We start from the raw sequence: 112,329 nt of genomic DNA on the forward strand, positions 1-112,329 counted from the left end.
TACCGAACCAGGCTGCAATGGGCCGGGGCGTTTCCCCGATTGCGCTGCAAAGGTACAGGCCGATTCGACAATTCCAACTGTTCCTTGCCTCTTATCACGTAATTATTACCGCCGGCGGCGTAGGGCGTTGTGGTTGAACTGCCTAATGCGGGGAAATTTTCAACGTCCTTAACAGCCAAGTTAACCCGCGACGTTAAGCCCCCCACTGCCTGACACTAAAAACGAAAAAGCCCCTCAGAATGAACTGAGAGGCTTTTGCGGTCCGGACGGGACTCGAACCCGCGACCTCCGCCGTGACAGGGCGGCATTCTAACCAACTGAACTACCGAACCAGGCTGCAATGGGCCGGGGCGTTTCCCCGATTGCGCTGCAAAGGTAGGCCTGCTATTTCGCCTTCTGCAAGCCCCTGCGCAATATTTTTCATTATTGGCGAGGCGTAGTGGCCTTTCTGGCTGATTTACAACCATAAAATTTTTCCTAGCCACCACCAAAAATTGACGCGGCATGCTTGCGCCCGTTCGTGTACCTTTGCCCTCCTTCATTTCCCACCGTTTAAGAACGACTGCGCGGCGGACGCGCTCCGTCCCGTTTGGCTATGCTGCTCGACTTCGAACAACCCATTGCCGCCCTCGAAGGCAAACTCCGCGAGATGCAGAAACTGGCGCAGGACAGCCAGGTTGATGTATCGGAAGCTGTTGAGGCGCTGGAAACCAAGATCAAGGCCCTTAAAAAGGAAACCTACGCCAACCTTACCCGCTGGCAGCGCGTGCAACTCTCGCGCCACCCCGACCGCCCCTACACCCTCGACTACATCGAGGGCATGACCCAGAAGTTCGTGGAGCTGCACGGCGACCGGACCGTGGCCGACGACAAGGCCATGGTGGGCGGGTTTGCGGAGCTGGACGGGCGCACGGTCATGTTTATCGGGCAGCAGAAAGGGCGCAACACCAAGCAGCGGCAGCTGCGCAACTTCGGCATGCCCAACCCCGAGGGCTACCGCAAAGCCTTGCGCCTGATGAAGCTGGCCGAGAAGTTCGGCAAGCCCATTGTGACGCTGATTGACACGCCGGGCGCGTTTCCCGGTCTGGAGGCCGAGGAGCGCGGGCAGGGCGAGGCCATTGCCCGCAACCTGCGCGAGATGTTCATGCTGAAGGTGCCGGTTATCTGCATCATCATTGGCGAGGGCGCTTCGGGTGGCGCCTTGGGCATTGCCATTGGCGACCGGGTGCTGATGCTGGAAAACACCTGGTATTCGGTGATTTCACCGGAATCCTGCTCCAGCATCCTGTGGCGTTCCTGGAACTACAAAGAGCAAGCCGCCGAAGCCCTTAAGCTCACGGCCACCGACATGCTCAAGGCTGGTCTGGTCGACGGCATCGTGAAGGAACCGCTCGGCGGCGCCCACACCGATCCGCAAAAAATGATTCTGGCGCTGAAAAAGACGCTGACCAAAACGCTCGACGAACTGGAAGCCCTGCCCGCCGACGAGCGGATTTCGCAGCGCATTGACAAGTTCGGCAAGATGGGCGTGGTGGTGGAATAGGCTGCCTGATCTTTCTACTGATAAAAAAGGGGCTGCAACATACGTTGCAGCCCCTTTTCACTAAGCAGCACAGGCCGCAGCCATTCGCCGCGCCAAGCCTTCGATGTCGGCGCGGCGGGCCAGGGCACCGAGCCACTCGGGTGGCATGGCTGCTTCGCCGTAGTAGAGCCCAGCCAAGCCTCCCGTAACGGCGCCGGTGGTGTCGGTATCGTCGCCGAGGTTGACGGCGGCCAGCACGGTCTCGGCGTAGGTGTCGTGCCGCAACAGGCACCACAGCGCGGCTTCCAGCGTGTGCAGAACGTACCCGCCACTGCGGATGTTTTGCCGGGGCAAATCAGCCACGTCTCCTTTCAGCAAGTAGTCGAATTGCGCAACTTCCTTTGTCGGAAGAGCTAATGCGGCAAGTTGTGCGGGCGCAGCGGCACAAAGTTGGGTGTAGGCTTGCGCCGGAGTGCGGCCATCAAGCAGATGACGGGCCATTTCGAGGTAGAGGAAACAGGCTATGGCCGAGCGCACATGCCAGTGAGTAACGGCCGAAGCGTCGAAAATGAGTTGAAAGCGACGGTCCAGCGGAAGGCCGGTTTGGTAAAAAGCCAGTGGCAGGATGCGCATCAACGAGCCGTTGCCGTTGCTGTACTCGTCGGTACCACCGGCTAGCGGCGTGCCTGCCGGATTGGCCTTGAAGCGGTGAAGAGCCTCACGGGTCGTAATGCCAATGTCAAACACGGCGCCGTGAGGCGTCCAGAACTGGTCGTAGTACCAGCGGCAGGAATTGTGCGCCAGTTTGCGCACCGAGTAGCCCTGAACAATGGTTTCGGCCAGGCAAAAGGTCAGCGAGGCGTCGTCGGACCACGTACCGGGCGGTTGGTTGTGGGTGCCGTAACCCCGCATGGTGACGACGGGGTCGAGCTGGCGCCGGGCGCGGCTTTCGAACTCCACGGGCACGCCCAGGGCGTCGCCCACGGCCAACCCAAGCAGCCCAGCGCGGATTTGGGCTTCGGGGGTAGATGGCGGGGTATGGGTCATGGGGTTAAGCAAGAATAGGTGGCGGCAAGCTAGCACCTCTCGCGGACTCCCATGACTGATTTGCTACTTGGCTTTCGGGTCCAGCACTTCGTCGATGAGCCCGTAGGCTTTGGCTTCGTCGGCGCGTAGCCAATAGTCGCGGTCGGAGTGCTGGTGAATTTCCTCGTAGGTTTTGCCGGTGTGCCGGGACAGGATTTCGTACAGTTCCTGGCGCAGCTTCAGGATTTCGCGGGCGGTAATTTCAATGTCGGCCGAGGCGCCCTGTACGCCGCCCGACGGCTGGTGCATCATGACGCGGGCGTGGGGCAGGGCCGAGCGCTTGTTTTCGGCGCCGCCGGCCAGCAGCACGGCGCCCATAGAGGCGGCCAGGCCGGTGCAGATGGTGGCCACGTCGGGCCCCACGTACTGCATCGTGTCGTAGATGCCCAGGCCGGCGTAGACCGAGCCGCCCGGCGAGTTGATGTACAAGAGGATGTCCTTCTTGGCGTCGGCCGACTCCAGAAAGAGCAGCTGGGCGTTGATGATATTCGCAATGTTGTCGTCGACGGCAGCACCCAGGAACACGATGCGGTCCATGATCAGGCGCGAGAAAACGTCGATTTCGGCGAAGCGCGTGGGGCGCTCCTCGATGACCGAGCGCGTCATGCCCGTGACATAGTGGCTGGCCTGGCCGTCGATGTGGTGCAGGTACTGGTCGACACCCAGACCGCTAAGACCTTGGCCCTTCACGGCAAATTTGCGGAATTCCTGTTTGTTCAGCATGGCAAAAAGCAAGAAATAAGAGGTCAGAAAAACGGGCAAAGGCGTAGCATTCCGGGTGCTACAGGCGACCCGGCAAGGCAGAAGAAACAGCTGGAATGATGCGCTTAGCTGCGGGAGCGGAAGCGCGGCCAGCGCAGCAGCACGGTGCGCAATCCGGCCGTGGCGGCCGTGAACCAGCCCGTGCGCCGCGGGCCGTAGAGGCGGGTATGGATGCGGCTTAGCTCGCGGCGCAGCTGCAGGCGTCCGGCCTCGTGCAGGGCTTGGTACAGGCGCAATTGCTCGTGCGCGTCGTCGGCCAACGTGGGGTCGAGCCGGAGTTGGCGCTGCCAGTCGGTGGCGGCGCTGGTGCTGAGCAGGTATTGCTCGATGCGGTGCAGGCGTTCGAGTTCGGGGCGCATCAGTTCAGCGGTTTTCGTTAGGGAACCACGCCGCCCGCACCGCCCGGCGAAGGCGCTCCAGGCACTTGAATTTCTGCACCGTGGCCGAGCGTATACCGGCGTAGGCGTGCTCCGCGGCAATCTGCTCCAAGGGTTGCTGGAAGTAATAGAAGGCGAGCAGGACGCTACGGCATTTCGCGCCCAACCGCTCCACAAACTCCAGTACCGGCGGGCTTTCCCTGGGCTCCGGCGCGTCGGCTTCGGCTACCACGCGCGCGGCGTCCTCGGCAGTGAGTTCGGTTTGGGGCTGCCTGCGGCGGCGCTCTACCTCGCGCTGCCACAGGTTGCGGCACACGCCCACCAAGTAGGTGCTGGGCGCAGCGGTCAGGTGGAGGGTGCCGCGCACGGTCTTCTCGTAGAATACCACCAGCGCATCGTGAAAAACGTCCTGGGCATCCTGCTCGGAGCCACCGTGGCGCTGCACATGACGGCGCACCATGGGAAAGGTACGCTGGTAAAGTTGGGTCAGGGTTTGCTCTCGGTTGGTCAGCAAGGCCTGGCGCAGGTTGGCGGCCGACGGCGCTATGGGCTGGACCGGTAGAGGTAGTTCGAGGAGTTTCAGGGGAGCCGACATGGTACTCATTAATCCGCTTTGGCCGCAACTATCACCCGGGCAGCCGAGAAATTACCGTCCATCAGGAGTAAACACCCGACGCGGCATTTGCACTTCAGCTGCGTAGTGCATTCACACGTTTTACTTGTATACCAGAGCCCCTATTCTTTATAAAATATCATTGCGTTTTCTGGGAAGTTTGGCATAATGCTAAGAATTTACACCAACACTGTGAAAAAAGGCAATTTATGGCCCGGCGCTTGAGTTAATAGGACCAGACCAAACTTGCTATTGCCATGTTCCGCACCCTTTTGCTCGTTTGCGCCCTCTTGATTTTGGGCGGCTCCACTCCTACGCTGGCGGCCCGCCCCAGTGCCTACGCCAAGGCCAAAATGAAAGGCCGCATGTTCACGCACCGTCCCGTTTACAAGAGCTACAAAAGCGTCAGCCGCCACCGCCGCAGCCGGGTGGGCAAACTCATTCACCCGCGCATCGCGCCGCGCACGGCCCGTTTCTAGCGGCACGCTGCCACCGACTTTCCCCGGCCCGACTGCTCGCCTGCAGTCGGGTTGTTTTTTTATGCTGTTAGCCCTGTATAGAAAGCCCGCCGGGTTTCTACCAGCAGCGCCTCCACGGCGCCGCGGTCGGGCTCGTCGGGCAAATGGGATGCGCCAAATGCAGCATCGACCCGCGCTACCAGTTCCTCGGCCTGCGCCACGAGGGCTTCGTACTCGAACTCGCCGCGGCGGATTTGCAGCAGGAAGTCGGGGTTGGGACGGCGCACGCGCAGCTCGCCGTGAGTAGCAACTTCCTCCGCCATCTGCAGCAGCCGGAACACGTGCAGCATGTTTTTGGCGTCGTAGTTCTTGCCGTGCTGCACAGTGTTCTGGTACCGCTCGGCGTTGCGCTTGGCTACCCAATCCCAGTATTCGCGGAACACGCGGCAGGAGGTGCTATACCCGTTGCGGTTGAACGACAGATACGCCACCGGCTCCTCTCCTTTCGGCACGGCCGACAGCTGCACGTCCTGGGACGTTTCCGGGTCGCGCACAAGGCCACGGTAACCGAGTTGCCCATCGGCCGAACGATCTACGAACAAGGCGTACAGGTCCGTGAGGTGCGGCACGTTGGCTAGGCCGCAGTGGGCGGCGGTCAGGCCTTGGCGGGCCAGCCACTGGGTGGCCGGCACCGAGCCGGCGCCCTGCGTGATGTAGCAGAAATCGAGCACCGACTTACGGGCCGGCGGCTCCGGGTTGTTGATTTTCTTGTTGAGCCCCTTGGCCTTTTTGATTTGGGCCACGGCATAGTCGGCAAAGGTTTGGCGGCAGAGCTTGGAGAGGAACAGCTCGGGCCGAAACGCGGCGAACAGCGGGTGCTGTTGCACCACGCAGTCGGCGGGCGAGGCCAGCAGCTCCAGCACGTTGGGGTTGTTTTTCAGGGCCAGCTCCACGAAACGGCGCAGCTCGTAGAACACTTCGTCGTTGGAGGCGTTGGCTACCTGCGGCACGTAATCGAGGCCCAAGAACTGCGGTTCGGGCAGTACAAATACTCCTTTCAGGTCGGTATCAGAGTGCGCGAGGTTGGTGCCGTAGGCGCGGCTGCCGCTCACGGCTTCGAACAAAATCAACGGCTGGCGGCGCAGGTCATCAATGGTCATGGGCGTAACGGCTCGTGGAGTGCAATGGCCGCGGCTCAAGCTACGCCTAACAGTCGGCGAAACAGCGCCGACAGGGCGGGCGTGGGGTCGTGACGACGCGGCGTGGGTAACGTCGTGCGGGCGTGCTGATTGGCCGCGTACTCGGCCTCGATAAACGCCACCAGGAGTTCGGGGCGAGGCACGGTCGTCTTCTCATTGGCCGAGGCTTTGCACTGCAGCAGCGCGTCGACGTGCGGCTGCAACGCCGCGGGCAGCAGCACCCGCAACGGCGCAAACGCCATCGGGGGCAGCGTTTGCCGTTCCCGAATCCAGCGGGCGGCAAGGGCCGAACGCAGGGCGTAGAACAGGCGCTTCAGCCGGACTTCTTCGGGCAGTAAATCTTCCTCAACCCCGCGCCGCACCAAGCCTTGATAGTGGTGAAGAACCGCCAACGGATTGAAGCACTCCGGCAACTGTGGCTGCACAACTGCGCGAAAGTCCGCCGCCTCGTGGTACACGATGGGCGACTGCAGCCACTCCAGCAGAGCGGCATTAGAGCCGCGCAGCAGCCGCAGCGTTTTGCGCAGTTCCCAGCCGCTCAAGTCCAGTTCGTCGTCGATAGGAAATACCAGCGTGTCGCGGCTTTCATCGAGGGCAAGGTACCACTGTGGCGGGTGGCAATACACAAAACGCACGTCGTAGTCGCTGTCGGGCGAAGGAAAGCCCCAGGCCCGGCTGCCCGCCTCGCAGGCGTACAAAATGCGAATACCGTGGCTGGCTTCGAGGCGAGTGAGGGCGGCGTGAATACGGGCGTGCATAAGGCAAACGAAACGCGCGGCAGCCCAATTGAACCGCCACGGCAATGAAAGTAGAGCAGCTTGCTACAGCAGGGGTTGAACCGTCCGTTTTTCTTTTCCGCACCCCTCTCGTGAATAGAGCGCACGCGCAGCCAGAAACAGGCGGCTTCAGCAGACGAGGGCAGTACATAGCAGGTTGTCTTAGCTTTACAGCCGCGGGTCCACGGCTTCGCTTTCTAGGGCAAGCACGCCAAACACGCATTGGTGAACCTCGCGCAGCGGCGCCCCGGCTACAAACCGTTCCAAGCCCTCCACCCCGAGGGTAAACTCCCGCAAGGCCAGGTTGCGCTTGGCTTTTACGCCTCGCTCGCGCAGGCGCTCCAGGTTGCCGGGCAGCAGATAATCGGGGCCGTAGATAATGCGCAGGTACTCGCGGCCCCGGCACTTTAAGGCGGGCTGCACCAGCTGCTTTTGCCCCGTGGGAATAAAGTCGTAGGGCTTGATGACCATGCCTTCGCCGCCGGCCGCGGTCAGGTCGAGCCACCATTGGGTTGCGGCTTCCACGTCGGCAATATCGCGCAGGTGCACCACGCGGTAGGGCGTGGCCCGCAGCAGCCCGTCGTCGGCGCGGCTGAGGGTGCGCAGGGTTTCCATGTGCCAGGCGTGGTCTTTGTCGAAATACGTACGGCCTTCGGTGGCGAGGAGGTGAAAGGGAGCTAGGCGCAAATCGGCAAGGCTTTCCACCGGCCAGCAGTAGCGGCGGTAGGCCTCGGCGTAATGCTGAGCGGCCGTTTGGCGGGCCGTGGTGCGGGCCAGCAGCGCCTCAATGCCGTCGAGGCCGCGGGTGGCGGCCTGGGCCAGCACGGCGGTGGCCTCGGGCAATGCGGCCGTAGCGGCCGCCGCTACGGCCGCGTATTGGTTCTTGATCAACTCCTGCGCCTTGGCCGACCACGGCAGCAGTTCGGCGTCGAGGCACAGCCAATCGGTGCCGAACTGCTCCCAGAAGCCGGCCGTGGTCAGGGCCTGTTGCAGACGTTTCAGAAAAGCCGCTTCCAGCGCGGCATCATTGAAAAAGTTGCGGCCGGTGCGGGTGTAGCATTTGCCCGGCCCCTCGCCTACCACCCCAAAGCGGCGGCGGGCGGCGTCTTCGTTGCGAGCCAAAACCACCACCACGCGGCTGCCCATGTGCTTTTCTTCGCACACCACCCGCTCCTGGCCCTGACGCCGGAAGTAGTCGAAAGCTTCGGCGGGGTGCTCCAGCATGTCGGGCAGGGCGCTGGTTTCCGAGGGGCTCATGGTGGGCGGCAGGTATAGCAACCACTTGGGGTTTAGCGCAAACCGGCTCATGACTTCCAGCGCGGCCACGGCGTTTTCTTCCCGAATGGTAACGGACGGCAGCAGCCGGGTTTTCACGATTTGCTTGCCGGTCACGTCGCGGATGTCGAGCAGGTCGTCGTGCGCCTGTTGGGCGGTGAGCGTGGCGGCTTCTTCGGCAACCACGGCCGGGCGGAGCGGGCGCGCCGGCTCGCAATACACCGCGGCGGCGGGCACCGACACCAACTCCCGCTCGGGATAGCGCAGGGCCGTGAGGCGGCCGCCAAACACGCAGCCGGTGTCGATGTCGATGGTGTTGTTAAGCCATTCGGGCGTGGGCACGGGTGTGTGGCCGTACACCACCATGGCCCGACCGCGGTATTCCAAGGCCCAGTTGTAGCGCACCGGCAGTCCGAACTCGTCAATCTCGCCGGTGGTTTCGCCGAATAAGGCAAAGGCTCGCACGGCACCCGAACCACGGCCTTGCATGTCTTCGCGTAACCCGGCGTGGGCCACCACCAGCCGGCCGCCGTCGAGCACGTAGTGGCTCACGAGGGCGTCGAGGAACTGCCGCACCTGGTTCTTGAACGTGTCCGACTCCAGGGCCAGCTGTGCTAGGGTTTCGGCAAACCCGTGCTGCTCGCTCACCTGCTTGCCGTTGAGGTGGCGCAGGAGCTTGATGTCGTGGTTGCCGGGTACGCACAGGGCCAGGCCATCCTGCACCATGCGCATTACCAGCCGCAATACCTGTGGCGAGGCCGGGCCGCGGTCGACCAGGTCGCCGAGAAACAGCGCCCGGCGCCCGGCGGGGGCCGTCACGCGCACGCCCAGGTCGCGCACGTCCTGCATAGGTTCGGGCTGCACGGTGTAGCCGAGGTCGGTGAGCAGCTGCACCAGCTCCTGATAGCAGCCGTGCACGTCGCCGATGATGTCGAAGGGCCCGGCATCGGCTTTGCGGTTGTTGTAGAGCGGGTCGCGCACTACGGCCTGCACCGCGTCGATTTCCTCGGGGCCGTGCAGGTGAAAGATGTGGCGGAAGCCCTCGGCCTTGAGGGTTTTGAGGCTACGCCGCAGCTGCTGGCGCTGCTGGGGCACCACGTGCCGACCCAGGTGCTGGCGTTCGGCACGGTCGCGGTTGCGGTCCTCAGCCACGCGGTCGGGCACGTCGAGGATGATGGCCGTCGGCAGCACGTGGTAGTCGCGGGCCAGCTGCACGAGGGTATTGCGGGCCTCGGGCTGCACGTTAGTAGCATCGACCACCGTGAGCAGCCCGCGCTTGAGGCGCAGCCCCACCAGATAGTGGAGCAGCGCAAAGGCATCGGGCGTCGAGGATTGGTCGTTTTCATCGTCGGAAACCAGCGCGCGGCATTGGTCTGACGACACGATTTCGGTGGGCCGAAACAGGCGGCGCGCAAACGTGGACTTGCCCGCACCGGACGTGCCAATGAGCAGCACGAGGGAGAGTTCGGGGAGTTTCAGGGAAGTCAAAGGCATACAGAAAATAAGCGCGTATACTGAGCAGTATCCTATTAATAACGCCCGGTAAAAATGCGCAAACTCCGCTTACTACGGTTTCGCCAGGGCTTCTCACATCATGCTACTACCTACGTGGAAGACGCTCAGGCCACCCAAACTGCTCTGCCCTACTTCCTGACGAAGGCGACTTGCCCATTCCGGTGCTTTTCGGTCAGTCGGGGCGTAAGCTTGCCCCAATACGTCAGCACCTGGCCTTTCGTATCCCTGCGCAGGCGCAGCAGCACGTCGCCGGGTTTTAGCTGCTGGTAGCCATTGCCGTCGAGGCCCTGCACGAACATAACCTGGGTTTCCTGGGCGCTGTCCGTTGCGCGCACCTTCAGCTTCATAAAAGTCTGTTGGCCTTCCACGGCCAGTTCCCCACCCAGGCCGTTGGCCTGCGGCTTGAGCGTGAGGGTCCACAGCATGGCCATGCTGTAACCAGCCAGGGCCTTCACCGGGGCTTCTTCGTAGGAATAGGCTCCCGCCCAGCTGGGCGGGCTGCTGGCGGCCGGAGCGGCCACAGCGAGGTTGAACCACAGAAGCGGATGCAGGAGCAGCGTCGTCATAAGCCAGGTAAATGGTGGAAGGCAATAGCTCCAACGAAATTCCGGGGAATATGGTCGAGCACTGCCTCGGCAGCCAAATCCACTCAGCCCCCCTACTGCACGCCCGTCACCCGGAACTCCACGCGTCGGTTGAGTTGCCGGGTGCTTTCCTGCTCGTTGCTGGCCCGGGGCTCGGTGCCGCCCAAGCCGAGGCCACTGATGCGCCCTTCGGCAATCCCGCGGCTCACCAAATAGTCTTTCACCGCCGCCACACGCTCTTCGCTGAGCACCACGTTCTTCTGCGGGTCGCCCACGTTGTCGGTGTGGCCGCGCAGTTCAATGGTCATGCCGGGGTTGCGGGTCAGCAGGTTCACCAGCTGGTTGAGGGCCGGAAAAGACGAGGGCAACAACACGGCTTGCCCCTGCTCAAACTGCACCTTGTCGAGCTGTTGCGTAGTGCCCACCGCCAACGGACGGAGCACTATATCCTGCACGTAGGGTCCCGGCAGAGTCAGGTAGGCGGTGTCGGCGGCCAAGTAGCCGGGCAGTTCCAGGTGCGCAGCATACACCTTCCCCACCTCGGCCGGAAAGGCAAAGGCCGCCTCGCTGGTCAGCGGAACCGTCGTTTCGCTTTTGCCCAAGCTGAGGCGGAACCGAGCCTGCGGCAGCGGTTGCAGCGTGGCCGCATCGAGCACGCGCCCGCGCCACGTGGCAGCGGTGGGCAGGGCTGCGGCGGCCGGTGGCGGCGGCAGAAATAAATTGCAGCCGGCCAAGTCGGTGTAGGTGCCGCGCCGCACCCGGGTGGCACGCCGGCGGGCCACGTCTACCTCGTAGAGGGCTTTGGGGCCGGCCAGGTAAAGCCGGCGGCGGCCGGCGCGGTCGGTTTGCAGCAGCAGGTCGCTGTAGCCGCCGCGGTTAGGCAGGCCTTCGAGCGGCAGCAGGTCGGGAGCGGGTTTCTGGGTGGCTAGGCTCACTTTCAATAAGGCGCCGTCGGTGCTGTACACTTGGTAGAGCGAGTCGGCGTCGGTGAGGCAGAAATTGGCGTGGGTACCGGCCTTTGCAAACCCGATGGCGGGGTAATACGGGGCCTGGCGCACGGGGTCGGCCGACCACACCACCCGCACCGCGTTGGTAGCGGGGCTGACTTTCACCAACAGGTTGGCGTCGCTGGTAATGAAATACAGGTCACCGCGCTGGTCGGTAGCGGCTGAAATCCAGACGTTTTCGGGACCTTGCGCCGGCAGCTGCCAAGCGGTAAAGTCGCCTTGCCGCGTGGCCGGATTGTAGCGGTACACCAATTCGGGTGCATCGGTGGGCGCCTTGGTAACCGAATACAGGCAGTTGTCGAAGCCCTTGGCCAGGGCGTACGACTGAAAGGGCAGCACCCGGGCGTGCACTTTGGGCGGGGCCGCCGGGTCGGCCACCAAGAATTCGTGAATGGTGCGGCAGTCGTCTTCCCACTGGCCGTCGTGAAAGCGCAGGGCCACAATGCCGTACATTTTGTCGTCGCAGCCTTGCTCGGTGGTGCGGCGGCTGGGCAAGCCGGGGCCGGTCAGGGCCAGGGAGGCCAGCAGTTGCTGCCCGGCGGCCAGGTTGCGGCCTTCCTGCCGGGCCGGGGCACGGTATTCCAACTGAAACTCGTAGCCGCCGCGCCACAACCGGCGCCCCAGTACGTGGGTACGCTCTACGGCACCGTCGGGGGCGAAGGTATAGTCGTAGCGCACTTCCTGGTAGCTACCCGCATCGTGTTGCTCGATGCGGGCCACCCGCGAGCGGGGCAGCCGCCGCACGGCGCGCCAAACAGAATCGGCCTGCCCCGAAGCCAGCTGGTCGAGGTCTTTCCGGTTGTCGGGCAGGGGCCGAATGCTGAGCGTGGCTGCTGCCTGGGCCGTTTGCGGGCTGTTGCCGGTGTAAAAGACTACGTCACCCGGCTGCCTGCCTTCGGCCACTTGCCAATTGGGCGGGTACACAAGTCGGTAGCCCTTGCGCGCGTCGGCATATGGCTGCCCGGCGGTTGGCTGCGCCTGCAGCTTCACCGCCCAGCACACCGCCAGCCACCCCATCAGCAACACCTTCATCATAGGCCACCTCCCATAGCCGACAAAAGTACGGAAGCCGGCCGCCATTTGCCTTCGGAGGCGGTATTTGCAGCGCTGCCCCACACGGTAGCCGGCTCCCGTCAAGCTTGCTCAAATACCGCCAGCTGCGAAGGTGCCCCGACTTCCGCCGCTTCCGGCCCCAGCGGCAGAACATGCACCACGTAACCATGCCGGGCGGCCACGCCGGCGGCCCACTCGGCAAACTGCGCCCGCGTCCACTCGAAGCGGTGGTCGGCGTGCCGAAACTCGCCGGCAGATAAGGTTTCGTAGCGCTGGTTGTAGTCGGCGTTGGGCGTGGTAACCAGCACGGCACCGGGCCGGGCACGGGCAAACACCACCTGCTCGAACGCGGCCAGCCGGTTTTCGTCCAAGTGCTCAATGACTTCCACCACGGCGGCCGCGTCGTATCCGGCCAGGCGCGGGTCGTGGTAGAGCAGGGAGCCTTGCGCCAGAGTCAGCCGCTCGCGCTGCCGCGGGGGCATTTCGGCCACGTGCAGCCGCTCGTGCGCCCGCTGCAGCTCCCGGTACGACACGTCGATGGCCAGAATGTGCTCCACATGCGGCATCTTGAGCAGGCGCCGCGCCAACTTGCCTTCGCCGCAGCCCAAATCCAGCACGCGCTTGGCCCCGAGGCGCCGGATTTCCTCGGCCACCCGGTCGAGGCGCAGGTCGTGCAGGTTTTGCTTCTCAGCCGGCGCGGCCGCCTCGGCGGAAACTTCTACCGTAGCCAAAGCCGCTTCCGGCTCGTCGTCGGCTGGGGTTTCGTCGGCGTCCAGGAGGCGCTCCAGCGTCGGATTTACGTACTGCGCCAGGTTGCGGAGGTAGCGGCGGGTGATGAATTCCCGGTCGGGGTGCTGGGGCAGCCAGTCGGCACCGCGGTGCAGCAGCTTCTCGGCTTCCGAGGCATTTACCCAGTAGTGCTTGTCGTTGTCGAGCACCGGAATAAGCACGTAGAGGTGGCTCAGCAACTCGCGCAGACGCCGAGCCGGGTGGCGCAAGCGCAGGGTGAAGTAGCGGCTGTTGCCCCAGGCGGGCACGGTCGGGTCGAGCGGGTGGGCCTCGGTTTCTACCTCATAGCCTAGCGGCGCAAACAGCCGCTGCAGCTGCTCGGCGGTGGCGGCGGGCACCACGGCCACGGTGGCTTCCAAGGGCAGCAGCGTGTCGGGCAGTTCGGGACGGTCCTTGCAGGTACCGTTCATGGCTGTGTTGAAGGCCTTCGCCAGGGCTACGCTCAGAAACGACGACGCCACGTAGGGCCGGTCGTTCACGTACTGCTCCAGCGCAAAACCCTCCCCGGCCGGGCCGCGGTGGTTGCGCACCAGCGCCACCGGGTCGATGTCGAGCAACAGGGCGACGGTGCACCGCTCGGCCGAGGCTTCGGGGTAGAAAATGTGGGCCTGACCGGCGGCTACCTCCAGGGTTTGGAGGCGCGCCGGATTCTTGTGCAACAAGTAGCCCAGGTCGGTGGCGGGCTGGTGGGTAGTGGTAATCGTCAGGAGCATCGGGGAGAAACGCGGAATAGCACACAACCCAGCAGGGCTAGGCGCAGTGGACCAAGATACGAGGCTGCTGGGCAAGCATTATGTCGCCCTGAAACCGGCCCAGCCTATGCCGAGCGAGCAAACCGGCCTTTTCGCCTGGGAGTTGCGGCGGTGTGGCGCCTCGGCTGTATTTTTGTCTTTCGGAGACCCAGCGCCACTCCCGGTGCCGTCCCGTGTTGGTTTGTTATATGAAGAAGTTCTTTACCCTTTTCGCCCTGGTGGTGCTCAGCACCCAGGTTCTCGTTGCCCAGAACTTTCCCGGCGCCGAACGCAAGCGTCATTTTCGCCCGCAGAAAGACGAAGAGTCGCCGTACGTGCTGAACGTGACTAAAAACACCGACGACGATTCGAAGGCCAATGGTACCATGACGCGCTTGGCCTACCAGCCCCACGAGTTGCTGCTGACCATTGTGAACGAACAGCGCAAGATGAACAGCTGGGCCGACAGCACCTACCAGCGCAAGCTGGCCGCCGTGCCCGAAGGCGGCGCCTTGCAGGTAACCATGTACCGCGTGGGCGCCAAAAACGCCGACCCCAGCCTGCTCACCGTGTCGGCCCGTACCAAGGACGGCAAGGAAATCTTCAGCCAGCAACTCACGCCCGGCACCGGCCGCTTCTGGAACCGCGACCAGTACATGAGCCAGCGCACCATTCCCTTCGTGAAGGTCGATCCGTCGGAGCCCATCGAAGTAACCGTGACCGACGCGACGCTCAAGCAGAAGTTCGAGTACATCATTACCACCAAATAGCGCGGCCGCAGGTGGGGCAGGCTATCGGACGCCCGCCTGCTCCGCTAGGCCAGCTGCAGCCGGCGCCATTGCACGGCCAGCAGTGTCTTGGCGTCGCGCAGCTCGGTTTGCAGCAATTCGTCCCAGCCAAGCCGCACGATGGTAATATTTTCGTTTTCCCCTTCGGCCCCGCCGCCGGCGCCGGTCTGGCGGCTTACTTCGGCGTAGTACACGTCTATCTGCTCGGCGCTGCCGCCCGGCGACGGGTACATTTTCACAATGTGCTCCAACCGGTCGACGTCGTAGCCCAGCTCCTCCTGAATCTCGCGCCGCAGCGCCGCTTCGGGCATTTCGCCTTTTTTGTCGAGCATGCCGGCGGGTATTTCCAGCACCTCGTCCTCGGCCCCCGTGCGGTACTGCCGCACGAAAACGTACTCCATTTTGTTGGTGTCGAATACCAGGGCGGCCACGGCCTGCCCGGGCTCAAACCGCTCCCGCACGAGCGTTTCGCCGTCGTGTTCGAGCGTCAGTTTACGCAGTTTATAGAAGCCGTCGTAAACCGTTTCTACCTTTGTAATCTTCATAGGGCACAATGGGTGAAAGCCTGACCGGGCTCTGTACGCCAAAGATGCGGGCCAATGTTTGGCCCGCGTCTCATTTTGCCGCATTTCTTTTTTCCTTTCGATTTTGACATTTGACGACCTCAACCTGCTGCCGGCGCTTCTGAAAGCCCTGCACACTGCTGGCTACGAACGCCCTACCCCTATCCAGCAGCAGGCCATTCCGCACGTGCTCGACGCCCGCGACCTGCTCGGCGTGGCCCAAACCGGCACCGGCAAAACGGCCGCCTTCACCTTGCCGCTGCTCCAGCGCCTGCACGAGGCCAAGCCCACCAACCAGCCCACCGGCCCCCGCGCCGTGCGCGCCCTCATTCTCACGCCCACCCGCGAGCTGGCCATCCAGATCGGGGAGAGTTTCGAAACCTACGGCCAGAACCTGAAGCTGCGCCATGCGGTCATCTTCGGCGGCGTATCGCAGCACCCGCAAGTGCAGGCCCTGCAACGCGGCGTCGATGCCCTCATTGCCACGCCCGGCCGCCTGCTCGACCTCATCAACCAGGGCTATGTGAACCTGAAGCATTTGGAAATCTTCGTGCTCGACGAGGCCGACCGCATGCTCGATATGGGCTTCATCAACGACATTCGGAAGATTCTGCCCTTGCTGCCCAAGCAGCGCCAGTCGCTGTTCTTCTCGGCCACCATGCCGCCCACCATTCAGCAGTTGGCCGATACCATCCTGCGCAACCCCGTGCAAGTCGCCGTCACGCCCGTGTCGAGCACCGCCGAAACGGTGGAGCAGGCCGTGTACATGGTGGAGAAAACCGACAAGCCTTACCTGCTGCTGGAAGTGCTGAAGAACCCCGAGCTGCGCCGCGTGCTCGTGTTCAGCCGCACCAAGCACGGCGCCGACCGCGTAGCCAAGGGCCTCACGGCCAAAGGTATCGGAGCCGAAGCCATCCACGGCAACAAGTCGCAAAACGCCCGTCAACGTGCCCTGCAAAACTTCAAAAGCGGCGAAACCCGTGTGCTGGTAGCTACCGACTTAGCTGCCCGCGGCCTCGACGTGGATGAACTGAGCCACGTGATTAACTACGAGCTGCCCAACGAACCCGAAACCTACGTGCACCGCATCGGCCGCACGGGCCGCGCTGGTGCCGCTGGCGTCGCCCTTTCCTTCTGCGACCTGGAGGAACGCGCCTACCTGCAGGATATACAGCGGCTGATTAACCGCGAAATACCGGTGGAAGACAGCCATTCCTACGCCAACAACGATGTGGCCCCCGTGCCGCTGAAAGGCCCTAACATCACCAAGCCCAAAGGTCCTGCCGGTCGGCCGCCCCGCGCCCCGCGTGGCGCAGGTGCCCCTGGTGGTTCGGCCGCAGGCTCTCGCCGTGAGCATACCCGGCCAGCACCCGCCGCGCCGCGTACGGCCCCGGCCGAGCGACGGAGCCAGGGTAAAGCCCCTACGGCAGCTGCTGGCAAGCCAAGCACCAACGGCCGCTCGGGTAGCCGCCGGCGCCGCCGCGACTAAACCGTTTACACATATGTGCAAACGGCTTAGAGTTGCCTGATACTCAAAACAAAAAGAAGAGGCGCCCATTCGGGCGCCTCTTCTTTTTGTTTGTGCTTCGGCGTTTTGAAACAGGGCGGTAGCTCCTCACTTTGGTAATAGTCCCATACAAACAAATTTGAGCCTTGCGGTTTTATATTAATACGAAGGGCCCGCATTGGGCTTGTTGATTGTCTGTTCTTTCAATTTTCCAATGGCTTCACACTCGCTTTCCGTTATTGAGGCTCTGCGCACCACGGCCCAACGCCTCGCCAGCCAGGCACCCTACCAGTGGGGCCACATGGGCAGTTGCAACTGCGGCCACCTGGCTCAAACCATTACCCACCTTAGCAAAGCCGACATTCATACCCGCGCCATGCAGCGCTACGGCGACTGGGAGCAACAGTTGCGCGACTATTGCCCCACAAGTGGCCTGCTCATCGACGACACAATTGATGCCATGCTTGCGGTGGGCTTCACCCGCTCGGACTTGGCCCATTTGGAACGCCTTGCCGATCCAACTATCCTGGCCGCTATTCCCTTCGAGCGCCGGAATGCGCTCCGCCACAACCGCCGCGACGACGTAGTGCTCTACTTAAACACGTGGGCCAACTTGCTAGAGCAACAACTGCTGGCTGCTTTGCCACTCCCAGCATTCGTCACTGGTCTTTCCGTAACTCCTGAGTTAGCTACTCAGTAAGGCCAGCGGCACGAGACTATACGCCGAAAGCCCCGCCTAACGACATGTTAGGCGGGGCTTTCGGCGTCTATCATCTGAGAGTTTCAGATGCGCTTACCCTTATTTGATAGCGTTGGGATTGGTGCTCTGCGCTTCGCGGTAGCCCTCTGGGCGGTGGTTGCGCTTGTAGGCAGCGTCAGCGTTGGGGTCGTTCTCGGCATTGGGAGCAGGCGAGCATGACGTGGCCAGCGCAGAAACCCAAGCAAACATAGCGAGCAGGCAAATCTTCTTCATGGCTCAAAGGTAAGCAGGGTAGCGGTATTCACCAATTCGCGAAGCAGCCGTAAAGAACGAGAAGAACAACTTGCTGATAAGTTCAAACCTATTTTCGATTCTACCACATGCTTCTTTTTGTAAACCTAAAGCACAAAACTTTACTCAACACATTCATTCAAATCCGCTGAGACGAATGCTAAAGAGCGTGAAGGAAAATCGGCTAACTGAGCAAAGCAAACAGTTTACATTTACACACATGCACAAAATCTTGCTAAAGTCTGTAGCAGTATTACGCAGCTCCCAACTATGAATTTATTGATAGAAGCCTCAGATATTGTTTTTAGTATTCCTTCTTCGGACACACTCTTAACACTCTCTTCGGCTTAAGTTCTTTCCTGGTGCATTATTTATAATTATTTGCTTTTACACACGGCCTCGCATATGCAAAAATTTACTATAATAAAGGATTCAAGTATCATCAGTATTCATATTGATTTATAGTTACTTAACCAGCAAAAAACCATTCCTTCACACAAACATAATACAGAAGAACCGATTTTAACAATTAGCAGCTAACAAGCCCCTATTCTTCAGGGCAAGTAGAGTGTCTACTACCTCCCTAGATGATTAGATGCACGACTGAATGCATATCAAACAAGGATTGCACTTAAGACCTCCGGTCCTTCATCAATGCTATAGAGGCTCCTCAGACGGAGAATAATCACTGAACGTGCCGTCGCTATAGAAAATGACGACTCGCCTGACTCTTTTGGGTACCTGGGCTACAGCAGGCGCTTTTGATTCAACGCTTGGTGAGCTTTGGGCATGTGGTGCTGGCGGTGGTGGCGTTGTAAAGCTCGTTTCTAGGCCCTGGTTTGACTCGGGAGGAAAGGAGGCTTGTGTGGCCTGCACATTCTGCTCTGACGTCAACACAGGCACACTTGCTGTAGCTCGTTTGGCACCATCCCTTCTTTGAGGCTTGCTGCCTTCTTGCACCTTACTATTGCGCGCATCCAGGGCCTGCTCAGGTCTGTGCACCTCAGATGGGTTTGTGGGGGATGCCGCATCTATACTGGCATCGACTGGCAGCACCTGAACGGCCATTTGCCCCTGCCCAGTAAGCAGCCACGCCATCGACAGGTCTGGAAAAGCCGCTATGATCTTTTGGACTACTTCTAAGCTGGGCTTGTTTCGGCCACTCAGGATGTGACTTACAATGGGGCGTGCTACGCCAATCGTGTCTGCGAACTGTGTAGGAGAAAGTTGGCGTGCCTGCAAAAGCTGCCGAATCCGGTCTACCATAGTTTTGAAAGTGGTTGTTTACAAAACTACATAACAATGATACGTGCCCGGTTGCTGAAACTATATTTTATATTTAATTTACAAATGGTACATGATGATTGTTCTTTTATTTACAAAGTGCATATAGAATACATTTGTTAAACAGCGCTTGACACCAACGCTTGCACGCAGGAAACGTAACATGCTTAAAGGCATAGTTATTGTTCCTCCCTGCCGACTTATGGTGTAAGGGTGGGCAAGCCAATAAATGAGCAAGGCCCCTTTCCTCTTGTTGAGGAAAGGGGCCTTGCTCATTTATTGGCTTGCCCGAAAGAGTAGTCGGAACTAGAAACGGTATTTATCCCTGGTAATGGTCAGTACCAAATCAGGTGCTGAAATACTCTTTAGCCAATGCCTTGTCGTGACCGTAAATGTCGTCGCGGAAATGAACGTTGCCCGCGTCGTCAACCCAAGCGGTGAAATACACCAGATAGACCGGTAGCTTTTCCGGCAGGCTCACGTATTGCTCTTGCCGACCGGCCACCGTTTCTTGAATCTTGGTGGCGTCCCACCCGGGCTTGTTGCGCAGTAAGTACTCGGCAAGCTCCATTGGTTTTTCTACCCGCACACACCCGTGACTAAAGCCCCGCTTGGCTTGGCTGAAAAGTTCGTGGTGCGGAGTGTCGTGCAGGTACACGTCGTTGGAATTCGGGAAAATGAACTTGACGTTGCCCAAGTCGTTTTCCGGACCGGGCCGCCGACGAAGAGTATACTTCCACGTCTTGTCGGTAAGATTCGCCCAATCGATACTAGTGGGGTCGACGGGCGTGGCTTTGGCCCCGGAGCCCTTAACCACTTCCATGTCGAGCCGGTCAAGCGTGCCCACAGGGTCGCGCGTGAGACCCGGGCGCATTTCCTTGTCGATGATACTGAACGGAACGTTCCAGTACGGGGCCAGTACCACGTATTCCATCCGGTCGCTAAAGACCGGCGTTGCGTTGAGCGTCTTGCCCACAATGACGCGCATGGTCATAACCTCCCGGTTGTTTTCGACCACGTGCAGCTTGTAGTCGGGGATGTTGACCAACAGGTAGCTCGGTTCAAACTTCTTCGGAATCCAGCGCCACCGCTCCATGTTGAGGATGAGCTGATCGATGCGTTGCTGCAGGGGTACGTTGAGCAGCCGCAGCGTTTCGGGGCCAATGCTGCCATCGGCCTTTAGCCCGTTCTGCTCCTGAAAAGCCTTCACCGCAGCCACCAAATCGGCGTCGTACTTGTGCGATTCGCGAGGGGCTGCAGCTGTAGCGGGCTGCCCCGGTTTGGTCGGAGCGGGCGCTGCTGGGGCCGTCAGCACGGCGGAGTTGGGCGTGCCATCGGCGTTGAAGCCGAGCAGCCGCCGGCGTAGGGCCGGAACGATTACGGACGAGTCGCCGGGACGCAAGCCTTTGCCTTTGATAGCCGGCACCTGTACCCAGCCGCCGTTCCGCTGCATGCTTCGGAAGCGGGCCAAGGCGTCGCGCAGGTGGTCGTATTCAGGGTGCAGAGGCTCGAACTCGTAGTACGGGTAGGTACTTTCCCGTTCCTGGAGAATGGTCATGAGCGCCTTGTGCAACTTGATTTTGTTGCGTTTGACGTTCCAATCGATGTTCTTGACCTCCCTTGGGTTGACTGTACCGCGGTAAAAATCGTCGGCCCAGTTGAAGTACGTGGCCGAAAGGGCTACGTCAATTTCCTTTTCCAGCGCATTGCGCTGAGTGGTGTCGGCTGCATCCTTGAGCTTGGCCAGGAGCGGTCCAAAATCAATGACCTTATAATCTTTGGGGTCGAGGCCTTCCTTGCCGGCTTGGTTAATCACGCCCAACATCCGTTCGGCATGCGGTAACAGCTCGTGGTTGCGGAACCAGCCCAAGCGGCCTTCCCGCTCCTTGTAGAATTTTTTACCCCAGTCGATTTCGTCCTTGAAAGCGGGGTTGGCAGCCATGTACTTCTGCACGTACACGGTATCGATAAGCGGCTGGGCTCCGCCGAGCTTTTTGCCGGGCAGAATGCCTGCAGCGGCGTTCTGTACTTTGTCTTGCTGCTCCTGGCTGCACGCACTCGTGACCAGCAGCAGGCAACACACCAGCCACAGCAGCGAAGAGAGAAAAACGGATTGAACCGAGGACTTCATTAGGAGAAAGAGGTGGAAACAACAGGTTTGCCTGCCAGCAGATGGCATCCCAAAAACTTGAGTCGCCGGCAAGGTTGCCTACTTGTACTACAACGCCCTTCGGCAGGTTGCCTGGGGCCGCATTGCGCCACACCGCAAGATACTCGGAATTGGTGGGGCATGAAAACATTCCTAAATAGATATACACGCCCTTAAGATCATCCATTAAAGCCGGCGGAGATACTTTCAACCCCTAGCGAAATTGTCCGTTTGCCGGTTTAAGACCTCGCGCTTGGGGCTACTTTCTGCCACACTCGTAGAAGCCAGCTCCCAACCTCGGCGGCTATATTTGCCCGCGCCGGTGGACCACGCCTCCGTTTCATTCACTTTCCCACTCCTTATATATATGTCTGCTCCGCTCCTGGCTACCGATCCGCACAGCTGTGCTCGTCCTGCCGAGGCCGTCGTTCGCCACCTTAGCCTCAACCTGACGGTGGATTTTGCTGGCCGCACGCTGCACGGCGAAGCGGCTTGGCAGGTAGAGGTGCAGCCCGGCACCACGGAACTGTGGCTCGACACCCGCGACTTGCACATCGAAGCCGTGCTGCTGAACGGCGCCTCCCCCACGGATTTTACCCTGGGGGAATCGGATGCGGTGCTGGGCCAGTCGCTGCGCATTGCACTGCAGCCCGACACCCACACCGTGACGCTTCGCTACCGCACGTCGCCGGAAGCGGCCGCGCTGCAGTGGCTGACGCCCGAGCAGACGGCGGGCAAAACCCATCCGTTTCTGTTCACCCAGTCGCAAGCCATTTTGGCCCGCACCTGGATACCGTGCCAAGATTCGCCGGGCGTCCGCTTTACCTACGAAGCCCGCGTGCAAGTACCCGGCGAGCTGCTCGCCCTGATGAGCGCCGAAAACCCGCAGGCGCTAAATACCACCGGCAGCTACTCGTTCCGCATGCCGCAGCCCGTTCCCTCCTACCTCATGGCGCTGGCCGTGGGGAACCTGGAGTTTGCTGCGCTTAGCGGCCGCACCGGCATCTATGCCGAGCCGACGACGCTGCCAGCAGCCACGCACGAGTTTGCCGATTTGGAAAACATGGTGGCCGCAGCTGAAAAGCTGTATGGTCCCTACCGCTGGGAACGGTACGATTTGCTGGTGCTGCCGCCTTCCTTCCCGTTTGGTGGAATGGAAAACCCGCGGCTCACGTTTGTGACGCCCACCATCTTGGCCGGTGACCGGAGCCTGACCAGCCTGGTAGCTCACGAACTAGCCCACTCGTGGTCGGGCAACCTGGTGACCAATGCGACCTGGAACGACTTCTGGCTGAACGAGGGCTTTACGGTGTACTTCGAGCGGCGCATTATGGAAAGCTTGTACGGCCGACCCTATGCCGATATGTTGCAGGTACTCGGCCAAACCGGCCTGCACCATACCGTCGAAGAACTCGGCCGCACCAGCCCCGATACCCACCTGCACCTGAACCTTGCCGGCCGCGACCCCGACGAAGGCCTCAACGAAATTGCCTACGAGAAAGGCAACTACCTCCTGCTGACTTTGGAAAGCGTGGTCGGCCGCGAAAGGCTCGATGCATTCATCACCCGCTACTTCAGCACCCACGCCTTCCAGTCGATGGATACCGCAACGTTTATCCAGTACCTGCGGCGCGAACTGCTCGACCAGGTTCCGGGCGCCGAAGAGCAAATTCAACTCGACCGGTGGATCAACGCGCCGGGCGTACCCGAGGTGGGGCCGGCGGTTTCCTCTGAGCGTTTTGGCCAGGTAGAAGCCGCACTGCAGGCGTGGCGGCACGGTGCCGCGCCCGCGTCGCTCGAAACGGCGGCGTGGAGCAGCCACGAGTGGGTGCACTTTCTGCACGGCCTGCCCGAGCAAATTCAGCCCGAGCAGCTAGAGGCCCTCGATCAGGCGTTCGACTTTACCCATTCCGGCAACTCCGAAATACTGGCGGCGTGGTTTCCGCTCACTATCCGGGCGGGCTATGCACCCGCCGACGAAGCCCTGCAACAATTCTTGACCCGCGTGGGCCGGCGGAAGTTTCTGACCCCTCTCTACAAAGCGTTGCTGGCCACGCCCAACGGCGCCGAGCGCGCCCGCCGCATCTATGCCCAGGCCCGCCCCAACTATCATTCGGTGGCCACCAGTACTTTCGACACCCTAGTGGGCCGTCCTGCGTAAGCCCCAATACCAAGCCCACGCGGCAAAGCTGGCCCGGGTATTGCTTGCCATTGCCCTTCTGTTTTCCTGATTTACCACCCCTGATTTCACTTCATCGTTGAGCGCACAGAAACCCCTGGGGAAGCTGATTGCCGTTGGCGGCAACGAAGACAAGGGCACCCATCCCAACCCGCGCAAGCGGAAGAAATACTACCTCAACTTTTTTGAGTTGGGAATTCTCAAACGTATCGTGCTGGAAAGCGGCCACACCAACCCGCGCATCGAGGTCATTACCACGGCCTCCATGATTCCGCACGAAGTCGGGCCCATCTACGTCAGCTCATTTGGCATGCTCAATTGCCTGAACGTGGGCGTGATGGATATTCGCGTGCCCGAAGACACCGATCAGCCCGAGTACCTGGAGCGCCTGGCCCAGACCGACATCGTCATGTTTTCGGGCGGCGACCAGTCCCGCCTCAAGCAGATGTTCGGCGACACCAAGTTCCTGCGCCTGCTTACCGAGCGCTACGTGAACGAGCCCAACTTCGTCATTGCCGGCACCAGCGCCGGGGCCATGGCCATGTCGCACATCATGATTCGCGGGGGCTCGGTACCCGATGCCCTCATGAAAGGGGCCGTGCGCATGGGCACCGGCCTGAGCCTGAACCGGCACACGGTCATCGACTCACACTTTGTGAAGCGCGGCCGCTTTGGTCGCCTCATCGAGGCGGTGAGTCTGCACCCCAAGCTCATCGGCATTGGCTTGGGCGAAGACACCGGCGTGCTCATCACCGACGGCAACCTGGTGGAAACCATTGGCTCGAACTTGGTCATCATCATCGACGGGCACAACATCCAGCACAACAACGCCGCGGCCGCGGCCAAGGGCACGGCCCTCTCCATCGAGAACATGACGCTGCACGTGCTGGCCAAAGGCAACGTGTACGACATTCAGGAACGCCGATTTTTCGTCGACAAGCGTACCCACGACGAGGCCTTGGCCGCCCGCCCCGACTCGCTCGAAACCCAACCGGCAACGTAGCACCTACTCCTTATTATATAGGGTGCAGAAAAACGGCCGGGCTTCCCATGAAGTCCGGCCGTTTGCGTTGGGATGCGGGCACTTACTATTCCTCCTTGTAAATACCCACAAACAGCGGCGAACTACTGCTGATGCTGGCGCGGTACATTCCCTCCGAGTTGAACGGCAGCGCAATGTTGCCGGCGGCATCCACGGCTACCAGTCCGCCTTCGCCGCCCACGGGCGCAAGCTTCTCGTGCACTACTACCCGACAGGCTTCCTGCAGACTCAGCCCGCGGTACTCCATCAGGCAGGCAATGTCGTGGGCCACCACGGCCCGCATGAAATATTCGCCGTGGCCGGTGCAGCTGATGGCGCAGGTACGGTCGTCGGCCCACGTTCCGGCACCGATGATGGGCGAGTCGCCGATACGGGAGTAACGCTTGTTGGTCATGCCACCGGTGGAGGTGGCGGCGGCCAGGTGCCCGTGTACGTCGCGGGCCACCGCGCCCACCGTTCCCATTTTCTTCTTGGGGTCTTCGTCGAACGGCACGGGCTCTTCCAGCGGCGGCACGGGTGCGTCCTGGCTATGGTCGAGGCGCACTTGCCCACTTTGCAAGGCTTCCTGCAACTGCGCGTAGCGGTGTTCGGTGAAAAAATACTCGGCCGGCTGGGTGGGCAGGCCATGCTCCCGCGCAAACTCTTCGACGCCCGGCCAGGCAAGCAGCACATGTTCGGAGCGCTCCATAACGAGGCGTGCCGCCTGGATGGGGTTTTGTAGGCTGCGTACTCCCGTAATGGCGCCGGCGCGGCCCGTCCGCCCGTCCATCAGGGAGGCGTCCATCTCGTGGTGGCCTTCGTGGGTAAACACAGCTCCGCGGCCCGCGTTGAACAAGGGGCAATTTTCGAGTACCACCACTGTGGCTTCTACCGCATCGAGGGCCGAGGCGCCTTGGCGCAGCAGCGCCGCGCCGGCTTGCAGGGCGTCGTGCAGGGCTTGGCGGTAGTCGCGCTCGGCGGAAGCCGAGAGCAAGTGGCGGGCGATGGTGCCGGCACCACCGTGCAGGGCAAGAGCAAAATCGGGCATGAAACAAGTACGGGATTGGCAGGCAAAAGTACAGCAGCGGCACCGGATGAAACCGATTTGGCACGGTGTGAAAAAGCAAGTAGCTGCTGCCGAAGCATAAGCCTGAAATGAGCCGCTGCGGGCCTACGACGGGGAATTATTTTTCGTAGATTTGGCTTACTCATTCTTCAACAACACCCCTCTCATTATGGCTTACGAAGCTACCGGCCGCCTGCACGACATCATGGACGAACAGCAGGTGAGCGAGAAATTCCGCAAACGCGAATTCGTGCTAGAGGTCATTGATGGCCAATATCCTGAGCATATCAAGTTTCAGCTCGTGCAAGACAAGACCGCGCTGATTGATCAATACAAGGTTGGTGACGAAGTGAAAGTGCAGTTCAACCTGCGCGGCCGTGGCTTCAACAAAAACGGCCAGATGCTGTACTTCACCAACCTCGAAGCCTGGCGCATCGAGGCAGCTGCGGGCGGTGCCTCAGCCGGCGGCAACCAAGGCGGCTACGCGGCCCCGGCGGCCAACCAAAACGCCAACCTGCGCCGCGACGCTCAACCTTCGCGCCCAGCCCCCATTGCTTCGGACGACGACAACGACCTGCCGTTCTAATTCCCGGCAATCAACCGTTCTGCCCTATTAAAATGCCGCCCCTGCTGCCGGGGGCGGCATTTTTACGTATGTACCCTTGCTCCCACCTGCCTGGCACCTCAGCGGCCATGATGCCTTCCGACGCTACCACCCCGTTGCGGGGCAAAACCGTATTGCTCACCGGCGCCTCCCGCGGCATTGGGCTGGCGGCGGCGCACCAGTTGGCGCAGCAAGGCGCCCATCTGATAATGGTGTGTCGTGACCCTACCCGCGGCGAACGGGCACGCCAAGCCGTGCAGCTCGCCACGCCCGGCGCAGCTATCGACCTGCTGCTTTGCGACTTGTCGCGCTTGGCCGATGTGCAGCGCTTGTGCGACGACATTCTGGCCCGCTACACGCGCCTCGACGTGCTCATCAACAACGCCGGCGTGTTGCCCAACAAACTAGAAGTAACCGAAGAGGGCCATGAGCTATGCTGGGTTACCAACCACCTGTCGGTTTTCGTGCTGACTAACCGGCTTTTGCCGTTGCTGGCGGCGGTCCTGCCAGGCCGCATCATCACGGTGGCGTCGGAGGCGCACTGGCTTGGCGAAATTGAAGCATCGGTTGCGCGGCGCAATGATCCGGCGCACAACAGCGCCTTCACGGCTTACTCCGACTCCAAACTCGCCAATGTCCTGTTTACACAAGCCTTGGCCGAACGCCTGGAACTGACCGGCATTAGTGCTGTGTGCCTGCATCCGGGCATCGTGCGCAGCCACTTGTTCGCAGAAAGCTCGTGGCTCATGCGCCTCTCGATGCGCCTTGCCCGGCCGTTTACCCGCTCTACAGCGCAGGCTGCAGCGGCCATCATCCACTTGGCAACCAACCCGGATGTACCAAAATTCAACGGCCGTTATTTCAAGAATGGTCGGCCAGCCCGAAGCTCCGGGCGGACGAAAAATCCCGGCGAAGCGCATCGACTGTGGCGAGTTTCTGGAATGGAAACTGGCTTGGATGTATAAGTAGATAGTCCAGCCCTGCAAATGTGTACACCACGAACACGTGGTATTTATCAGCCAATATTAGCTGCATGCCTACTTAAAAACGCTGCTATTGGCGCAAAAAGCAACAAAAGCAGGCTCTAATATTTGTCCACTTATTGATTTCGAAAGTGCCGTAGTATTTGATTTACGAGGCTTAATAAAAAAACTTTGTTTTCAGCGTTACTTTATTTTTTATTTCTCGTTCCTTTGTTCAGGTTTTAGAACGCTTTCAACAATTCGAAACAATGGCCGAACTTAACATTCAGCACCTGCAGAAAGTACTCGCTGACGCTGGTCGCAACGAAAATCTGATCCGCGAAATTCGTCGCGCCCACGGCAAAATGCAGGCCGCGCTGGACGAATTAGCCAATTTGCTGGATCCTGCTTACGAGCCCTCCGAGCGCAAGAAGCCGGGTCGGAAAGCAACCAATGGCGAAGCGGTTGCCGAAGGTGAAGGTGGCCGTCGTCGCGGTCCGGGTCGTCCGCCTAAAAATGCGGCAGCTAACGCGTAAGCACCTTTTGTAGCTTGCAATCAATAGAAAAAGGCCCGCCCACCAATGGCGGGCCTTTTCTTTTGGGCGTCTAGTAATGAACCGCGCCTCGTGCTGATTTAGCCCATATGCCGTTGTTACCATAAATAAACTCTAGCCACACTTCAATCGGACCCGGTTTTCAATAGAGGCTTCTCAGCTTTTGTTACTCAGGGATATACACGGCCAATTGATTCGCTAATACGGGAAATACGCTCGGCCTTATAAGGCGCACCGCATTATTTTTCCAAGCACAGCCAATTCGCAGTACACTTTTTCGGCAGGAATGCGTATCTGATTTGCTTGATTCCGCCGGTGTACACGTATGCCTATTTCCTTACCCGAACTGCGCGCCCTTATTGCTCAAGGCGAGAGCGAACAACTGGAATTTAAAACACGCACTACGCACCCTACGCGCATTTCCCGCACATTAGTGTCGCTGGCGAATACGCGCGGCGGCCACGTGTTAATTGGGGTAGACGACCGGGGCCGAATTGTGGGTGTGCGCGACGCTGAAGAAGAACGGTTCTTATTGCGTCAGGCTACCGCTCACTACATCGAGCCGCCGCTGCCGATGCACGTTCAGGAAGTGGAGGACGACGAGCGCACCGTGCTGGTGGTGGAAGTGGCCGAAAGCTCGCACAAACCGCACAAAGCATTGGTGGGCGAAGACGACTGGCGAGGGTACATCCGCGTGGGGGCGGCGAGCGTGCAAACCAGCCGCCTCACCGAGAAAGTGTTGCAGCAGGAGCCGCCTGAGCCCCGGTTCGAGCGCATTCCGCTTAACCGGCACGAGCAAGCGGCCCTCGACTACGTGCGCGACCATCCGCGCCTGACGCTGCCGCAGTACGAAAAGCTCATCAACGTATCGAGGCGCCGGGCCCACCGGTTGCTCATCAAGCTGGTGCTGCACGGCTACCTGCGCTACCACGACAAAGAAAAAGAGCCATACTACACCCGCGGCTGAGTTCAGCGCGCATTACTCCGCAAGCAGCCCCACCCGATAAGGTAAATCCTTCCTCGTATGCTTCCGCGGTGCGCAACGCCAGCTTCCATTCGCTCAAAATGCAGACGTGGTGCGCTTCGCGGCCATCCTCGGCTACCGGGCAGTTTGCGCATCAGCGGCCTTCCCAAGCGGCTACCTGCCCAGCGTGAACGAGTTGCAGCCGCAACCAGTGCCGCTCGGCGGGGCGCTGGGTTGGGAGCCAGCCGCGGCCTTCGGCGGGCACAATAAGCAGGCCGTGGTCGTCGCCGAGCACGGCGAAATCGGGCCGCTTGGGGCCGCGCCAAAAATCAGGAATGCCGAGTGCCGCCTGAAGCTCGGTACAGGCCGCAGGCACCTGCGCAACGGGCAAACCCAATTCGCTGATGCTTAGCAGCGAATGGCCGGAGAAAGGCGCGGTGGCATCGGAGGGCACGTCGTAGCGGGCAATGCACTCGACAATGTTGCCGTTGGGGTCGTGAAAATAGAAGGCGCGGGCGTTCCAGTTGGGGAAGTCGGCTACGCGTTCGGTGCCCTGATACGGCAGGACTGAGGTGCGCGCTTCCACCCACGCGAAGGCCTCGACAAATTGGTTGCGCGGAATCAGAAACGCGAAGTGGTAGAACGGCTTTGATGGGGTGCGGGTGGCGCGAAACGTGAGCTGCGACGTGCCCACACCAAACGTCACGCGGGCCTCGGTATCGTGCGTTGCCGGCAGGCCCAGCGTGCGGTGGTAGAAGGCGCGGGTAGCCGGTAGGTCGTCGGTCAGTAATTCGACTTGGAGCAGGTGCATGGCGCGGGCGAAAAGGCCAGTTCGAAACGGCTCCAAAGTATACAAACCGGCGGAAACCGGCCCCAGCCCGGCTAACACCGCGCCGGCCGGTACGTACAACCGCCTACCGTTCATTTCTCAAGCCCCGCTTTCTATGTCCTCTCTTGCCGACAAAGGTCTCAAGATTTCGAAAAACGCCCTCTTCAACGTGTTCCTGAACCGCGCCAGCAAGCTGCTCGGCAAGCCGTTTAAGGTGGTGATAATGCTTAACGAGGTGGCCGACAAGCTGGCCAGTGAGAAAAGCGGCAAGAACAAGTTTGCCCAGCTCATCGACATCATGCTGACCGTAGTGCGCTTGGTGCGCGGCTACATCAGCGGCAGTTACCGACAGGTCGAAACCGGCACCATCGTGTCGGGCATTGCGGTGCTGCTCTACACCCTCTCGCCCATCGACCTCGTGCCCGATTTTATTCCGGTGGTGGGCTTTCTGGACGATTTGAGTTTGATGAGCTGGTTTATCGGCAAGTTTCAGGATGAAATTACCCGTTTCCGCGACTGGGAAACGAGCAGCGCCACGGCTGCGCTACCCAGCGCCGAACCCGCCGCTGCGCCCCTCTCGACCGCCGCAGTAGCCGAGCTTGGGCACTCGTAATCAGGCAGAGTACCTGGCTTGCCCATGCGTATCTACTCCGCGGCCGCTCCCAACTGCGCGGCGCGCCGCCACAAACCCAGGACAACCAGCTCCAGCCACAGCGCCGTGCAGCTGCTGACGATGCCCCGCGCCAGCAGGCCACGCGCCGAGAGGTAATCCACGATGGGCTGCGTACGCCAGTAGCCATAGCCAAACCCCGCGGCAGCTGCCGCTGAAACGAGTAGCAACGGCCACACGAGGCTACTTACCTCCGTAATACGGCTAGCTTGCGGTGCCGCAACCGGGGCTGTGCGCAGCCACTTCCGAAACCACCACAGCAACAGCAGGCCGCCCGCCAACGAGCTGAGGTGTTGGGCCAATTTGCTGATGGGCATCGAGCCAAACCCGAGAAACGGCACCGCCCCTTGCAGCAAGGGAAGGTGCCGCACGGCCCAGCCGTCGGCGTGGGTGAAACCGTCCCACACGATATGCGTCAACGCTCCGACCAGGATAGCTCCACCGATGCCCAAAAACCGGCTTGCCGGACCGAAGGCGAAGGGCTGCCGGGCCGGAGGCCACAAGCGCACCCGCAGGGGAGCAGGCAGCACGGCAGCGGCGGCTTCTTTTACCACCCGATGCCAGAGCCACAGCACCGCCAGGCTGGTGGGCAGGCAAAACGTGAACAGCCCTGCCAAGGTGTGGCCGATGTCGCCATCGGGCACCAGCCGCAGGAAGTAGATAAAGTCGGGGCTCATGCTGCCGACGACCAGCGCCGACAGCGGCAGGCGCGGTAGCAGTTGGCGCAGCGGCAGGACGGCCGCCGGATGGCAAAATGTAAACGGCACGCACAACGGGTTTGGTGGAAATCGGCCGGCAACCACCGTCAAGGTACAAGCGCCCGGGCACTTGCCACTTTTCGAGCGTGTTACCCGCGCACGGCGCTACTTTTGTTGCCTCATTCACCCATTTGCTTTTGCCCGTGACGTTTCACTTCTCCCCGATTTCCCGAGCGGTGCGCACCTGCGCCCTGCTGCTGGCGCTGCTGCTGCCCGCCGCCGCCCGCGCCGACGAAGGCATGTGGCTGCCGCTGCTGCTCAAGCAACTCAACGAAGCCGACATGCGGCAAAAAGGCCTAAAGCTCACGGCCGAAGACATTTACAGCGTCAACCGCGGCTCGTTGAAAGACGCCGTGGTGCAGTTCGGTGGCGGCTGCACTGGCGAAATTATTTCGGGCGAAGGGCTGCTGCTCACCAACCACCACTGCGGCTACAGCCAGATTCAGCAGCACTCGTCGGTTGAAAACGACTACCTCACGAAGGGCTACTGGGCCATGACGCGCGACCAGGAACTGCCCAATCCGGGCCTGACGGCCACGTTCATCGTGCGCATGGAAGACGTAACCGGCGCGGTGCTGCAAGGCATTCCGGGTGGTATTGCGGAGGCCGAGCGCGAACGAACCGTGCAGCAGCGCATCACCCAGGTGGCCCAGAAAGCCGTGGAAGGCACTCATTACAAAGCTTTTGTGCGCCCCATGTTCGGCGGCAACGAGTACTACCTGTTCGTCACGGAAGTGTTTGAGGACGTGCGCCTCGTGGGGGCGCCACCGAGCAGCATCGGCAAATTTGGCGGCGACACCGACAACTGGGCCTGGCCCCGCCACACCGGCGACTTTTCCATGTTCCGCATCTACGCCGGCCCCGACAACAAGCCCGCGCCCTACTCCAAGGCCAACAAGCCCTACCAGCCCAAGCACTACCTGCCTATTTCCATGGCGGGCGTGCAGCCCGGCGATTTTACGCTGGTGTTTGGCTTCCCCGGACGCACCACCGAATACCTCACCTCCTGGGGCGTCGATGAAGTGTACGCCGCTTCCGATCCGGCCAAGGTGAAAGTGCGCGACGCCAAGCTGCGCGTGCTCGACGCCGACATGAAAGCCTCCGACAAGGTGAGGATTCAGTACGCGGCCAAGTACGCCAGCCTTGCCAACTACTGGAAAAAGTGGATCGGCGAAATGCGGGGTTTGCGCCGCCTCGATGCCACCGCCCGCAAGCAGCAGCAGGAACAGCAGTTCCGCGCCTGGGTTGCCCAGGGCGACGCCACCCGCAAAGCCGCTTACGGCCAGATTCTCGACCAGCTGGAGCAGCAGTACCGCCTTGTGCGCCCCTACGTGGTGGCCCGCGACTACACCACCGAAGCCGCGCTGGGCGTGGAGCTGGTGGCCTACGCCAACAGCCTGCAAAATCTGCTCGACCTCATTCAAAACAAGGCTCCGCAGGCCGAGCTGGCCACGGCCGTGGGCAAAGCCCGCACCGGCACCACTAACTTCTTCCGCAACTACTCGGCTCCTACCGACCAGAAAGTAGCCGCCGCCCTGCTACCGCTCTACGCCGACGGCACGCCCGCCGAGCTGCTGCCCGACTACGTGAAAACCCTGCGAGCCAAGAATACCAGCCCGGCCGCCTGGGCCAGTTTCGCCGCGGACCTCTACGGCCGCAGCAAACTCACCTCGGAAGCCGATGCCCAGAAGGTGCTCGACGAGCTGCTGAAAGGTAACGCGCAACCCCTGCTGGCCGACCCGGCATACCAGTTGGCCAGCGCCGTGGTTAGCACCTACCGCCAGAAAGTGTTGCCGACCTACACCACCGCGCAGGATCAGATAACCCTGCTCCAGCGCACCTACATGGCCGGCCTGCGCCAGTGGCAGCCCGAGCGCAAATTCTATCCCGATGCCAATTCCACCCTGCGCGTGGCCTACGGGCAAGTAGCTGGCTACCAGCCCGCCGACGGCACGGAGTACGAATATTACACCACCCTCGACGGCATCATGGAAAAGGCCGACCCCACCAACCCCGAGTTTGAGGTGCCCGCCCGCCTGGCCGAGCTGTACCAAAACAAAGACTTTGGCCCCTATGCGGTCAACGGCACCGTACCCGTGGCCTTCACGGCCACCAACCACACCACCGGCGGCAACAGCGGCTCACCCGTCATCAACGGCCGCGGCGAGCTGATCGGCATCAACTTCGACCGCAACTGGGAGGGCACCATGTCCGACATCATGTACGACCCCGACCGCGTGCGCAACATTACCCTCGACGTGCACTACATGCTGTTCGTGGTCGATAAGTTTGCCGGCGCCGGGCACTTGGTAAAGGAAATGAAGCTGGTGAACATGCCATTGAATGGCAGAGCCAACAGTCCTTTGGAGCCCAATACGAAAAAGCAAAAGGTGAAAGTGAAGCGCGAAAAAGCTGCGGCCCTCTAGCCTTGCCCCACCACGCTTTGAAAAAGCCCGGTGCTAGCAGCGCCGGGCTTTTTGCTGTCCGTTGGGTTTGGGCGGGTGCGCCCGTGCTGCCTTTGGAGGCAGAGCGCCTGCCGCCCTACCTTGCTCCTTTCGCCCGCGGCTCTCCGGCCTTTCCCGTTTACCATGCTTCTCAAACGCTCCTCCGGCTGGCTGCTTTGGCTGCAGTTGTTGCTGCTGATTTTCGGCACTACGCGCTGGACCGCCGCACAAACCGCTACGCCTGTTTCCACGCCCAAGCTCCTGCGTCCGGCCGCAGTGTTCGACGGCGAAACCCTGCACCCCGGCTGGATAGTGCTGGTCGAAAACGACCGGATTAAGGCTGTGGGACCGGCGGCCCAGGTGCAAGCTCCGGCCGGAGCGCAACTCATGGACCTACCCGGCCAAACGTTGTTGCCCGGTCTCATCGAAGGCCACTCGCACCTGCTGCTGCACCCCTACAACGAAACCACCTGGAACGACCAGGTGCTGCAGGAGTCGCAGGCACTGCGGGTGGCTCGGGCCACCGTGCACGCGGCCCGCACCCTGCAAGCCGGCTTCACCACCGCCCGCGACCTGGGCACCGAAGGGGCCGGCTACGCCGATGTGGGCCTCAAACAAGCCATCGATCAGGGTATTATTCCAGGCCCGCGCTTGGTGGTGGCCACGCGCGCCTTGGTGGCCACGGGCAGCTACGGCCCCAAGCTTTCAGCCGATGTCGATGTGCCGCAGGGCGCCCAGGAAGCCGACGGCCTGGATGGCATTGTGCGGGCCGTGCGGGAGCAGATTGGCAAAGGCGCCGATGTGGTGAAAGTGTACGCCGATTACCGATGGGGCGTGGGCGGCAGTGTTGCGCCCACGTTTTCGCAGGACGAGCTGCATCTGATTGTGCAAACCGCAACGGCAGCGGGCCGGCCGGTCGTGGCGCACGCGTCCACGCCCGAGGGCATGCGTCGAGCAGCGCTGGCCGGGGTGCAAACCATTGAGCACGGCGACGGCGGCACGCGCGAGGTTTTCAAGCTGATGAAGCAGCGCGGCGTGGCTTTCTGTCCTACCGTAGCCGCTCCCGATGCCGTGCTGCAATACCGCGGCTGGCGCAAAGGCCAAGACCCGGAACCCGAGCGCATTCACCAGAAAAAAGCCAGTTTGCAGGCCGCCCGCAAAGCCGGCGTGGGCATTGTCATCGGCGGCGACGTGGGCATTTTCCCGCACGGCGACAACGTGCGGGAGTTGGAGCTGCTGGTGCGCGAATACAGCTTCAGCCCGCTGGAAGTGCTGCGCGGCGCTACCAGCGGCAACGCCCGTATTCTTGGCCTCCCCGACCGCGGCCAGCTCAAGCCTGGCCTGCTCGCCGATCTGGTGGCTGTGCAAGGCGACCCCACGCAGGATGTGGCGGCGCTACGGCAAGTGCGGCTGGTGATGAAGGGCGGAATTGTGTATAAGCTCAGCCCATGAACGAAGAAGAAGTATGCCGCCTGATCGAGGCTGCACTACCTTATTTTGCCGAGGCTGAAGCAACCGGCGAAACCATTGTGCGGCGCCTGGTTGCCACCGGCGTTCCGCCAGACGTAGCTACCCAGATAGTCGTGTTTGTGCCAGCGGCTTTTGCCCGGGTTTTGCTTCACCCATATTCGCCGCAATGGCAGGACACATTCCGGCTCATGTCACTCACCGACAATTCGTACAAGCATTTGCATCTGTCCCAGGAGCCGGTATTCTATTCGGCTATGGAAATGGCCATTGACCTCGCAGCCCAAAATGCCTGGACTCCGCTCCACGACCTTGTTGGGCAATGGAGTGCCGACGTAAAATGTGCTTCCCGGTTTCTGGAGCAAGGACAGGACATCAACGGTATATGGCTAACCGAGCTCATGGTTCTGGCTGATATTGGGCCAAGAGGTCCATCCCTTCTCCACGGCCCCACGGGGAAACTTCCCCGGTCGAGAAAGCCCTTGCCATCCATGGCGCCGCTCGACCCGAAGCCCGAGCCGGATGCCTGGGCCAAACCTTGGTGGAAATTCTGGTAGCGGCTACCCCGGCCGCTCCACGCCCAATTCCCGCAGGTGCGCGGAATACTTGTCGTAAATCACCTGCAGATCGGCGCCGTGCTTGGCGGCGTCGACGCCGATGCTCACGTTGGCGTTGTGGAAACGGTGCAGGTGGCTCAGGTGCGGGCACACCACGGGCAGGTGCCCGGCCAGCAAAAAGCGCACGTACAAATCCAGGTCCTCGGCCATGGGCAGTTGCTCGTCGTAGCCGCTCACTTCGTCGAAGAGCGCCCGGCTGTAGCACACGTTGCCTTGGATAAAGTGCTCGGCGCGGAAAATGGCGCGCAGCATGTCGGCGGGTGTGTCGAAGCGCCAGGCGTAGTAGTCTTCGCCGGGAAGGTAGCGCCGCTCCTGGTCCACGCGCAGGAAATCGGCCACCAGCCAGGGGCGGCCGGGATTGGCCTCTATTTGCGCCCCGTAGTGGTACAGAGCGCGTTGCAGCAACAAGTCATCGTCGTCGAGGGGCACGAGCCAGGCATCGGGAGCAGTTTCCCGAATGAGGCGGTTGCGGGCCGGGCCGGGCAGCAGGGGCTCGGGGCCCGAGTGGGCCCAGGTACGCAGCAGCGGGCCGTCAGCCTGCGCCAGGTCACTAAGCAGACGGGCGGTATCGTCGGTGCAGGCGTTGTCAAGCACCAAGTGTTCGTAGTGGGCGGCGGGCAGCGGGGCCAGTACAGAGGCGCGCACGCTCTGCACAGCTTCGGGCAGGTAGGCGGCGCGGTTGCGGGTGGGGGTGATGACGGCGAATTGCATAGGTCAGCCCATTGTTCGGGCAACTGGCAAAAAAGTTGCTATCGGCCCGCCGAAGGACCTTAACTTTCCATCGGCGGGTGGCGTTAACCGCCCGGAACGTTGCCCTTCCTCTCTCGCTATGGCCCTGTTTGTCGTGACGCTGCGCTTGCCCGAAACCTTCGACGAAGAATTTGTGGCTGTCATTCCGCGCCACCGCGCCTTTGTCAGCAGCCTCATCGAAGAAAACGTGGTGCTGTCGTACGCCATCAGCGCCGACCGCTCGCGCGGGTGGGTGACCATGCAGGGCCCCGATGCCGAAACGGTGCGCAACGTGGTCGAGCAGTTTCCGCTGTACCGGTTCATGCAGCAAGTGGAAATTGATGAGCTGTTTGTGTTCGACAGCGTCGCCACCCGCCTGCCCAAAATCAGCCTCAACTAGCGTGCCTTACCTCGCATTCCCAAAATCTGCGCAACTTACTGGTTCCGAAACCCCAGGTTTCGCCGCTTGTTCCCTATGACCTACCCGTTCCGGCTCCTCGCAGCCGCCAGCCTGCTGCTGACAGCCGCGGCCGCCGCTCCGCCCGATAAAATCACCACCGAGCAGCTCATTGCGCGCCTTAGCTCGGCCATCGACAAACTGCAAACCCTGCGCTGCACCGTGAAGGCCAATGAACGGCTGGCCACAAACAGCTACCAGCAGGTGCGCACCCAAATGAAGCTCACCTTTGCCCCGCAGCGCGTGTACCTGCGCAACCACAAAGGCATTGAGGTGCTGTGGGTGCAAGGCCAGAACGACGGCGACGCCTGGGTGTACCCCAACAGCTTCCCCTACGTAACGCTGAACCTCGACCCCAACGGCTCGGTGATGCGCAAAAACCAGCACCACAGCATCCTGGATGCCGGTTATGGCGTCATTGCCGACCTGATTCGGGCGGCGCCGCAGCGCTCCGATGCCTACCGCCGCTCGTTCCGCTATGCCGGCGACACCACCGTGCAGGGCCGCCCCTGCTACCTGCTCCGATCCGACTTTCCGCAGTTCAAATACGTGAGCTACAAGCCGGAAAAGCCCGAAACGCCCGCCCAGGTGGCCGACCGTTTTGGCTGTGGCGAGTTCCGCGTGCTGGAGCGCAACAAGCTCAGCATTGGCGAATCGATTCCCGCGGGCCGTACCCTGCAGGTGCCCAACGGCTACGGCCGACGCACCATCGTGTGCGTCGACCAGAAGCTGATGCTGCCTCTGGCCGTGAGCGTGTGGGACGACAAAGGCCTGTTTGAATCCTTCGAATTTCAGAACGTGGTGGCCAATCAACCCATTCCCGCCGCCGAATTCAGCAAGGAGTACAAGGAGTATAAGTTTTAGTCTGCGGCGCGGCGTGCTTACTGCGGGAAAGGTGCTGATGTGCTAACGAAAACGCTTCATTAGCACATCAGCACCTTTCCCGCATTGGCACATTAGCCTAGCGGCGCATTGTTTTTTCAATTTGGTCCCACATCGGCTGGCTCAGCAGCTCCAGCTTGTTGAACTCGCCGGCCCCGTTGAGCCACTCGCCACCGTCGATGGTAATGACCTCGCCGTTGACGTACGCCGCAAAATCCGACACCAGGTAAGCCGCCAGATTGGCCAGTTCTTGGTGCGAGCCCACGCGCTTGAGCGGCACCGAGGCAGCCGGATCGAGCTTCGAGGCCAACGGCTCGGGGAACAAGCGGCTCCAGGCGCCTTCCGTCGGGAACGGGCCGGGCGCAATGGCCACCGAGCGGATGCCGTACTTGGCCCATTCCACGGCCAAAGAGCGGGTCATGGCCAGCACTCCGGCTTTGGCGGCGGCCGACGGCACCACGAAAGCCGAGCCCACCGAGGCGTAAGTCGTTACGATGTTGAGGATGGTGCCGGGCTTCTGCTCCTTGATCCAGTGCTTGCCCACGGCCAGCGTGCAGTTGTAGGAGCCGCGCAGCACAATGTCCACAATCACGTCGAAAGCCTTGTGCGAAAGGCGCTCCGTCGGGCTGATGAAATTGCCAGCCGCGTTGTTGACGAGCACATCCACGCCGCCAAAAGTTTCGATGGTGCGCTGGAGCAGGGCTTCCACTTCGTCGTACTTGCGCACGTCGCACTGCACGGGCAGCACCTGGCCGCCGGTTTGGTCGCGCAGTTCCTGGGCGGTTTTTTCCAGCACGTCGAGCTTGCGCGAGCTGATGACCACGTTGGCCCCGAGTTGCAGGAAGTACGTGGTCATGGCCCGGCCCAGGCCGGTGCCACCGCCAGTCACGATGATGGTTTTGCCTTGCAGGGCGCCGTCGCGCAGCATGGGTTGGGCGTAGGGAAAGTCGGCCATAAGCGAGGGGTCGAAGGGAAAAGGCGGTGAATGAAGTGTCGGCACGCAAGAACGGCAATTGCGCGGTTTTGTCGGCATGCCGAGTTGTTTTGCCGGGTCGTTTAAGGCTGAAGTAACGGGTTTTGGCTTTGCCAGGCGTTATTTGCAGCAGCATGAATAACACATTTTCAGCGCAAAGCGCGGTTGCCGTTATCGGGTGCGGCTGGTTGGGTCTGCCGCTGGCCCGCACCTTGGTGCAGCACGGCCACGCCGTGGCCGGCACCACCACCACGCCCGACAAACTGCGCGTGCTGCAAGCGGCCGGTATTCGGCCCCACGTGCTTTGCCTCTCGCCCGAAACGTCACCCGCCGATGTTCAGCCGGCTTTGGCCGCCTGCTCGGTGCTCGTTCTCAACGTGCCCCCAGGCCAGCGCCGCGACCAGCCAGCCGACCCCAGCGCCTATCCCAATCTGCTGCGGCCGGTGTTTGAGGCATTGCGGCATTCCGCAGTGCGCCACGTGGTGTTTGTCAGCTCCACCGGCGTGTACCCCGACGAGCCGCAGTCGATGAGCGAAGACGACGCCCTGGCCTCGCCCGATGCCTCCCACGGCTTGCTGCGCGCCGAATGGCTGTTTCAGCAACCCAACCAGGCTTGGCAAACCACGGTGCTGCGCTTCGGCGGCCTGATTGGTCCCGGTCGTGCCCCCGGCCGTTTTTTGGCCGGCCGCACCAACGTCCCCCAGCCCACGGCGCCCGTCAACCTGCTGCACCTGGCCGATGCCATCGGCGTCGTGCGGGCGGTAATCGACCAACAAGCGTGGGGCCATACCCTCAATGTGTGCGCCGAGGTGCACCCTACCCGGCAGACGTTCTACACCGATGCGGCGCACCACCTCAACCTGCCCGCGCCCCAGTTTCGCTACGACGGGCTGGCCGGCGGCAAGTCCATCGACACCGTACGGCTGCACGACGTGTTGCGCTACCAGTTCGTGCATCCCGACCCCACGGCGGCGCTGGGCTACTGCCTCTGAACTTCGGCGGGCCAACCCGTAGTTTTGCAGCCGTGAAGGAGCATTCTACCAATACCGTGGCCGTGCTGGGCGGCGGCGCAGCCGGCTTTTTCGGCGCCATTGCCTGCGCCGAGGCCAACCCCGGCCTGACGGTGTACCTGATTGAGAAAACCACCAAGCTGCTGAGCAAGGTGCGCGTGTCGGGCGGGGGGCGCTGCAACGTCACGCACCATTGCTTCTCGCCTGCCCAGCTGGTGCAGCACTACCCGCGCGGCGGCAAGCAGTTGAAAGAACCGTTCAACGAGTTCGGCGCCCAGGATACGGTGCGCTGGTTTGAGAGCCGCGGCGTCAAGCTCAAGACCGAAGCCGACGGCCGCATGTTTCCCGTCACCGACTCCTCCGAAACCATTGCCCAGTGCCTGCTCGATGCCGCTCAGCGCGCCGGTGTGCGCATTTTGCTCAGTACCACAGCCGAAAGCATTCAGCCCTTGCCTGAAGGTGGTTTCGCCCTCACGCTCACCGGCGCGCACGCCCGGCAGCTGCAGGTGCACAAGTTGCTGGCCGCCACCGGCGGCAACCCCAAATCGGAGGGCTACAACTGGCTGCGTGCCTTGGGCCACGGCATCCAAGAGCCCGTGCCGTCGCTGTTTACGTTCAACGTGCCGCAGTCACCGCTCAAGGAGCTGATGGGCGTGAGCGTGCCGCACGCCCGCGTGGTGCTGGCCGGCGAAAAGCTCGACTACGAAGGCCCGCTGCTGGTCACGCACTGGGGCGTGAGTGGCCCGGCTGTGCTCAAACTCTCGGCCTGGGGCGCCCGCCGCCTGCACCAGCTGCAATACACCGGCACGGCTCTCATCAGCTGGGTGCCCACGCACACCGAAGAAACGCTGCGCCAGTGGCTGAACGTGTTTCGGGCCGAGCACGGCAAGAAAGTCGTGGTGTCGAATCCGCTGTTCGGGCTGCCGCAGCGCCTGTGGCGCACCCTCACCGAGCAGGCCGGCATCGGCGCCGAAACGCGCTGGAACGAGCTGCTCGCCAAGCTGCAGAACCGACTGATAGAAACGCTGTTGCGCCAGCCGCTGGCCGTGCGCGGCAAAACCACTTTCAAAGAAGAATTTGTGACCTGCGGCGGCATTCCGCTGAGTGAAGTCAACCTGAAAACAATGGAAAGCCGCCGTGTACCCGGCCTTTACTTCGCCGGCGAAGTACTCGACATTGACGGCATTACGGGTGGCTTCAACTTCCAAGCCGCCTGGACGACAGGCTATCTGGCCGGACGGGCAATGGCAGGAAGGTAACTCCGCTATCGAATTCGAATATTAGCTTGTTGCCCTAGTTGCAGCACCCGGTCAACGAGCGGTTGGCCACAGAAGATAATGTCATCGGCGTGTGTCACGAACAGTGCCCAACGGTATTTGCGGTCCACTATGCCCCACTCTTCCACGGGCGTAGGTTTTTGCCATACGTGTTTCAGCAGTTGCCACGCCACTGCGCCCTTGGTGCGGTACCACCACTTCTTAGGTTCCGTAATGCTTTCCTGCGCAAAGAAGAACACCGGTTCGTGTGCCGGCCAGACCTTCCGCAGCTTGACTAACGCCGTTTCATCTGCATCCACGTAACTCAGAACAGCAACTGCCAAATTCGACCGCAGTTGGGTCCACAGCAATGACTTGCGTTTGGAAGCCTGTACAGGCTGCCGAAATGCATCTTCTACTTTTCCTTCAATAACCAGCCATTCATGAGCCCCTAGCGGGCAAAAATGCTCCGGCTGCACATCCGGCATTTGCCGCAGCTTTTCGATTTCATTCCGAACGGGGGGCCACATACCGGCACAAGTACGCACAAAATCAAACGCTACGGCAAGTTCGCAACCTTCCGCGCTACGGTTCAGTATGAGAGCAATACCAATTGCTCTTCTGTCAACCCAAAACATCATAGCCCGATGGCAACCGACAACAAAGTCCTCAAGACCGTTCTGAATGAACTCGTAGAAACCCTGAAAGACGGCGAACGTGGCTATTCCGAAGCCCTCACCGACGTGAAGGACCAGGATTTGAAAGAGGTATTCAAGAAATACGCCCTGCAGCGCGACGGCTACCTCACGGAGCTGGAAAGCGCCATGCATAACCTCAACATGCACCCCGAAGAAGCCAAGGAAAGCAAGGTGGACTCGGTAGTAGGCACCGCCCACCGCGCCTGGATCAACATCAAGTCGGTGGTGACGGGCAACGACCGGCACGCAATTCTGGCCGAGTGCGAGCGAGGCGAAGACTACGCCAAGAAAGCGTACGAAACCGCTTCGAAAGCCGAAGGCATTCCGTCTGAAATCAAGGCCATCATCGACAAGCAGGCGCAGGGCATCAAAGAAGCCCACGACACCATTCGCGGCCTGCGCGACTCGTCGAAGTAGCCGCCCGATTTTGCCAGGTTCTCAGGCGACTCGAATCCGCCAGTATACCAGAACCCGGTAAGACAAAAGGCCCGCCTCATCCAGAGGCGGGCCTTTTGTGTGTTTATGCAAGCTGTAGGCCAGCCAGGCTGACCGGCCTACAGTTCAGGCAGGACTATTCGTCGAAACCGCCTTCGTTCCGGTCGCGGCGGGGCTTGTAGCCGCCTTCGCGGTTGCCGCCGCCGTAGCCGCCCGAGCGTTGGCCACCGCCGTAGCTGTTGCCGCCGCGGTAGCCGCCTTCGCGGTTGCCGCCGTAACCGCCGGAGCGTTGGCCACCACCGTAGCCACCCGAGCGCTGACCGCCGCCGTACCCGCCTTCGCGGTTGCCGCCACCGTAGCCACCTTCACGGCGCTGGTACCCGCCTTCGCGGTTGCCACCGTAGCCGCCCGGGCCACCGGCTGGCCGGCGCGGACGCTCGCCGCCTTCGGCGCTTTCCATACCGGCTTCGCGCTGCGTTGCCAGGCTAAAGGCCACCGGACGACCGTAGAGCGTGGTGCGGCCGAGCTGCTCCACAATCTCGTTTACGTTCTCGTTGGGCACTTCCACAAAGCTGAACTTGTCGTACAGCTCGATGTCGCCGACACGGCCGGGGGCCATGCTCGTGGCGCCCACAATCAACTCGACCAGGTCGCGCGGGTGCAGACGGTCCTTCTTGCCCATGGTCACAAACAGGCGGGTGTAGCCGTCGCGCGGGGTGCCTTTCTGGCGGTCCGCTTCGATGCCCTTCTCGGCCTGCTTGTTTTCCTTCATCACCATTTTCAGCAGGGCAGCAGCAATGTCGAGCGACGTTACTTCTTCCTCCTGGTCGAGCAGGCGCTGCACGCGGCCCACGTATTTCTCCAAGTTGCCTTTCTCGATGATTTCCTTGATCTGACCGAGCAGCAGCGTGGTTTTCACCTCCGACACGTCCTCGAACGACGGAATGCGTTCCTGCTTGATCTGCGCTTTGGTGAAGCGCATGATGTCACGCAGCTTGTAGATGTCGCGGCCGCTCACGAAGGTGAAGGCCTTGCCCGACTTACCGGCGCGGCCCGTACGGCCAATGCGGTGAACGTAGTATTCCTCGTCGGTCGGCAGGTCGTAATTGACTACGGCCTCCACGTTGTCCACGTCGATGCCGCGGGCGGCTACGTCGGTGGCCACCAGGATTTCCAGCGTGCCTTTGCGGAATTTATCCAGCGTGTTCTGGCGGGCCTGCTGGCTCATGTCGCCGTGCAGGCCGTCGGCAAAGTAGCCGCGGGCTTGCAGGTCCGACACGATGTCGTCGACCATGCGCTTGGTGTTGGCAAACACGATAACCGACTTAAGGCTGAACATGTCGATTACGCGCGACAGCACGTCTTTCTTCTGCGGGCCGCGCACCTCGTAGTAAGCCTGCTCGATGTTCGAGACGGTCATCTCCTGGTGGTTGACCTTCACGATCTGCGGCTCGCGCTGGTACTTGCGCGTCAAGTCCATGATGGGCTTGCTCATCGTGGCCGAGAAGAACACCGTCTGGCGCTGCTCGGGCATCTGGGCCAACACCGTCTCGATGTCGTCGCGGAAGCCCATGTCGAGCATTTCGTCGGCTTCGTCGAGGATGATCATCTTGCAACTATCCAGTTTCAAGGTGCCGCGCTGCATGTGGTCCATTACGCGACCGGGCGTGCCGATTACGATTTGTACACCGCGCTCCAGGGCCTTGAACTGACGGTCGTAGCTCGAACCGCCGTAGATGGGCACCACCGCGAGGCCGCGCTTGTATTTGCCGAGTTTCTGAATTTCACCCGATACCTGCACTGCCAGCTCACGCGTGGGGCAGAGTACCAACACCTGTACCTCACGCGAGTCGGTGTCAATGCTTTCGATGGCGGGGATGCTGAACGCAGCGGTTTTACCGGTGCCCGTTTGGGCCTGCCCGATAACGTCCTTGCCTTCGAGCAGGACGGGAATGGCGGCCGTCTGGATGGGCGAGGCTTCCTCGTAGCCCATCTCCGTAATAGCCCGCTGAAGCTCTTCCGAGAGCTTCAGATCTTCAAATTTTACTTTCTCCATGTCTTGTGTAGGGAGTGATTGGAACAGCAATCGGTAACCAGCTCGTTCCTTTCCCTACGCAACACGACAGGACAACGGACGACGACGACAAACGACAAATTAAAACGACAGGCGCTACAACAGCAGGGCGCCCCGGCCGGGACGGGCCGATTCTCAATTGCGGCTGCAAAGGTAGGCAAAATAAACCGCAACGCCGTTGTGGCTTGCACAATAGCGCCCCGAAGTGTGCTCAACTAGGTACTGCACCGACGGGAATTTGCACTTCTAGCCCTCCCCTTTCGGGCGCTCCAAAATGCATAAAAACAAGAAAGCCCGCCAATTGGCGGGCTTTCTATTAAGAAAATACTTCGCGAACTAGGCGCGGCGTACTTTTACGGCGTTCAAGCCCTTGCGTCCTTCCGACACTTCGAACTGAACCTTGTCGTTGTCACGGATTTCGTCGATGAGGCCGGTTACGTGAACGAAGATGTCTTCGCCAGTCTCGTCGTTTTTGATGAAACCAAAGCCTTTGGTTTCGTTGAAGAATTTTACAGTTCCTGTCTGCATGATGATGGTATTGAAAAAACTATTTAAGCAAACTGCGACAGGACCCTACGTTAAATTCTGCACGAGAATAAGCGGTAGTGGCACGGTTGCTACTTTCCTTAAACGCTATAAAGGTAGAACTAATTTTGAGAAATCCGCCGGTCGAATACATTATCATTCGAATACTTTAGCCGCTGGATTCGCTCTTCCCGCTTCCCAGGGCCACTAATCCTTCTTTCCTTCCCTTTCCCGCTTCATGACTTTCGAGCAAACCTTCGCCCAGCTGCAAACCGCAGGTACCGAGCAAACCCGCAAGACATACCAGCGCCACGGCGCCGGCGCCGATGTGTTTGGCGTGAGCTTCGCGCAGCTTGGGCAGTTGAAAAAGCAGTTTGTTGGCCGTGGCAAAGACAAGGCCCACGCCCATGCAGTGGCCCAGCAACTGTGGAACACCCAGAATTTCGACGCGCAGCTCTTGGCCACGATGATTGCCGACGCAGCCCAACTCACCCCTACCGAGGCGGAAAACTGGGCAGCCGGTATTCGCTGCCACATGCTGGCCGATGCCTTTGCCGCGCTGGTGGCAACAGCCCCGTTTGCCGACGAGTTGATGCAAAACTGGATTTCGACCGGCGACGAGCTGCGCCAGCGCATTGGCTACGCCCTGCTCAACCGCCTGGCGCTGCAGGACACGGCCCAGCCCGATACGTATTTTGAGCCCTATGTGCGGCAACTTGAAATGACGCTGCAACAAGCGCCCAACCGGGCCAAAGAAGCCATGAACAACTGCCTGATCGGCATTGGGAGCCGCAACGAGGCCCTGCGGCGGCGCGTGGAATCGGCGGCCGACCGCATCGGGCCGGTTACCATCGACCACGGCGACACGGCTTGCCAGACATTTGAGATTCGCCCGTATCTGGCCAAGGTGTGGGCACGCAAGGCCAAAACAGCCGCCGTTTAACTTCCGCCAGAAGAGCACCATGCCAACGCCACTACCCACCGACGCGAACAGTCCACTGTTTCGGTTTGAGCGCACGTTTCGGGTGGAGGCCGCTGACATCGACGAGCTCAACCATGCCAATAACGTGGTGTACGTGCGCTGGGTGCAGGAAACAGCTGCCGCGCATTGGCTGACCGCCATTCCGGAGGCCGAGCACGACCAATACATCTGGATTGTGCGGGAACACCACGTGCGCTATCTGCGGCCTGCTTTTGAGGGCGACGAATTGCGGGCTTACACCTGGGTGGGCGACTACCGCGGCGCCCAGTCGCAGCGCTTCACGCGCATCGAACGAGTAGCCGATGGGGTGGTGCTGTGCGAGGCAGAGTCGCAGTGGGTGCTGCTGGACCCGCACACGCAGCGGCCCAAACGCGTGGAAGAAGCCGTGATGCAGCGGCTGCGCGCGCCGCTGCCGAAGCATTCCTGACAGATGATGGAATAGCCAAGCAAAACGGCCCGCAGCATACGCTACGGGCCGCTTTTTTTGTCGACATTGAAGCCAAAGCCTGGTTCTACCGGCCACCGCGTGCGTTGCGGGCGTGGCCTTCGGGGTCGCCGAAGTAGCCACCGTGGCCGCCCCGGTTGCCACGGTCGTCATCATCGCGGCGGCGGTCGGTGGAATACTGGTTGCGGCCGCGCCGGTCATCGTCGTCCTCGTTGCGGCGGTTTTGGTTGCCGTTGCGGCCTTCGTACAAGTCGCTTCGGTAGCCGCGGCCCATGCCGGCGCCGGGATGCTCCCGCTCGTAAGCCGGGCCGTAGTCGGATGAGCCTCTGCGGCCACTGCGCCGGTCGTCTTCCTCGAAACGGCGGCTGCCTTGGTTGCCGTAGCCGCTGGTGTATTGGCTACGGCCGCGCTGATTGTCGTTCCGGTCGTCGTTGTCGGAACGGCGGCCCTGGTTCCCACCTTCGTAGAGGTCGGAGCGGTAGCCGCGGCCCATGCCGGCACCCGGATGTTCGCGTTCATAAGCCGGGCCGTAATCCGACGAAGAATTGTAGCCACCATAGTTGCCGCCGCGCCGGTCGTCGTCGCGGTCCGCGTATCGGTCGGAGTTGCCGTAACCGCTGCGGTACTGGTTCCGGCGTTCTTCTTGGTCGTCAAAACGGGTGTCGTATTCGCTGCTGTAGGAGCCGTAGGCGCGGCCGTAGCCGTAGTCGTCGTCGCCGTAGCTGCTGCCGTAGCCGCCGGAATAGCCGCCACGCGTGCCATAGCCAGCGTCTGCGCCCGACATGCCGTAACCGCCGCCGGAACCGTAGCCGCCGCTGCGACGGTCGTCGTCTTGGTCGTTGCGGTAGCGGCTGCTGTATTGGTTGCGGCCGCGGCGGGCGTCCTCGTCATTGGCGTACTGGTTGCGGCTGCGGTTGTCGTCGGAGGACTGGAAACGGCCGCGGTCGTCGCGGTCTTCGTTGCGGTAGTTATTGCGGGTGTCGGCCATGGTTGTGGGAAATGAGGGTGAGAAAAAGAAACGAGGGTTCTTTTTACTGCCCCGATTTTGCCCGGGTTTCACGAGCATCCTCACTACCTTTATTTCCCGCTTTCTGCTCCCTACATGCCCGATACCTTCCGCATTTATTCCGCTTCCGCCGGCTCCGGCAAAACCTATCAACTGACCAAAGAATACCTGCGGCTGGCCCTGGGCGCCGACGACCCCGGTTACTACAAAACCGTGCTGGCCATTACCTTCACCAACGCCGCTGCGGCCGAAATGAAGGAGCGCATTGTGGGTGCGCTGCGCGGGTTTGCCCACCCCGGCACCGACCCTAAAGCCGATGCCCTGCTGGCCGAGCTGGCCGAGGAAATGGCCGCCGACGGCCTGCTGCCGCGCGTGCTCGACACGCCCGAGCAGCGCCAGGGGCTGCTGCGCACCCGCGCCAGCCGCACGTTTCGGCTGGTGCTCTACCACTACGCCGATTTCGCCGTCAGCACCATCGACTCGTTTGTGCAGCGCGTGGTGCAGGCTTTCACGCGGGAGCTGGGCCTACCGGCCGCCTTTGAGGTGGAGCTCGACGACGAATCGGTGCTGCACGCGGCCGTGGCGCTGCTGCTCGACAAGGTGAACCGCGGCGAGGAGCACCAGCTGCTCACCCGCACCCTGCAGGACTACGCCCTGAGCAAGGCCGAGGAAGGCCGCAGCTGGAACACGCTGCCCGACGAGCTGATGCGCTTCGGCAAGTTTCTGCTGAACGAATCGGTGCACGAGGCCGTGGCGCAGCTGCAGCAGATGGAGCTGAAGGAGTTTCGCACGCTGCACCGCACCCTCAAGCAGAAGCGCGAAGAGCTGGACGCGCTGGTGAAAGGCATTGCCGACCGCGCCCTCGAAGCCCTCGAAACCCACGGCGTGACGCCCGATTTGCTGGCCGGCGGCGAGCGGGGCGTGTACACGCACTTCAAGAACTGGCACCGCTGGCTGGAAGCCGGCGACACCCCCACCGCCACGGCCGCCAAAGTAGCCGAAAGCGGCGTATGGGCCAGCACCACGGGCAAAAAAGAGCCGCACAAAAGCCGGGTAGAGGCCGTAGCGCCTATTCTGCAGGAGGCCTTTGAGGAGCTGACGCTGGTGCGGCTGCGCTTTCTGAGCCAGTATTTGCTGATGGAAGGGCTGCTGCCGCACTTATTTCACGTGTCGCTGCTGAGCGAGCTGAGCAAGGCTGTGCAGCAGGTGAGCCAGGAGCGCAACGTGGTGCTCATTGGCGAGTTCAACCGCCGGCTGGCCCAGATTGTGCTGCGCGAGCCGGTGCCGTTTCTCTACGAGCGGCTGGGCGAGCGGTACCAGCATTTGCTCATCGACGAGTTTCAGGACACTTCGGAGCTGCAGTGGAACAACCTGCTGCCGCTCGTGGAAAACGCCGTGGCCGGCGGCAACCTCTCCCTGGCCGTGGGCGACGCCAAACAGGCCATTTACCGCTGGCGCGGCGGCGACATGGAACAGATTCTGCGCCTTTACCGAGGCGAGCCACAGCCGCTGATTGACCGGGCGCAGGACGAAGAAACCCGCGACATTCTGGCGGCGCGCTATATGGGTTTGGCCGGGGCGCTGGAGCCGGCGTCGCTGCAAACCAACTTCCGCTCGGGGCCGCAAATCATTCAGTTCAACAACGACTTCTTCGCCCACGTCAGCCAGGGCCACCCGCAGCTACCGCTGGTGCAGGCTATTTACGACGCGGAGTTCGGCCAAAGCTCGCCCGACGGAGCTGCCGATGCGCCGCCGAGCCACGTGGAGCTGCTCTTCACCCAGCCCGACGCGCCCGCCCGCCTCTACCACCCGGCCGAAGGCCGCTACGCCGACGAGCCGCTGCCCGGCCACCTCGCCACCGACGCGCTGCCTTACGAGGAAAGCACGCTCTACCTCACGCTGGCCTTCATCGAGCAGGCCCTGGCCGACGGCTTTCGGCCCCAGGACGTGGCCGTGCTCTGCCGCCGCCGCGACCAGTCGCGGCGCGTGGCCAAGTTTCTGAAGGAGCGCGGCTACGACATCATTTCGGCCGACTCGCTCTCGTTGGAGTTTGCTGAAGTGGTGAACCTGCTGGTAGCCATTCTGCGCGTGCTGCACCAGCCCACCGATTCGCTGGCCCGCGTGGAGGCGCTGCTGCTCGTGGACAAAGTGGTGCGCGGCGTGCCGCCCACGCCCACCCGCGCCCGCCGCATTGCCGCCATTGCCAAGGAAGAGCGCGCCCTCCCCTTCTTCGACGAGTTGCGCCGCCTGGGCTACGACGTGCAGGAACGCCAGACCGGCAACCTCGACCTTTACGAGTTGAGCGAGAAGCTGATGGGTTTGTTTGGCCTGCTGCACCGCCGCGAGGAAAGCGAGTACCTGTTCCGCTTCCTCGATCTGACGCTGGAATACTCCCTGCGCTTCGGCAACAACCTGGGCAACTTCCTCACCTACTGGGACCAGCGCAAGAGCAACCTGAGCATCAACGCCCCCGCCGGCCGCGACGCCATTACCATCACCACCGTGCACAAGGCCAAGGGGTTGGCCTACGGCGTGGTCATCGTGCCCTTTGCTGACTGGAGCCTGGAGCCGCGCCGCGGCGAATACCTCTGGGGCCGCCTGCCCGACGAGGAAGACCGCCCCGTGGCCGACATGCCGCCCGTGGCGGTGGTGTCGCAGCGCGAGGCCCTTTACCACACCGCCCTGACCGAGCAGTACCGCGCCGAGCGCGAAAAAACCTTCGTAGAAGCTCTGAACCTGCTATACGTAGCCTTCACGCGCCCGCGCCACCGCCTCTACATCCTCTCGCGCCGCCCCGAGGGCGCGGCCAGCAAGAAAGACGACTCGGCGCCCGCTGCCAACGTGGCTCAGCTGCTGCACCGCTACCTCTCCGACCTCGGCCAGTGGAGCGACGAGCAGCTGACCTACGTGCTCAGCCCAGGCGCCCCGCCGCAACAAGCTAATAGCCAACAGCCCATAGCGAATAGCTTTCCACTAAACAACCTGGCCACGGCCGACTGGGAGCAGCGCCTGCGGCTGCGGCGCCACGCCACCACCGTGTTCGACTTCTCGGAGCAGGAGCAGCAGCGCGACTGGAACCGCAAGCTGCACTTTGCCCTGCGCCGGGTGCTGGTGGCCCACGATGCGGTGCGCGTGGCCGGCCAGCTCACGGCCGAGGGCTTGGTGAGCCGGCGCGAGCAGCCGGAACTGCTGGAGCGCCTGCGCCGCGTGGTGCAGCACCCGCACATGGCCCACTTCTTCAGCCCGCAGGTGGCCGCCGAAACCGAGCGCGAAATCCTCGTGGGCGGGCACCCGCGCGAGGACTACAAGCCCGACCGCATCGTGTTCGAGCCCAACGCCGGCCCGGCGCCCGGTCGCGTTACATTGATTGATTTCCGGGTGCCGCCGCCCGAGCCCCGGCACCGGGAGATGCTGCAGCGCTACGGGCAGCTGTTCCGCCGCCTGGGCTACACCGATGTGCAAGGGGTTATTTACTACTTCGAAACGGAGGAAGTGGTGGCGTTTGCGTGCTGATGCGCTTGCCTTTCCGAAAGTTGTTGCGGCTGCTTTCGGGTATCGGCTACGGCAGCTCGGGCCTTTCCTTCGGCTCCGACAAATAATACCGCAGGGCGCCGCTTACGGTGTCGGCTAGCAAGGTCAGCTTAGCACCAAGCTCGGTTTTCATCTGGAAACGCACTTCACCGGGGCGTTGCGGCGAGTTGAAACGGCGCAGGCTGCGCAACGGCACAATTTGCGGCTTGCTTGGCGCAGCCCGCGAAATCAGGCCCAGCTTCTTGCCTTCGTCATCGAAGAAGTAGTGCGTACGAGTTGCCGGGAGGTAATAATGGTGCAGGTCGTAACCCAAACCGTAGTTGTCAATGGCGTTCAAAGAGAACTGCGCCAGCACCTTCCCTTCCCGGTCCTGCACCACGTTGTTGGGCTGGCGCATCGGCAGATCATGACCCAGTGAATCGGTATCGGGCGCATAAGCCACCAGCATGGCATGGTTGCTTAGCCAGGTGGTGGCGCCCACCGACGTGTTGGGACGCTTGAAGTTGATAATCCGGCCATCGGCGCGCAGCAATTCGTAGCTTGTCAGCAAGGCTTGGCCGTCGGCGGACAGCAAGGGCTGCCCTCCATTAGAGGCGCCCAGAAACCACTGATTTACGCCCGCGTGCCGCAGGCGGCCGGTTTTAGCATCGAGCAACACCAGCAAGTCGCCGCCCACGTCGCTGCCGTCGGGCCCGAAGCCAACCAAGAACGCGAGGCTGCCGAAAGCGGGTAGATAGCCCAGGTATTGCGGGCGGAAGGGGTCGGTGTCGATAACAAAATCCTCGCCCATAGCTGCCGCAAGTTCTTTGGTTTTGCGCAGCGTTTGGCTGAACACCGGCTTACCGGCCGCATCGCGCAGCCGAAAACGATAAATTACATCGAAGCCGCGGGCCGTATCGATGCTGGTTACCCGGATGTCCGCGCCCGTAGAATCGATACTGTTCGTCCGTTGCCGGTAAATCTTCTGCAAGGGCCGGTTGCGGTCGGGGCTGGCGCTGGTGTAGAGTTGATACGCGACACCGGCTATATCCACTGGCTGAAACTGCGGCGTTTCTACGGTATCGTGGCTGATTAGCGGCAGGTAGAGCGGGCCATTTATCGGGGCTGTACTCGACGCAACCGGCAATGGCTTAGCTGATGGCGGGACACTGGGTAACTCTTTCGTATCGGCAGAACGAGTTTCGCACCCTATTAGCACCAAAGCTAAAATTCCAAAACGAGCAATACGCATAGCGGCTTCGGCCTGCGCATGGGAGCCAGTACCGAAGCCGCAAGATTCAAAAAACCGGCAGATGTTACACCTGGGCCACGCTATTCGGCCCGGTGCCAACCTGCAGGTTGCGCACGGCCCGCGCCACTTCCGGCATGGCCAGCACCAACGACGCCAGCGACACCACCGAAGCCGTCTGGCAATAGAAGCAGAGGGCTTTGTTTTCCTGCCATTCCTCGCGGGCCAAGGTGAGGTTGGTCAGCACGTCGCCCGCAATTTTGGCGCCCATCAGCAGAGGTAGCCACGGCTGGTTGAGGGCCCGGCCCTTGCCGCCGGCCGAGGCCAGCGCCGTTGTCAGGCCGTAGGTGATGACCATGCCGGCCGCATCGGGCAGGTCGAGGCGCTTGTAGGCGTAGTCGGAGGCGTCCACTTTGTCGGAGTCGAACACGTCCAGGGGCGGGTCGGGCAGGTGCTTGATGATGCCGGTTTGGTAGAGCGTCACAATCTGGCCCAGGGCCACGCCCAGCAGCGAGAGGCCGATGATCCAGCGGCGGCGTTTCAGGTCGGGGGTTTGCGCGTTGCGCAGCTCGTGGCTGAGGGTATGCGGGTTCATAGCAAACGGGTTGGAGGGGCTGAAAACCAGAAATCGGGACGCATAGCGGCGAAGGAGTTACGCAGCTTCGGCGCTTAGGTTGAAGCCACCGCAACGCCGCCGCCAGCCGAATACTTTAGTCCCAGTCTGCTATGCTTTCAGTTGCTGTTTGAGCCCAGAACCGTTGCCCGGCTGCGCGGCGGCGGCGTAGCTTTGCCGGCCATGCCCCACAAGCTGCCCGAAACCGCCCGCCTCGCCCTGCGCCCCATCACCGCGGCCGACTACGACCTGTATTACCTGCTCAACACCGACGCCGAGGTAATGCGCCACATCGGCCCGCCGCGCAGCCCCGAACTGGTGCGCGAATTTCTGGCCAACATGGCAGCCGATTACGCCCGCTGGCCGGGCCTGGGCCGCTGGTTTACCGTCGAAAAAGCAACCGGCGCCGTGGTGGGCATTCACCTGCTCAAGCCCCTGGAAGCCAGCGGCCACATTGAGCTGGGCTACCGGCTGCTGCCCGCCTACTGGGGCCGCGGCTACGCCACCGAAATGGGGCGGGCTTTGGTGGAGTACGGCTTTCAGGAGTTGGGCCTGCAGCAGATTGTGGGCATCACCGCGCCCGACAACCTCGCCTCGCAGCACGTGCTGGAAAAATGCGGCCTGCGCTACCAGCACATGGCCCACTTCTACGGCGCCGACGTGCGCTTCTACACCGCCGACAACCCCGCTTAACCTGCCCCCGCGCATGCCTCATCAATTGCTGCTCGTCGTCGAAACCACGCTGCACCTGCCGGGCCTGGGCTTGCTGGTGATGTCGAGCCCGCACGAAGCTGGACTGCGCCGCTTTCCGCTGCACGCCAATCTGGAGGTGGAAGTGCGCCTGGCCGAGGGTCCGCTCACGGTGCCGGCGTCGGTGGAAGAGCTGCAGCGCGGCCTCGATGGCGAACGGCCCGAGTATGTGCTCCTGCTCGAATCGGACGCTGTGCCGGAACTGCCGACCGGCACGGAAATCTGGCTTTCGGAGGAGTGGGCGGGAATTTATGGGGTATGAATTCGTGATATAGTGCTCTGTAATCCGTAAGAGGGCCTTACTATTTATCAGGAGTGCTTCTCGAAGTTTGGGCCTTTTCCTGCCTCAACCTCACTATTTCTAATTTGAGCTCTTCTATTGCCTTTGAGTTAGCTGATGTAGTCCAAATATTCATTGCGAATGAGGTCAAACTGATCAGTGTTGCGACAAGAATACTCCAGACTTGCAACCACTTGAGCATATTAGTTTTTGCTAACTCCCAACCATCATCAAGAATCTGCTCTATCATAACAGGCACTTCTGCAGCAGGAGAAGTAGTTACGACATCTTCTCGGCCATTAGCCTTGCTAACATTGATATATTTCTTGTCAACCAGCGCATAAACACCTCTTTCCACTTCTCTTGGCGTAAGTCTAAGCTCCTTTGATAAGCGGGTAAAAGTTGGCCAATCTAATTGTCCATTATTGCCTCGTTTGGTTTCTCTCCATACATAATTCAGTATATGGTGCTGGTTCTTATGATGGCGTGGTATATACAGTCGCATCTAGAAAGTCTTTGGCTTTTCTGATTGATTACAGCCAATAATAAGGGTTGAGTTTTAATAAGGCTTCTGACGCACTCGATCTATCTTTACCCAACATGACGCCCCACGCTTCCCCCGCCGCTACCGCCGTTTCTTCCGACGTCGAAACCACCGCTCTGCAACCCTTTCTGCGTCAGGCCGCGCAGGATTTGCTGCGCCGCTTTTCCGGCTCCGAGCTGTCGGATCTGGTGGTGGTGGTGCCCACGCGGCGCGCCGTGGTGTACCTGAAAAACGAGCTGGCCTTGGCCGCGCCGCTAGGCGAGGCCGTGTGGAGCCCGCGCGTGGCGGCCATGGAAGACTATATGGTGGAGCTGGCCGGCGTGCAGGTGGAAGAGCCCATTGCCCTGCAGCTGCTACTCTTCGACATCCTGCGTGAGCTGGACCCCAAGCTCGATTTCGACCTCTTCACCGGCTGGTCGGCGCTGCTGCTCAACGACTTTTCGGCCCTCGACCAAAACTTGGCCGACCCCGCCTCCCTTTTCGAGTACCTCTCCGAAGCCAAGGCCCTGGAACGCTGGGACCTGACAGATCAGCCGCCTACTCCCAGCGTATCGGCGTGGTTCCGGTTCTGGGACGACCTCGGCAACGTATACACCCGCCTGCGCCGCCGCCTCAAGGCCGACGCCCTCGCCTACCCCGGCTTGGCCTACCGCCTCGCCGTCGATGCCATGCAAAAGCGCCTGCGCGACGCCCCCGAGCAGGTACCGCAGCACGTGTTCCTTGGGCTTGGCATCCTATCTAAAGCCGAGCGGCGCCTGCTGAAACTGCTGCAAAAGGAGCGAAAGGCCGAAATTCGCTTCGACACCGACCGGTTTTACCTCGACGGCGACTCACCCAACCGCGCTGGCCTGCCCTTCCGCCGCCTTGCCGAGTCGCTCGATTTGCCGCCCACGGCCTTTGGCTTTGCTGACACCGGTGCCGAAGATTTGCTGCGCACCCTCCCGCGCACAGTGCGGCAGGTAGGCGTGGCCAACAACTCGATGCAGGGCAAAGTGGCCGGGCAGCTCGTGGTAGAGAGCCTGCAACGCAACCCCGGCGCGTCGGTGGCCGTGGTACTGCCCGACGAAACCCTGCTGCTGCCGGTGCTCCACGGCTTGCCGCCCGAGCAGGTGCCGCAGTTCAACGTGACGATGGGCCTCAGCTTCCGCAGCACACCCCTGTTCAACCTCATCGACTTGCTGTTTGAGGTGCACCTGACGGGCGTGCGCGAAGGCGAAACCGGCTCCGATTTCGGCGTGCGCCGCTACCACCACCTCACCGTCACGAAGCTGCTGGCGCACCCCTTCCTGCGCCGCTACGAAAGCTGGCTCGACCAGCAGCCCGAGCAGGCGCAGTTTCACGGCGTGCTCGACGACATCTGCCGCCAGATTGTGCAGCGCAACGCCGTGCTGCTCTCCGAAACCGAGCTGCGCGAGCTGGGTCGGCACCATCCGCTGGTGGAAGCCCTGTTCCGACCCTGGCGCAACTGCGACGACGTGGTGCGGGCCTGCTACGAAGTGATTGAGCTGCTGCGCAACGTGTACCGGCAGGAGCATACGGCCATCGAAGCCGAGTACCTGTACCTGTTCTACACCCTGGTGCGCCAGCTCGATTCGGCCTTCGACTGCCGGGAGCACCGCCCCTCGGTGCGTTCGTTCCGCCGGTTCCTCTACGACCAGATGGGCCGCACGCGCCTGCCGTTTTCGGGCGAACCGATTGCGCAGGTGCAAATCATGGGCTTGCTCGAAACCCGCGCGCTGGACTTCGACCACATCATCATCCTGAGCTGCAACGAGAACATCCTGCCCGCGCCCAAGCGCAACAGCTCGTTGTTTCCCTACGACGTGCTCACGCGCTACGGCCTGCCCACCTACGCCGACCACGAAGCCGCTACCTCGCACCAGTTCTGGCGCTTGTTGCAGCGCGCCCGCCGCGTCGATCTGATTCACATTCTGCCCGGCGCCGAAGGCGTGCGTACTGGCGAGCGGAGCCGCTTTCTGCTGCAAATCGAGAATGATTTGGCGGTGCAGAACCCCCACTTGGAAGTGCTCGATCTGGTGGCCACTACGCAGTTGCCGGTTGCCAGTTCCCAGTTGCCCGTTGCTGATGGCCAGCATAATCTGGCAACGGGCACCTCGCCACTGGCAACGCAGAAGTATGAAGGCGACCTGGTGCTGGAAAAGGACGCCGAAATGCGCGGCGCCATCCGGGGCGTGCTGGAGCGCGGCTTGTCGGCCTCGGGCCTGAACCAGTTTCTGACCTGCTCGCTGCAGTTTTACTTCTCGCGCATTGCCAAGTTCAAGGAGCAGGACGGCGTAGAGGAAGACCTCGGCGCCGACGTGTTCGGCACGGCCGTGCACTACGTGCTGGAACACCTCATGCAGCCCTTCGTGGCCGAAAAACGCTCCATCACGGCCGACGACGTGCTCGGTTTCAAGGCCTTGGTGCCCGAGCTGCTGGAGCGCGGCCTCGCCCTCGATGACGGCGAAGAAACCGACACCCCGCGTCAGCAGCTGCCCGACGAAGGCCTGAACCACGTGCTGCGGGGCGTGGGCCGCCACTTGGTGCAGCGCTACCTGGATTCCCTCATCCAGCAGATTGAAACCGACGGCCCCCTGAAGGTGGTTGGCTTGGAAGAAGGCCTGGTGGGCGACGTGACGGTGGAAACGGCCGACGGCGAACGGGTGGCGGTGCACCTCATCGGGTTTGCCGACCGCGTAGACGAGCTGCCCGACGGCCGCCGCCGCATCATCGACTACAAAACCGGCTCGGTGCACGGCGCCTCGCTCAACCTGATGGGCGGCAGCCGCAGCAAACGCACGCCCGAAGAAGCCTTCGAGCGCCTCGTGTCGGAAGCCGGCGGCGGGGCCGATAAAGTGCGGCAGCTTTGGCTCTACCGGCTGATGCTGGCCCAGCGCGGCTTCGCGGCCGCCGATGCGGCCATTGTGCCCCTGCGCAGCCCCGACCCTTCGCCGCTCGAAGCCGACCTTTCGTTCCTGACCGCCGGCGAGTTGTCGTTTGAGCAAGCCAGCCGCGAGGTCCTCACCCGCTTCGTCGACCGCATGCTCGACCCCAAGGAGCCCATCCGCAAAACCGACGACCTGAACGTGTGCCAGTGGTGCCCCTACAAAGGCATTTGCGCGCGGTAAGCCAGCCGACGCATTGATTCAGGCGAATCCCTTTCTACCTTCCGCATTCCACATTTCCCCTTCCCCTCATGGACGAATTCATGCAAGCCGCCATCGACGAAGCCCGCTTGGGCCGGTCGCAGGGCGGTATACCTATCGGCTCGGTGCTTGTGCGCAACGGCCAACTCGTGGCCAAAGGTCACAACAAGCGCGTGCAGGAGCTCAACCCCATCCTGCACGGCGAAATGGACTGCCTCAACAACGCCGGCCGCCAAGCCGAAGGCTACCGCAACACCGTCATCTACAGCACCCTGATGCCGTGCTTTATGTGCGCCGGCACCATCGTGCAGTTCAAGATTCCGAAGGTGGTGGTGGGCGAGTCGCGCACCTTCGACGGAGCCCGGGAGTTCATGGAAAGCCACGGCGTGGAGGTCATCGACCTCGATTTGCCGGAGTGCGTGCAGATGATGGAAGAATTCATTGCTGCCGAGCCCGCGCTCTGGAACGAGGACATCATGGAAGAATAGCCTGCGGCCAGCAAGGTTTTTCCCGCGCCGCGGGCGGTGGTTCACCCCAATATGTGAGCCGCCGCCCGCGGTCTGCATTGTACCTTTGCGGGCATGAACGCTGTCCCGCTTTCGGCCTCCAAACGCTGCCCGCACTGCGGCCAGTGGTCGGACCACCAGCACCGGCCCGACGACCGATGCACGCACTGCCACGAGCTGCTCGACCCGAAAGGCCCGCAGAAAGCCGCCGAAATGGAGCAGGCCTGGAAGTGGGAAATGCCGCCGGTGATGCTCATCGATATCAAGCCCACCGACGGTGCCGTGCTGCGGTTTTTCAAGTACATCATCCGGGGCGGGCAGCTGGCGTTTGCCTCCCTCGTGGCGTTCATCATATGGGTCGTGACGGTGCTGGCCGGCTAGGCCGCTTTGCCGAGCTGCGCCAGCCGCTGTTCATCATCGGCGCGCTGCTCTACCTGTTTGCGTGCGTGAACCGCTACTGGGCGCCGTGGCCGCCGCTGCCGCGCTTTATCAACTCGCACTTGGCCGACGTGCTCGACCTGCCCCTGGAGCTTACGCTGGTGCTGTGGGTGATGCGCCGCTTCTATTTCCGGCAGCCCGCCTTCGTGCTGCCCCTGAGCTGGATAGTAGCTACGTGGCTGGTCACGGCCGTGTGGTTTGAGCTCCTGATGCCCCGCTTTAACCCGCGCATGGTGGCCGACCCGCTCGACGTAGTGGCCTATACCGTAGGCGGCTTGATCTTTTGGCGCTGGATGAACGCACCCGCCGCAGCCTGAACCCCACCCGACCGGTTTGTCGTACACGGCTCGTTGTCAGCCCCGCCAGCCCTTGGTTTGCGGGGCTTTTGCTTGACTTATCCCTCCACGCATGTTATTCAACGATTTGCGCGATGTGCTCAATACCTACTGGGCGCATTTTCTGTTTCTGCTGCCCAAACTAGGCGTGGCCCTGGTGCTGCTGTTCATTGCTATTTTCATTTCCAACCGCGTCAGCCGCTTGCTGGGCGGGCGCCTGCAGGCCCGCTCCCACGACCCGCTGCTGGCCGTGTTTTTGACGCGTTTCAGCAAGTGGGCCTTGCTGCTGCTGGGCCTCTTGCTGGTGATGCAGGTGCTGGGCATGACGGGCGTGGTGAGCGGCGTGCTGGCCGGCGCCGGCCTCACCGCTTTTGTGGTGGGCTTCGCCCTGAAAGACATTGCCGAAAATTTTCTGGCCGGCGTGGTGCTGGCTTTCAACCGCCCTTTCCGCATTCACGACACGGTGCAGATCAAGGACAAAGACCTGATGGGCCGCGTGGAAGCGCTGAACCTGCGGACCACGCTCATCAAAACCTTCGACGGCAAAGACATTTACCTGCCCAACGCCATGGTGCTGCGTGAGCCGCTCATCAACTTCACCCGCGACGGGCACATCCGGCAGGATTTCCAGGTGGGCATCGATATTGGCGAGGAGCGGGACCTGACGCGGGTGCAGCAGCTCATCCTGGATTTTGTGCGCTCTTTCCGCGACGTGGAAACCGAAGAACCGCACACGGCCTACCTCGTGGTGGAGAAAACCGATGGCTCCACCGCCACGCTGCACGTGTATTTCTGGACCTTTTCCGAAGACTACCGCCGCCGTACCCAAGAGCTGAAAAGTGAGCTGATGCAGGGCATTCGAAAGTTGCTGCTGGACCAGGGCTACTCCAAGCCGGCTACGCTGAGCTAGCACCGCTTGCCGGGCAAGGCGTACCCGCCGAAAAACAACCCTTTTTCGCTAACATGCGAGTGGGTAGATTGGCCGGATAGTTGCGGCGCCCCGCCCGGCCCATCCCTGCTGCCCTGCCGATGTCCAAAAGTACCGTCCACCGGATTCTGCGTCCGCTGCTGCTGTGGCGCTTGCGCCACGTCAGCGACCGGGTGTACCTGATTCTGGTGGCAACGCTGGTGGGGGCTTTGGCGGGCTTGGCGGCGGTGCTGCTCAAAAACGCGGTGCACTGGGGTCAGCAGGCCCTCTATGGCTGGGTGCCCGAGCAAAACCGGGTGTTTGCGCTGTTCCTCTACCCCATCATCGGTATCGGCCTTACGGTGCTGTATGCGCGGTATTTTCTCGGCGGCAACCTTGCCCGCGGCATCGGGCCCATCATCTATTCGGTGGCGCGGCAGGGCTCGGTGGTGCCGCGCTCCAAGATGTACTCCCAGATGATCAGCTCCTTGCTGACCGTCACGTTTGGCGGCTCGGCGGGTTTGGAGGCCCCGATTTCGGTTACGGGCTCGGCCATTGGCTCCAACGTGTCGCGCATTCTGCGCGTGAGCCGGCGCGAGCGGCGCCTGCTGCTGGGCTGCGGCGCGGCGGCGGGCGTAGCGGCCATCTTCAATTCGCCCATTGCGGGCGTGTTGTTTGCCGTGGAAGTCGTGCTGAGCGAGCTGTCGGCACCGTTTTTTATCCCGCTGCTCATTTCCTCGGCCACGGCCACGGTGGTGTCGAAGCTCCTGTTTTCGGGGCAGCCGTTCGTGCTCATCACCACCAGTTGGGCCGTCGATACCATTCCGTTTTACCTGCTGCTGGGCCTGAGCGCGGCGCTGCTGTCGGTGTACATGATTCGGGTGTATTTCGCGGCCGACCGGTGGTTTGAGCGGTGGCCGGGTACGTTCCGCAAGGTGGCGCTGGGCGGCATTGCGCTGGGGGTGCTGGTGTTCATCTTTCCGCCGCTCTACGGCGAAGGCTACGACATCGTGCAAGCCCTGCTCAGCGGCGAGGCGCACCGCCTCACCGACGCGAGTATTTTCTCGGTGTACCGCGACGAAAACGTGTGGCTGCTGCTGCTGGTGGCCGGGGCCGTGATGCTGCTGAAGGTGTTTGCCACGTGCATCACCATTGGGGCGGGCGGCAACGGGGGCATGTTCGGCTCGTCGTTGTTTTCGGGCGCGCTGCTGGGCTTCTTCGTGGCCCGGCTCATCAACCTGAGCGGCTTGTTTGTGGTGCCCGAGGTGCACTTTGTGGTGCTGGGCATGGCCGGCACGCTGGCCGGCGTGGTGCACGCCCCGCTCACGGCCATCTTCCTCATTGCCGAAATTACCGGCGGCTACGCCCTGTTTGTGCCCTTGATGTTCGTCACCAGCATTTCGTATCTGATGACGAAGTACTTCGAGCCCTACTCGGTGTATACCCGCAAGCTGGTGCAGCGCGGCGTGTACGTGCACGCCGACCGCGACCGGGGCCTGCTGGCGCAGCTGGTGCTGCCGCGCCTGGTGCAAACCGACTTCGAGCCGGTGCACCCCGATGCCACCTTGGGCGAACTGGTCGATATTTTCCGCCACGCCACCCGCAACCTCTTTCCCGTCGTCGACGAAGACGGTGCCCTCGTCGGCATCGTGTCGCTCGACGACATGCGCGACGCCCTCTTCGACGAGGAACGCTATGCCACCACCCGCGTGCGCGACCTGATGGTGGACGCCCCCGCCTCCGTCAACATCGACGACACGCTGCTCGACACGCTGCGCTGCATGGAACAGCTCGACGTGTGGGCCCTGCCGGTGCTCAACAACGGCCGCTACGTGGGCTTCCTGCTGAAATCGGTGATTTTGGCCAACTACCGCCACCAGCTTATCCGGGAAAGCGAATAATAGAAGGAACGGCCCATCGGCGCAGCCCCTTCAATACTCGCCAATGTCGGCTGGCTGCTTGCTGGGCAGCTGCAGGCCGATGAGCATGAGCACGCCGGTCAGCAGAATCACCACGAATAGAATGTTTTCACTGACTTCGCCGATGAGGTGTTTGTTGGGGATGCTGTAGAACAGCAGAATGGTAATCAGCCCCTTGGGCGCGATGAATACCTCGGGCACCAGGCTGGTGCGGGACACGTAGCGCAGGTACACGTAACGTATGAGGGTGAGTACGGCTACGATGAGCGCGCCCTGCAGCAAGAGGGTACCGCTGAGCACGTTGGTGAGCGTGATGGAAAACCCGAAAAGCAGGAAGAAAAACGTGCGGATGAGGAAGGCCGACTCGGCGGTGATGCTCTTAAGCTGGTGCAGCTCGTCCTGCAGACGCTCCAGGTTCACCCAGCGGCGCAGCGGCCCGCGCAGAAACAAATCGGCATTGCGCACGGCTAAGCCAAACACCAGCACCACCAGCAACGAGGAGAGGTGCAGCTTTTTGGCCAGGCTGTAGATGAGCACCAGAAAGGCCAGCACCAGGAAAAACTTCACGTGCAGCCGAATGCGGCCGAGCAAGAATGCCAGCACCACCGTGCTCAGCACCGACACCACGATGATGGCCAGCAAGTCGCGGGAGAAGGTGAGCACCGACATGCCTTGGGCGAAGTTGTCCTGGGCTACGAAGTTGAAGAGCATGATGCCTAGGATGTCGGAGAAGGTGCTTTCGTAAACGATAAACTCCTGCTTCTCACCGCCCAGGTTGGCCACGCTGGGTATGGCCACGGCCGAACTGATAACGGCCAGCGGCACCGCATTCAGCAGGCAGCTCTGAAACGACACGCCCAGATACAGCTGCAAGAGCCACGCAATGGCCAGCGCCTGCACCAGCAGCATCACGCTGGCCGCCACAAAGGAGCGCCGGATCAGCGGCCCTTTTTCCGGGCTGATTTTCAAGTTGAGCGACTCCTCCAGCACAATCATGATCAGGCCCACGATGCCCAGCAGCTGCAGCATCACGCGCGGCAGCTCCACGGGCGTTTCGGTGTAGTCGACGGCCTGTTTGATGGCAATGCCGGTGAGCAGCAGCATCAGCACCGAGGGAATTTTGGTAGCCCGGGCAATGATATCGAACAGGTATGAGAGGATGATGGCAACGCTCAGGTAGATGAGGATGGAGTAGGGTCCCATGGGGCCAACTTACGCAGCTCGGCCGCAAAGTGCCGAGACAAGCCGCCGCCGCGCCCTATTTTTGCGCCCCGGCTTGCCCCTGTTTTGCTTCCAATTCTGCGGCTGTTCCGCCGCCCCGTTTCGTTTGACGCAGCACCCCACAGTAGCCATTATTGGCGGCGGACCCAGCGGCTTGCTGGCCGCCCAGCACCTGGCCGAAGCCGGCGTGCCGGGCGTGGCGGTGTACGAGGCGCAAGCCACGCCGGGCCGCAAGTTTCTGGTGGCCGGGCACGGTGGCTTCAACCTCACCAACGGCGAACCGGCCGCGCACTTCGGCCCTCGTTACGGCGCCCGGCAACCCGAATTCGAGCGTTTCCTCGCCTATTTCAGCCCCGGCAGCCTGCGCCACTGGGCCGCCGACCTGGGCATTGCCACCTACGTGGGCAGTAGTGGGCGCGTGTTTCCCACCCCCGAGCACAAACCGGCGCACCTGCTGCGCGCTTGGCTGCAGCGGCTCGAAGCGTTGGGCGCGCAGCTGCACACCCGCCACCGTTGGCTCGGCTTCGAGGGCACCCACGGCCTGCGCCTGCGCGACGAGCGCACGGGAACGGAGCTTCGCATCGAGCCGCGCACTACGCTGCTGGCCCTGGGCGGCGCCAGCTGGGCCAAAACCGGCTCCGACGGCCAGTGGGTACCGTTGCTGGCCGACATCGGCGTCAGCAGCGTGCCGTTTGAGCCAGCCAATTGCGGAGCCGAAGTAGCGTGGTCACCTTTCTTTCGCGAAAAAGTAGGCCGTGCGCCGCTCAAAAACCTCGCCCTGCGCTGCGGCCCGGCGGAAGCCCGCGGCGAAGTCCTGCTCACCGAGTACGGCCTCGAAGGCACGCCCGTGTATGCCCTCACGCCAGCCCTGCGCGCTGCGTTGCGCCACGCTACGCCCGCGCCGCTCTACCTCAACCTCAAGCCTGACCTCTCGCCTACCGAACTGCAAGCGCGCTTGCGGCAGGCCCGCGCCGGCCGCTCCCTGCCCGACATGCTGCGCCAGACCTTGAAGCTAGGCCCGCCAGTACCCACGCTGCTGCGTGAGCTGGCCACGCCCGCACAGTTGCAGGACCCCGCGCAGCTCGCGCAGCTACTTCAAAACCTGCCGGTACCAATTGCCGGCCTGCGCCCGCTCGACGAAGCCATCAGCACCGCCGGCGGCGTGCCGTTTGCCGAAGTCGACGAGCTGCTGATGCTGCGCCGCCGCCCAGGCACATTTGTGGCGGGCGAAATGCTCGATTGGGAAGCGCCCACCGGCGGGTATTTGCTGCAGGGCTGTTTCAGTACCGGGGCCTGGGCCGCGCAGGGCATGCGGCAGTGGCTCGACAAATCCTAGGCCGAGAGCGGGCTACAAGTGCCGCTCTACTTCGGCGGCCTCGGCTTCGGCCAATATGCGCTTGGCTTCTTCCACCAGCTTGTGGCCGGGGCTGAACTGCTCGCGGCAGATGAGGCCCAGCAGCACGAAGAACGAGACGATGGGCAGCCCGCAGCCCAGCCCAAACCACAGCCAGAACGAGCGGCCGTAGCTGTACGCGCAATACCCCGTGACGAGCGGCAGCCACATCAGGGCGCATACAAAGCCAAAAAACAAATCGACCATCATGGCATCACGGGGCTATGCGGGGGCTCACCTAAGATACAGTAATCGGCAACCAAGCGCAAGCAAACCGGGCGCTGACTGTCTGGTACATCGGGCAAAAAAACAACCTGCGCGGGGCCCAAAAGTTGCCGGCCGCAGCCGCAGTTTCGGGGGCCGTGTACCTTGCAGCCGTGGTTTCGCGTACGAAGCCAACCATGCGGGCCTTTGCCGCCTTCCGGCCCGTTCGTTTTCGCCTGCCCATGTGGGATTACCAAAGCCTCTTTCGCGTCTCGGCCCAGCTGCTGGCCGAGGGTGTATTCAACCTGCTCGACCGCAACCTGCGCCCCGAAGTATTCTTGCTGGGCATGGCGGCTGCCCGTGAGGCCGACGAGCCCGGCGCCGTGCGCATCGAGCCGGCCACCCACCGCTACTCCCCCGAAAACTTTGCGCAGGTGAAAGCCCGCGCCGCCAGCCTGGAGCCCGACGCGGCCCGCGAAGTGGTATACCACCTGCACGCCGACGACCAGGATCGGTTTGAGAAGATGCGCTGGTACGGGCTGGTGCGCCGCGCCGCCGAACTGGAGCTGCAAACCCTGAGCGCGGCCGAAGGCCGGGCCTCGTTCTGCTCCCTGCCGGTGCTGCTCAACGGCACCCTCGTCATGGTGGTGCTGCAGCTCGCCGCCGACACCTTTCACAGCTACTACGCCCTCAACGAAGACGCCACAAGCGAGTCGCGTCCGCCTTCGCTGCTGATGGCGGTGGTGCGCGAGGTGCTGCTGGAGTGCAGCAAGGCCCTGCGCGGCTCCGACGCCGAGGAAGGCCGCCCCCTGCTCGACCGCGACTACAACGAGTTGCTGCGTTCGGCCGGGCGCCGCTTCATGCACGCCCCGGCTGGCGGCAACCACGGCCTTTACGACGCCTGCAACGGCGTGGCGGCCCTGCGCCACGAGGGCATCGAAGGCCGCGGCACCATGCTGCTGGCCCGCCGCAACCACGCCGCCGTGGTGCCGGTGCTCACGCTCGAAACCCCGGTCCCCCTGCGCGACCACCGCTCCATCCGGAAGCTGCTGGAAATGAGCGAAGGCCGCACGGCCCTCATGTCGGACGCCACCAACGTGTTCGGCCTCGGATACCTGGTAGAGCCCACCGACCAGGCCTACGAACCGCTGTTTACCGTGCACTTCACCACCCACCACAACTGGGAGCTGAGCCACGACGGCCACGTGATGATGCGCGTGGTATCGGGCACGCCGCGGCTGCCGCAGGGGCGCATCGAGGAGCAATATTTCACCAACACCATCCGGCGCATGTGGCCGGCCATGACCGACGTGACGGTGCAAACCCTTTGGGAGTTGGCCCTGAAAGCCACTACGCAGCCCACCGGCACCATCCTCATCGTGTCGGAAGGCGCGGGCTACGAGGCGCAGCGCCTCTCGCGGCAGTGCTTCCGGGTGGCGCCGCGCTTCATGACGCCCTCGGTGCTGCGCTTGGTTACCAATATCGACGGCGCGGTGTTCATCAACCCGCACGGTACGTGCTTCGCCATCGGCGCGATTCTCGACGGGTTGGCCACCGAAAAGGGCGACTCGTCGCGCGGCTCGCGCTACAACTCGGCCCTGCGCTACATCGAGTCGAGCCGTTTCCCGGCTTTGGCCGTGGTGGTGAGCGAAGACGGCTGGATTGATTTGCTGCCGTCGGTGAAGAAGTGAAACGCCGGCCCGTCGCACGGAGGACAATCATATAAGTAGTCCGTCATGCAGAGGCGCAGCCGAAGCATCTCGCGTGCTGATGTGAGGTAGTGGTTTGCCTCCTTACTACACAAACGAGATGCTTCGGCTGCGCCTCTGACGTTCTTTCACCATTGCCTAGCCGCTCCTCATTTGTAGGGAAACCAGCCGCTAGCTTCAGAAGGCTTATCCGTTCACCGATTTCATCATTTCGGCGGGGTAGCGGGAACCGGCAGCGGCGCCCTGCGGGGCTATTTCGTTGATGCGGCGCAGGTCGTCTTCGCTCAAGTGCACGTCGAGGGCGGCTACGTTTTCTTCGAGGTATTTCACGCGCTTGGTGCCGGGAATGGGCACGATATCGGGACCTTGGGCCAGCACCCAGGCCAGGGCCAGCTGGCCGGGCGTGCAGTTTTTCTGCTGAGCCAGTTCGTTGATGCGGGCCACGAGGTCGAGGTTTTTCTGGAAGTTTTCGCCCTGAAAGCGCGGCGTGAAGCGGCGGTAGTCGTCTTCGGCCAGGTCCTCAAACTTTTGAATTTGGCCGGTGAGGAAGCCGCGGCCCAGCGGCGAATACGGCACGAAGCCAATGCCCAGCTCGCGGCAGGTGGCCAGCACTTCGTCTTCGGGGTCGCGGCTCCAGAGGGAGTACTCGCTTTGCACGGCCGCAATGGGATGCACGGCGTGGGCCCGCCGGATGGTGTCGGCGGAGGCCTCGCTCAACCCCAGGAAGCGCACCTTGCCCTGCTGCACCAGCTCGGCCATAGCCCCCACGGTGTCTTCAATGGGTATATTGGGGTCGACGCGGTGCTGGTAGTACAGGTCGATGTGGTCGGTTTGCAGACGCTTCAGGGAGCCTTCGCAAGCCTGCCGCATGTAAGCGGGCTGGCCGTTGATGCCGCGCTTGGTGGGGTCGTTGGGGTCGCGCTGAATGCCGAACTTTGTGGCCAGCACCAGCTGGTCGCGCTTGCCCTGGAAGGCCCGGCCCAGCAGCTCCTCGTTTTTGTAGGGACCGTACATATCGGCCGTGTCGAAGAAGGTGACGCCCAGCTCCAGGGCACGATGCAGGGTACGGGTGCTTTCGGCGTCGTCGCGGCCGGCGTAGAAGTCGGACATGCCCATGCAGCCCAGGCCGAGGGCCGAGACGCGCAGGCCGTTGCGGCCCAGGGTGCGGGTTTCAAGAGTTGCCATAGCAGGTAGTGAGGTTGGAGGAAGGAAGTGTACGAATATGCACAACCGCGGGACGGGCAAAAGGATTAACGCGCCCCTTCACGCCCCCATCGACCGCGCAGTTGCGTTAAAAGCACAAACCTCCCCGATCATGGCCGCTCCTACCCGCTCCCAAACCGTCACCGCTTCTGCCGCCACCGACCCGCGCCTGCGCTGGGTAACGCAGGTGGCACAGCTCATGGACAGCCAGTTTCGACTGCCCGGGACCAACTTCCGCTTCGGCCTCGACCCCATTCTGGGCTTCATTCCCGTAGTGGGGGAGTTGGGCACGTTTGCCATTTCGGCCGCCCTCATCGTGACGATGGCCCGCTACGGAGCCAGCCGCAAGCTCGTCATTCTGATGGTGCTTAACGCCTTGCTCGACACCGTGGTGGGCAGCATTCCCATCATCGGCAACCTCTTCGACTTCACCTACAAGAGCAACGAGCGGAACGTGCGCCTGCTCCAGCGCCACTACCTCGAAGGGAAGCACCAGGGCAGTGGCACCGGCTTGGTGGTGGCCCTGGCCGTGGGGCTGCTGCTGGTGCTGGGTTTGCTGGGCTGGGGCCTGTGGAAGGTGTTACTCTGGCTCTGGGAATACGGCCAGCAGCATTGGACCTATTAGGTCCGGGCGCGCTATCCGTACGTCCGATTTCACGTAGCCACCTGTTACACCTTGCGTTTAGGCTTGAGCGTCGAGCAAGTGGCGCACGTCGGCCTCGGTGAAGGCGGGCGTGGCGCCCCGGTGCGTGGCCACCAAGGCCCCGGTGGCGCAGGCAAAGCGCAGCATCTCGCCCGGCTCCTGCCCGGCCAGCCAGCCTTTTAGCAACGCTGCCAAGAACGAGTCGCCGCTGCCGATGGTGTCGGTGACGGCCACGCGCACCCCAGGAGCCTGGTAGAGTTGCTGGTTGGTCCACAGCATGGCGCCGTCGGCCCCGCAGGTTGCGCACACGGCTTGGAGCCCGAACCGCTCGGCCAGCCATTGCATGGCAGCGGCCCGGTCGAGGTTCTGCCCCAGCCAGCCCATAAGCTCGTCCAGCTCGTGGTGGTTCAGCTTCACCATATCGGCCTTGCTCAACAGATCCAGCACCACTTCCGGCGTGTAGTGCGGCGGGCGCATGTTCACATCAAACACCCTGAAGCGGGCCCGTGGAAGCAGCCGGTGCAGCGTTTCGCGAGTGGCCGGGCTGCGCGCCGCCAAGCTGCCGAACACGAAAACGTCGGCCTGCGCCACCAGGGCATCGAGTTCCGGCTCGGGCTGAATGCAGTCCCAGGCCACGGGCTCAACAATGCGGTACGTCACCTCGCTGGCGTTGTCCACGTTGGCCTGCACGATGCCTGTCGGATAGGAATCGTCGGGCTGTACAAACGCCGTCGAGAGGCCTTTTGCGGCAACAAAACGCAGCAATTCGGCACCCAGCTCGTCGTTGCCGACGCGGCTGATGAGCTGGGCCGGCACGCCCAGCTGGTGCAGGTGAACGGCCACGTTGAACGGGGCGCCCCCCGCCTGCTTGCCCGACGGCAACAGGTCCCAGAGGATTTCGCCGAAGCAGACAACTTGGGTGGAATGGAGCATGATACTACGGTTGCGAAGACGCAGATATGGCATCTGTTTGCCTGCAAAATCAGGCAAATTTTGCTGATGCCACCCTCGCCCCTCGGTTTTCGCCGGCAGGCCCCAACGGCAATACCCGTTATGCTGAGGCCGGGGCCTGAATCTGGGACATACAGCAAGTGCTTGGCGCACGGCCCTGCATCCCGCGTCCGTGGCCTACCTTTGCGGCGTGAAGATGTTTTGCCGTTTTGCCGCCCTGGTACTGCTGTTGCCGCTGCTGCCGGGCTGCCTGTCGCTGGAAAGCGACGAAGAAAAAGAAGCTGCCGCCGAGAAAAAGCTCATGGCCCGCCACGACGAGCTAATGGCGCGCATGGACGAGCTGTATACCCTGCGCCAGCAGCTGGGCCGGGTGCCCGATACCCTGGCCGCCGGCCGCCAGCGCCGCGCCCTGCTGCGCGCCGACGCGGCCATGATGGACTGGATGCACCAGTACCGCAAGCCCGCCGATTCGGTCGACCACGCCCGCACGCTGGCGTATTTCGGCCAGCAGCAGCACCGCATCGACTCCGTTGGTGTTCTGATGCAACACAGCATCGACTCCGCCCGGGTGTTGCTGCCCGCCGCCTCCCACTGATTGTCATTCCTCTGCCGATGATTCGCGCTTTCGTTTCCCGCTCCCTCCCGCTGCTCACGGCGCTGGCCCTGCTGGGCGGCACCCAGGCCTGCCAGTTCAACACCGACACGACCGCTGCCACCCAGCGCCTTCCCTACCTGGGCGAACCCGACGTAGTGGCGCCCGGCGACACGGTGTACCCCACGCTGCCCACGTTTACGCTCACCAACCAAGACCGCCAAACCGTGACGCCCGCCACCTTCGCGGGCAAGGTCTACATCGCCGACTTCTTCTTTGCCACCTGCCCCAGCATCTGCCCCAAAATGCAGAGCGAAATGCTGCGCGTGTACGAGAAATACAAGAACGACAAGCGCGTGGCTTTCCTTTCGCACACCATCGACCCCGAGCACGACTCGATTCCGGTGCTGCGCGAATACGCCGAGCGGCTGGGCGTGAAAGACGCCAGCCAATGGCACTTCGTAACGGCCCCGCGCGACACTATTTTCCGCTTGGCTGGCAAGTACATGGTGGCCGCCCAGCGCGACGCTTCTGCCCCCGGCGGTGCCGTGCACAGCGGCGCTTTCGTGCTCGTCGACCCGCAGCGGCACATCCGCGGCAGCTACGATGGCACCAACGCCGAGCAAGTCGACCAGTTGCTGCGCGATTTGCCGGTGCTGCTGCAGGAAGTGTCGGGGGCATCGGCCACGGCGGCTAAATAAGCAACGCGCCAAACCCATGCCGAGCTTCGTTGCGCGCTGTTGCGGGTCTTTAGCGGTTGTGGGGGCCGCCGTCGGGCTGCTGTCGGGCTGCTTCACCGACCGCCAAAACGAGGGCCAGCGCCTGTATGCCCAGCGCTGCGCCAGCTGCCACGGCGACCAGGGCCAGGGGTTGCGCCGCCTGATTCCTCCCTTGGCAGGCGCCGACTACCTCAAAACCCACCGCACCCAGTTGCCGTGTCTCATCCAGCACGGGCAGCAAGGGCCGATGGTGGTCAACGGCATCGAGTACAACCAAGTGATGCCCGCCCAGCACGACCTCACCGACGCTCAGATTACCAACCTGCTCAACTACGTGCAAACGCATTGGGGCAACCGGCTGGAGCCCTACACCATCAGCGAGGTAACCACCCTGCTGGTGCCCTGCCACGGCATCGACGGCAAGTAGCGCCCGGCGGCAGCGGCTGGCTTGGCCCCGCCCTCGGCCATTTCTACTCCCGGAAAGCCTTGCCCGGAGGCTGCTTTCTTCGCCAATCCTCCTTAGCTTGCATCTTCATCCAGTTACTGACGCATGGGTCTGTTCGATTTCCTGAAGAAAAAACCTGAAACCCCGGCCGCCACTCCGGCGCCGGTAACCCCTTCGGCGGCTCCCACCGAGCCCGAAGCTCCCAAGCCCGCGGGCGGTCCGCGCTACCAGCGCCCCACGTTTGCCACCGAAGCCGCGCCCCAGGTGCAGCCGGTGATGCCTAACATTCCGCCCATGCCGCCGCCCCTGCCCAACATGCCGCCGATGCCGCCCTTCGAGCCCACCACGGCGCTGGAGGAAATGATTTTGCGCGCCGCCCAGGAGCCCAACATGCGTCTGGCCTTCTACCACGAGCTGCTGCAGGCCGAGCTGCTGGTTCTCACGGTGCAGCCCGAAGGCACCGCGCCCGGCGAAGTCACCATCAGCGAAGGCACCGAGGTACAGCTGCACGTGCTGCACGACGGCCGGATTCCGGTGTTTTCCTCGGAAGACCGCGTGTACGAAGGCGGCGCCACGCCCGAGGATGTGTACTTCCTGCGCATTCGCGGCGAAGCCTTGTTCCGCATGGTGCAGGGTGCCGAATGCGTGCTCAACCCCTTCTCGGCGTTCGGCAAGCTGCTGGTGGCGCAGGAGCTCGACGACCTGCTTTCGGGCCGCATCTTCGGCACGGCCGAAGGCCAGGAAGCCCCGCAGGTGCAGCTGCACCAGGTAACCGATTTGCCCGAGGGCATGCGCGAGTCGCTGCAGACGTTCTGCGCCTCGCACGAGCCAATCAATGCTGCTCACCTAGCCGTGATGCAGCTGGCCGGCCAGCCCGCCCCGCCGCGGCTGCTCCTGGCTTTCGACGTGGACGGCGACAACATGGACTTTCTGCAGGAATTGGGCCCCGTGCTCAAAAACTACATTTCTGAGCAGGATTCCATCGACGTGGTGCGCCTGAGCCCCGACCCCAACGAGCCGCTCACGCAGTACTTCAGCCAGCAAGAGCCGCTGTACCGCCGCGAAGCCACTGCCTAACTGCTGCTTCACAAATCCTAAAAAGCCCCGCCGGAACATACCGGCGGGGCTTTTCTGTGGGTTATGCTAACGAGAGCATAGTGCTTAAAAGGTCACTATTCTAAGCGAAAGGACTGGGCGGCGAAGCAGCCTGCCGGCGAACAATACGCCGGAAAGCCGGCCGCAACACCCAATACAAGCCCAGCACCACCGGCACCGAGCCGGCCAGCCAGAGCAGCAGCGCCCCCAGCTCGGCCCGCCAAAACAGCTGAAAGGCTCCGGCCAGATCGTTAGTGAACAGGTATTTGAGGCGCGCCAGCGTGAGCTGTGCCGCGCTGGGGCCGCCCAGCAGGCCGGCACCAAACCGCATCAGCGGCAGCAGAATCAGGATTTGCACCGGGCTCATCAGGTGACTGACCAGCAGCATGGTGGCCACATTCAGGCGCAGCCACATGGCCACGGCCGTCCCCAGCAGAGTGGTGAGTCCCAGCACCGGCACCAGGCCGCACGAAGCCGCCAGGGCCACGGTGAGGGCCAGCTGCTCGGGCGCGAGGCCCTGCCGCAGCTGCCCCAGCACGGGCTCGACTACGCGGCGGCGGAAAAAGCCCGGAGCGGGCGCAACTGATTCAGTGGACATAGGCTTGACTCGGAACGACGTGGGCCACGGGCGGCAACAGGCGGCCTGCGCCAGCCGTTTGTAGCTACATTCGCCACCGGGCCGGCTTTGCTTACGGCCCCTTTCGCCCCGCATGACAAAGGTACGACCGGCACCGGACCGGCCCCACCATTTCTGGCTCGATTTCCTGCGCCTGCTGCGCCGCGCCGCCCGCGAGCTGTCGGCCCACGACCCGCTGCGGCTGGGCGCGGCCACTGCGTTTTTCACCACGTTTGCCCTGCCGCCCATCCTCATCCTGTTCACCAGCGTGCTGGGCGCCCTCTACCCCGCGTCCATCGTGCGCACGGCGCTGCTGGAGAAACTTTCCGACCTCATCGGCGACACCGGCGCAGGCCTGCTGGAGCAGATTGTGCAGAACGTGACCAACATCGAGCGGAGCCGGCTGGTAACGGTGCTGGGCATAGTGTTCTTGCTGTTTGTGTCGACTACGCTGTTCGTAGTCATCCAAAATTCCCTCAACGACTTATGGCAGGTGCGGCCCCGGCCCGCCAGCGGCCGGCTGGGCAGAGTGCTGCGCGAACGGGCCCGCTCCGGCAGTCTGCTGTTGGTCACGGCCGTGCTGGCCGTGGCCGCGCTGGTGGTCGATTCGCTGCTGCATTTGCTGGGCGACTACATCCACGAATTTGACCCCACGTTCACCTATTTCCTGTTTCAGATACTGAATTTTGGGGCCTCGATGCTTATACTGATGCTGTGGTTTGGGGCCACGTTCCGCAACCTGAGCCACGCCCGCGTGCCCTGGCCGGCCTTGTGGCGCGGGGCCCTGCTCACGGCCGTGCTCTTCGAGCTGGGCCAGCGGCTGCTGGGCCTGCTGCTGCAGCCGCGCAACCTGGGCCCGATTTACGGCCCGGCCGCCTCGCTGGTGCTCTTGCTGCTGTTCGTGTTCTACTCGGCCATGATGTTTTATTTCGGCGCCAGCTTCACCAAAGCCTACGCCCAATACAGCGGGCAGCCCATTCGGCCCAAGCCCTCGGCGGTGAGCTACCGACTGGTGAACCTGCCGGAAGCAGAAGAGGCGTAGCTTTGCAGCTTACTTCTTTGCCGAGCATGTCTGCCGAACCGACCCCAACGACTACCCCCACGCCCACCGATTTTGCCGCCCTCGGCCTTGCCGAACCGCTGCAACGTGCCCTGGCCGAGCTGGAATACACCCAGCCCACCGCCATTCAGGCGCAAGTGGTGCCGCTGGTGCTGGCCGGGCAAGACATTGCGGGCCAGGCGCCCACCGGCTCGGGCAAAACCGCCGCCTACGGCCTGCCCATTCTGCAGCAGGTTGATTTGCAGCTCGACGCCGTGCAGGCGCTCATTCTGGTGCCCGCCCGCGAGCTGGTATTGCAGGGCCGCGCTGAGCTGAAACGCTTGGGCAAATACCTGCCGAACCTGCGCGTGGCCGCGTTCTACGGCGGCCACAGCTTTTCCGAGGAAGCCAAGTCGCTGAAGCAGGCGCCGCAGGTGGTTATTGCCACGCCCGGCCGCTTGTTCGACCACTTGGACCGCCGCACCATCGTGCCCAACAACCTCAAGGTGCTCATCATCGACGAGGCCGACAAGCTGCTGGAGCTGGGCTTTCAGGAGGTGCTGGCCAACATTGTGATGCGCCTGCCGCGCCGCCGCCAGACCCTGCTATTTTCGGCCACCATGCCCGACAAGGTGCTGGACCTGGTGCGCAAAAACCTCACCCGCCCCCGCCAGGTGCAGGCCGACGTAGAGCGCGAAACCTTGCCCGAGTCTTTGACGCTGCTGGGCCACGTGGGCACGGCCGAGCAAAAGCCCGCCGCCCTCTACCACCTGCTGCAACGCCCCGAAACCGGCCGCGCCTTGGTGTTCTGCAACACCCGCCAACGTTGCGAGGAGCTGGCCCGGTTCCTCGTCAGCCGGGGTGTGGCGGCCGAGGTGCTGCACGGCAAAATGCCCCAGCCCGAGCGCGACAAGGCCCTGCTGAAGCTGCGCAACGGCTCGGCCCTGGCCCTTGTGGCCACCGACGTAGCCGCCCGCGGCGTCGATGTGCACGCCCTCGACACGGTTATTCAATACGAGGCGCCCGACAAGGTTGACACGTTCCAGCACCGCGCCGGGCGCACGGCCCGCGCCGGGGCCGCCGGCACCGCGCACATGCTGGCCACGCCCGCCGAGCAGGCCCACGTGCAGCGCTTCCCGCTCTCAAAGCCCGTGCAGTGGACCAAGATGAAAGTGGAGGCCCTGCCGCCCGCCACCAAAGCCGCCAAACCCACTTCGGTAACGCTGCACGTGTCGGCCGGGCGCAAAGACAAAGTCAGCGCGCACGATTTGGTGGGCGCCATGGTGAACGTGGCCGGCGTGGCCCGCGAAGACGTGGGCCGCATTGAGGTGTTCGACCACTACAGCTACATCACGGTGCCGCGCCAGCTGGGCCCCGAGGTGCTGCAGCGCCTCACTGGCGCGCGGGTGAAGGGCAAGAAAATCCGCGTGAGCGAGGTGCGGTAGCCGGTGGCGCAAGACCTTTCTACCGCCCGCCAGCTGCTGTTCATCTGCAGCCAGAACCGCTGGCGCAGCCTTTCGGCCGAACGACTCTTCGACGACCACCCACACCACGAGGCCCGCTCGGCCGGCACCGAGCCGGGCGCCCGCGTGCGCGTAACGGCCGGGCACCTGGGCTGGGCCGACGCGGTGTTTGTGATGGAGCGCCGGCACGCCGACATCCTGCGGCAGAAGTTCGGCGAGGCGCTGGCCGGCAAGCCCGTCGTGTGCCTGCGCATCCCCGACAAGTTTCAGTTTCTCGACGCCGTGTTACTGGATTTGCTGCGCGAGCGGCTGCGGGAGCATTTGGGGCCGGCAGCTTTCGGCTAACGATTCATTTATATTCAGAGCGGCAGTCTCTTACTTAGTCGGTTATCGTTAAAACAACTATTTGCAGAGCTATTTATGCAGGTTGAAGAAATAATCATAGGTCTGATAATTCACTTATTCGTGCCACTTATCGGGTTATCATTTTTTTTGATTATTGTAAATCGAATGCAACGTGCACATGTTGGTGATGCGCCAATTCTGGAACTATTCGTTGTCTTCGCCACGTACGGCGGGCTTCTACTTATCGTCTTGACTGGCTTGTTTTGGCAATGGTCAGGCATGGCTTCTCTCGGAACGTTTTACTCGATTTTGGGCGGGCCAGTAGTTCTGGCTGCCGCTGCATATCGCCTCCGCCGCAAAAGGGATATTTCCGTTTACCATGAATTGACGTTTATATCTAGTATTTTATACCCCTTTATTGCCATCGGCTTGATATTAATAATAGCCGTGCTTATAGCATTATTTGGTAAGTAATTTCTTCTAACGGCTATTTAAAACCGTGGATTAACAAGAATGTCTATCCAGCCAAGCGGCCACAACCCTAGCTTGCCGCCTCCCGTTTGCGCCCTAGATGCTTTACTTCCTGGGTCTGGTCGTGCTGGCCGGCATTTTCTTCCTGATTTACCGCTACGTAACCGGCGGCTCCCGTGAGCGGGCTGCGGTATTGCGGCAACCCTTTCCCGAGGCCTGGCGCACTATTCTTACCGAGCGCGTGGCCTTCTACTCGGCCCTCACCGACACCGAAAAGCTGCGCTTCGAGAAGCAGGTGCAGCTGTTTTTGGGCCGCACGCGCATTACCGGCATCAAAACCAGCATCGACGACGCCACGCGCCTGCTGGTAGCCTGCTCGGCAGTCATTCCCATTTTCGGCTTCCGCGGCGGCTGGGAGTACGATAACCTAGGCGAAGTGCTGGTGTTTCCCGATGCCTGGAAACTCGACCGCGACACCGAAAGCGAGGTCAAGCCGCTGGAAGGCACCCTGCTCGGCTCGGTGCAGAACTTCCAGACCGACCACTACATGCGCCTCTCCAAGGCCGCGCTGGAGCAAGGCTTTCGCGACGCCAAGGACAAGCAGAACGTGGGCATCCACGAGTTTGCGCACCTGCTGGACGAAGCCGACGGCCAGATCGACGGCGTGCCGCTGCTGATGCTGCCGCCCGCCCTCGTGCCCGAATGGAAGCGCCTGATGCACGAGGAAATTGAGCAGATACGGGCCGGCAAATCGAGCATCGGCGACTACGGCGGCACCAGCACCTCGGAGTTTTTTGCGGTGGTGCTGGAGTATTTCTTCGAAAAGCCCGAACAGCTCGAAGCCAAGCACCCCGAGTTGTACCAGTTGCTCACCCGCACGTTCCGGCAAGACCCCGGCTTGCGCTTCGCCCGCTTCGACCCGCGCACCTTGCTCAAGAAAGCGCCCAAGCGCCTCGGGCGGAATGACCCGTGCCCCTGTGGCTCGGGCGAGAAGTTCAAGAACTGCTGCCAGCTGACGCAGGAGGCCGAAACGGCCGCGTAAAAAGTAGGCTATCTGCCTGCAGCTAGTTCTGCAGAGGACCGTTCAGTTACTGAAAACACCCTCATTGACGAGCCCGTTGACGAATGACTCAAAATCCGGGGCCAACAAGGTGATTTTGTAGTCTCGCTCCTGATCGACATGCACCACCGCTGGCTCTCCGGTGGGGCCACAAGTAGAATAGTCAAGCATTATTATCTCATGACCGGCTGAAGGACAGTCGCAAATGCACACGCCAATGGCTGGGTAGCCCCACTCATCGAGCATGAACTGGCTCCCCAATTCTCCGCACAACGAATAAGGTTTGCGGTGCCCAATGGCAGCAATACCGCTGATAGCCACGTGGTCATCGGCCCAGGAAGTGGGCTCAGATGTCGGGAAGCATGTATTACGCGGGATTCCGCCGTTGTGGCTTTTCATCAACTGGATGTAGAAAGCCGGCAGTTTGTACCCTAGTTTGGCTTCAATGGCCTGAATCAGTTCATCGGAAGGTGCGGGCTCCACAGAGGCGTCAAGTGCATAGTCATTATCGTCCCAGAACGGTTGCGAATTGGAAATAGGATGCGTTTCCATGTTGAATAGGCGATGATGGCCGCAAATGAGGCGCAAGGTAATCAGCTCGGTAATCCGCTACGGTGCTACATTTGGTTACCAAGGCCCTCACTCCTGCTTCCCATGAAAAAACACCTGCTCCCGGTTCTCGCGGCTACGGCGCTGCTCGGCGCCTGCGCCCAAAAGGCCTCGGCGCCCGCGGCCACCGTTACGGTGCCGCCCGCCGAGCCTGCCGCCCAACCCGCGTCGCTCGACTATTCGGCCCTCACCAACGATTTCCTCACAACGTATTCCACCGAATACCAGCGCCTCTACACGCAATCGAGTGAGGCGGAGTGGCGCTCCAACACGCACATTGTGCCCGGCGACACAGCCAATGCCGCCGCCACGGCCCGCGCCAACGAGGCCTTTGCCGCCTTCACCGGCAGCGCCCAGAACATCGACGAGCTGCGCCGCCTGCTGCGGCACCAAGACCAGCTGAACCCACTGCAGGTGAAGCAGCTGCAAACGGCCCTTTACAACGCCGCCGGCTCGCCCCAAACCATTGCCGACGTGGTGAAGCGCCGCATCAAGGCCGAAACCCAGCAGACCGAGAAGCTCTACGGTTTCACCTACAAATACGGCGGCAAAGCCGTGACGACCAACGACCTCGACGAGCTGCTGCGCAAGGAGAAAAACGTGGCCAAGCGCCAGCAGGTGTGGGAAGCCAGCAAGGCCATCGGCCCTACGCTGAAGGAAGGCCTGCTGAACCTGCGCGGCCTGCGCAACCAAACCGTGCAGGCCCTCGGCTACCCCGACTACTTCACCTACCAGGCCTCCGACTACGGCATGACGCGGGACGAGATGATGGCGCTGGTGCGTCGCATCAACGACGAACTGCGCCCGCTCTACCGCGAACTGCACACCTACGCCCGCTACGAGCTGGCCAAAAAATATGGGCAGAAACAGGTGCCCGATTACCTGCCCGCTCACTGGTTGCCCAACCGCTGGGGCCAAGACTGGAGCAGCATGGTGGACGTGAAAGGACTAAACCTCGACGCTGTGCTGGCCAAGAAGGGTGCCGAGTGGCAGGTGAAGCAGGCCGAGCGGTTCTACCAAAGCTTGGGCTTTCCGGCCCTGCCGGCCACGTTCTGGGAGAAATCGAGCTTGTACCCGCTGCCGGCCGGCGCTGCCTACAAGAAGAACAACCACGCCTCGGCCTGGCACATGAACCTCGACCAGGACGTGCGCAGCCTGATGAGCGTGGAAGGCAACACCGAGTGGTACGAAACCACCCACCACGAACTGGGCCACATCTACTACTACCTCACCTACACCAACCCCGACGTGCCCGTGCTGCTGCGCGCCGGCGCCAACCGCGGCTACCACGAAGCCATGGGCAGCCTCATGGGCCTGGCCGCTACGCAGAAACCGTTCCTGGCCGGCCTGGGTTTGATTGACCCCAAAACCCAAACCGACCAGACGCAAACGCTGCTCAAGGAAGCCCTCAACTACGTCACGTTCATTCCCTTTGCCTCGGGGGTGATGAGCGAGTGGGAAAACAGCTTTTACGCCGAAAACCTGCCCCAGGACCAGCTAAACGCCAAATGGTGGGCGCTGGCCAAGCAGTACCAGGGCATTGTGCCGCCCACCGCGCGCGGCGAAAATTACCTCGACCCGGCCACCAAAACCCACATCAACGACGACCCGGCGCAGTACTACGACTACGCCCTGAGCTACGTCATCCTGTTCCAGCTCCACGACCACATTGCCAAGAACATCCTCAAGCAGGACCCGCACGCCACCAACTACTACGGCAACCAGGAAGTGGGCAAGTTCCTGCGCGACATCATGTACCCCGGCGCCTCGGCCGACTGGCGTCAGCTCTTGCGCGAGAAAACCGGCGAAGACCTCTCCGCCCGCGCCATGGTCGACTACTTCCAGCCGCTGATGACCTACCTGAAGCAGCAGAACAAAGGCCGGAAATACACGATGTAATGCGAAATCAGCTGCTGAAATCGGTGAAATCAATCCACTGGCTCGTTTTGCTGCTAGGCCTGCTATGCGCTCCGCCGGCAGCTAGGGCGCAAACCAAAGCCCCGTCCGCAGCCAAACCGCTGGTCATCGGCGAGACGTTTACGCTCGACTCCAAAGTACTGGGCGAAACGCGCACGCTGAACGTGTACCTGCCGGGCGGCTATGCCAAATCCACCACGATGCGCCTACCGGTGCTCTACATGCCCGACGGCGGCCTGAACGAGGACTTCCTGCACGTGGCCGGCCTCGTGCAGATTTCCGTCGACAACGGCACGATGCGGCCGTTCATTCTCGTGGGCATTGCCAACACCGAGCGGCGGCGCGACATGACCGGCCCCACCGACGTAGCCGAAGACCGGAAGATTGCGCCCCGCGTAGGCGGCTCAGCTGCGTTCCGCCAGTTCATTCGTACCGAGCTGATGCCCGCCGTGCGCGCCCGCTACCGCACCACCGACGAAACCGCCATCGTCGGCGAGTCGCTGGCCGGGCTGTTTGTGGTGGAAACCCTGCTGCTCGAGCCCGACCTGTTTACCTCGTACATAGCCATCGACCCCAGCGTGTGGTGGAACAAGAACGCCCTCGTAAACCAAGCCCCAAAACTACTGCATGCCCACGCCAGCCAGCTTGCTGGCAAAGCCGTGTACCTGACTGCCAGCAGTCATGGCGACGTAGCCACCATGCGCCAGCTCGCCGATGGGCTGAAAAGCACCGAGGCCCAAACCAAGTTGCGCAGCACCTACGACCCGCTGCCCGACGAAACCCACGGCACCATTTACCACCCGGCGGCGCTGCGGGCGTTTCGGCTGCTTTTCAAGCCGCCCGCTGCGAAGTAAATACCCTTCTCATTTTGATTCAATAGTATAAACAGAAAAAGCCAGGCAAACGCCTGGCTTTTTCTGTTTACTGGTGCCTTCTATTAATAATTGGCTTCCGCCGCCGGCAAGTCAATCAGGATGAACTGCGCGTCCTTGTCGGCCCGAATGTCGACCACGTGCTCGTCGGTCAGGCGGGCCTGGTCGCCAGCGCCCAGCTCGGTGCCGTTCACGAAAATGGTGCCTTCGCGCACGTAAATGAACGTGAGCCGGATGGGGAAGGTTTTGAACTGCACTTCCTTACCCGCGCGCAGGTTGCTCCAATAAATGGTGCTGTTGGAGTTGATGTAGACCACGTCTTCCAGCACTTTCTGGCCCGACACGAGCGGCACCAGCTCGTTGGTAGAGTCCAGAAAATCGAGGTCTTTCTGCTCGTAGCTGGGCGAAAGGCCGCGCTGGTTGGGCAAAAACCACAGCTGGTACAGCTGCAGCGGCTTGTCGGTCTTGTTGTATTCGGAGTGGGCCAGGCCGGTGCCGGCCGTCATGCGCTGCACCTCGCCGGCCTTGATGGTGGTTTTGTTGCCCATCGTGTCTTCGTGGGCAATTTCGCCGTCGAGCACCAGCGTCACGATTTCCATTTCCGAGTGCGGATGCTGCGGAAAGCCCGAGTTGGCCGCCACCGCGTCGTCGTTGAACACCCGCAGCGGCCCGAAATGCATGTTTTTGGGGTCGTAGTAGTCGGCAAACGAGAACAGGAAGTAGCTGTTGAGCCAGGGCGCGGGCGAGGCATGGCGGCGCTCAGTGGCCGGAATGTAAGTGAGCATGGTGGTGTCGGTTGTAAGGAGGTTCCGGTGGAACGCGGGAAAAGCTAGCCCGCATACGCACCGAAGCGGCGTGAAGTTAGACACGCCATCCACATTACATGCAGCAAACCCTATACTCGCTCAAAAGAAACCGCCCGAACCAAACGGCCCGGGCGGCTATCATGCGTGCGGTTTTGCTGCTGCGGCCGCCAAGAAACGGCGCGTCAGGTTCGGCTACGCCTTTTTCATCGTCGTCACCTGCTTCTGCAAATCCAGCACGATGCTGGCCAAGCGGTTCAGCGACAGATCGGCAATCGGGAACGTGCTGCTGATGTAGCTCTTGGCTTCCCAGATTTCGAGCACGTCTTCCACGTCGATTTCGTAGGGCGAGTACACCGGGTTGTCGGAGTGCAGCGTGAGCGAGGCGGCTTCCTTCAGGCGGTTGAACACGCGCTTGAACACGATGCCCTCCTTCTTGCTCACCACAATGCAGGGCGTGCCGTCTTTCACCTCGTTCCAGTCCGACACGTAGCGGCCCACGATAACGGTGCCCGAGGCAATGGGCAGCATCGAGTCGCCCGAAATTTCGAAGGCCCGGAACGTGCCCGTCTGGCCCAGCATGGGCAGGCGGAACTTGGGCAGATCCTCGATGTATTCCTGGTCGGCGTAGCCGTTCAGGTAGCCGGCGGCGGCTTTCAACGGCACCAGTTCGATGTTTTCGTTCTGGTTTTTGTCGACCGTAATGGCCAGCACGCGCAGGTTCTCACCCGAGGCTTTGTCGACGCCGGCCACAGCCGCGCCATCGGTACCGGCGACGGCAGTTGCGGCAGCATCCAAGGCGGGCACGTTCTGCAACTGACGCAGCACGGCCGCGGCCTGGCGCTTCTTGGAGAAGTCGGTGGTGACCAGCGCATCGAGCGAAATGCCGAACAGGCGGGCCATTTTCACCAGCGTGGTCAGCTTGGGCTCGGCGCGCCCTTCCTCGTAGGCCCCGATGAGGGAGCGTTTGATGCTGAGTTTATCGGCTAGCTGGGCCTGCGTAAGGCTCAGTTCGCGGCGCCAGAATTTCAGGTTCGTATTGATCATGGGGCAAAGTGGCCGGCTAACGTAATTCGCCCTCAACGGCTTACCGGCTCGTGAAGGTACCAACAACGCCCCTCTTTTACTAATTCAATTAGCCAAAAGTTTTTTTACTTATTCCTGATTAATATGCACCGCCGCAGTTGGCGCTGATTTAGCGGCATTTAGCGTCGCGCCAACGGTTTTTCTGCCCACCATTCCTCGTTTTCCCAATATGTATCCCAGCCCCGTGCGGCGTATTTGCGGTTGATGTGCACGTCCCGCTCGCCAATTTCGAAGTCGGTGAGAATCTGGCGGGCCAGCCCAAAAATGTTGTCTTTCCAGATGACCGGCACCTGCTCCTTGCCGCTGCGCCACTGCCCCTCGAACAGAATGCCGCCGCCCCGCGTCTCGTTGTCGGCGGCGCAGCACCAGGTTTGCACGCCGCGTTCTTTATCGGGCGCAATGTCCATGTCTACTTCGCCGCTGAAAGTGCCGCGCCGGCCGCCGGCCTCCTGAAAAGCAAACGTGCCGCTAATGGTGGCCGCCTGCCAGGGCTGATGCGGCAGGTCGCTGGTGTTGGGCTTGGCCAGCGCCAGGTAGTCGGTGAAAGTGATAGTGCCGCTGAAGGGCGTGACTTTGCGGTGGTGGCGGCTCTTGCCGCGCACGTAATACACGTTGGGATGCTCGGAGTCGCGCTTCACCGAGGTCAGCACAAATTCCAGCCGCCAGTAATCGTAGCTGTAGAACCCGTTGAAAATGTTGTTGCCTTCGGCGGCGTTGAAGCGCAGCAGGGGTGCCACGTTCACGCGCTTGAAAAACGCCATTTTGCGGCTACTGAGGGCATTGACGCTTGCTGCTTTGGTCTTAGCCACAACGGCGGGCGCTTTTCTGACCGGCCGCACGACCGGCTTTTTGGAAGTTGCAGGGGTTTCGGCGCGATTGGGCGCAGCAGGAAGCGTGGGGGCTGCCGCCAGCAGGCCGGCAACCACCAAAACGAACGGTTGGTACATGGGTATGGGGAGCTGGCCTGCGCCGCCGGCAGCGGGCAGAAGTGGAAAAGGCAGGCGAAAAATGTGGCTAGAGGCTGGCCGTGGGCGCTTCGGCCCACCACTCGTCGTTTTCCCAGAAACGGTCCCAGCCGCGCTTTACGTACTTGGGGCTGATGTTGATTTCCCGCTCGCCGATGTCGAAATCGGACAGCACTTCGTGGGCCAGGTAGTAGAAGTTGTCGGCCCAGAGCACGGGCTTCTGCCGGCCGTTGGCCCCGCGCCACTGGCCCTTAAACTCGTAGCCAAACGACTCGCGGGCATCTATGTCCGACTCAACGTAGCTTAGGGCAGTGGCTTGCCCGTGGGCATCCACCTCAAACTCGGCCCTGACGGTGCCGCTGAACTGCCCCGCTCCTGCTACCTGCGGGTTTTCGTCGAATACAAAACGTCCTGTTAGCGTGTAGTTGTGAACGCTGTCGGGAAACGTGCCTTTGAATTTTAGCGGTTGCACCTGCTCGACGGTGATGGTACCGCTGAACGGCGTGATGCGCTGCTTGAAGCGGTTTTTACCGCTCACGCGCAACAGTTCGGGCCGCTGCGGGTCGCGCTCCACGCGCAGCAGCGCCATTTCGATGCGGTAATAATCGGCGCCGAAAAACCCGTTTTTGCTCACGTCGCTGTGCTCGTCCGCTCCGGGCTGCCAGATGGTAGCCAGATTGTACTGCCGCGCAAACCGTACCGCGTTTTCGGAAACCTTGGACTCGGCTGACGGAGCGGCACTAACTGCTTCCGCTGGGGCCGGCGACGCGGAAACGCGGCCTGCCGCAGCCGGCTCTGCAGCTGGTGCCGAGGCCGCAGTAGCCCGGCGGGCAGCAGCCGAAGAAAACGGCCGGGAGGCTTCGGAAGCCTGCCGTTGGCAAGCCGCCGCAAGCAGCGCGGCGCTGGCCAGGAAGTAGAGCGACTTGTTCATGCGGATACAGTGAGTGGTTGCAAGTGAGCGGGTCGGGCATTGGGTTGGCTCTGGTAAAAGTCGCGCAGCAGGCGGCGGGCCGCGCCGGCCTGAATCAGTACTTCGGCCAGCAGCAAGTTGCCGGTCCACGAAAGCCACACCACCGTGAGGTAGGTTTCGATGGGCTTGGTACCGAAGAGGTAAAACATGGTATAGCTTTCGAGGCGCAAGCTCATGGCGGCCAGCGTCACCAGGAAGCTGCGCAGCATCCACTTGATGTGCTCTTCCCACTGCCGCTGCCGTGCCAGTCGGTACGCTTGCCAGGTGCACAGCCACCACACCACGCACTGCAGCGTGAAGCCGACTTTGGCCGACAGCCCGCCGTTGGCATAGAAAGCCAGAATCAGCCCCGAGGGCGCGGCCAGGGCCAAAATGGAAGCCACGTAAATCTTGCCAAGCTGCTGATGCACTTTGCGGCGCTTACGCCAAAGGGCAGGAAAAAACTGCAGCAGCCCCGTCAGCAGTACCCACCAGCTGCTGGTGATATGCGTGTAGAAACCCGTGCGAAAAACCGTGTTGCTGTTGATGGCCGCCGACTTGGTCGTCAGAAAATGAATGCCCGGCTCGAAGCTCAGGTACGGCAGCACCATCTTGAGCATCAGCCCGGTGAACAGCGCAACGGCCACACCCGCCCCAATCTGGGCGCTGCGGTACACAGCGGAGGAAGACGACATAGCAGGGAGTGGGAAGGGCTTCTTCTAAAGTAGCAATTTGCGAAGCCAGAACAGCCTTATAACGGCGACTATATAGAAAATTGTGTAGGCTCGATAAAAATAAAACCCGCCGGACCGAAGCCGTTGGCGGGTTTTGAAGGCTTAGGAAGAACGCGATGCTTCGGCTGCGCCCCTGCATCACGGGCCAGTACCGCGGGCTACACTTCCACCGGCTTAGTGGGCAGCTGGCCGCGCAGACGCTTGTCGTAGATGAGGGCTACGCGGAGTTGGAAATAGTCGAACTGCTCGCGCAGGTGGTCGAACAGGTCGCGAAGGCGGAACTCGGGGCCTAACTCGGCCACGGCCATACGGATGCGGGCGAAGTCGTCCATCGACAGAAACTCCTCGGTGCGTAGCTGGTACCCTTTTTCGTAAAGCGCCTCCAGGTGCGACTTGATGGTGCTCTGCGAGAGGCCGCGCTGCTCGGCAATCTGCGCCACGGTGAGGCCCTGGCGGTGCAGCTTCCACGAATCGAGGTAGGTGCTGCCGGTGGCCGAAGGCGCGCCGGGGCTACGCTTTTTGGCCGGTGCGACGGGCGTATCGTCTTCGTCGGCAGGCACATCGGGCACGTCTTCCGGCGCCGGCGCGCCCGACTGCGCCGCAATCAGGTTGATGAACTCTTGGCCGTAGGTTTCGAACTTCTTCATGCCCACGCCCGAAATGGCCAACATGGCTGTGCGCGTACGGGGCCGCTCCACGGCCATTTCCTGCAGCGTAGTGTCGCTGAACACCACGTAGGGCGGCACGCCCTGGGCATCGGCAATGCGCTTGCGCAGGTTGCGCAGCTTCTCGAACAAATCGTCGCCGACGGAGGGCAGGCGCTGACCGGCAGCGGCTTTGGCGGCGCGGCCTTTGGGTGCTTTCTCGGTTTTTTCGGGCACCTGGAACTGGCGCAGGTTCAGGCGCCGCTCGCCTTTGAGCACCTGCCAGCCCTGCTCGGTGAGCTTGAGCGCGTAGCCCTGCTCGTAGGCAATGTAAAGCAAGCCCGCGTTCAGCAGCTGGTGCAGGTAGCTCTGCCAGTCGAGGAAGGTCAGGTTGGCGCCGGCGCCGAAGGTCTTGATCTGGTCGTAGCCGCGCGAAATGACGCCCTGGTTGCGGCGGCCCAGCAGAATGTCGACCACCACGCTCAGCGGAGCGGCTTCGCGGGTGCGGGCCACGGCCGACAGGGCTTTCTGGGCCAGCTCGGTGCCGTCGAAAGTGGAAGGCGGGTTGCGGCAGATGTCGCAGTTGCCGCAGTCGGTTTCCGACACCTCGCCGAAGTAGGCCAGCAGGATGCGGCGGCGGCACGAGCCGGCCTCGGCAAACTGCTGCATGCGCTCCAGCTTGGTGGTGTTCAGCTGCGAGAGGCGCGGGTCGGCGTCCTTGGTAATCATGTCGCGCAGCTGGGCCACGTCGGCGTAGCTGTAGAACAATACCGCCTCGGCGGGCGCCCCGTCGCGGCCGGCGCGGCCGATTTCCTGGTAGTAGCCCTCGATGTTTTTGGGCAGGTTGTAGTGAATCACCCAGCGCACGTTGCTCTTGTCGATGCCCATGCCGAAGGCCACCGTCGCGCAGATGATCTGCAAATCGTCGCGCAGGAACTTCTCCTGCACGTCGGAGCGGGCCTTGTCGGTCATGCCGGCGTGGTAGAAACCAGCGCGGTAGCCTTTCTCCTTGAGCTTGCCGGCCAGCGTTTCGCACTGCTTGCGCGAGAGGCAATACACAATGCCGGGCTCCTCGGGGTGGTTTTTCAGGTAGTTGATGATGCCCGTCACGCGGTCTTGGCCGGGCCGCACGCTCAGGTTCAGGTTCGGGCGGTCGAACGACGAGAGAAACACCTGCGGGTCGTTCAGGCGCAGCTGCTGCTGAATGTCGCGCTGGGTGAGGCGGTCGGCAGTGGCCGTCAGGGCAATGATGGGCACCGCGGGAAACTGCTGGCGCAGCACCTTGAGCTGGGTGTATTCAGGCCGGAAATCGTGGCCCCACGAGGAAATGCAGTGCGCCTCGTCGATGGCGAACATGCTGACTTTGATGCGCTGCAAAAAGCTCAGGAAACCCTCCGACAGCAGCTTTTCCGGCGACACGTACAGCAGCTTGAGTGCGCCGGCGTGGCAGGCCTTGGCAATGCTGTTCTGCTCGGCCTGCCCGATGCTGGAGTTGATGCAGGCCGCCGAAATGCCGTTGGCTTTCAGCGCCTCCACTTGGTCCTTCATCAGGGCAATGAGCGGCGAGACGACCACGCACACGCCCTCTTGCACCATGGCAGGCACCTGGAAACACACCGATTTGCCGCCGCCCGTGGGCATGAGCACCACCGTGTCGCGCCCGCTCAGGATGCTCTCGATAATATCTTGCTGCAAGGGCCGGAAGTGGTCGTAGCCGTAGTACTGCTTGAGCACGCGGCGGGCCGAGTCGATGGTGGGCGCGAGGGGTTCCGGAGCGAATAACATGGGGTAAAAATACGGCGCTTTGGCGGGAGTTTGACGGATAAGCTAACAGTTGACGGTGCAAAAACGTGCGCAGCAAGTAGCTCACCGAGGCTGGTTGCCGCGCTGGCCGCAATTCTTATCTTGGACCGGTCAGCGGGTTGCGTCTATCCGGCCATTGTTGAACGAATACCTGCTCTTTGCATCGTGCACCCAGCTATTGTGCGCCATTCATCATGACATAAGTCGGCAAACGAAAAGACTGGCTTCGTACCCAATTCAATAAATCAAAAAACGCATCACATGAAAACTAACACCAACTCAATAACAGGTTGCATGCTGAGCCTAATCTATTTGCTTTCCATAAGCGCATGCGACAATAAAACCCCAAGCATAAACGCCGTCGGCAATATAATTGCAGCAGACTCAGTCAACGTAAATACCCCTACGAACAACAAGCAGCTTGTTCTAAAGCTTTATCAGGCGCTGAACGACACCAATTGGGCACTGGCAAGGACGCTAATTGACAAGGACTTTAAGCATCATTTTGTTAAGGGCACTGGCTTTGCCGATGTTCCCTGGAGTGGTTTTGAGCAAGGCTACAGGATGTCGCAACAAGCATTTCCCGACTGGAAGTTAACTCCAATTCAGGTAGTTGCAGAAGGCGAATACGTTTCTACTCTTTTAAGCGGACAAGGCACGCACCTGGGCTAATTCGCTGGCCTGCCCGCAACAAAAGTTATAGCAGGTGCTCCAATCATGCTTTTGCACCACATAAAAAATGGCAAAATAGTAGCAGACTGGGAGGTCATGAATACCGATGCCTTTATCCAACAATTAAAAGACAAACCAAGCCGGTCGGAATAAAAATACCCAAACGCAGCAAATACACAATTCACCTCGGGACATTTAGTCGAACAACAGCTATTATAGGCGCGCCATAACACAGCACCCATAATTAATAATTTATTTCCACCAGAATCCTATTGATTATTCCTCCTTCGGGGCTTTCCGGCTGCCGCGGTACAGCTCGTATTTCAGCAGGCGGCAGTCGATGGGTCCGTTGTAGAGCGGCACGCGGCGCGAGGTACGCAGGCCGATGCTCTTGGCGGCTTCGAGGTTGCCGGTGAAGAGGTAGGCGTCGTAGCCCTGGAAATTGGTTTTCAGCGTGTCGCCGATGGCTTTGTAAAGCGCAGCCATTTCGGCTTCGGCGCCGATTCGTTCGCCGTAGGGCGGGTTGCTGAGGATGATGCCGGGCTGCTCCTCGGTTTTGGGCGGAGTGGCCTCGCGCACGTCGCGCACGGCCAGGCGGATGTAGTCTTCGAGGCCGGCGGCGGCTACGTTCTGGCGGGCCAGCTCAATGGTGTCGCGCGAGAGGTCGGAGCCGGCGAGGTAGGCTTGCGGCTCTTCGATGCGGGCCTGACGGGCGTCCATGAGCACGGTTTCCCAGAGGGCGCGGTCGAAATCGGGCCAGCGCTGGAAGGCAAAGTCGCCTTGGTGAAACAGGCCGGGCGCGATGCGCTGGGCAATCATGGCGGCTTCGCAGAGGATGGTGCCCGAGCCGCACATGGGGTCGATGAGCGGCTTTTTGCCGTCCCAGCCGCTGAGCAGCACCAGGCCGGCGGCCAGCACCTCGTTCAGGGGAGCTTCGTTGGTGAGCTGGCGGTAGCCGCGCCGGTGCAGCGACTCGCCGGCTGCGTCGAGCGACAGAAGGGCCTCGTTGTCGAGCAGGTGCAGGTGCAGGCGCACGTCGGGCTTCACCGGGTCGACGCTGGGGCGGCGGCCGGTGCGGGTGCGAAACTGGTCGACGATGGCGTCCTTGGTGAGCTGCGCGATATACAAGGAGTGCTCCAGGTTCGAGCGGTTGGTAACGGCAGTAATGGCGAAGGTCTGATCGGGCGTGAGGTAGTCGGCCCAGTTGATGCGGCTGACCTCGCGGTAGAGGCTTTGCTCGTCGGGGGCCGGAAAATCGGCAAAGGGCATCAGAATGCGCATGGCGGTGCGGCACCAGAGCACGGCTTCGTAGAGCAGCTGCTTGTTGCCGGTAAATTCCACGGCGCGGTTGCCCACCTGCACGTTGTTGGCGCCAAGCTGGCGCAACTCCTCGGCCAGCACTTCTTCGAGGCCGAACTGGGTGGTGGCGGTCAGGTACAATTCGGCGGAGCGGGAGGCCATAAGCGGAGAGCAGTCGGTGGGAAAGTGGCTGCAAAGGTGCGCACAAAAGCAGAAGGCACCCGCAGCGCAAACCGGGTAGTCCGGGCACCCCGCGCTATCCAGTCGTTCTGGCACGCAGCCCGGGCAAGTCACGTTGCTACGCGCTACAACCTGCTACGGCGCTATTTGACCTATATTTAAGGCCTACTTTCCCCGAACCTGCTCCGCCGCATGGCTGCTCCCGTCACCTCCGTTTCTTCTTCCGCCAGCCCCGTGGCCGCTCGCAGCTACGCCGTGCCCATGGTGGCCATGACGTCCTTGTTCTTCCTCTTCGGCGCCGTCACCAACTTCAACGACGTGCTCATGCCCTATCTCAAGGACGTGTGCCGCCTCACCGATCTGGAATCGTCGCTGGTGCAGTTTGCCTTTTTCGGAGCCTATTTTCTGATGTCATTGCCGGCTGGCTACCTGCTCAAGCGCCTGGGCTACCAGCGCGGCATTGTGGTGGGGCTGCTCGTTATGGCTGCGGGCGCGCTGCTGTTTGTGCCAGCCGCCAACTCGCGCACCTTCGGCATGTTCTTGCTGGGTCTGAGCGTACTGGGCGCGGGCGTTACGCTGCTGCAAGTGGCGGCCAACCCCTACGTATCGGTGCTCGGGCCGGCCTCGCGTGCCGCCAGCCGCGTGAGCATTGTGGGCGTGGCCAACAACTTCGGCGGCACCCTATCGCCCCTGCTCGGCGGCATGCTGCTCTTCGGCGGCACGGCCGTGCTGAAAGCCCGCTTGGCGGCGCTGCCCTTGGAACAGCGCCTGGCCGAAGAAGCTTCGCTGGTGAAGTCCCCCTACATCGGCTTGGCGGTGTTTCTGGCGGTGCTGGCGGGCGTGTTTTCGCTGCTGAAGCTGCCCGAAATCGAAGGCCTGCCCTCCGACGACGAAGCCGACACCTTCCCCTCTGCCGCCGGGCGCCGCTCGGCCCTCGACTACCCGCATCTGGTGCTGGGCGTGGTGGCCATTTTCCTGTACGTGGGCGTGGAAGTCGGCCTGGGCTCGTTCCTGATTCGCTACGGCGAGGCCCAGGGCATTACGCAGCTCAGCGGCTTTACCCAAGCTTTGGTGCGCGGCCTGAACGTGGCCACCAACTTCGTGGCGGTGCTGCTGGGCCAGGCCCCCGCACCCATCGACACCACCGCCGGCTTCACCAAAGCCGTGGGCGCCGTGCTGGTGGCCTCCTACTGGTTCGGCTCCCTGGTAGGCCGCGTGGTCGGCATTCCGCTGCTCAGCCGCATCAACGACCGAAAGGCGCTGGTGGCAGTGTGCGCGGCCGGTGTGGCCTTTGTTATTGCCTCCATTCTCAGCCAAGGCGAAGCGGCGCTGTGGCTCATCGTGCTCTGCGGGCTGATGAACTCCATCATGTGGCCCGTCATTTTCCCGCTGGCTATTAAAGGCCTCGGCCCGTTCACCAAGCAAGGCTCGTCGTACCTGATTATGGCCATTGTGGGCGGGGCCATCGTGCCGTTGCTCATGGGCTGGGTGGCCACCAACGGCGGCGGGCTGCGCGTGGCCTTCGTCATTCCGGCGCTCTGCTACGCCTACCTGCTCTACTACGCCCTGCGCGGCTACCGGGTGCGCTAAGTTCGCTCACCAAACCGCCGCAACATGTTGCGGCCCCTTTCCGGCTGCCCGGAAGTCACCTGCAACCGGTTGTAATACGCTTTGGGGCAGCCGAAACCCTATCCCAACTGGTTGCAGGAGCCTTGCGCCCGCCCGCAGCCCCATCCCAACGGGTTGGGATGCACTAGCGCCCCACCAAAGCGCCCCCGCGCCGCCTGCCCTATCTTTGCTCCATGCCTGCTGCTCCTACCCTGCTCCACCACGTCTCCCTGCGTTCCTACAACACCTTTGGCATCGACGCCCAGGCCCGCCTGTTTGCCGCCTTTGCCTCGGTGGAAGAGCTGCAGGCGCTGCTGCGGCTGCCCGAGGTGCAGCAGACCGAGAAGCTGGTGCTCGGCGGCGGCTCCAACCTGCTCTTCACCCGCGACTTCGACGGCGTGGTGCTCAAAAACGAAATCCGCGGGCTCGACCTGCTGCCCGGCGAAGACGACCGTACCGCCTTGCTGCGGGCCGGGGCGGGCGAGTCGTGGCACGGCGTGGTGGAGTATGCGCTGGGCCAGGGCCTGTCGGGCCTCGAAAACCTCTCGCTGATTCCGGGCACAGTAGGTGCCGCGCCGCTCCAGAACATCGGGGCCTACGGCGTGGAGCTGAAAGATGCCTTCGACCACCTGGAGGCGGTGGAAATCAGCAGCGGGCAGCTGCGCGCGTTTTCGCACGAAGAATGCGGCTTCGGCTACCGCGAGTCGGTATTCAAAGGCCCGCTCAAAAACCAGTACATCGTAACGGGCGTGGTGCTGCGCCTGCGCCGGGAGCACCGCCCCAACGTGTCGTACGGGGCCATTCGCACCACACTAGAGGAAATGGGCATCAGCGCCGACGAGCCCACGCCGCAGCAGGTCAGCCAGGCCGTCATCAGCATCCGGCGCAGCAAGCTCCCCGACCCGGCCCAGATTGGCAATGCCGGCTCGTTCTTCAAAAACCCCGAGGTGTCGCAGCACAAGTTTGAGGAGCTGAAAGCGCGTTTCCCCGATTTGCCCGGCTACCCCGTGCCCGGCGGCGTGAAGGTGCCCGCCGGCTGGCTCATCGAGCAGTGCGGCTGGAAAGGCCACCGTGCCGGCCCCGGCGGCAACTACGGCGTGCACGCCCACCAAGCCTTGGTGCTGGTGAACCACGGCGGCGCCACCGGGGCCGAAGTGCGCGCCCTGGCCGAAGAAATTATGGCGTCGGTGCGGGAAAAATTCGGGATTGAGTTGCACCCCGAGGTGAATATTCTGTAGTCACCCGGTTCAGGGGCACAATTGGCGGCATTCTTGGTAATGCACCATTGCGGAATGTGCATTCGTTTGGTCCGGCTGCTGGCAGTCTGGCTGAAAATCAGCATATTTGTTGCCCTTTTTGCCCTCCATTCCTTCTTTGCCCTTAGTCCTTGCTTTCAATGAAGAAATTTACCCTGTTGGCCCTCCTGAGCAGCGGGGCTTTAGTGCCGGCCCACGCGCAGCAAGTCATTTCCCTGAACGCAGCCCGTGCGGCCGGTCCCGGCACCACCGTTACGGTGCGCGGCGTGGTAACGAATGGCGCCGAGTTGGGCTTCATTCGCTACGTACAAGACAAAGACGGCGGCCTGGCGGCCTTTTCCAATAAGCTGGAAGGCTTTGCCAACCTGGCCCCCGGCGACAGCGTGGAGCTGCACGGCACCCTCAAAAACTACAACAGCCTGCTGGAAATGGACCCCGTCATTTCCTTCAAGAAGCTGGGCCCCGGCCACCTGCCCAAGCCCGAAACCGTGCCCGTAGCCGACATCGGCAAAGTGCTGAACGAAGCCCACGAAGGCCGCTTGGTGAAAGTGACCGGCGTGAACAAGCTCACCACCATGGGCGGCGCCGCCGTAACCACCATTGCCGGCAACTTCAACTACCTCATCGACGGCCAGGCCGGCTCCCTCACCCGCATCAGCGTGTCGTCGGAAGGCGAAAAAGGGCTGGTGGGCAAGGATGTGCCCACCGGTCCGTTCGACCTGGTAGGCATTGTGGGCCAACACTCGCCGGCGGGCACGCCCAACGGCTACCAGATTCTGCCCCGCTTGGCGCTGGACATGGTGCGCGGCGGCGGTATGCCCCTGATTGTGAGCGAGCCGGTGCCGGTAGGCGTCACCAAAAACAGCATCACCATCAGCTACGAAACGCTGAACCCCGGCACCACCAAGGTGGAGTACGGCGCCTCGCCGGCCCTGGGCGGCGTGCTAACGGATGCAACCCCGACCAAGCAGCACACGCTGCAGCTCACCGACCTGGAACCCGGCACCACCTACTACATCAAGGTCAGTTCGACCAACTCGGTAGGTACCTCTACCTCTGAGGCCGTGCCCATGATTACGGCCACCAAGAATACCCGGGCCCGCTAAGCCCCGGCAACAGCGCGAGTAGTCTGGCCCCGGCCGGCTGCTCGCGCTGTTTGTTTTGCCCGGCGCCCGAACCATTGCCCGCCGCCGGCTGTCTGCCCAAGTGCCCTCCCAGGCTTTTCCCTTTGCCACAACCCATTTCCCTTTCATGAGAACATATACCCTGTTGACCCTGCTGTGCGGTGGGGTGCTGGGCCTGACGCAAACCGCGGCAGCCCAAACGGCCATTACCATTGCGGCCGCCCGCGCCCAGCAGCCTGCTTTTAACCAGTCGGGGGCCACGGTGCGCCTGCGCGGCGTGGTAACCAACGGCGCCGAGTTGGGCGCCATCCGCTACATGCAAGACGGCACGGCCGGCATCGGGGTGTACTCGGCTACCATGCTCACCAACGTGGTGCCCGGCGACAGCCTGGAGGTGGTGGGTACGCTGAAAAACTACCGCGGCCTGCTGGAGCTCGACCCGGTTACGTCGGTGAACGTGCTGGCTGGCAACCGCCCGATTCCGGCGCCGGTGGTGTTTTCGGCGGCTAACTCCAACGCGGCGTATTCCGACCAGTACGAAGGTCAGCTGGTGAAGCTGCAGGGCGCCACGTCGGTAACCACCCTCACGGGCGGGCCGGTGTCGGCGTTTGCCAGCACCACCTACCGCCTGAGCAACAACGCCACCCAGGTCATCTACATCAACGCGGCCTCCAACGGCGCCGACGGCCTGATTGGCAAGCCCGCCCCCACCGGCACGTTCGACGTGGTGGGCATCATGAGCCAGTTTACCAACACCTCGCCGGGTGTAGTCGGCTACCAGCTGCTGCCCCGCAACTACCCCGACTTCCAGCAGGGCGCCACGCCCAACTTGCTGACGACGCCGGCTCCGACCAACATCACGACGTCGGGTTTCACGGTCAACTTCGTGACCAGCAACCCCGGCTCGACCAAGCTGGAGTACGGTACCTCGGCTACCGGCCCCTTCACCAGCGTGGATAATGCGGCCAGCGTAACGCAGCACAGCCTGGCTATTTCGGGCCTGCAGCCGGCCACCGTGTACTACGTGAAGGCCAGCTCGACCAACGCAGTGGGCCTGTCGGAGTCGCGCGTCATTCCGATGATTACGGCTTCGCTCTCGTCGGGCAAAATGCGCACCTACTTCACCAACACGGTGAACAACTCGGTGGCCCTGCCCGGCAACAACGCCGTGTACCTGCCCCTGGGCCGCGTGGCCGATACGCTGGCCAGCTACATCAACCGCGCCCAGCAGACGCTCGACATTGCCATCTACAACTGGAACAGCAGCACCATTCTGAACGCGGTGAATGCCGCCCACGCCCGGGGCGTGCAGGTGCGTGTGGTGTACGAGAACGACAATGCCAACGTGAGCATGACCAGCCTGAACGCGGCCATTCCGCGCGTTGGGCGCACCACCACGCAGAACATCATGCACAACAAGTTTGTGGTGATTGATGCCAACAGCACCAACCCCAACCAACCGTGGGTGTGGACGGGCTCGACCAACTGGACGAGCGCTCAGCTGAGCACCGACCGCAACAACGCCATCCTGATTCAGGACCAGTCGCTGGCCCGTGTGTATTCGATGGAGTTCAACGAAATGTGGGGCGGCGGCACCCAGGCTACGGCCCTGTTTGGCTCGCGCAAAACCGACAACACCCCGCACTACCTCAACATTGGCGGCAAGCTGGTGGAGTCGTGGTTCTCGCCGACCGACAACGTGAACGGCCGCCTGATTGACCTCATCAAAACGGCCGACAACGACATGCACGTGGCCACCATGCTCATCACCCAGAGCGACATCGGCCGCGCCATCCGCGACCAGATTCAGCTCAAAGGCATTGCGGCTTGCTCGGAAGTGTTGGTAAACGACACGAGCTCGGCCGGTTCGGGAGCCATCTTCCGCACCATCAAGCAGGCCATTGGCAACCGTGTGGAGTACTTCAGCCTCAACGGCATCATGCACCACAAGTACATCATCGTCGATGCCGGCGCGTCGCAGTCGGACCCCACGGTGTTTACCGGCTCGCACAACTGGAGCCTCTCGGCCAACACCGAAAACGACGAAAACACGCTGATTGTGCACGATGCCCGCGTCGTAAACCAGTACTACCAGGAGTTCCACCGCCGCATTGTGGACGAGAACCAGAACGGCGTGCTGCCCTGCAACCTGATTTTGGCCACCAAGACGGCCAAGGTGCAGGGTTCCAACGTGCAAGTGTACCCCAACCCCACGAGCGGCAAGTTCCAGCTGCGCGTGAACGGTGCCTCCTCGCGCACCGCCACCATCACCCTGCGCGACGCCACTGGCCGCGTGGTGCTGCAGCAAACCCAGCCCCTCGTATCGGGCCAGGAGCTGACGGTTGATGCGTCGATGCTGAAATCGGGCCTGTACCTGGTGCAGATTGCCACGCCCGAGGCGACGCAGGTTAGCCGCGTGGTGGTAGAGTAATCCGCTTCACCTGGTCACAAAAAAGGCAGCTCCTGAATCGGGAGCTGCCTTTTTTATTGGTGCTTGGGGCGCTTTACTTCAGCACGGCCACCGTCACGCCGTCGCCGCCGCGGTCGGCGTGCTCGTTGGCCACGCTGGCCACGGCGCGCTGCGAGTAGAGGTAGTCGCGCACAATCTGGCGAAGTACACCGTTGCCGCGGCCGTGCAGGACCTTGATTTCGGGCACGCCCAGCATCACGGCGTCGTCCACGTAGTTCATCACGCGCTGCAGGGCGTCTTCGGCCCGCTCGCCGCGCAAGTCGAGCGTGGTGCTGAAGCCGGCCATGCGGCCGGTTACATCGAGACCAGCGCCGGCGGTGCGGGCTTCGGTCAGCGGGGCCTTGCGGGCCGCTTCCTTTTCCCGCTCCCGGATTTCGGAGCGCGTAAGCTTTTCGAGCTGGGCTACCTTCACCAGGGTTTTCATGCCACCGAAGAGCACTTCGGCGGTTTTGCCCTTCACGCTCACCAGTTCGCCGTGGCCCTCCTGCCCAATCAGCGCCACTTTGTCGCCGGGCTTAAGGGTGGTCGAGTCGGCGGCTTCGCGGTGGGCCTGGGCTTTGGGGCGCTCCTCCTTTAGCTCCTTCTGCACAAAGTCCTGCAGCTTCTCGCGGGCCTGCTTGGTTTGCTCCTTCTCGGCCCCAGCGGTGCGGATTTGCTGAATCGTGGCCTCAATCTGCTGGTTGGTGTCCTTCAGCAGCAGCTTGGCCTTTTGCTTGGCCTCGCGCAGCACGTCCTGCTTGGTTTCTTCGAGGTGGTTTTTGAGGTCCTGGTATTCCTGGGCAGCCTTTTTCATGCGCCGCTCGTGCTTCTCGGCCTCGGCGTTGCGCTTCTCGAAAGTGGCTTTTTCGGCCTCCAATTCTTCCAACAACCGATCGTAGCGCACTTTCTCCTTGCCCACGAGCTGCGTAGCACGGTCGACAATGGCCTTGGGCAGCCCGATGTTGCGGGCAATTTCCAGCGCAAACGACGAGCCCGGCTTGCCGATTTCGAGGCGGTAGAGCGGCTGCAGGTGCTTGGGGTCGTAGCGCATGGCCCCGTTCACGAGGCCCGGCGTGCGCTCGGCCAGGTTTTTCAGGTTGGTGTAGTGCGTGGTGATGACGCCGTAGGCCCGCACGCGGTTCAGCTCCGACAGCACGGCCTCGGCAATGGCGCCGCCCAGCGCGGGCTCGGTGCCAGTGCCGAATTCGTCGATGAGCACGAGGCTGCGCTTGTTCGCCAGGAGCAGAAACTGCTTCATGTGCGTGAGGTGCGAAGAGTACGTGCTCAAGTCGTTTTCCAGGCTCTGCTCGTCGCCGATGTCGAGGAAAATATCGTCGAATACGCCGGCTTCGGAATGCTCTTCCACCGGAATCAGCAGGCCGCACTGCAGCATGTACTGCACCAGGCCCACCGTTTTCATGGCCACCGATTTGCCGCCGGCGTTGGGGCCGGAAATAACCAGGATGCGCTGCTCAGGATTCAGTTCCACGTCGAGCGGCACTACGTCGCGGCCCTGCTCTTTGAAGTTCAGGTACAGCAGCGGGTGGCGGGCCTGCTTCCACTTGATGTACGGCCGGCTGCCCAGCTTGGGCAGCACGGCTTCCAGGTCGCGGGCAAAGCGGGCCTTAGCCCGAATAAAATCGAGCAGACCAAGGAACTGGTAGGCGCGGCGCAGATCGGGAATGTGGGGGCGCAATTGGTCGGTGAGGGCCAGCAGGATGCGCACCAGCTCCCGGTGCCAAGCGTTTTCGAGGTCCTTGATGTCGTTGTTCAACTCGAACACCGCTTCGGGCTCGATGTATACCGTCTGGCCCGTGGCCGATTCGTCGTGAATCAGGCCCTTCACGCGGCGCTTGTGCTCGGCAATGATGGGCAGCACCAAACGGCCACCCCGAATGGTGGGTTCAGCGCCTTCGGGCGTCCAGCCTTCGGAGCGTGCCTTGCGGAGCACGTCGGCAATCTGGCGGCGCAGTATGCCTTGGCGGTTGATCAGCTCCTGCCGAATCTGGCGCAGCAAGGGCGAGGCGTCGTCGCGCACTTTGCCGTCGTCGTCCACCACTTTGTCCATGGCGGCCAGCAGGTTGCGGTCGGCCTGAACGCCCACGCCCAGCAGGCGCAGCGTGGGATAGAGCCCCTCGGGAGCCTGGGTGAAGAACGTCAGCGCCTCGCGGATGGTGCGCAACGACATTTTCAGCTCGTGCACGGCGGCCACCTCCAAGTAGGCACCGGGCAGCTGCGCCCGCAGCAGGTGCGGGCCGGCGTCGTGGTAGTATTGGCTGGGGAAATCGGCGCCGCTGCTGAGCAGCTGGCGGAATTCGTCGGTTTGGAGCAGCAGCTTCTTCAGCTCGTCGGCGCGGGGCTGAAACTGCATGCTCTGCACGTAGTGGCGGCCCAGGGAGCTAAGGCACATGTCGGCCAGCCGCTCGCGCACCTGCTGAAAGCCTATTTTTTGCTCGAAAGTCTGCGGGTAAATCAAAAGCGTAAGAACTACTAAGGAAGTCGCGGGAAATACGCCGGGGAGCTTCCCGGCAGCCTTTTGTAACAGCCACGCGGGCCGAAAGATTCAGGCAAAGCTATACCAGTATGTGCAAACCCGGCCGCGCCGGTGGGAGGGCCTGTGGCACGGTGAGCTTCGCAGCCGTGGCTTCGAAGCCGGAAGCAGCTTTCGGAGTACAAAAAAGCCCGGCCGAGGCGCGGGCTTTAACTTGCCAATTGAAAGCAGTAGGTAGCTTAGCGGGCGTTGTAGCTGTAGCGTTCAAACACATCCGACACTGCCTTGTCGATGCGGGTGGCTTCTTTGTCCATCTGGTCGCCGTTGAGCAGCCCCGACGCGTAGCCTTGCCACACCAGGTCGCCCCCTTTCACGTCCACCAGCTGCACAATCAGGCTGCCGGCATCGAGCTTGTAGGTGGGGCGGGCAGAGAAGCCGCGGGCCTCGTTGTTCGTCCAAAAGCCCTGCCCGTAGTTGCTCGGGTTCTTGATTTCGGTGGGCTGATCGAACACCCGAAAGTTGACCATGAAATCGGGGTTGGAGGCTTGGTAAGTATAGCCTCGCGCATTCAGCTCGTGTTCTACCGCGTCTTTGATGCGGGTTTTGTAGGCCGCGTCGTTGAGGAAATACGAATTGTTCTGGCTGTCCATCACCTGCGAAGCCCAGCCGTAGGTTTTGTAGGAGCGGAAGTTGCTGCTGTTGCCAGTCATGTCGATGTACGGCCCGCTCGACACATCGGCGCCGCCAGCCTGGGTGCTGCCGACTTCCACGGCAGACGAATCGGATGAGGCGCAGCCTGCGGCCAGGGCGCCGCTCAATAACAGACCGGCAGCTAAACGAAGAATTTTCATGAGGTGTGGTGGTGTGCGTTGGAGAATACTGATTCTCAACGTACGAACTCGTAGCCAGCTGGTTACCCCCAAAACCCCATGAAGCCCCGCTGTATCCTACTTCTATCCTTCCCGCGCGCAGCCGACACCGGGCAACCGAGGGAAAGGCGTGCCAGCTAAAACTTCTCGTCAATACCCAGCCCAAACAGCGCGAAGTCGTACTTCACCGGGTCGGCGGGGTCGAACTGGCGCAGGTTGTCGGTCAGCTCCGTGGCGGCCTGCCAGTCGGTTTGCTTGCGGGTGAGCAGACCGAGGCGCCGGGCTACGCGCTCCACGTGCACGTCGAGGGGGCAGACGAGGTCGGCGGGCGAGAGGCGCTGCCAGAGGCCGAAATCGACGCCGTACTCGTCGCGGCGCACCATCCAGCGCAGGTACATGTTCACACGCTTGCAGGCCGAGTTGCGGGCCGGTGTGGCCACGTGCTTGCGGGTGCGCTCGGGCGCGTCGGGCAGGCTAAAGAACAGGTTGTGGAAGTTGATGAGCCGCTCCCGCTGGGTCGCGCCGTTCAGAAACGCGTCTTCCAGCGAGTCATGCTGTTGGTAGTACCAGTTCAGCCAGTGCACGAAGTACAGCAGGTCGGTGTCGCAGAACGTGCGGTGGCAAAACCGCTCCAGCCGGCGCAGGTCATCGTCCTGATGGTGCCGGATGAACTCGTAGGGCGCATTGTCCATGCGGGCCAGCAGTTCCGCCCCTTTGTTCAGAATGATGCTGCGCTTGCCCCAAGCCAGCAGGGCCGCAAACAAGGCACTGATTTCTACGTCCTGCTTCAGCGAGAAGCGGTGCGGCAAGCTGATAGGGTCGGGCGCGATGAAAGCGGGCTGATCGTACCGGCGGTAGCGGTCCTCCAGCAGGGCGTGTATCTGGGCGTGGGTCACGGAAAGTCGGCAAACAGAAAGCCCGACGAAGGTCGGGCTTTCCGCAAATCAAATGTGGAGGCGAGGATTACTCCAGCAGGTACGACGTCTCCACCCGGAAGCGCTGATCGGGCGTGTTGAGTTTGGCCACGGCTCTGCGCGAGAGGCGAATCAGCACGCTGGCGTTGTCGCCGGTGTCGGGCAGCTTGCCAATGACGCGCACGTACACCGTTTGGCCGTTCATGATGTTGCGCACCATCATGAAGGTGCCCACGGGCGCGGTTTTGTGCAGGGCGAGGTATTTCTCCGAATTACCGCCTTCGATAACCGCGGCCAACCCGCTTTCCCTCACTTTGCGCACCACTTCGCTGGCGCGGGTGGGCTCTTTGGGCCCTTCCTCGGCAGGTGTTACGACGGGCGTAGTCACGGGCGCCTTATCGGCTTCCTCCTCGGTGCGCACCGGCTTCTTTTCCGGCTCCTCGGCCGCATCTTCCTGCTCGGGACGGGTGGCGGGCTTGGGTTTGGGCGTGGCTGCGGCCACAGGCTCGGGCGCCGAGGCAGGTGCACCGGCGGCCGCTACAATGATGAGCGTCTGGCCCGAGCGCACGGCGCCACCGGGCAGCTTGTTGAGCCGCTGCAGCTCGGCGGCACTCACATCGAACTTGCGGGCAATGGCAAACAGCGTTTGGCCGGGCGCCACTTTGTAAATGTGGTTGCCCTGGGCATCGGTGGGCAGCTTGCGGGCCGCGGCCGAGCCGTCAGCCTCGGCCGGGGAAGCCGCTGGTTTGGCAGCGGTTCCGCCGGAGGCGGGCAGCACCGCCCGCACGCGCGGCACCAAAATTTCCTGGCCCGACACCAAGGCCCCTTTCACCGTGGGGTTGGCTTCCATCAGTTGCTCCACGCTCACGTGGTAGCGGCGGGCAATGCCGTAGAGGGTTTCGCCGGGGGCCACGCGGTGGCGCACAAAGGTTTTGTTCTGGCGAACCACCACGCCCACCGAATCGGGCGGAGACGCGGGCAAGGCGGTGGCGGCGAAGGGAAGCAGGAAGGCGGAAAACGCGAGGAGTCGGTGGGCTAAGCGGGTCATACGGAGCAGGCGCACGGCACGGGCGTTGGGCGCAGAAATCGGCAGCAAATCCAACGGGAACGTCTGGTGGTAGAGCGCCCGCGCTGCCGAAAGATACAGAAATCTGCCCGTGGCAACCGCCCGCAGGCCACTTTCGTGCCAATAAAGCGCGGCGGCAAACCCGGTGCGGCAGCCGCCCGGCCTGCGGGGTGTACTGGTGCGGCACCACCGCGCCCAAGTAGCACAACCTGCTAGCTTTGTAGCCCCTAAGCCCTCCTTTCGCCCGGCCAAGCCCCATTCGCCGCCCGGTGGCAGGCGGCACCGCCCTGCCTCGTCATACTCATTTCCCCACTCATGCTCAGTATCGGTATCATTCCCGCCCGTTTTGCCTCTACCCGTCTGCCTGGCAAGCCCTTGGTCGACATCGGCGGCAAAAGCATGATTCAGCGGGTGGTGGAGCAGGTGCAGCAGGCCAACCTCCACCGGGTGGTGGTGGCTACCGACGACCAGCGCATCTTCGACCACGTGCACGGCTTTGGCGGCGAGGCGGTGCTCACGCACCCCGACCACCCCAGCGGCACCGACCGCGTGTGGGAAGCCTACCAGCAGCTGGGCATCGAGGCCGATTGCGTGGTCAATATCCAAGGCGACGAGCCGTTCATTCACCCGGCCCAAATCAACGCCCTGCTCGCGTTGTTTCACGAGCCCGTAACGCAGATTGCCACGCTGGTGAAGCCGGTGCTGTCCGACGAGGAACTGCTCAGCCCGCACCTACCCAAAGTGGTGTTGCGCGCCGATGGCAAGGCCTTGTATTTCAGCCGCCACCCCATTCCCTACCTGCGGCAATACCCCGTGGCCGAGTGGCGGCAGCACCACCGCTACCTGCGCCACATCGGCATGTATGCCTACCGCCCGGCCGTATTGCAGCAGCTCACGCGGCTCAGCCCCGCCCCGCTGGAATTGGCCGAGTCGCTGGAGCAGCTCCGCTGGCTAAGCCACGGCTTCGATATTCACACCACCGAAACCGAGCTGGAAACCATCGGCATCGACACGCCCAAGGACGTGGAACGGGCGTTGGCGCATCTGGCCTCCTAGCGCCATTGCCGACACTGGTGTGCAGCCTTTCACGGCTGTTCGGTTTTCGATACCACGTGCTCTTCGGCCACCGAGGCTTGTTCTTCGCGCATTTCCTTCGAGAGAAATACGTTCAGTACGGTGCGAATCACGGCAATAGCTCCCAACTGGCCAATCTGCTGCCAGCTTGGGGCAATGGCGGTGGAAAGGATGTCGGCGCCCAGCTGAAACTCCAGCGCCAAGGCCAGGTAGCGCGCCAGCGAGAGGCGCACGGCCGTAAAATTGGCGGTGCGGCGCCGCAGCAGCATGGGCAGCAACTGCCCCAGTGCCATGAGAATACCCATGCCGATAACACCCGCGCCTACCGCTTCCACACCCAGCTTCAACCATTGCACGGCGCCGCGCACATGGGCCTCTATCAGCTCAAACTGCTTCATACCGGTTTGGTAGCCGTAACTCGACCGTCCGCGGGCTAGCCGCCAATGCGCTTGGTGTTCTTGTAGCCAAGCTTCACCAACTCGCCCATCACTTTCTCGCGCACATCGCCCTGGATGAGGATTTCGGCGTCTTTGGCGCTGCCGCCCACGCCGCACTTGGTTTTGAGCAGCTTACCAAGGGTTTGCAGATCGTCCTCGGTGCCGCGGAAGCCAGTTATCAGCGTCACTTGTTTGCCCCCGCGCTGCTTCTTGTCGAGCTGCACGCGCAGCTGTTGCTGTTGTGGGGGCAGCGTGGTGGTTTCGGCCGGCTCGTCCTGTTGGTATTCGAAATCGGGGTTGGTGGAATACACCACGCCCTCCCGGTTGCCGTGTTTCTTGCTCATGGTATGTAGTGGGTGAATGGCTGGATGGCTACATGGCTGTTCATTTTTCTGTTCTCAGAACGGCCAGCCATGTTGCCATCAAACCATTTGACAATTTACTTGACTTCAAACCCTTCCCCTACCACCACCGGCAGCGCCAAAGGCTCCAGGGCGACGGTAAAGTCGGTGGCGTCGCCGGCGTAGTCGCCGTCGAGGTGAAAACCCAGGGCTTGCTCGGCGCGCACGTGCACGGTCTGGGCCGTGTGGTAGTCGGCGGCGCCTGAGGTCGGCAGGTTGCCCGCCGCCAGCCCATACGCCACCCGAATGGCACGCGTGAAGGGCAGCTGGTTGATCAAACACACATCGAGCAGCCCGTCGCGAATATCAGCCAGCGGCGCGATGTAGGCGTTGTTGCCGTACTGCGCGGCATTGGCAAAAGCCAGCACGTAGCAGTCGGTTTGAATGTGCTTGTCTCCCAGCGTTATTTCCACCGGACACGGACGGTATCGTTGGTACTCGCGCAGGGCCACGCGCACGTAGGTGCTTAGGCCGCGGGTGCCGGCTTCGGCAAAGCAGCGGCTCACGTGGGCATCAAAACCCAGCCCGGCGGTGCAGAAAAACGGCCGGCCGTTCAGCCGCCCCACGTCGATGGGCAGCACGCGCGGGCGGCGCAGCAGGGCCACGGCAGCTTCGGGCCGCAGCGGAATGCCCAGGTGCCGGGCCAGGCCGTTGCCCGAGCCGCGCGGCAACACCGCCATAGCCGCGCCGGTGCCCAACAGGCCCCGCCCCACTTCGTTCACGGTGCCGTCGCCGCCCACGGCCACCACAATGCCGTAGCCTTGGGCGGCAGCTTCGCGGGCCAGCTCTTCGGCGTGGCCGGCGTACTGCGTAGGCCTGATTTCGTAGTGCAGGGCGTAATCCTTACTGAGCACCTGGTTCAGCAAGCCCTGCAAATCGAAGTTTCGGTTGGTGCCCGAAATCGGGTTAAAGATGAAACACAGGCGAGACAGGTTGGGCGTCATAGAGGCACGAAGAAGCGCAGCGGCTGAGCCGGTGGGCAAAGATGCACGGCCGGCGCCAAACGCCCGGTGGTAGTCACATGGATATACGCAACGACGCCCGCCCCGCCGGGAAGGCAGAGCGGGCGTCGGCAGGAGCAAGCGGAGCGGCTTACTGCTTTTTCATCTGGCCGAGTTTCTCGATCAGGTCGGCGGTGCGGGTCGAGTAGCCGGTTTCGTTGTCGTACCAGCCCACCACTTTCACCAGCGTGCCGTTGCACGAGGTCAGCTCCGAGTCGAAGATGCACGAGTGGGGGTTGCCCACGATGTCGATGCTCACGATGGGGTCGGTGGTGTACTCCAGGATGCCTTTCAGCGGGCCATCGGCGGCCTTTTTCAGGGCGGCGTTAACCTCGTCCTTCGTCACTTCCTTTTTCAGTACCACCGTCAGGTCGGTCATCGAGCCGTCTGGAATGGGCACGCGCATGGCCACACCGTCGAGCTTGCCCTTCAGGTGGGGCAGCACCAGGCCCACAGCCTTGGCAGCACCCGTCGAAGTCGGGATGATGCTGTAGGCGGCGGCGCGGGCGCGGCGCAGGTCTTTGTGGGGCGCGTCCTGCAAGTTCTGGTCGGAGGTGTAGGCGTGCACCGTGGTGATGTAGCCTTTCTCAATGCCGAATGCATCGTCCAGCGCCTTGGCCATCGGGGCCAGGCAGTTGGTGGTGCAGGAGGCGTTCGACAGAATCGTTTCGTCGCCGGTCAGAATGTTTTCGTTTACACCCAGTACTACCGTGGGAATGTTGCCGGTAGCGGGAGCCGAAATAACCACTTTCTTGGCACCGGCGGTGAGGTGCTGGCCTGCGCCGGCTTCGTCGGTGAAGCGGCCGGTCGATTCCAGTACCACGTCCACGCCCATGTCGCCCCAGGGAAGCAACTTCGGGTCGCGCTCGGCGAGGGCGGCAATGTGCTGGCCGTTCACAGTCAGGCTGTTCTCGTCGTATTCCACCGTGCCATCGAAGCGGCCGTGCACCGAGTCGTACTTGAGCAGGTGCGCCAGCGTCTTGTTGTCGGTCAGGTCGTTGATGGCCACCACTTCCACGTCGGGGCGGCTCAGCAACGACTTAAACGTCAGGCGGCCAATGCGGCCGAAGCCGTTGATGGCAACTTTGATTTTAGCCATAATTGGGGAAGAAAAGAGTTAGCGGCCCACGCACTGGACCGACAGGTGAGAATGCGCGGACGAAGGTACGCGGCTCGAAATGAAAACCAAATTGGCCGTCAGTACGTGCCCCGACAGCATCTTTGGGCCGCCCCGAATGGCCGCCGCTCAAGCCGGCCCCTACCTCGTCTGCCGCCGCTTTATACCCCACAACTCGGCTCGGATACAACCACGTGGCGGTAGCGGGCCAGCGGCATGGTCGTCTCCGAATCGGACGCGGATACGTCGGCCTGGCGGGCGTGAATTGGCTCGTGGGAGTGGGTGAGCATGCCGCCGGTCCGCCCCTGCCGCACCGCCTGAATTTCAGCCACAATGGACAGCGCAATTTCCTCCGGCGTCTCGGCGCCCACATTCAGGCCAATGGGGCTGTAGAGGCGGCCGCGCAGTTGGGTAGCCGCATCGGGCACTGCCTGCGTCAGCTCTTCCAGCAGCCGAGCGGCTTTCTGGCGGGGTCCCAACAAGCCGATGTACGCCGTGGGCGCCGCCAGCAGGCATTGCAGCACGGCCAGGTCGTAGGCGTAGTTGTGGGTGAGCAGCACGGCATAATCGGTGGTGAGCGGCAAGGCGGGCACGTCGGCCAGCGGCACCACGCGCACCGCGGCGGCCTCGGAGAAACGCTCTGGAGCTGCCTGGCGCGGGCGGCCGTCCACCACCGTCACGTGCCAGCCGAGCGTGGCAGCAAGGCGCACCAGCGGCTGGGCGTCGTTGCCGGCCCCGTACACGGTGAGGCGCAGCGGCGGGCGCAGCACTTCCAGGAAAACCCGCACCGTGCCGCCGCCCGGGGCCGGGTATTCGCGAATAAGGGACTGATCCTGGGCGCGGGCGTGGTCGGCGTCGCGGCGGATGTAGGCGGTAAGGTCGAGGTTGTCGAGGGCGGAGCCGCGCACCTGTCCGTCGGGCATCAGCAGCAGCCGCTGCCCCAAATCGGCCAGGGCTTGCCCGGCGGCACAGCGAAATACGGTGGCCAGCACGGCCGGCTCGGGGTGCTGGGCGAAGCCGCGCAGCAGCTCCAACGGGTTGTCGGGGTCCTGAAAATCGAGGGGCTCCAGCAGAATGCGCACCACGCCCTGGCAGCCGGGGCCGAGGCCGTGCCGGGGGTCGTCTTCGTCGCTGGTGTCGTAGGTAACGAGCGTGGGCTGGCGGCGCTGCAGGGCCTGGCGGGCACGTTGGCGGGCGTCGCCTTCGAGGCAGCCCCCGCTGATGGCGCCGGTGAGCTGGCCGTCGTCGGTGACGAGCATACGGGCGCCGGGGCGGCGGTAAGCCGAGCCGTCCACTTCCACGACCGTGGCCAGGGCACAGGCGCGGCCGGCGGCGCGGTAGTCGTCGTAGGCAGTCAGCAGGCGTTGCAGTTCAGTCATAAGGCAGGTAGGGCCGACGAGGTTGTGCGTAATCGAGAAGCGCCGCGCGCAACGAAGCCAGCCGGTGGCGGCAACAGGATGGCGTTCGGGGAAGTACGCCGGGGCGCGGCGGGCGGTTGCCTGCATAGCGGCCGCGAACGAGCGGCGGCATGGATATTTATTCTTAAAAATCTATATTGGATAAACCCGAAGCGCGCTGCAGCCCTACCCTTCCGGCCAGGAAGGCCACCACCGTTTTTTTCCTCAATCATCATTCTTCAAACGGTATGGAAGCTCAACTTGAACAGATTCGCGAACAGCAGAAAGCCACCTGGAACAAGTTTTCGGCCGGCTGGCGCAAGTGGGACGATTTCACCATGGACTGGCTGCGGCCCATGGGCGACGAAATCATCCGGTCCCTGCACATCAAACCCACCGACCTGGTGCTCGACGTGGCTGCCGGTACCGGGGAGCCGGGCCTGAGTATCGCCTCGCTGGCCAAGGACGGCAAAGTCGTCATTACCGATCTGGCCGAGGACATGCTGGCCGTGGCCCGCGACAAAGCCACGGCTCAGGGCATCCGCAACTACGAAACCGTGGCTTGCGACGTGTGCGAGCTGCCTTTCCCCGACGACACGTTCGATGCGGTGAGCTGCCGCTTCGGCTTCATGTTTTTTCCCGACATGCTGGTGGCCGCCCAGGAAATGCGCCGCGTGCTGAAGCCCGGCGGGCGTCTGGCGGCGGCGGTGTGGGGTCCGCCCACTCAGAATGCGTGGATTACCGCCATCATGGGCACCATCGGTCAGAACATAGAAGTGCCCACGCCGCCGCCCGGCGCGCCGGGCATGTTCCGCTGCGCTGGCCCGGGTTTTCTTTCCGAGCTGTTTCGGCAAGCCGGTTTCCAGCAGGTGACGGAAAAGGAAATAACCGGCAAGCTGCGTTGCGGCAGCAACGACACCTACTGGCAGTTTATGAACGAAGTGGCCGCGCCCGTGGTCATGGCCCTCAGCAAAGCCGACGAGGCTACCCGGGAGAAAATCAGGCAGGAAGTGTATGCCCGCGTCGACCAGCAATACCCCGACAAGCAGGCCGCGCTGGATTACGGCACGGTGGTCGTATCGGGCACGAAGTAAGATGCAGGGCCTGCCAGCTATTGCTCAGTTGCTTTGCCTTTTAGGGGGTGTCCTGCTTGTTCCGGCCTGCCGCCAATCCAACCGGGGCGACGCGCCCACGGCGGCCGAAATCCGCGCCATCGACCTGAAGCAGGGCAACCTGACGATGTGCGGCCCCGCCGACCAGCAATTGGGCACGGCGGTGTTTGAGACGTCGTGCCCCGCCAGCGTGCAGCCCGATTTCAACCTCGCCCTTTCCCTGCTGCACTCCTTTGAGTACGACGAGGCCGAGAAGGTTTTTGCCCGCATCATTGCCCGGGAACCGGGCTGCGCCATGGCTTATTGGGGCGTAGCCATGTGCAGCTACCACCCGCTCTGGACACCGCCCTCCCCGCCTGAGCTGCAGAAAGGCGCCGCCGCCCTGGCCCTGGCCCAGCGTCTGCCGCGCAAAACCACTCGGGAGGCCGCGTTCATTCAGGCATTAGGCGCGTTCTATCAAGACTGGGAACAGGTGGAGCACCGGGCGCGCAGCCTGCGGTTTGAGCAAGCCATGGCCAAGCTCCACGCCGATTTTCCCGCCGACCGCGAAGCCACCGTTTTCTACGCCTTGGCCCTGGATGCCGCCGCCGACCCGGCCGACAAGACGTTTGCCCGGCAGAAAAAGGCCGGCGCCCTGCTGCAGGCCCTGTACCCCGGCGAGCCAAACCACCCCGGCATTCTGCATTACCTCATTCATACCTACGACTACCCGGAGTTGGCCGCGCTGGCCTTGTCGGCGGCGCGCAAATATGCGTCCGTCGCGCCCTCGTCGGCGCATGCGTTGCACATGCCGTCCCATATTTTCACCCGGCTCGGGCTCTGGGACGACTGCATTGCGTCCAACCTGGCGGCCACGTCCTCGGCCCGCTGCTACGCCGAAAGTGCGGGCCTGAAAGCCCACTGGGACGAGGAGTTGCACGGCTTGGACTACCTGACCTACGCCTATTTGCAAAAGGGCGAAAACCAGCTGGCACGGGCCCAGTGGCGCTACCTCGACACCCTGAGCCGGGTGTCGCCGGTGAACTTCAAGGTGGCGTATGCCTACGCGGCTATACCTGCGCGCTACGTGCTCGAAAACAAGCAGTGGCCGCAGGCGGCCCGGCTTCCCCGGCAGCCCGGCAGCCTCGACTGGCAGCAGTATCCGTGGCAGCACAGCATCATTCATTTTGCCCGGGCTCTGGGCCAGGCGCACCTGGGCCAGCTCGATTCGGCCCGCGCGGAACTGGCCGACATGCGCCGGCTGCACCAGGCGTTGCTGGAGTTGAAAGACGCCTACAAGGCCAATCAGGTGCAGATTCAACTGCTGAGCGCCGAAGCCTGGATACGCTTAGCCGAACGCAACTCCGCCGAAGCCCTGCGCCTGATGCAAGCCGCCGCCGACCTGGAAGACCACACCGAAAAGCACCCCGTAACTCCTTCCGAAGTACTACCAGCCCGGGAGTTGCTGGCCGACATGCTGTTGCAGCTGGGCAAGCCGGGGCTGGCGCTGCAAGCCTACGAAGCCGACCTGCGGCAGCATCCGAACCGGTTTAATGGCTTATACGGCGCAGCTGTGGCCGCCGAGCAGACCGGAAACCTGGCCAAGGCGCACCGCTACTTTCAACGGTTGACGGAAGTGGCCGCGGCCCCCGGTGCCAACCGGCCGGAGCTGGCAGCAGCGCGGGCTTTCCTGGCGAAAAAACAGGACCGAATTATTTAATCCCCGCCCCACCTTGCAAGGTCTGGAGCTGGTCTGCAACCCACGGAATAAATTTTTCGTTTTCTACTTTGAAACTCAAAGAACTTTATAGATTTGCATAAACATTCCGATTCGCAGCCGCCCTTACTTCCCCATGAACCTGGCTTCAATCCTCGACCGACTACATGCCCAAGCCAGGCAAAACCGCTGGCTGCGCTACTTCGCCGTGTTTAACCGGGTGGCGTTAGCGGCGGGGTTCATCCCGTCGGGGTTTGTGAAAATTATGGGGGAGCGGTTTACGTCCTTGTCCAATAACCACCCGATGGGGCATTATCTGGAGGCCCTTCACCACACCGGCTACTACTACCCTTTTATCGGGGTGCTGCAGGTAACGGCAGCGCTTTTGTTGCTGCTACCCGGCACGGCCGTGCTCGGGGCGGTTCTGTACCTGCCCATCATCCTGAACATTTGCATCCTGTCGCTTGCGGTGCGCTTTGACGGCTCGCTGCTGACCTCGCCGCTGATGGTGCTGGCCAACCTGTACCTGCTTTGCTGGTATTACGACCGAATAAAATTTCTCTTTCCCTTCACCCAGCCGCCCGCACCGGCGGCCCTCCCGGCGCAGAATAGCAGCAACAAGTTCCCAACGGCCTTTTTTGCTGGGGTAGCGGCCACCGTCGCATTGGTAGTAGTGGGCATTACCTCCTTCGATATCAAGCCTTACAACACCCTGGCCGATTGCCGCATGCAGTTTAAAGGCGGCACCCGTACCCAAGCGGGCAATCGGTTCTGTGAATGCATTCACAACCAAGGAATTCCGCTCGACCAAGCAATGGCCGAGTACCGCCAAGCCCCCGACGACCCCGCCAGCCCACCTCTGCCGGCAGTTAGTACATCGGTGGTCCGTTAGCCCTTCTCTCCTGGGTAGCTAGTTGGACGACGCATCTGCCAAGCCTGCCTAACTGACTCAACATCAACAACCACAAATAAAAAACCATGACTGCTCAACCCCACCTCCCGACCAGCCTGCACCCCAGCCCCTTGAGCAAACGCTTAGCACAGGGTGCTGGCCTTGCCTTCGTACTGATTGCCCTGTTCATGGCGGTTTTTGCCAGCGGGGCAAACCTAAAATTTGGCCTTTGGGCGATACTGCCGCTACTCACGGTGCCGGTGGCGGGTGCCTTCGGAGGCCTGCTGTACTTTCTGCTGGATTACCTGCGCTGCCAGGGTAGCTGGCAGAAGGTAGTGGCCAACGTCTTCTGGGCACTGGCTTATTGCGCCGGGCTGTGGATCAGCTTGGTGGCGGCTTTTGCAGTAACCGGTCTTTGGGACTAACATTCCTTAACAATACCTGCTCATAAGTTATTGAGAGCAGCGCTTCACGAGCCACTTGGATCACCTATTCCGATTTCTTGTGGTCCATGTAGTAAGCCAGATATCCTTCCTGCCGGCCTACAATTGCCGACATCAAGGCGCCCCACTCCCGCCACGTGTACCCAAAGGCTACTCCGTCGGAGAAAACGAAATACCAATCGTTGGCTTTTCTATCCGCCGTTTCCCCAACCCAGCCTAGTTCCTCAATTGCTCTCTTGATCAGTTCTAGGTGTGGCCTGTACTCTGCTGTAGTAGCCATCAGATAGTCGTTCCACAACGGGTCGTTATTCGACCACCAAGGTAGGTCGTCTGTTCCACCGACTGATCCATAGTCTCCCGGCTCATCTGTGGTAACGACTAACTCTAAACCAGATGTGTTCTTGATTTTTAAAGCATCCATAGCCAATCCAAGTTTGTTTCTGCTATTGAACCAGTTAAATTAACCACAAACGCCCCGAAACCACTGCGGCTCCGGGGCGTTTTCATTTGCTGCTTCAGCCGCAACTACAGCAGCTTGTCCAGGTAAATCGGGAGTTGGCGCACGCGCTTGCCGGTGGCGTGGTACACGGCGTTGGTAATGGCGGCGGCCACGCCCAGCAGGCCTACTTCGCCGATGCCTTTCACGCCCAGCGGGTTGACGTGTGGGTCTTCCTCCTCCACGAACACCACCTCGATGTCGCGGATGTCGGCGTTGACGGGCACGTGGTATTCGGCGTAGTTGTGGTTCATGTAACGGCCAAAACGGTGGTCCATCACCGTTTCTTCCATCAGGGCCATGCTGATGCCCCACACAATGGAGCCCAGCACCTGCGAGCGGGCGGTTTTCTGGTTGAGGATGCGGCCGGCGGCCACCACGTTCAGCACCCGCGACACGTGTACGGTGCCCAATTCCTCGTCCACCTTCACCTCCACGAACACCACGTTGTGGGAGTGCATGGAGTATTTCTGCATGGTGAGCGGGTTGGGCATGGCCGAGGAATCGGCTTCGATTTCCCGCTCCCCGCTGGTTTGCAGCACGTCGCGCAGCACCACGGCTTGGTCGTGGTCCTGGCGCAGGCGGATCTGGCCGTTCACGAACTCCACGTCCTCGAACTTGGCGCCCTTGAGGGGCGAGTCGCCCAACTTCTGGGCCAGTTTGAGCAGCTTTTCGCCCAGGGCCTCGCAGGTGCTTTTCACGGCTGAGCCCACCGAAGCGGCCGTCCAGGAGCCGCCCTGCACGGGCGCTTCGGGCAGCGTGGTGTCACCGAGCTTGAACGTAACGGCCTCCATGGGCAGACCCAGGGTTTCGGCCGCAATCTGCGTCATGATGGTGTAGGTGCCGGTGCCGTTTTCGCCGGCGGCGCTGCTCACCGTCAGTTTGCCGTCGGCGGTGATGGTAGCCTTGGCGGCGGCTTTCTGCATGGAGGCATCCCACACGCCCCCGGCCACGCCCCAGCCCACCAGCATGTTGCCTTCCTTGGTGGCGCGCGGCGCCATCGGGCGCTTGTCCCAGCCGAAGCGGCGGGCGCCTTCGTCGTAGGCTTCGCGCAGCTTTTTGCTGCTGAAGGGCTTGTTCTCGTTCTGGTCTTCCTCGGCGTAGTTGCGGCGGCGGAACTCCAGCGGGTCGAGGCCGGCGGCGTAGGCCATTTCGTCCATGGCTACTTCCAGCGCGAAGGAGCCGGTGGCGGCGCCCGGGGCGCGCATGTCGAGCGGCGTGTACACGTCGAGCGCGGCCACCTGGTAGTTGAGGTGCACGTCGGGGCACTTGTAGAGCATGCCCGACCAGTTGACCACGTTTTCGGTGTACTCCTCGAAACGCGAAGTTTCGTGCAGGGCCGAGTGCTTGAGGCCGAGCAAAGCGCCGTCGGGACCGGTGCCCATCTCCACGGTTTGCAGCGTGTGGGGGCGGTGGCCGAAGCTGAACATCTGCTGGCGGGTGAGCGAGAGGCGTACCGAGCGTTTCAGCTCCAGCGCGGCCAGCACTGATAAAAACAGCTCGTACTGGGGCCGCAGCCCCGCGCCGAAGCCGCCACCCATGTACAGGTTCACCACCCGGGCCTGCTCCTTGCTCAGCCCGAACACCTTGGTGACGTACTGCTGGCAGTTGTAGACGCCCTGGGTTTTGTCGTAGATGGTCAGCTTGCCGTTGGGGTGGTAGTGCACGGTGGCCCCAAACAGTTCCATGGGGTTGTGGTGCTGGGCCCCGTGAATGTACTCCTGCTTGATATGCTGCTCGGCCTTAGCCAAACCCTTGTTGGCGTTGCCGCGGCGCACGGGCGGCTTGTAGCCGGTTTTGCCCTTGCCGGGCTCGTGGCCGTCGTCGCGCTTGGCTTCGATGTCGGTTTCGTGCGTTGACTCCTTGTACTCAATGTCGAGGATGCTGGCCGCGTAGCGCGCCAGCTCAAAGGTATCGGCCACGACCAGGGCCACGGGCTGCATGCTGAACT

General features: G+C 62.2%; 105 protein-coding genes and 1 tRNA gene (1 of these 106 only partly in view). 55 read left to right on the forward strand and 51 right to left on the reverse strand.

All coding sequences use genetic code 11. The features are described from left to right. Positions 1-258: 258 nt before the first annotated feature. A tRNA-Asp gene (locus F0P96_RS15750) sits at positions 259-332 on the reverse strand. Positions 333-595: 263 nt separating this feature from the next. Here F0P96_RS15750 and F0P96_RS15755 point away from each other — a divergent pair. After that, positions 596-1,543: an acetyl-CoA carboxylase carboxyltransferase subunit alpha gene (locus F0P96_RS15755; RefSeq protein ID WP_201743877.1), complete on the forward strand. Its 948-nt coding sequence runs from the start codon at positions 596-598 to the stop codon at positions 1,541-1,543. 60 nt (positions 1,544-1,603) lie between these two features. Here the strand turns inward: F0P96_RS15755 and F0P96_RS15760 are convergent, their stop codons facing one another. The 4 genes from F0P96_RS15760 to F0P96_RS15775 form a co-directional block, all read right to left on the reverse strand. Then, positions 1,604-2,569 (reverse strand): ADP-ribosylglycohydrolase family protein, encoded by a 966-nt coding sequence (locus F0P96_RS15760; protein WP_151079886.1) that lies wholly within the window; start codon positions 2,567-2,569, stop codon positions 1,604-1,606. Between the two features lie 63 nt (positions 2,570-2,632). Then, positions 2,633-3,331 (reverse strand): ClpP family protease, encoded by a 699-nt coding sequence (locus tag F0P96_RS15765; protein ID WP_151079887.1) that lies wholly within the window; start codon positions 3,329-3,331, stop codon positions 2,633-2,635. A gap of 104 nt (positions 3,332-3,435) precedes the next feature. Beyond that, positions 3,436-3,729: a hypothetical protein gene (locus F0P96_RS15770; RefSeq protein WP_151079888.1), complete on the reverse strand. Its 294-nt coding sequence runs from the start codon at positions 3,727-3,729 to the stop codon at positions 3,436-3,438. A 4-nt stretch (positions 3,730-3,733) separates the two neighbouring features. Then, positions 3,734-4,342, reverse strand: coding sequence for an RNA polymerase sigma factor (locus F0P96_RS15775; RefSeq protein WP_151079889.1), 609 nt, complete (start codon positions 4,340-4,342; stop codon positions 3,734-3,736). A 275-nt stretch (positions 4,343-4,617) separates the two neighbouring features. On the opposite strand from F0P96_RS15775, the gene F0P96_RS15780 reads away from it, so the two are divergent. After that, complete coding sequence (locus F0P96_RS15780; protein WP_151079890.1) at positions 4,618-4,839, forward strand: hypothetical protein; 222 nt, start codon at positions 4,618-4,620, stop codon at positions 4,837-4,839. A gap of 59 nt (positions 4,840-4,898) precedes the next feature. Here F0P96_RS15780 and F0P96_RS15785 read toward each other — a convergent pair whose 3' ends face one another. The 6 genes from F0P96_RS15785 to F0P96_RS15810 all read right to left on the reverse strand — a co-directional run bounded on the left by F0P96_RS15785 (position 4,899) and on the right by F0P96_RS15810 (position 13,729). Next, positions 4,899-5,978, reverse strand: coding sequence for a nucleotidyltransferase domain-containing protein (locus F0P96_RS15785; protein WP_151079891.1), 1,080 nt, complete (start codon positions 5,976-5,978; stop codon positions 4,899-4,901). A gap of 35 nt (positions 5,979-6,013) precedes the next feature. Next, positions 6,014-6,775 carry a nucleotidyltransferase domain-containing protein gene (locus F0P96_RS15790; RefSeq protein WP_151079892.1) on the reverse strand — a complete coding sequence of 254 codons (762 nt, stop codon included), beginning with the start codon at positions 6,773-6,775 and terminating at the stop codon, positions 6,014-6,016. 186 nt (positions 6,776-6,961) lie between these two features. Further along, positions 6,962-9,562: a polynucleotide kinase-phosphatase gene (locus tag F0P96_RS15795; RefSeq protein ID WP_151079893.1), complete on the reverse strand. Its 2,601-nt coding sequence runs from the start codon at positions 9,560-9,562 to the stop codon at positions 6,962-6,964. A gap of 149 nt (positions 9,563-9,711) precedes the next feature. After that, the gene (locus F0P96_RS15800) at positions 9,712-10,149 is read right to left on the reverse strand and encodes a DUF5991 domain-containing protein (protein ID WP_151079894.1); all 438 of its coding nucleotides are present in this window, start codon (positions 10,147-10,149) and stop codon (positions 9,712-9,714) included. A gap of 92 nt (positions 10,150-10,241) precedes the next feature. Next, complete coding sequence (locus tag F0P96_RS15805; protein WP_160619924.1) at positions 10,242-12,209, reverse strand: OmpA family protein; 1,968 nt, start codon at positions 12,207-12,209, stop codon at positions 10,242-10,244. Positions 12,210-12,307: 98 nt separating this feature from the next. Next, positions 12,308-13,729: a 3' terminal RNA ribose 2'-O-methyltransferase Hen1 gene (locus F0P96_RS15810; RefSeq protein WP_151079896.1), complete on the reverse strand. Its 1,422-nt coding sequence runs from the start codon at positions 13,727-13,729 to the stop codon at positions 12,308-12,310. Positions 13,730-13,956: 227 nt separating this feature from the next. Between F0P96_RS15810 and F0P96_RS15815 the strand changes: the two genes are divergently transcribed. After that, positions 13,957-14,517: a hypothetical protein gene (locus F0P96_RS15815; protein ID WP_151079897.1), complete on the forward strand. Its 561-nt coding sequence runs from the start codon at positions 13,957-13,959 to the stop codon at positions 14,515-14,517. 44 nt (positions 14,518-14,561) lie between these two features. Here the strand turns inward: F0P96_RS15815 and F0P96_RS15820 are convergent, their stop codons facing one another. Then, positions 14,562-15,080 carry an NUDIX domain-containing protein gene (locus F0P96_RS15820; RefSeq protein WP_151079898.1) on the reverse strand — a complete coding sequence of 173 codons (519 nt, stop codon included), beginning with the start codon at positions 15,078-15,080 and terminating at the stop codon, positions 14,562-14,564. A 103-nt stretch (positions 15,081-15,183) separates the two neighbouring features. Here F0P96_RS15820 and F0P96_RS15825 point away from each other — a divergent pair, with 103 nt between their 5' ends. Next, positions 15,184-16,587, forward strand: a complete 1,404-nt coding sequence (locus tag F0P96_RS15825; RefSeq protein ID WP_151079899.1) for a DEAD/DEAH box helicase — start codon at positions 15,184-15,186, stop codon at positions 16,585-16,587. 232 nt (positions 16,588-16,819) lie between these two features. After that, positions 16,820-17,305 (forward strand): hypothetical protein, encoded by a 486-nt coding sequence (locus tag F0P96_RS15830; protein ID WP_151079900.1) that lies wholly within the window; start codon positions 16,820-16,822, stop codon positions 17,303-17,305. Between the two features lie 99 nt (positions 17,306-17,404). On the opposite strand, the gene F0P96_RS21050 is transcribed toward F0P96_RS15830, so the two are convergent. The 3 genes from F0P96_RS21050 to F0P96_RS15840 all read right to left on the reverse strand — a co-directional run bounded on the left by F0P96_RS21050 (position 17,405) and on the right by F0P96_RS15840 (position 21,011). After that, positions 17,405-17,578: a hypothetical protein gene (locus F0P96_RS21050; protein ID WP_160619922.1), complete on the reverse strand. Its 174-nt coding sequence runs from the start codon at positions 17,576-17,578 to the stop codon at positions 17,405-17,407. 675 nt (positions 17,579-18,253) lie between these two features. Continuing rightward, the gene (locus F0P96_RS21450; RefSeq protein WP_151079901.1) at positions 18,254-18,862 is read right to left on the reverse strand and encodes a helix-turn-helix domain-containing protein; all 609 of its coding nucleotides are present in this window, start codon (positions 18,860-18,862) and stop codon (positions 18,254-18,256) included. A 364-nt stretch (positions 18,863-19,226) separates the two neighbouring features. After that, positions 19,227-21,011, reverse strand: coding sequence for a L,D-transpeptidase family protein (locus tag F0P96_RS15840; RefSeq protein ID WP_151079902.1), 1,785 nt, complete (start codon positions 21,009-21,011; stop codon positions 19,227-19,229). Between the two features lie 385 nt (positions 21,012-21,396). Between F0P96_RS15840 and F0P96_RS15845 the strand changes: the two genes are divergently transcribed. After that, the gene (locus F0P96_RS15845; RefSeq protein WP_151079903.1) at positions 21,397-23,190 is read left to right on the forward strand and encodes a M1 family metallopeptidase; all 1,794 of its coding nucleotides are present in this window, start codon (positions 21,397-21,399) and stop codon (positions 23,188-23,190) included. Between the two features lie 97 nt (positions 23,191-23,287). Continuing rightward, positions 23,288-24,211 (forward strand): cyanophycinase, encoded by a 924-nt coding sequence (locus tag F0P96_RS15850; RefSeq protein WP_151079904.1) that lies wholly within the window; start codon positions 23,288-23,290, stop codon positions 24,209-24,211. 85 nt (positions 24,212-24,296) lie between these two features. On the opposite strand, the gene F0P96_RS15855 is transcribed toward F0P96_RS15850, so the two are convergent. Next, positions 24,297-25,277 (reverse strand): isoaspartyl peptidase/L-asparaginase family protein, encoded by a 981-nt coding sequence (locus F0P96_RS15855; protein WP_151079905.1) that lies wholly within the window; start codon positions 25,275-25,277, stop codon positions 24,297-24,299. A 187-nt stretch (positions 25,278-25,464) separates the two neighbouring features. Here F0P96_RS15855 and F0P96_RS15860 point away from each other — a divergent pair, with 187 nt between their 5' ends. The 4 genes from F0P96_RS15860 (at position 25,465) to F0P96_RS15875 (ending at position 28,382) form a co-directional block, all read left to right on the forward strand. Continuing rightward, complete coding sequence (locus F0P96_RS15860) at positions 25,465-25,881, forward strand: DUF3127 domain-containing protein (protein ID WP_151079906.1); 417 nt, start codon at positions 25,465-25,467, stop codon at positions 25,879-25,881. 107 nt (positions 25,882-25,988) lie between these two features. Beyond that, entirely contained in the window at positions 25,989-26,864 is an 876-nt protein-coding gene (locus tag F0P96_RS15865) for an SDR family NAD(P)-dependent oxidoreductase (protein WP_160619920.1), read from the forward strand. Between the two features lie 266 nt (positions 26,865-27,130). Beyond that, entirely contained in the window at positions 27,131-27,397 is a 267-nt protein-coding gene (locus tag F0P96_RS15870; RefSeq protein WP_151079908.1) for a hypothetical protein, read from the forward strand. Between the two features lie 343 nt (positions 27,398-27,740). Next, the gene (locus F0P96_RS15875; protein ID WP_151079909.1) at positions 27,741-28,382 is read left to right on the forward strand and encodes an AlbA family DNA-binding domain-containing protein; all 642 of its coding nucleotides are present in this window, start codon (positions 27,741-27,743) and stop codon (positions 28,380-28,382) included. A 151-nt stretch (positions 28,383-28,533) separates the two neighbouring features. Here F0P96_RS15875 and F0P96_RS15880 read toward each other — a convergent pair whose 3' ends face one another. Next, entirely contained in the window at positions 28,534-29,190 is a 657-nt protein-coding gene (locus F0P96_RS15880) for a VOC family protein (RefSeq protein WP_160619918.1), read from the reverse strand. Positions 29,191-29,323: 133 nt separating this feature from the next. Between F0P96_RS15880 and F0P96_RS15885 the strand changes: the two genes are divergently transcribed. Continuing rightward, positions 29,324-29,821, forward strand: a complete 498-nt coding sequence (locus F0P96_RS15885; protein ID WP_160619916.1) for a YkvA family protein — start codon at positions 29,324-29,326, stop codon at positions 29,819-29,821. Positions 29,822-29,853: 32 nt separating this feature from the next. Here the strand turns inward: F0P96_RS15885 and F0P96_RS15890 are convergent, their stop codons facing one another. After that, positions 29,854-30,645, reverse strand: coding sequence for a DUF4184 family protein (locus F0P96_RS15890; RefSeq protein ID WP_160619914.1), 792 nt, complete (start codon positions 30,643-30,645; stop codon positions 29,854-29,856). Between the two features lie 134 nt (positions 30,646-30,779). On the opposite strand from F0P96_RS15890, the gene F0P96_RS15895 reads away from it, so the two are divergent. The 3 genes from F0P96_RS15895 to F0P96_RS15905 all read left to right on the forward strand — a co-directional run bounded on the left by F0P96_RS15895 (position 30,780) and on the right by F0P96_RS15905 (position 35,104). Then, positions 30,780-33,062 carry a S46 family peptidase gene (locus F0P96_RS15895; RefSeq protein WP_235917497.1) on the forward strand — a complete coding sequence of 761 codons (2,283 nt, stop codon included), beginning with the start codon at positions 30,780-30,782 and terminating at the stop codon, positions 33,060-33,062. A gap of 162 nt (positions 33,063-33,224) precedes the next feature. Beyond that, positions 33,225-34,532 (forward strand): metal-dependent hydrolase family protein, encoded by a 1,308-nt coding sequence (locus F0P96_RS15900; RefSeq protein ID WP_151079913.1) that lies wholly within the window; start codon positions 33,225-33,227, stop codon positions 34,530-34,532. Next, the gene (locus tag F0P96_RS15905; protein ID WP_151079914.1) at positions 34,529-35,104 is read left to right on the forward strand and encodes a hypothetical protein; all 576 of its coding nucleotides are present in this window, start codon (positions 34,529-34,531) and stop codon (positions 35,102-35,104) included. The genes F0P96_RS15900 and F0P96_RS15905 overlap by 4 nt, the downstream gene beginning before the upstream one ends. Positions 35,105-35,107: 3 nt before the next feature. Here the strand turns inward: F0P96_RS15905 and F0P96_RS15910 are convergent, their stop codons facing one another. Further along, positions 35,108-35,875 carry a glycosyltransferase family 2 protein gene (locus F0P96_RS15910; protein ID WP_151079915.1) on the reverse strand — a complete coding sequence of 256 codons (768 nt, stop codon included), beginning with the start codon at positions 35,873-35,875 and terminating at the stop codon, positions 35,108-35,110. A 118-nt stretch (positions 35,876-35,993) separates the two neighbouring features. Between F0P96_RS15910 and F0P96_RS15915 the strand changes: the two genes are divergently transcribed. Continuing rightward, complete coding sequence (locus tag F0P96_RS15915) at positions 35,994-36,293, forward strand: YciI family protein (RefSeq protein ID WP_151079916.1); 300 nt, start codon at positions 35,994-35,996, stop codon at positions 36,291-36,293. A 75-nt stretch (positions 36,294-36,368) separates the two neighbouring features. Further along, entirely contained in the window at positions 36,369-37,214 is an 846-nt protein-coding gene (locus tag F0P96_RS15920) for a DUF1571 domain-containing protein (RefSeq protein ID WP_151079917.1), read from the forward strand. Positions 37,215-37,311: 97 nt separating this feature from the next. Here F0P96_RS15920 and F0P96_RS15925 read toward each other — a convergent pair whose 3' ends face one another. After that, on the reverse strand, positions 37,312-38,187 hold the full coding sequence (locus F0P96_RS15925) for an SDR family oxidoreductase (protein ID WP_235917498.1): 876 nt from the start codon (positions 38,185-38,187) through the stop codon (positions 37,312-37,314). A gap of 152 nt (positions 38,188-38,339) precedes the next feature. Here F0P96_RS15925 and F0P96_RS21245 point away from each other — a divergent pair, with 152 nt between their 5' ends. Then, the gene (locus tag F0P96_RS21245) at positions 38,340-39,197 is read left to right on the forward strand and encodes an NAD(P)H-binding protein (RefSeq protein ID WP_151079918.1); all 858 of its coding nucleotides are present in this window, start codon (positions 38,340-38,342) and stop codon (positions 39,195-39,197) included. 32 nt (positions 39,198-39,229) lie between these two features. After that, positions 39,230-40,474, forward strand: coding sequence for a BaiN/RdsA family NAD(P)/FAD-dependent oxidoreductase (locus F0P96_RS15935; RefSeq protein ID WP_235917499.1), 1,245 nt, complete (start codon positions 39,230-39,232; stop codon positions 40,472-40,474). Positions 40,475-40,479: 5 nt separating this feature from the next. Here the strand turns inward: F0P96_RS15935 and F0P96_RS15940 are convergent, their stop codons facing one another. After that, positions 40,480-41,112 carry a DUF6756 family protein gene (locus F0P96_RS15940; protein ID WP_151079919.1) on the reverse strand — a complete coding sequence of 211 codons (633 nt, stop codon included), beginning with the start codon at positions 41,110-41,112 and terminating at the stop codon, positions 40,480-40,482. 6 nt (positions 41,113-41,118) lie between these two features. On the opposite strand from F0P96_RS15940, the gene F0P96_RS15945 reads away from it, so the two are divergent. Further along, positions 41,119-41,586, forward strand: a complete 468-nt coding sequence (locus F0P96_RS15945) for a PA2169 family four-helix-bundle protein (protein WP_151079920.1) — start codon at positions 41,119-41,121, stop codon at positions 41,584-41,586. 154 nt (positions 41,587-41,740) lie between these two features. Here the strand turns inward: F0P96_RS15945 and F0P96_RS15950 are convergent, their stop codons facing one another. Both F0P96_RS15950 and F0P96_RS15955 read right to left on the reverse strand, forming a co-directional pair. After that, entirely contained in the window at positions 41,741-43,660 is a 1,920-nt protein-coding gene (locus F0P96_RS15950) for a DEAD/DEAH box helicase (protein ID WP_151079921.1), read from the reverse strand. Positions 43,661-44,014: 354 nt separating this feature from the next. Then, positions 44,015-44,206, reverse strand: coding sequence for a cold-shock protein (locus F0P96_RS15955; protein ID WP_151079922.1), 192 nt, complete (start codon positions 44,204-44,206; stop codon positions 44,015-44,017). Between the two features lie 235 nt (positions 44,207-44,441). Between F0P96_RS15955 and F0P96_RS15960 the strand changes: the two genes are divergently transcribed. Then, positions 44,442-45,146 (forward strand): DNA alkylation repair protein, encoded by a 705-nt coding sequence (locus tag F0P96_RS15960; protein WP_151079923.1) that lies wholly within the window; start codon positions 44,442-44,444, stop codon positions 45,144-45,146. A 19-nt stretch (positions 45,147-45,165) separates the two neighbouring features. Beyond that, positions 45,166-45,612 (forward strand): acyl-CoA thioesterase, encoded by a 447-nt coding sequence (locus F0P96_RS15965; RefSeq protein ID WP_151079924.1) that lies wholly within the window; start codon positions 45,166-45,168, stop codon positions 45,610-45,612. Positions 45,613-45,697: 85 nt separating this feature from the next. Here F0P96_RS15965 and F0P96_RS15970 read toward each other — a convergent pair whose 3' ends face one another. Beyond that, positions 45,698-46,618 carry a hypothetical protein gene (locus F0P96_RS15970; RefSeq protein WP_151079925.1) on the reverse strand — a complete coding sequence of 307 codons (921 nt, stop codon included), beginning with the start codon at positions 46,616-46,618 and terminating at the stop codon, positions 45,698-45,700. Positions 46,619-46,732: 114 nt separating this feature from the next. Here F0P96_RS15970 and F0P96_RS15975 point away from each other — a divergent pair, with 114 nt between their 5' ends. Then, complete coding sequence (locus tag F0P96_RS15975; protein ID WP_151079926.1) at positions 46,733-50,149, forward strand: UvrD-helicase domain-containing protein; 3,417 nt, start codon at positions 46,733-46,735, stop codon at positions 50,147-50,149. 46 nt (positions 50,150-50,195) lie between these two features. Here the strand turns inward: F0P96_RS15975 and F0P96_RS15980 are convergent, their stop codons facing one another. Beyond that, positions 50,196-51,293, reverse strand: coding sequence for a hypothetical protein (locus F0P96_RS15980; protein WP_151079927.1), 1,098 nt, complete (start codon positions 51,291-51,293; stop codon positions 50,196-50,198). 169 nt (positions 51,294-51,462) lie between these two features. Beyond that, on the reverse strand, positions 51,463-51,990 hold the full coding sequence (locus F0P96_RS15985; protein WP_151079928.1) for a vitamin K epoxide reductase family protein: 528 nt from the start codon (positions 51,988-51,990) through the stop codon (positions 51,463-51,465). Positions 51,991-52,191: 201 nt separating this feature from the next. Here F0P96_RS15985 and F0P96_RS15990 point away from each other — a divergent pair, with 201 nt between their 5' ends. Both F0P96_RS15990 and F0P96_RS15995 read left to right on the forward strand, forming a co-directional pair. Further along, positions 52,192-52,701: a GNAT family N-acetyltransferase gene (locus F0P96_RS15990; RefSeq protein WP_151079929.1), complete on the forward strand. Its 510-nt coding sequence runs from the start codon at positions 52,192-52,194 to the stop codon at positions 52,699-52,701. Positions 52,702-52,714: 13 nt separating this feature from the next. Further along, the gene (locus F0P96_RS15995; RefSeq protein WP_151079930.1) at positions 52,715-53,020 is read left to right on the forward strand and encodes a hypothetical protein; all 306 of its coding nucleotides are present in this window, start codon (positions 52,715-52,717) and stop codon (positions 53,018-53,020) included. A gap of 40 nt (positions 53,021-53,060) precedes the next feature. On the opposite strand, the gene F0P96_RS16000 is transcribed toward F0P96_RS15995, so the two are convergent. Further along, positions 53,061-53,543: a hypothetical protein gene (locus F0P96_RS16000; RefSeq protein WP_151079931.1), complete on the reverse strand. Its 483-nt coding sequence runs from the start codon at positions 53,541-53,543 to the stop codon at positions 53,061-53,063. Between the two features lie 95 nt (positions 53,544-53,638). Here F0P96_RS16000 and F0P96_RS16005 point away from each other — a divergent pair, with 95 nt between their 5' ends. The 6 genes from F0P96_RS16005 to F0P96_RS16030 all read left to right on the forward strand — a co-directional run bounded on the left by F0P96_RS16005 (position 53,639) and on the right by F0P96_RS16030 (position 60,815). Beyond that, complete coding sequence (locus tag F0P96_RS16005) at positions 53,639-56,710, forward strand: PD-(D/E)XK nuclease family protein (RefSeq protein ID WP_151079932.1); 3,072 nt, start codon at positions 53,639-53,641, stop codon at positions 56,708-56,710. 68 nt (positions 56,711-56,778) lie between these two features. Continuing rightward, complete coding sequence (locus F0P96_RS16010) at positions 56,779-57,216, forward strand: nucleoside deaminase (protein ID WP_151079933.1); 438 nt, start codon at positions 56,779-56,781, stop codon at positions 57,214-57,216. A 93-nt stretch (positions 57,217-57,309) separates the two neighbouring features. Then, on the forward strand, positions 57,310-57,615 hold the full coding sequence (locus F0P96_RS16015) for a hypothetical protein (RefSeq protein WP_151079934.1): 306 nt from the start codon (positions 57,310-57,312) through the stop codon (positions 57,613-57,615). Further along, complete coding sequence (locus F0P96_RS16020) at positions 57,588-57,989, forward strand: hypothetical protein (RefSeq protein ID WP_151079935.1); 402 nt, start codon at positions 57,588-57,590, stop codon at positions 57,987-57,989. The genes F0P96_RS16015 and F0P96_RS16020 overlap by 28 nt, the downstream gene beginning before the upstream one ends. 91 nt (positions 57,990-58,080) lie before the next feature. Continuing rightward, on the forward strand, positions 58,081-58,917 hold the full coding sequence (locus F0P96_RS16025; protein WP_151079936.1) for a mechanosensitive ion channel family protein: 837 nt from the start codon (positions 58,081-58,083) through the stop codon (positions 58,915-58,917). Between the two features lie 119 nt (positions 58,918-59,036). After that, positions 59,037-60,815, forward strand: coding sequence for a chloride channel protein (locus F0P96_RS16030; RefSeq protein WP_151079937.1), 1,779 nt, complete (start codon positions 59,037-59,039; stop codon positions 60,813-60,815). Positions 60,816-60,845: 30 nt separating this feature from the next. Here the strand turns inward: F0P96_RS16030 and F0P96_RS16035 are convergent, their stop codons facing one another. Then, entirely contained in the window at positions 60,846-62,036 is a 1,191-nt protein-coding gene (locus F0P96_RS16035) for a cation:proton antiporter domain-containing protein (protein WP_151079938.1), read from the reverse strand. Positions 62,037-62,160: 124 nt separating this feature from the next. On the opposite strand from F0P96_RS16035, the gene F0P96_RS16040 reads away from it, so the two are divergent. Next, complete coding sequence (locus tag F0P96_RS16040; RefSeq protein WP_201743876.1) at positions 62,161-63,390, forward strand: BaiN/RdsA family NAD(P)/FAD-dependent oxidoreductase; 1,230 nt, start codon at positions 62,161-62,163, stop codon at positions 63,388-63,390. Between the two features lie 12 nt (positions 63,391-63,402). On the opposite strand, the gene F0P96_RS16045 is transcribed toward F0P96_RS16040, so the two are convergent. Then, positions 63,403-63,657: a hypothetical protein gene (locus F0P96_RS16045; protein ID WP_151079940.1), complete on the reverse strand. Its 255-nt coding sequence runs from the start codon at positions 63,655-63,657 to the stop codon at positions 63,403-63,405. A gap of 191 nt (positions 63,658-63,848) precedes the next feature. Here F0P96_RS16045 and F0P96_RS16050 point away from each other — a divergent pair, with 191 nt between their 5' ends. Beyond that, on the forward strand, positions 63,849-65,342 hold the full coding sequence (locus tag F0P96_RS16050) for a diadenylate cyclase (RefSeq protein WP_151079941.1): 1,494 nt from the start codon (positions 63,849-63,851) through the stop codon (positions 65,340-65,342). A 204-nt stretch (positions 65,343-65,546) separates the two neighbouring features. Here F0P96_RS16050 and F0P96_RS16055 read toward each other — a convergent pair whose 3' ends face one another. Further along, positions 65,547-66,545 (reverse strand): aldo/keto reductase, encoded by a 999-nt coding sequence (locus tag F0P96_RS16055; protein ID WP_151079942.1) that lies wholly within the window; start codon positions 66,543-66,545, stop codon positions 65,547-65,549. 130 nt (positions 66,546-66,675) lie between these two features. Between F0P96_RS16055 and F0P96_RS16060 the strand changes: the two genes are divergently transcribed. Further along, positions 66,676-67,188: a DUF4112 domain-containing protein gene (locus F0P96_RS16060; RefSeq protein WP_151079943.1), complete on the forward strand. Its 513-nt coding sequence runs from the start codon at positions 66,676-66,678 to the stop codon at positions 67,186-67,188. Positions 67,189-67,245: 57 nt separating this feature from the next. Here F0P96_RS16060 and F0P96_RS16065 read toward each other — a convergent pair whose 3' ends face one another. Then, positions 67,246-68,139, reverse strand: coding sequence for a carbohydrate kinase family protein (locus F0P96_RS16065; RefSeq protein WP_167291228.1), 894 nt, complete (start codon positions 68,137-68,139; stop codon positions 67,246-67,248). Between the two features lie 190 nt (positions 68,140-68,329). On the opposite strand from F0P96_RS16065, the gene F0P96_RS16070 reads away from it, so the two are divergent. The 4 genes from F0P96_RS16070 to F0P96_RS16085 all read left to right on the forward strand — a co-directional run bounded on the left by F0P96_RS16070 (position 68,330) and on the right by F0P96_RS16085 (position 70,990). Continuing rightward, positions 68,330-68,752: a hypothetical protein gene (locus F0P96_RS16070; protein ID WP_151079944.1), complete on the forward strand. Its 423-nt coding sequence runs from the start codon at positions 68,330-68,332 to the stop codon at positions 68,750-68,752. Positions 68,753-68,769: 17 nt separating this feature from the next. Continuing rightward, positions 68,770-69,450: an SCO family protein gene (locus F0P96_RS16075; RefSeq protein WP_151079945.1), complete on the forward strand. Its 681-nt coding sequence runs from the start codon at positions 68,770-68,772 to the stop codon at positions 69,448-69,450. A gap of 58 nt (positions 69,451-69,508) precedes the next feature. Then, the gene (locus tag F0P96_RS16080) at positions 69,509-69,895 is read left to right on the forward strand and encodes a c-type cytochrome (protein WP_235917500.1); all 387 of its coding nucleotides are present in this window, start codon (positions 69,509-69,511) and stop codon (positions 69,893-69,895) included. A gap of 123 nt (positions 69,896-70,018) precedes the next feature. Then, entirely contained in the window at positions 70,019-70,990 is a 972-nt protein-coding gene (locus F0P96_RS16085; RefSeq protein WP_151079947.1) for an enhanced serine sensitivity protein SseB C-terminal domain-containing protein, read from the forward strand. A gap of 100 nt (positions 70,991-71,090) precedes the next feature. Here F0P96_RS16085 and F0P96_RS16090 read toward each other — a convergent pair whose 3' ends face one another. Then, entirely contained in the window at positions 71,091-71,606 is a 516-nt protein-coding gene (locus F0P96_RS16090; RefSeq protein WP_160619912.1) for a DUF2062 domain-containing protein, read from the reverse strand. 112 nt (positions 71,607-71,718) lie between these two features. On the opposite strand from F0P96_RS16090, the gene F0P96_RS16095 reads away from it, so the two are divergent. The 5 genes from F0P96_RS16095 (at position 71,719) to F0P96_RS16115 (ending at position 75,984) form a co-directional block, all read left to right on the forward strand. Continuing rightward, positions 71,719-72,666, forward strand: a complete 948-nt coding sequence (locus F0P96_RS16095) for a YihY/virulence factor BrkB family protein (RefSeq protein WP_151079949.1) — start codon at positions 71,719-71,721, stop codon at positions 72,664-72,666. 26 nt (positions 72,667-72,692) lie between these two features. Beyond that, complete coding sequence (locus tag F0P96_RS16100; RefSeq protein ID WP_151079950.1) at positions 72,693-74,108, forward strand: DEAD/DEAH box helicase; 1,416 nt, start codon at positions 72,693-72,695, stop codon at positions 74,106-74,108. 3 nt (positions 74,109-74,111) lie between these two features. Further along, the gene (locus F0P96_RS16105) at positions 74,112-74,471 is read left to right on the forward strand and encodes a low molecular weight protein tyrosine phosphatase family protein (RefSeq protein ID WP_151079951.1); all 360 of its coding nucleotides are present in this window, start codon (positions 74,112-74,114) and stop codon (positions 74,469-74,471) included. Between the two features lie 75 nt (positions 74,472-74,546). Next, positions 74,547-74,945, forward strand: coding sequence for a hypothetical protein (locus F0P96_RS16110; RefSeq protein ID WP_151079952.1), 399 nt, complete (start codon positions 74,547-74,549; stop codon positions 74,943-74,945). Between the two features lie 97 nt (positions 74,946-75,042). Further along, a complete protein-coding gene (locus tag F0P96_RS16115; RefSeq protein ID WP_151079953.1) occupies positions 75,043-75,984 on the forward strand; it encodes a M90 family metallopeptidase in 942 nt (313 codons plus the stop codon). Positions 75,985-76,026: 42 nt separating this feature from the next. On the opposite strand, the gene F0P96_RS16120 is transcribed toward F0P96_RS16115, so the two are convergent. Beyond that, a complete protein-coding gene (locus F0P96_RS16120) occupies positions 76,027-76,554 on the reverse strand; it encodes an SMI1/KNR4 family protein (protein WP_151079954.1) in 528 nt (175 codons plus the stop codon). A 102-nt stretch (positions 76,555-76,656) separates the two neighbouring features. Here F0P96_RS16120 and F0P96_RS16125 point away from each other — a divergent pair, with 102 nt between their 5' ends. Both F0P96_RS16125 and F0P96_RS16130 read left to right on the forward strand, forming a co-directional pair. Next, positions 76,657-78,510, forward strand: coding sequence for a M2 family metallopeptidase (locus tag F0P96_RS16125; RefSeq protein WP_151079955.1), 1,854 nt, complete (start codon positions 76,657-76,659; stop codon positions 78,508-78,510). A 23-nt stretch (positions 78,511-78,533) separates the two neighbouring features. Beyond that, entirely contained in the window at positions 78,534-79,382 is an 849-nt protein-coding gene (locus F0P96_RS16130) for an alpha/beta hydrolase (RefSeq protein WP_235917501.1), read from the forward strand. 83 nt (positions 79,383-79,465) lie between these two features. On the opposite strand, the gene F0P96_RS16135 is transcribed toward F0P96_RS16130, so the two are convergent. The 6 genes from F0P96_RS16135 to recQ all read right to left on the reverse strand — a co-directional run bounded on the left by F0P96_RS16135 (position 79,466) and on the right by recQ (position 86,366). Further along, positions 79,466-80,185, reverse strand: coding sequence for a pirin family protein (locus tag F0P96_RS16135; protein WP_151079957.1), 720 nt, complete (start codon positions 80,183-80,185; stop codon positions 79,466-79,468). A gap of 213 nt (positions 80,186-80,398) precedes the next feature. Continuing rightward, positions 80,399-81,250, reverse strand: a complete 852-nt coding sequence (locus F0P96_RS16140; RefSeq protein ID WP_151079958.1) for a LexA family transcriptional regulator — start codon at positions 81,248-81,250, stop codon at positions 80,399-80,401. A 158-nt stretch (positions 81,251-81,408) separates the two neighbouring features. Next, positions 81,409-82,236 (reverse strand): hypothetical protein, encoded by an 828-nt coding sequence (locus tag F0P96_RS16145; RefSeq protein ID WP_151079959.1) that lies wholly within the window; start codon positions 82,234-82,236, stop codon positions 81,409-81,411. A gap of 67 nt (positions 82,237-82,303) precedes the next feature. Beyond that, positions 82,304-83,185, reverse strand: coding sequence for a hypothetical protein (locus tag F0P96_RS16150; protein WP_151079960.1), 882 nt, complete (start codon positions 83,183-83,185; stop codon positions 82,304-82,306). Beyond that, positions 83,182-83,898, reverse strand: a complete 717-nt coding sequence (locus F0P96_RS16155) for a DUF2306 domain-containing protein (RefSeq protein ID WP_151079961.1) — start codon at positions 83,896-83,898, stop codon at positions 83,182-83,184. Before F0P96_RS16155 ends, F0P96_RS16150 begins: the two co-directional genes overlap by 4 nt. Before the next feature lie 197 nt (positions 83,899-84,095). Beyond that, entirely contained in the window at positions 84,096-86,366 is a 2,271-nt protein-coding gene (gene recQ / locus F0P96_RS16160; protein WP_151079962.1) for a DNA helicase RecQ, read from the reverse strand. Positions 86,367-86,645: 279 nt separating this feature from the next. On the opposite strand from recQ, the gene F0P96_RS16165 reads away from it, so the two are divergent. Continuing rightward, a complete protein-coding gene (locus F0P96_RS16165; RefSeq protein ID WP_151079963.1) occupies positions 86,646-87,056 on the forward strand; it encodes an ester cyclase in 411 nt (136 codons plus the stop codon). Positions 87,057-87,332: 276 nt separating this feature from the next. Here F0P96_RS16165 and F0P96_RS16170 read toward each other — a convergent pair whose 3' ends face one another. Further along, the gene (locus F0P96_RS16170; RefSeq protein WP_151079964.1) at positions 87,333-88,517 is read right to left on the reverse strand and encodes a THUMP domain-containing class I SAM-dependent RNA methyltransferase; all 1,185 of its coding nucleotides are present in this window, start codon (positions 88,515-88,517) and stop codon (positions 87,333-87,335) included. Positions 88,518-88,727: 210 nt separating this feature from the next. Between F0P96_RS16170 and F0P96_RS16175 the strand changes: the two genes are divergently transcribed. The 4 genes from F0P96_RS16175 to F0P96_RS16190 all read left to right on the forward strand — a co-directional run bounded on the left by F0P96_RS16175 (position 88,728) and on the right by F0P96_RS16190 (position 94,954). Beyond that, entirely contained in the window at positions 88,728-90,125 is a 1,398-nt protein-coding gene (locus F0P96_RS16175) for a sugar MFS transporter (protein WP_151079965.1), read from the forward strand. A gap of 212 nt (positions 90,126-90,337) precedes the next feature. Further along, a complete protein-coding gene (murB, locus tag F0P96_RS16180) occupies positions 90,338-91,381 on the forward strand; it encodes a UDP-N-acetylmuramate dehydrogenase (RefSeq protein WP_151079966.1) in 1,044 nt (347 codons plus the stop codon). A gap of 158 nt (positions 91,382-91,539) precedes the next feature. Next, positions 91,540-92,505, forward strand: a complete 966-nt coding sequence (locus F0P96_RS16185; protein WP_151079967.1) for a fibronectin type III domain-containing protein — start codon at positions 91,540-91,542, stop codon at positions 92,503-92,505. A 145-nt stretch (positions 92,506-92,650) separates the two neighbouring features. Next, complete coding sequence (locus F0P96_RS16190) at positions 92,651-94,954, forward strand: phospholipase D-like domain-containing protein (protein ID WP_151079968.1); 2,304 nt, start codon at positions 92,651-92,653, stop codon at positions 94,952-94,954. 73 nt (positions 94,955-95,027) lie between these two features. Here F0P96_RS16190 and F0P96_RS16195 read toward each other — a convergent pair whose 3' ends face one another. The 4 genes from F0P96_RS16195 to F0P96_RS16210 form a co-directional block, all read right to left on the reverse strand. Then, positions 95,028-97,448 (reverse strand): endonuclease MutS2, encoded by a 2,421-nt coding sequence (locus F0P96_RS16195; protein WP_151079969.1) that lies wholly within the window; start codon positions 97,446-97,448, stop codon positions 95,028-95,030. A 254-nt stretch (positions 97,449-97,702) separates the two neighbouring features. Further along, entirely contained in the window at positions 97,703-98,314 is a 612-nt protein-coding gene (locus F0P96_RS16200; RefSeq protein ID WP_151079970.1) for a DUF4136 domain-containing protein, read from the reverse strand. Positions 98,315-98,469: 155 nt separating this feature from the next. Then, a complete protein-coding gene (locus tag F0P96_RS16205) occupies positions 98,470-99,228 on the reverse strand; it encodes a TIGR02757 family protein (RefSeq protein ID WP_151079971.1) in 759 nt (252 codons plus the stop codon). A 67-nt stretch (positions 99,229-99,295) separates the two neighbouring features. Next, the gene (locus F0P96_RS16210) at positions 99,296-100,294 is read right to left on the reverse strand and encodes a LysM peptidoglycan-binding domain-containing protein (RefSeq protein ID WP_151079972.1); all 999 of its coding nucleotides are present in this window, start codon (positions 100,292-100,294) and stop codon (positions 99,296-99,298) included. Between the two features lie 333 nt (positions 100,295-100,627). Between F0P96_RS16210 and kdsB the strand changes: the two genes are divergently transcribed. Next, on the forward strand, positions 100,628-101,368 hold the full coding sequence (kdsB, locus tag F0P96_RS16215; RefSeq protein ID WP_151079973.1) for a 3-deoxy-manno-octulosonate cytidylyltransferase: 741 nt from the start codon (positions 100,628-100,630) through the stop codon (positions 101,366-101,368). 29 nt (positions 101,369-101,397) lie between these two features. Here the strand turns inward: kdsB and F0P96_RS16220 are convergent, their stop codons facing one another. The 5 genes from F0P96_RS16220 to F0P96_RS16240 form a co-directional block, all read right to left on the reverse strand. After that, on the reverse strand, positions 101,398-101,784 hold the full coding sequence (locus tag F0P96_RS16220; RefSeq protein ID WP_151079974.1) for a DUF1622 domain-containing protein: 387 nt from the start codon (positions 101,782-101,784) through the stop codon (positions 101,398-101,400). Positions 101,785-101,819: 35 nt separating this feature from the next. Beyond that, a complete protein-coding gene (locus F0P96_RS16225; RefSeq protein WP_151079975.1) occupies positions 101,820-102,167 on the reverse strand; it encodes a translation initiation factor in 348 nt (115 codons plus the stop codon). A 95-nt stretch (positions 102,168-102,262) separates the two neighbouring features. Further along, complete coding sequence (locus F0P96_RS16230; protein ID WP_151079976.1) at positions 102,263-103,168, reverse strand: diacylglycerol/lipid kinase family protein; 906 nt, start codon at positions 103,166-103,168, stop codon at positions 102,263-102,265. A 148-nt stretch (positions 103,169-103,316) separates the two neighbouring features. Beyond that, positions 103,317-104,324, reverse strand: a complete 1,008-nt coding sequence (gene gap / locus F0P96_RS16235; RefSeq protein ID WP_151079977.1) for a type I glyceraldehyde-3-phosphate dehydrogenase — start codon at positions 104,322-104,324, stop codon at positions 103,317-103,319. 179 nt (positions 104,325-104,503) lie between these two features. Next, positions 104,504-105,721, reverse strand: coding sequence for an XdhC family protein (locus F0P96_RS16240; RefSeq protein WP_160619907.1), 1,218 nt, complete (start codon positions 105,719-105,721; stop codon positions 104,504-104,506). A gap of 266 nt (positions 105,722-105,987) precedes the next feature. Here F0P96_RS16240 and F0P96_RS16245 point away from each other — a divergent pair, with 266 nt between their 5' ends. The 4 genes from F0P96_RS16245 (at position 105,988) to F0P96_RS16260 (ending at position 109,864) form a co-directional block, all read left to right on the forward strand. After that, on the forward strand, positions 105,988-106,833 hold the full coding sequence (locus F0P96_RS16245) for a class I SAM-dependent methyltransferase (RefSeq protein WP_151079979.1): 846 nt from the start codon (positions 105,988-105,990) through the stop codon (positions 106,831-106,833). Between the two features lie 28 nt (positions 106,834-106,861). Next, the gene (locus tag F0P96_RS16250) at positions 106,862-108,550 is read left to right on the forward strand and encodes a hypothetical protein (protein WP_201743875.1); all 1,689 of its coding nucleotides are present in this window, start codon (positions 106,862-106,864) and stop codon (positions 108,548-108,550) included. Positions 108,551-108,683: 133 nt separating this feature from the next. Further along, complete coding sequence (locus F0P96_RS16255; RefSeq protein WP_151079981.1) at positions 108,684-109,439, forward strand: DoxX family protein; 756 nt, start codon at positions 108,684-108,686, stop codon at positions 109,437-109,439. 86 nt (positions 109,440-109,525) lie between these two features. Further along, positions 109,526-109,864: a potassium transporter KefB gene (locus F0P96_RS16260; RefSeq protein WP_151079982.1), complete on the forward strand. Its 339-nt coding sequence runs from the start codon at positions 109,526-109,528 to the stop codon at positions 109,862-109,864. Positions 109,865-109,928: 64 nt separating this feature from the next. On the opposite strand, the gene F0P96_RS16265 is transcribed toward F0P96_RS16260, so the two are convergent. Both F0P96_RS16265 and F0P96_RS16270 read right to left on the reverse strand, forming a co-directional pair. After that, entirely contained in the window at positions 109,929-110,303 is a 375-nt protein-coding gene (locus F0P96_RS16265; protein ID WP_151079983.1) for a hypothetical protein, read from the reverse strand. A gap of 104 nt (positions 110,304-110,407) precedes the next feature. Next, a protein-coding gene (locus F0P96_RS16270) for a xanthine dehydrogenase family protein molybdopterin-binding subunit (RefSeq protein WP_151079984.1) crosses the window boundary here: on the reverse strand, positions 110,408-112,329 show its 3' portion. Its footprint extends 310 nt past the window's final position; 1,922 of the gene's 2,232 nt are visible here — the last part of the coding sequence; the start codon falls outside the window, past its right edge; it ends in the stop codon at positions 110,408-110,410.

The sequence above is a fragment of the Hymenobacter busanensis genome (assembly GCF_008727865.1).
In the GTDB taxonomy this organism is placed as follows: Bacteria; Bacteroidota; Bacteroidia; order Cytophagales; family Hymenobacteraceae; genus Solirubrum; species Solirubrum busanense.

Excerpts from the sequence above, each read along its gene's own strand:
- F0P96_RS15755 (WP_201743877.1), top strand. The coding sequence starts at position 596 with ATGCTGCTCGACTTCGAACAACCCATTGCCGCCCTCGAAGGCAAACTC.
- F0P96_RS15760 (WP_151079886.1), bottom strand. The coding sequence starts at position 2,569 with ATGACCCATACCCCGCCATCTACCCCCGAAGCCCAAATCCGCGCTGGG.
- F0P96_RS15765 (WP_151079887.1), bottom strand. The coding sequence starts at position 3,331 with ATGCTGAACAAACAGGAATTCCGCAAATTTGCCGTGAAGGGCCAAGGT.
- F0P96_RS15770 (WP_151079888.1), bottom strand. The coding sequence starts at position 3,729 with ATGCGCCCCGAACTCGAACGCCTGCACCGCATCGAGCAATACCTGCTC.
- F0P96_RS15775 (WP_151079889.1), bottom strand. The coding sequence starts at position 4,342 with ATGTCGGCTCCCCTGAAACTCCTCGAACTACCTCTACCGGTCCAGCCC.
- F0P96_RS15780 (WP_151079890.1), top strand. The coding sequence starts at position 4,618 with ATGTTCCGCACCCTTTTGCTCGTTTGCGCCCTCTTGATTTTGGGCGGC.
- F0P96_RS15785 (WP_151079891.1), bottom strand. The coding sequence starts at position 5,978 with ATGACCATTGATGACCTGCGCCGCCAGCCGTTGATTTTGTTCGAAGCC.
- F0P96_RS15790 (WP_151079892.1), bottom strand. The coding sequence starts at position 6,775 with ATGCACGCCCGTATTCACGCCGCCCTCACTCGCCTCGAAGCCAGCCAC.
- F0P96_RS15795 (WP_151079893.1), bottom strand. The coding sequence starts at position 9,562 with ATGCCTTTGACTTCCCTGAAACTCCCCGAACTCTCCCTCGTGCTGCTC.
- F0P96_RS15800 (WP_151079894.1), bottom strand. The coding sequence starts at position 10,149 with ATGACGACGCTGCTCCTGCATCCGCTTCTGTGGTTCAACCTCGCTGTG.
- F0P96_RS15805 (WP_160619924.1), bottom strand. The coding sequence starts at position 12,209 with ATGATGAAGGTGTTGCTGATGGGGTGGCTGGCGGTGTGCTGGGCGGTG.
- F0P96_RS15810 (WP_151079896.1), bottom strand. The coding sequence starts at position 13,729 with ATGCTCCTGACGATTACCACTACCCACCAGCCCGCCACCGACCTGGGC.
- F0P96_RS15815 (WP_151079897.1), top strand. The coding sequence starts at position 13,957 with ATGAAGAAGTTCTTTACCCTTTTCGCCCTGGTGGTGCTCAGCACCCAG.
- F0P96_RS15820 (WP_151079898.1), bottom strand. The coding sequence starts at position 15,080 with ATGAAGATTACAAAGGTAGAAACGGTTTACGACGGCTTCTATAAACTG.
- F0P96_RS15830 (WP_151079900.1), top strand. The coding sequence starts at position 16,820 with ATGGCTTCACACTCGCTTTCCGTTATTGAGGCTCTGCGCACCACGGCC.
- F0P96_RS21050 (WP_160619922.1), bottom strand. The coding sequence starts at position 17,578 with ATGAAGAAGATTTGCCTGCTCGCTATGTTTGCTTGGGTTTCTGCGCTG.
- F0P96_RS21450 (WP_151079901.1), bottom strand. The coding sequence starts at position 18,862 with ATGGTAGACCGGATTCGGCAGCTTTTGCAGGCACGCCAACTTTCTCCT.
- F0P96_RS15840 (WP_151079902.1), bottom strand. The coding sequence starts at position 21,011 with ATGAAGTCCTCGGTTCAATCCGTTTTTCTCTCTTCGCTGCTGTGGCTG.
- F0P96_RS15845 (WP_151079903.1), top strand. The coding sequence starts at position 21,397 with ATGTCTGCTCCGCTCCTGGCTACCGATCCGCACAGCTGTGCTCGTCCT.
- F0P96_RS15855 (WP_151079905.1), bottom strand. The coding sequence starts at position 25,277 with ATGCCCGATTTTGCTCTTGCCCTGCACGGTGGTGCCGGCACCATCGCC.
- F0P96_RS15860 (WP_151079906.1), top strand. The coding sequence starts at position 25,465 with ATGGCTTACGAAGCTACCGGCCGCCTGCACGACATCATGGACGAACAG.
- F0P96_RS15865 (WP_160619920.1), top strand. The coding sequence starts at position 25,989 with ATGATGCCTTCCGACGCTACCACCCCGTTGCGGGGCAAAACCGTATTG.
- F0P96_RS15870 (WP_151079908.1), top strand. The coding sequence starts at position 27,131 with ATGGCCGAACTTAACATTCAGCACCTGCAGAAAGTACTCGCTGACGCT.
- F0P96_RS15875 (WP_151079909.1), top strand. The coding sequence starts at position 27,741 with ATGCCTATTTCCTTACCCGAACTGCGCGCCCTTATTGCTCAAGGCGAG.
- F0P96_RS15880 (WP_160619918.1), bottom strand. The coding sequence starts at position 29,190 with ATGCACCTGCTCCAAGTCGAATTACTGACCGACGACCTACCGGCTACC.
- F0P96_RS15885 (WP_160619916.1), top strand. The coding sequence starts at position 29,324 with ATGTCCTCTCTTGCCGACAAAGGTCTCAAGATTTCGAAAAACGCCCTC.
- F0P96_RS15900 (WP_151079913.1), top strand. The coding sequence starts at position 33,225 with ATGCTTCTCAAACGCTCCTCCGGCTGGCTGCTTTGGCTGCAGTTGTTG.
- F0P96_RS15905 (WP_151079914.1), top strand. The coding sequence starts at position 34,529 with ATGAACGAAGAAGAAGTATGCCGCCTGATCGAGGCTGCACTACCTTAT.
- F0P96_RS15910 (WP_151079915.1), bottom strand. The coding sequence starts at position 35,875 with ATGCAATTCGCCGTCATCACCCCCACCCGCAACCGCGCCGCCTACCTG.
- F0P96_RS15915 (WP_151079916.1), top strand. The coding sequence starts at position 35,994 with ATGGCCCTGTTTGTCGTGACGCTGCGCTTGCCCGAAACCTTCGACGAA.
- F0P96_RS15920 (WP_151079917.1), top strand. The coding sequence starts at position 36,369 with ATGACCTACCCGTTCCGGCTCCTCGCAGCCGCCAGCCTGCTGCTGACA.
- F0P96_RS15925 (WP_235917498.1), bottom strand. The coding sequence starts at position 38,187 with ATGGCCGACTTTCCCTACGCCCAACCCATGCTGCGCGACGGCGCCCTG.
- F0P96_RS21245 (WP_151079918.1), top strand. The coding sequence starts at position 38,340 with ATGAATAACACATTTTCAGCGCAAAGCGCGGTTGCCGTTATCGGGTGC.
- F0P96_RS15940 (WP_151079919.1), bottom strand. The coding sequence starts at position 41,112 with ATGATGTTTTGGGTTGACAGAAGAGCAATTGGTATTGCTCTCATACTG.
- F0P96_RS15945 (WP_151079920.1), top strand. The coding sequence starts at position 41,119 with ATGGCAACCGACAACAAAGTCCTCAAGACCGTTCTGAATGAACTCGTA.
- F0P96_RS15950 (WP_151079921.1), bottom strand. The coding sequence starts at position 43,660 with ATGGAGAAAGTAAAATTTGAAGATCTGAAGCTCTCGGAAGAGCTTCAG.
- F0P96_RS15955 (WP_151079922.1), bottom strand. The coding sequence starts at position 44,206 with ATGCAGACAGGAACTGTAAAATTCTTCAACGAAACCAAAGGCTTTGGT.
- F0P96_RS15960 (WP_151079923.1), top strand. The coding sequence starts at position 44,442 with ATGACTTTCGAGCAAACCTTCGCCCAGCTGCAAACCGCAGGTACCGAG.
- F0P96_RS15965 (WP_151079924.1), top strand. The coding sequence starts at position 45,166 with ATGCCAACGCCACTACCCACCGACGCGAACAGTCCACTGTTTCGGTTT.
- F0P96_RS15970 (WP_151079925.1), bottom strand. The coding sequence starts at position 46,618 with ATGGCCGACACCCGCAATAACTACCGCAACGAAGACCGCGACGACCGC.
- F0P96_RS15975 (WP_151079926.1), top strand. The coding sequence starts at position 46,733 with ATGCCCGATACCTTCCGCATTTATTCCGCTTCCGCCGGCTCCGGCAAA.
- F0P96_RS15985 (WP_151079928.1), bottom strand. The coding sequence starts at position 51,990 with ATGAACCCGCATACCCTCAGCCACGAGCTGCGCAACGCGCAAACCCCC.
- F0P96_RS15990 (WP_151079929.1), top strand. The coding sequence starts at position 52,192 with ATGCCCCACAAGCTGCCCGAAACCGCCCGCCTCGCCCTGCGCCCCATC.
- F0P96_RS15995 (WP_151079930.1), top strand. The coding sequence starts at position 52,715 with ATGCCTCATCAATTGCTGCTCGTCGTCGAAACCACGCTGCACCTGCCG.
- F0P96_RS16000 (WP_151079931.1), bottom strand. The coding sequence starts at position 53,543 with ATGCGACTGTATATACCACGCCATCATAAGAACCAGCACCATATACTG.
- F0P96_RS16005 (WP_151079932.1), top strand. The coding sequence starts at position 53,639 with ATGACGCCCCACGCTTCCCCCGCCGCTACCGCCGTTTCTTCCGACGTC.
- F0P96_RS16010 (WP_151079933.1), top strand. The coding sequence starts at position 56,779 with ATGGACGAATTCATGCAAGCCGCCATCGACGAAGCCCGCTTGGGCCGG.
- F0P96_RS16015 (WP_151079934.1), top strand. The coding sequence starts at position 57,310 with ATGAACGCTGTCCCGCTTTCGGCCTCCAAACGCTGCCCGCACTGCGGC.
- F0P96_RS16020 (WP_151079935.1), top strand. The coding sequence starts at position 57,588 with ATGGGTCGTGACGGTGCTGGCCGGCTAGGCCGCTTTGCCGAGCTGCGC.
- F0P96_RS16025 (WP_151079936.1), top strand. The coding sequence starts at position 58,081 with ATGTTATTCAACGATTTGCGCGATGTGCTCAATACCTACTGGGCGCAT.
- F0P96_RS16030 (WP_151079937.1), top strand. The coding sequence starts at position 59,037 with ATGTCCAAAAGTACCGTCCACCGGATTCTGCGTCCGCTGCTGCTGTGG.
- F0P96_RS16035 (WP_151079938.1), bottom strand. The coding sequence starts at position 62,036 with ATGGGACCCTACTCCATCCTCATCTACCTGAGCGTTGCCATCATCCTC.
- F0P96_RS16045 (WP_151079940.1), bottom strand. The coding sequence starts at position 63,657 with ATGATGGTCGATTTGTTTTTTGGCTTTGTATGCGCCCTGATGTGGCTG.
- F0P96_RS16050 (WP_151079941.1), top strand. The coding sequence starts at position 63,849 with ATGCGGGCCTTTGCCGCCTTCCGGCCCGTTCGTTTTCGCCTGCCCATG.
- F0P96_RS16055 (WP_151079942.1), bottom strand. The coding sequence starts at position 66,545 with ATGGCAACTCTTGAAACCCGCACCCTGGGCCGCAACGGCCTGCGCGTC.
- F0P96_RS16060 (WP_151079943.1), top strand. The coding sequence starts at position 66,676 with ATGGCCGCTCCTACCCGCTCCCAAACCGTCACCGCTTCTGCCGCCACC.
- F0P96_RS16065 (WP_167291228.1), bottom strand. The coding sequence starts at position 68,139 with ATGCTCCATTCCACCCAAGTTGTCTGCTTCGGCGAAATCCTCTGGGAC.
- F0P96_RS16075 (WP_151079945.1), top strand. The coding sequence starts at position 68,770 with ATGATTCGCGCTTTCGTTTCCCGCTCCCTCCCGCTGCTCACGGCGCTG.
- F0P96_RS16085 (WP_151079947.1), top strand. The coding sequence starts at position 70,019 with ATGGGTCTGTTCGATTTCCTGAAGAAAAAACCTGAAACCCCGGCCGCC.
- F0P96_RS16090 (WP_160619912.1), bottom strand. The coding sequence starts at position 71,606 with ATGTCCACTGAATCAGTTGCGCCCGCTCCGGGCTTTTTCCGCCGCCGC.
- F0P96_RS16095 (WP_151079949.1), top strand. The coding sequence starts at position 71,719 with ATGACAAAGGTACGACCGGCACCGGACCGGCCCCACCATTTCTGGCTC.
- F0P96_RS16100 (WP_151079950.1), top strand. The coding sequence starts at position 72,693 with ATGTCTGCCGAACCGACCCCAACGACTACCCCCACGCCCACCGATTTT.
- F0P96_RS16110 (WP_151079952.1), top strand. The coding sequence starts at position 74,547 with ATGCAGGTTGAAGAAATAATCATAGGTCTGATAATTCACTTATTCGTG.
- F0P96_RS16115 (WP_151079953.1), top strand. The coding sequence starts at position 75,043 with ATGCTTTACTTCCTGGGTCTGGTCGTGCTGGCCGGCATTTTCTTCCTG.
- F0P96_RS16120 (WP_151079954.1), bottom strand. The coding sequence starts at position 76,554 with ATGGAAACGCATCCTATTTCCAATTCGCAACCGTTCTGGGACGATAAT.
- F0P96_RS16125 (WP_151079955.1), top strand. The coding sequence starts at position 76,657 with ATGAAAAAACACCTGCTCCCGGTTCTCGCGGCTACGGCGCTGCTCGGC.
- F0P96_RS16135 (WP_151079957.1), bottom strand. The coding sequence starts at position 80,185 with ATGCTCACTTACATTCCGGCCACTGAGCGCCGCCATGCCTCGCCCGCG.
- F0P96_RS16140 (WP_151079958.1), bottom strand. The coding sequence starts at position 81,250 with ATGATCAATACGAACCTGAAATTCTGGCGCCGCGAACTGAGCCTTACG.
- F0P96_RS16145 (WP_151079959.1), bottom strand. The coding sequence starts at position 82,236 with ATGTACCAACCGTTCGTTTTGGTGGTTGCCGGCCTGCTGGCGGCAGCC.
- F0P96_RS16150 (WP_151079960.1), bottom strand. The coding sequence starts at position 83,185 with ATGAACAAGTCGCTCTACTTCCTGGCCAGCGCCGCGCTGCTTGCGGCG.
- F0P96_RS16155 (WP_151079961.1), bottom strand. The coding sequence starts at position 83,898 with ATGTCGTCTTCCTCCGCTGTGTACCGCAGCGCCCAGATTGGGGCGGGT.
- recQ (WP_151079962.1), bottom strand. The coding sequence starts at position 86,366 with ATGTTATTCGCTCCGGAACCCCTCGCGCCCACCATCGACTCGGCCCGC.
- F0P96_RS16165 (WP_151079963.1), top strand. The coding sequence starts at position 86,646 with ATGAAAACTAACACCAACTCAATAACAGGTTGCATGCTGAGCCTAATC.
- F0P96_RS16170 (WP_151079964.1), bottom strand. The coding sequence starts at position 88,517 with ATGGCCTCCCGCTCCGCCGAATTGTACCTGACCGCCACCACCCAGTTC.
- F0P96_RS16175 (WP_151079965.1), top strand. The coding sequence starts at position 88,728 with ATGGCTGCTCCCGTCACCTCCGTTTCTTCTTCCGCCAGCCCCGTGGCC.
- murB (WP_151079966.1), top strand. The coding sequence starts at position 90,338 with ATGCCTGCTGCTCCTACCCTGCTCCACCACGTCTCCCTGCGTTCCTAC.
- F0P96_RS16185 (WP_151079967.1), top strand. The coding sequence starts at position 91,540 with ATGAAGAAATTTACCCTGTTGGCCCTCCTGAGCAGCGGGGCTTTAGTG.
- F0P96_RS16190 (WP_151079968.1), top strand. The coding sequence starts at position 92,651 with ATGAGAACATATACCCTGTTGACCCTGCTGTGCGGTGGGGTGCTGGGC.
- F0P96_RS16200 (WP_151079970.1), bottom strand. The coding sequence starts at position 98,314 with ATGAAAATTCTTCGTTTAGCTGCCGGTCTGTTATTGAGCGGCGCCCTG.
- F0P96_RS16210 (WP_151079972.1), bottom strand. The coding sequence starts at position 100,294 with ATGACCCGCTTAGCCCACCGACTCCTCGCGTTTTCCGCCTTCCTGCTT.
- kdsB (WP_151079973.1), top strand. The coding sequence starts at position 100,628 with ATGCTCAGTATCGGTATCATTCCCGCCCGTTTTGCCTCTACCCGTCTG.
- F0P96_RS16220 (WP_151079974.1), bottom strand. The coding sequence starts at position 101,784 with ATGAAGCAGTTTGAGCTGATAGAGGCCCATGTGCGCGGCGCCGTGCAA.
- F0P96_RS16225 (WP_151079975.1), bottom strand. The coding sequence starts at position 102,167 with ATGAGCAAGAAACACGGCAACCGGGAGGGCGTGGTGTATTCCACCAAC.
- F0P96_RS16230 (WP_151079976.1), bottom strand. The coding sequence starts at position 103,168 with ATGACGCCCAACCTGTCTCGCCTGTGTTTCATCTTTAACCCGATTTCG.
- gap (WP_151079977.1), bottom strand. The coding sequence starts at position 104,324 with ATGGCTAAAATCAAAGTTGCCATCAACGGCTTCGGCCGCATTGGCCGC.
- F0P96_RS16240 (WP_160619907.1), bottom strand. The coding sequence starts at position 105,721 with ATGACTGAACTGCAACGCCTGCTGACTGCCTACGACGACTACCGCGCC.
- F0P96_RS16245 (WP_151079979.1), top strand. The coding sequence starts at position 105,988 with ATGGAAGCTCAACTTGAACAGATTCGCGAACAGCAGAAAGCCACCTGG.
- F0P96_RS16255 (WP_151079981.1), top strand. The coding sequence starts at position 108,684 with ATGAACCTGGCTTCAATCCTCGACCGACTACATGCCCAAGCCAGGCAA.
- F0P96_RS16260 (WP_151079982.1), top strand. The coding sequence starts at position 109,526 with ATGACTGCTCAACCCCACCTCCCGACCAGCCTGCACCCCAGCCCCTTG.
- F0P96_RS16265 (WP_151079983.1), bottom strand. The coding sequence starts at position 110,303 with ATGGATGCTTTAAAAATCAAGAACACATCTGGTTTAGAGTTAGTCGTT.